Origin of the sequence: Mesorhizobium sp. LSJC280B00, assembly GCF_000502835.1 — a bacterium.
Lineage (GTDB): Bacteria > Pseudomonadota > Alphaproteobacteria > Rhizobiales > Rhizobiaceae > Mesorhizobium.
The window spans coordinates 1-114839 of sequence record NZ_AYVL01000008.1; the positions used below are offsets into that span (position 1 = coordinate 1).

The following is a 114839-nucleotide window of genomic DNA, read 5'->3' on the forward strand; positions in this document are numbered from 1 at the left end:
AGATGCCGGAAACGCTCGTCGTCGGGGTGGACTGCGACAGCCGTATCGCCCAGCATCGTCTCCGGCCGGGTCGTCGCAACGGTGATGAAGGTCTTCGGATTTTCCGGATCGAAGGTCATGCCTTCGACCGGATAGCGGAAGTGCCAGAGGTTGCCGTTGACTTCCTGCTGCTCGACCTCGAGATCCGAGATGGCGGTCAACAGCTTCGGGTCCCAGTTCACAAGGCGCTTGTCCTTGTAGATCAGCCCTTCCTTGTAGAGCGTCACGAACACTTCGAGCACGGCCTTGGATAGGCCCTCGTCCATGGTGAAGCGCTCCCGGCTCCAGTCGGCCGAGGCCCCGAGCCGCTTCAGCTGGTTGAGGATGGCGCCGCCGGACTCGGCCTTCCACTCCCACACCTTGTCGATGAACTCATCGCGCGTCAGGTCGCGGCGGTGGATCTGCTTTTCCATAAGCTGGCGCTCTACCACCATCTGCGTGGCGATGCCGGCATGGTCCATGCCTGGTTGCCAAAGAACGTTCTTGCCGCGCATTCGCTCGAAGCGCACCAGAATGTCCTGCAGCGTGTTGTTGAGCGCATGACCCATATGCAGCGAGCCGGTGACATTCGGCGGCGGGATGACGATGGTGAAGGCTTCAGCCCCCTCCTCGGCCCCGGCGCCGGCCCGAAAGGCGTCGGCCTCTTCCCAGATCCTGGCAATCTTCGGCTCGACGGCTTTGGCGTCGTAGGTCTTTTCGAGCATGGGAAAACGGTCCGCGCTGTCCGGAATTTGTGGTCCGGTGTAAATCGGAAGGTTGTTGCCAAGTCAACCGCAAGGGCATGGCCGATAGATAGCGCCGGGATAGTTCGGTGCAACTCGCGGAACTGAATGTTGCACGGCAATCGCTTCAGGTTTGCGCTGCCCCTCATTGCCCTGCCGGGCATTTCTCCCCGTATAGTGACGGGGAGAAAGACGCCTGTACTGAAGCTCTCGCCAATCACGAACGTTGCGGAAAAGGCGCCTAAATTGCGGTCAACCCCTTCTCCCCGTCACTATACGGAGAGAAGGTGCCGGCAGGCGGATGAGGGGCAGCGCCGACTTCGACAATTCGCCGGTCGAGCGCCGCCCCTTGGCGGCTCTCCGAATTGCTACTGCGCGCCGCGCGCGACGCGCTCGATTTCCTCGCGCACCAGCCGCTCGACCAGCGTCGGCAGGTTGTTGTCCAGCCAGTCCTGCAGCATGGGCCGCAGCATCTCCTCGGCCATCTCGTCGAAGGTCTTCTTGCTGCGGCTGGCAAACGCGTCGGAAAGCTCGCCGAAGGCGGCGGCAACCTGCCGGCCCGTATGCTCCGAAAGGATTGCCGGACGTGCGGGCGGCGCCTCGCTGGCCGCCGGACGCGCCAATCCGATTTTCGAAGATTCCGGGCCGGTTTTCGAAGGCTCCGGGCCGCTTCCCGAAGGCTCCGGCCCAATTTCCGAAGGCTCCGGCACAGGTCCAGCAGTCGCCTCGTTCTCGAAAACCTCGGCTTTCGGCTCGGCGTCCGGCGTCCGGAGTGGCTCGGCGCGCTCCGGCTTGGCCATCGCGTCGCCGACCGCGGCGATCTCGCGCCGCCAATCGGCAATGATGGTGTCGGTCGTCTCGGCAGCCTTGGCTGTCGCAGGCCGATCCGGCTTTGCGGGCGGTTCGGGAGCGGTGTTCACCTCAGCCAGCGTCACCGCTGCCTTTACCGGGCCGGCGCGCAGCGGCGTTTCCAGGCGCTCAATGACCGGCGCGGCCGTTGGCTGCACCTCGGCCCGCGTGGCCGGCTTGGCGATCTCCAGTCCGCCGCGCAGTTCGGAGCGGAACGCATCCCCCTCCGCTGCCCGTCCGGCTGCCGGCGCCGGTTGCAGATCCTGGCGCAGCTCGTCCGCGTCGCCCGGCTGCTTGCGGCCGGTATCGCTGTCCTCGATGATCCTTCTGATGGAAGCCAGTATTTCTTCCATGGAAGGTTCGCGCTGTACGCTGCTTGCCGTCGCCATCGTCACATCCGCCGCCCTTGTGACTCGTTCTCAGATTTCCTGTCCGGCAATGCCGGATTCGAATCATGGCAACAGCGTAACCGACGGAACGGCTTGCGAGAATCCCCAATCTGGCGACATCTCGGATTTCAACAGATTAGGGTCGGGAGTTGAAAGCCCGCGCGTCGTTCGAGCGCGGGCTGAAAACACGGCTTGGCGATCAGCGGCCGTCCGGCGTGCGCAGGCCGATCCACTTGTCCTTGACGGCGTTGTAATGCTCTTCGGGCCTGTACTTCGTCACGTTGAGCGCAAGGCGGTCTGCCGACAAATGGCCAACCGCCGAGAGGATGGCATAGCTCGCCACCACCACGTCGCGTTCGGCGCTGACAAGATTGATCTTGGCAGTGATGAGGGTCGCCTGCGCGTTGAGCACGTCGAGCGTGGTGCGCTGGCCGACATTGCGCTCTTCGATGACGCCGTTCAGGGCAAGCTGCGCGGCGGCGACCACCTGCCGGTTGGCCGTGACGCTTTGCTGCGCGGCGGTGTATTGCGACCATGCCGAGGTAACGGCCTGGCGCACCTGGTCGCGACTCACGTCGACTTCGATCCGCGCCTGGCTGAGCGATTCCTTGTTCTGGCGCACGGTCGCCGAGGTCCGTCCGCCGGAATAGATCGGCACGGTCAGTGTCGCGCCGATGTTCGCCGACGTCCTTGTGCCATCCTGCGATGCCCCAAGGACGCCCGGAACCGTGTTGCGATAGTCGCCGGAAACGCCGGCGCTAGCCGAAAGCTGCGGCAGCAGCGCGCCTTCGGCCGATTTAACCGAAAACGCCGCCGCGTCGACCAGGTGCTCGGTGGCGAGGATGGCCGGATGTTCGGCCGATGCGATCGCGATCGCTGCATCGAGGCTCGACGGCAACAGCTTCGACAGCGGCGAAGCCGGCCTGAGCCTGCCCGGCTCGTCGCCGACGATCTGGCGATAGGTCGCAGCGCTTGCCAGCGCCGTCGCGCGGGCGGCGCTCAACTGCGCCACCGCGGAGGCACGCTGCGCGTCGGCTTGCGCGACGTCGGTGCGCGTACCTTCGCCGACCTCGAAGCGCGAACGCGCCGCACGCGCCTGCTCGGTCAGGAACTGCAGGTTCTGTTCGGTCAGCACCGCGATCTGGCGGTCGCGGATGACGTCCATATAGGCACTTGCCGCGTTGAAAAGGGTGTTTTCTTCGGTGTTGCGCAGGCTCTCGACCGAGGCGCTGACCCGCGCTTCGGCGGCCGCGACGTTGTTCCTGGTCTGAAAGCCGTCGAACAGGGTTTGATTGATCTGGACGCCAAAGTTGCCGGTAGTTATGCGCGCGGTTCGACTAGTACCATTGATATGGGTGCTGGTGTAGTCGATGTCCGCGGAACCGGTGATGGTCGGGCGCCAGCCGGACTTTGCGATTGCAACGCCCTCGTCGGTGACGCGAACGCCGGCGCGTGTCGAATTGAGCGAGGAATTGTTTTGGTAGGCCTTTGAAAGGGCCCCGAGAATGGTTTCGGCCGAGGCGGCCATTGGAGACAGCGCTGTCGCCGAAACGAGGACAGCGGTAAAAAGCAACTTGCGTACAGACGGCACGTTATATTCCCTCATTCGTTTTGCACGGGAACTGCGCCACGCTGGCTTCTCCTTCTGATCAGCCGGCGCCGCGTTTTTTATCGTTCCCCCGCTGAAAGCCCCCAGAAACGCCCGGTTATGCAGATCAGCAACGATTGTTCAAACGCAAGCGATCATGACAGAGCCTTCGCTGCAAGGCAAAATCACTCAGAATTCGAAGGCGGGAATGCGTTCGAATCCCGGTAGTGGCTTAATTGCCGCATTAAATGCGCGTCTTCCCGTTACAACCCCTCCAGTCTTAAAAAAAAGCCGGGCTACGCCCGAATTGCCCTGCCCCTCCACGGCGACGAGTCGGCCGCCTTCGGCAAGCTGGTCGAACAGCGCCGCCGGCACCTCCCCGACGCTGCCGCCGATCAGGATCACGTCGTAAGGTGCCTTGGCGGCATGGCCTTGCGGCAGCGGCCCGTGGACCACGGTGACATTGCCGCAACCCAGCGCCGCAAGCATCGAAGTGGCGGTCTCGGCCAGCGCCGGATCGCTTTCCAGCGCCACCACGGACCTTGCCAGCCGCGACAGGATCGCCGCCGCATAGCCGGTGCCGCAGCCGACATCGAGTGCCGAATCGCTTGGGCCGATATCGCCCAGTTGCATAAGCTTGGCCAATGGCGACGGCTCCATCAGATAGCGCGGGCCATCGGCCGTATCGGCGATGCGGATGTCCTCGTCGATATAGGCAAGGTCACGCTGGCCGGCGCCGACAAAGGCCTCGCGCGGCACGACAAGCATCGCCTCGAGCAGCGGTGCGCTGGTCACGTCGGTGGTGCGGATCTGGCCGTCGACCATCTTCACCCGGCGTTCGGCAAAATCAGCGCTCATGTTCCAACCATCCGCTTGCCGCGCAAAGGCCGCGGCTGTTTCGACCGGAACTGAAGCCCCCTGGCGCTGACGCGCGGGAGCTCGGGCATTGGAGGCCTCGCCCGGAATCGAACCGGGGTGCAAGGATTTGCAGTCCTCTGCGTAACCACTCCGCCACGAGGCCTCATTGCTCCCGGCGTTCCACCCGGCTCCAATAGGTTGCGGCGAAAATGCCGTCAAGCGGCCACCATGCATTCCCAACGTTTCCTCGACATTCCATGCCCTGCCTTATCAACGCAATGCTCATGTTAGCAATAACATATTAGCTTATCGTTAAGCATGATTCTGGGCGACGGGAACCCGAAACCGGCGGCCACGTTGGGCAAAGAGGAGGCTCCGCCATGCGTCGAGCAGCTACGAAGGACGGCACGTCGCGCGGATTGTCGCAGTCTGCAGAGCTTGTGCGCTATGCCATCGACCGCCTCAGCATAGAAGGCGCAAACAGCCTGCCGCCGCGCGACCGGGCGCGGCTGGCATCGGCTACCGCCGTTCTCAAGGAGCTTTGCGAACGCCTGGAAAGCTGTTTCGACCAGCCTCGGTGAGGCCTGGACGGACCACGCCGCTCTCCGACATTTTGCCGGATACCGGCCTGTCAGCAGGGCAGTCTCAATCCGGCCGGCGCCGTCGCTCCCACCAGACGACGAAGCGGCGCCGGTGACGGCGCACCAATGCGAATTCGTAGGAGAGCACCAGCAATCCGATCGGCACCATCCAGAAACCCAGGATCGGCAGGAAGCCGAGAATGCCGCCGATGATCAGCACGACGCCGATCGCAATCCTGAGGCCGCGCGAGCGCGGCATGGTGAACTGGCGGCCGAAGACCGAGATTTTCCGGGCCGGTGGCTGTTCGTCGCTCATTGCCGTCATGTGAAATGTCGATCCGTTTGCATCAGTAGCACCATCAGCCGGAGAAAGCCGCAACGGCCTTTTCTGTTCCTTGACAGGCGAAAGACAGCTCATATGAGGGCGCTCGCCGGCCATTGCCAGCAAGCCTCGCGCCAAAAAGCATCGAAAAAATGCGAAATGCTTCTTTGCAAAGCCGAAACGGGTTTGCTATAGGCTGCCCCACTCACGCAAGAGCCTCTGTTCCCCGGTAGCTCAGTGGTAGAGCAACCGGCTGTTAACCGGTTGGTCGCTGGTTCGAATCCGGCCCGGGGAGCCACCGCCTCTTCTACGCCATAGCGCGATATTGCGCGCCAGCGTGCAATTTCTCCCTACGCGTCGATCTCCATAGTCCTGCCTCCAGAGTGTCAGAGCATCGAGGACCGATGAAATCAGGCGTAGAATAGCAGGGCTCGCCCGCCCACGCCTATTCGGCGGCTACCGCGCGGAAATACTGATGACCGGCGGCTTCGCGCCCGAGTGCGCCGTTCAGTTCGCCGCGGCGGCGTCCGAACGTTGCCGCCCGTTATTACTTGCCGTCGCTGCCTCAACGACAGCAGCTTACAGACGGGCGCGAGGTGTTCGTGGACGGCGGATTGCATAGCTTTGAGCCTGCGCGCGCGAGGCGTCGCTGGGACAAAGCGGAGAGGCCTCGCGCCAGATCTGCACAGGCAAGATCTCAACGCCTACTCGGTTGAACATGATCCGCGTGGACGTCGCGCCTGCGGCGTTGCCTGGAGAATTTACCCCCGTGCCTCCTGCCGGTGGGGAGGCTTCGCACCGTTCGTGTCCTAGTTGTCAAGACCCCAAAGATCCGTGTTCCGTTTGAAGTACTCAATTAGCATCTCGGTGAGCACCCGCACTTTCCGCGTGGGATGCTGACCCGGCGGTCGGACGACATACGCGGCCCCTGGAGGTACCGGATAGCGTGTCATGATCGGGACCAGCGCGCCGGAGGCCACATATTCATGTGTGATGCAATCGGGGAGCCAGGCGATGCCGAGACCTGCCGCCGCCGCGGCGGCAAGCGCCGTGGCGCTATCGGCCTTGAACCTGCCCTGCGGCTGGACCGTAACAATCTTGCTGCCATTTATGAACTGCCAGGCTTCCGTTCCCTGCATGAGGGCCTGATGGGTGACGAGTTCGTCCAGAGTCTCGGGTGACCCGTGCACCTCGATATAATCCGGGCTTGCGACAAGCTTTCCATGGATCGGCCCGACGCGCTTCGCGATCAGGTTGGAGTCTTGAAGGTAGGCGCCCCGGATCGCGCAATCGAAACCTTCTGCGATGAGATCGACGAAGCGATCGCTGTAGGAAGTATGGATGTGAAGCTTCGGGTGCAGACGCGCCATTTCCGCGAGCACGGGGGCGAAGTGGGTCGCGCCGAAAGTAAGCGGCATGGCAACCCTCAGGCGGCCGCGCAGCTCACCGGTGGGGAGGATCGTTTCCCGAGCCGTATCGATCTCTGCGCTGGCCCGGGCCGCATGGTCTCTGAACGCGATTCCCGCTTCGGTGAGCGCGGCGCCGCGGGTCGTTCGTGCAAGAAGCTGGACGCCAAGTTCCGCTTCAACCCGAAAGAGCCGCCGACTGACGATTGACTTGGAGACGCCGAGCCGGCGCGCGGCGGCCGATACGCCCCCTGCATCGGCCACTGCGACGAATGTCTGTAGATCTTCGATGTCCAATTCAGCGTTCCTCATTTCGCGACACAGCTTGCCTGATTATGGCACTACTGCATCACCAAAAGGAACGGCAAATTGCGTCAAGGCAACGTCGCCCGCTGGCGCATGTCTCCCGTGAACCCATTGCCGTCCATAGCGGCAGAGAAAGATTGCCGTCCATGGCGGCAGAGAAAGGAAGTCTTGATGACCCCTCGCAACGGCCTTGATTCGCTTCTTCGTCCTGAAGACTCGGTACTCGTTCTGATCGACCACCAGCCTTACCAACTCGCGAACCTGAACAGCCACGATCCGCAAGCTGTGGTCAACAACGCGACCGCGCTGGCGAAGCTAGCAAAAGCCTTCAATGTTCCGACCATTCTCACCAGCGTGATCGCGGGTCGTGGCGGCATCCTCTTCAAGCAGATCACTGACGTCTTCCCGGGGCAGGAAGTGATCGACCGGACTTGGGTGAACGCCTGGCAGGACGAGAAGGTGGTGGACGTGGTCAAGGCGACCGGCCGCAAACAACTGATTATCGCCGGCCTTTGGACCGAAGTCTGCGTCGCGATGCCTGTCATCCAAGCCCTCGGCGAAGGCTGGGACGTGTCCGTGATCACCGATGCGTCGGGCGGCGTTTCGACCGAGTCCCACCAGATCGCCATCCAGCGGATGATCGCGGCTGGCGCAAACATGATGACCGTGATGGCGCTCGCTGGCGAATGGCAGCGCGACTGGGCGCGCACCGAGCATGTCGAAGAGCTGACCGAGATTCTCATCCAGCACTTCGGCGGCAGCGGCATCGCCTTCCTGTGGGAGCAACAACTCCTCAAGACGCCTGTGCCGAGCGAAGGCTGATTCGGGCCGGGATGGCGAGCATTTCGGTGAGGGTCGGAATCGATCCGTTTGCCGGCCCTCGCCATCTCACCTCACAGGGAAGCCTTGTGATGCCGAACCCACCTTCACGAGCAGTCGCTCGTCGCACATCCTGGATAGATAGCATCGGGGATGCCGATGGCCGTGAGTTCAGCCGTGCGCACCTCGCCCCGCCCTCGCGGTAGAGCGATGGCCCGCTCCCTGAGCGTCGGTGTCGGCCCGCCGGCGAGGCGTAGGGCTTCTGCGCCGTCCGGTCACGTTTGCGCATTTTTGGCGACTCTGGTGCATTCTGGTGTAGGGGTATGGCAAATTCGTATTTCTCAGCTTCATCGACTCCGGCGAGCCACCGTCTTTTCGACGCTAAGGCGCGATGCAGCGCGCCGCCGTCCGACTTTTCTCCGCGTAACGATCTGGGTCAAGTTTCCACCAGCCTGGCGGACAGGAATTCGATGAAGCGCTGGGCCTTGGCTGGAATGAGGCGAGTTTCGGTGACGGCGTGAATGCTGACCGACGATCCCTGCCATTCGGGCAGGACACGCCGGAGCCTGCCCGAGGCCAAATCTTCGGCGACGATCTTCTCGGCAAGCAGGGCGATGCCCTGGTGGTTGACCGCCAGGGCGCGGATCATCCCGACGCTGTTGACTGTGAAGCGGCCTCCAACCTCGACGTCGACCTTGTTCATCCCCTGATGCAAGGTCCAGATCTTCGGCATGCAGATGCATTCATGCTCCGCCAGATCCGCTGGTGTCGCTGGCTCGTCGGACGCTTCGATGTAGCCAGGAGACGCATAGAGGTGGCGCGCGTGGCGCCCGATCAGGCGAGCGATCAGGCTGGAGTCTTCCAGCTCGCCGATGCGGATCGCTACATCGAACGGCTCGGCCACCAAATCGACGCGGCGCGGGGTCAGGTCGAACTCGAAAGTGATGCCGGGATAGTGCCGCGCGAAATCGACGATGATCGGCGTCAGGTAAAGCGTGGCGAAGTCGACCGGGAGCGAGACCCGCAGGACACCGCTCGGCTGCTCCAGCATCGCGCCGAGCTGCTCGTGTGCGAGCCGTGCCTCGTCGACGATGCGCTTGCTTCGTTCGTAATAGAGCTGGCCGGCCTCGGTGAGCTCGATCTTGCGCGTCGTTCGATGCAGAAGCCTCAGGCCGATCGCCTTCTCCAGCGCGCTGATACGTCGCGACAGAGTCGAGTTGGGCATGCCCAGAGCCTCAGCCGCCTTCCGGAAGCTCCTCGCTCTCGCCACCTCCACGAACAGCGCCATGTCGTTCAAATGGCTCACGCTATTGCTCCATATTTGGAATATTGATTTCACTTTTGCCAGATTTATCCCGACATTGGAATAGTGGACAAGCGCTCCAGCAAAATGGAGATCCCAATGAGTCCCTTATTCACCCCTGTCCGCGTCGGCCGCTACACTCTGCCTAACCGCCTCGTCATGGCCCCGATGACCCGCAGCCGCGCCGCCTTCGACGGTACGCCGGGCGAGCTGGCCACCGAATATTATTCCCAGCGCGCCGGCGTCGGCCTGATCGTCACCGAAGGCACCCAGCCCTCTGATGACGGCCAGGGCTATCTCACCACACCGGGCATCTACACGCCTGCCCATGTCGCCGGCTGGCGGAAGATCGCTTCCGCCGTGCACGACAAGGGCGGCCGCATCTTCATCCAGCTGATGCACGCCGGGCGCATGTCGCATCCCGACAATACGCTGCATCACCGCCAAGCCGTCGCGCCCTCCGCGATCGCGCCGGGGGCGGGTATGTTCACCATGACCGGGATGCAGGATATTCCCACGCCGCGCGCGCTGACGACCGAAGAGGTGCGCCAGACGGTCGACGATTTCCGCCATGCCGCGCGCTCGGCGGTCGAGGCCGGCGCCGACGGCATCGAGATTCACGGCGCGAACGCCTACCTGGTCCAGCAGTTCTTCGCGCCCAGCGCCAACACGCGCACGGACGAATATGGCGGGTCGATCGAGAAGCGAGCGCGCTTCGCCATCGAAGTCGCCACGGCGATCGCCGAGGAGATTGGCGCGGACCGCACCGCGATCCGCCTTTCACCCGGGACGACGATATGGGGGATCGACGAAGGCGCCGAAGGGCCGGACCTCTACCGCTATCTGGTCGCCGAACTCGACAAGCTCGGGCTCGCTTACGTGCACATCATGCACCAGGGCGACGAGGCGCTGCTGGCCGATATCCGCAAGCTCTGGCACCAATCGCTGATCCTCAATCGGCCAAGTCGTCCGCGTGACCAGATCGGCGCCGACGTAGATTCGGGGCTGGCCGATCAGGAGTCCTACGGCCAGATGGTCCTGGCCAATCCGGACTTTGTGGAACGGTTGAAGACCAATGCGGCGCTGAATGCGGCAGTCCAAGCCACTTTCTATGGTGGCACCGCCCTGGGCTACACCGACTATCTTGCTTTGAGCGCGTAAAGCGCAAGCAAGTAAATCCCCAAGCGCCAGCAGTCGAATAAGCATTTCTCACCCGATGTGTACTGCATAATTAGAAGTTCTTCTTGAGAGATTTCAAACTATATCGTCTAACAGGAAGGATAAACCTGATGAACCTACACAATGACTTCCAAAGTGCCCCCGGCCGGGCTGAACCGCTTGGCTCCGGCCGGGCCCTGCGTCTTCAAGCATATGGCGGCACAGAGAGCTTGAAGGTCGATTGGGTATCCGCCCCCGAGCCTGGTCCCGACCAATTGCTCGTCCAGGTCAAGGCTGCCGGAGTAAACGGAATCGACTGGAAAATCCGTGAAGGCTACGTCCGCGACAAGTTCAAGTTATCTTTGCCCGCGACGCTTGGCATCGAAATGGCGGGGGTCGTGCTGCGGACCGGCTCCAACGTCGAAGGCGTGAGGGTCGGAGACCGGGTCATGGCCGCGCTGGGGGGCCTGGGCGCTTATGCTGACCATTTGCTGATAAATGCCGAAAAACTCGTCGAGACGCCTGCAGTCCTGTCAGACATTGACGCGGCGGCAGTACCGGTGGCGGCGATGACGGCATGGCAAGTCCTTCAGGTCGCCGATTTCGACCTTCGGGGGCGGCGGGTGTTGATCCACGGCGCGGCTGGTGGGGTGGGCAGCTTCGCTGTCCAGTTCGCCAAGACGGCTGGAGCGACCGTCTATGCTACAGCCTCAACCAAGAGCGTGGCCCATGTCCAAGCCTTGGGCGCTGACGAAGTGATCGATTACCAGAAACAGAACTTCGAGCTTCTTGCGAGCGACATTGACCTTATCGTCGATCTTGTCGGGGGTCAGGTCTTGGACAAATCTTGGTCGGTCCTATCGCCTGGCGGCGTCCTGGCCAGCATCGCTGCAACTGATGTGGTTTCGCGCGCCCCGGCAGGCCGTCGTGGCATCTGGTTGTCAGTCAAACCTGACACCGCGCGCCTAGCCACAATCGCTCAAGAGATCGCTGGCGGCTCGCTGCGGTCGACGATTGCAGAAGTGATCGGCTTCGACGATCTGGCATCCGCGATCGAGCGCAATCGCACCGGCCACGCTCCCGGAAAGATAGTCTTAGACCTCACCAGGTGACTTCAGCTCATGGTAATCGTCCCTAAAGGGGGACCGTCTGCATTCGGCTCATGTTGGGACGGCCGTGAACCACAGTTATGCAGGGCCTTTCCGCTCCGCCGCAAATCTCAAATGCGCGTTTTTTAGCCTTCCCTGACCGGCAGCGCCTTTTCACCGGAATCGACCGCCCTATTTTCGCCTCGACAGGTGGGTGGCTGCTTGCTGGACGAGTCCTTGCGGCGAGTACGGCATGTGCTTCGAGGTACCCCACATGAACTTCCACGATCGGCACCTATTGAGGTTGCGGGTGAACGGAGAGGATCACAGCCTTTCCGATCTCGATCCCCGCGTCACGCTGCTCGACCTGCTGCGCGAGCGGCTGCATCTGACCGGAACGAAAAAGGGATGCAATTTCGGCGAGTGCGGCGCCTGCACCGTGCATCTCGACGAACGGCGTGTGAATGCCTGCATGATACTTGCCGTGTCCTGCGAGGGACGCGAGGTCACGACGATCGAAGGCCTGGCAAACGGCGATGCGCTTCATCCCGTGCAGCAGGCGTTCATCGATCATGATGGTTTCCAGTGCGGATTCTGCACGCCCGGCCAGGTGATGTCGGCGGCGGCGCTGATCGAGGAGGGACACACCGGCTCCGATGCGGAGATCCGCGAATGGATGAGCGGCAATCTGTGTCGCTGCTCGGCCTATCCGCAAATCGTCGAGGCGGTGCGCTCAGCAGCCGGGAGGGCGAGCCAATGACCCCATTCGTCTATGCGCGCGCCGATAGCCTGGGCGAAACGATCGCAGCCGGTGCCGCGCCGGACAGCGCCTTTCTCGCCGGCGGCACCGAATTGCTCAACTGGCTGCGCCTTGGCATTGCCGAGCCGACCCGGATCATCGACATCTCCCGCCTCGACGGGCTGGATCAGGTCGAGGCACTGCCCGGCGGCGGCTTGACGATCGGCGCGCTGACGCATCTCAACGATGTCGCGCAGCATGCGCTGGTCATGCGCGACTATCCGGTGTTGAGCCAGGCGATCCTCAACGCCGCATCGCCGCAGCTGAGAAACCTAGCAACGATAGGCGGCAATCTTCTGCAGAAGACGCGCTGTGCCTATTTCCGTGCCGAAGAGCAGTTGCCATGCAACAAGCGTCAGCTCGGCTCCGGCTGCTCGGCATTGCATGGCATCAACGACAATCACGCGATATTCGGCTGGACCGAGGATTGCGTCGCCACCCAGCCATCCGACCCGGCGGTGGCGCTGGCAGCACTTGATGCGGTCATCGTCACCGCGCACCGCAGCGGCGGCCGGCGCATTCCGGCAGCGGAATTCCACCTGCTTCCCGACACGCGGCCCGAGGCAGACAATGTGTTGCAGCAAGGCGAACTGATCACGGCAATCGAGCTGCCGGCGCCGGCGCCGCGATCGGCTTACCTCAAGGTGCGCGAGCGCGAATCCTACGAATACGCCATCGTCTCTGCCGCCGCTGTGCTGGAGATGGACGGCCAAACCATCCGTCGGGCGGCCCTGGCGCTGGGGTCCGTCGCGCTGCGGCCGTGGCGGCTGAGCGCCGCCGAGGAGCAGCTCGCCGGTGCCGAAATCGGCGATCGCGAGGCGTTGAGCACCGCTATCGAGCAATCCTTCGCCGAAGCGCGTCCCTTGTCGCAGAACGCCTACAAGATCGAACTGGCCAAGACCGCCGCTTTGCGGGCGATCGAAAGAGCAGCGAGGATGCCGTCATGATGATCAGCCAGCCTGTTGCCCGCCCTGACGGCGGCGTCAAGGTGACCGGCCGCGCCCGCTATGCGGCCGACTATTTTGCCCCCGATCTGCTCCATGCGGTGCTGGTGACCGCGCCCGTTCCCGCCGGCCGCGTGACGTCGATCATGGTCGACGACGCGCTCGCCGAGGAAGGCGTCGTGCGTGTGCTCACGCATGAGGACATGCCCAAATTCGGCCGGTTCGCATCGCCGAGGGCCGAGCCGGATACGCAGATGCAGCAGGCCGAAGGCCCGCCGGCAGCGCAGAGCTTCATGCCCATGCAGGGCGACGAGATACGTCACGAGGGTCAGCCGCTTGCCATTGTGCTGGGCGAGACGCTGGAGGCAGCGGAGGCCGGTGCCCGCCGCGTCGCATTGCGCTACGAGTTCGCCGAGCCGGAATTGCCGGCACCGCCGGAGTGGACCGCCATCGACAAGGCTGCGGTCGTGCCGAGGGAGAGCGGCTTCCTGTTCCTGGAGCCGACGTTTACCAAGGGCGAGGTCGACCGCGGGCTTGCTGACGCTGCCGCCATGGTCGAAGCCGTCTACCTGCAGCCGTCGCGCCATCACAACGCCATGGAGCCCTCGGCGACGCTCGCCGAATGGAATGACGGAGAGCTGACGCTGCACGACGCCACGCAACACGTCTACGGTGTCCGCCAGGTGGTTGCCGCCCGCATGAATGTCCCGGCCGAGAAGGTCCGCGTGATTTCCCGCCATACCGGCGGCGGCTTCGGCGGCAAGGGCTGGATCTGGCCGCATCAGGTGCTGGCCGCCGCCGCCGCGCGCATCATGCAGCGCCCGGTCAGGCTGGCGCTCAGCCGCGCCAATGCCTATTCCTGCCTCGGGTATCAGCCGCGCATGGCACAGAAGATCGTGCTGGCGGCGGACAGGTCGGGCAAGCTGACGGCCGTGCAGCAGGACGTGGTCAACCTGACCACCGTGACCGACGATTTCGTCGAGTTCGCCACCGAAGCCTCGAAGGGTCTCTACGCCACGCCGGCCATGCGTCTCAGCCAGCGCGTGGAGCGCGCAAACGTCGCCATGCCGACGCCGCTGCGCGCGCCGGTCGAGGGTCCGGGCACCTGGGCGCTTGAAAGCGCGATGGACGAGCTCGCCCACCGCCTCGGCATCGATCCGCTCGACCTGCGTCTGATCAACCATGCGGACACGGATCCGGCCACCGGCCAGCCCTGGTCATCGAAGAAGCTGCGCGAGGCCTATGAGGAAGGCGCCCGCCTGTTCGGCTGGCGCGAGCGCCCGCGCAAGCCGCAACGCGACGGCGATTGGCTGATCGGCTACGGCATGGCAACCTGCAGCATGGGCTGTTTCCGCAACCCGACGCCTGCAGCCGAGGTCAGGCTGCACAGGGACGGCACGGTGCTCATCCGCACCGGCACCCAGGACATAGGGACCGGAACACTCACCATCTTTCCGCAGATCGCGGCCGACGTGCTGGGCCTGCCGATGGAGAAGATCGAGTTGGAAATGGGCGATACGCAGCTGCCGGAGGCGGGGCCGACCTATGGCTCGTCATCGACCATGGGGGTGGGCGCGGCGGTGCTTGCCGCCGCCGAAGATGCGCGTTCGCAGCTTGCCCGTCTTGCCAATCTGCTGCCGGACGAGGTGGAGATGCAGGACGGCAAGATTCGCCGCAAAGGCGCTGCCGGCGGTCAGACGATCGCCGACGTTATGAGCCATACCGACATCGGCGAGATCACCGGCTCCGGCTCGTTCGATCCGGCGCAGCATGGCAAAGGCCTCGCCATGCGCACTTTCGGCGCGATTTTCATGGAGGTCGGCGTCGATCCGGGGCTCGGCCTGCTCAGGCTTCGTCGCGCCGTCGGCAGCTACAGCGCCGGCCGCATCGTCAATCCCCGCACCGCACGCAGCCAGATGACGGGCGGCATCATCTGGGGCTGGGGCATGGCGGCAATGGAGCAGAGCAGGCACGAACCGGTGCTTGGCCGGTTCCTGTCGAAGAACCTTTCCGGGGTCGCCATTCCGGTCAACGCCGACATTCCCGGCGACATCATAATCCACTTCGTCGATGAGGTGGACGAGCATGCCAGCCCGATCGGCGGCAAAGGCATCGGCGAACTCGGCGCCACCGGCGTTGCCGCTGCTGTTGCCAACGCCGTCTTCGACGCCACAGGCAAGCGGATCCGGGAGTTGCCGATCACGCCGGAAAAACTGCTGTAGAAGGATCGGCCCGCGGAAGCGTCTGCTCGACGAGGTTGACGTAATAGCGCATTACCGTCGGCACGATCTCGTCGTTGAAGACGTAGCGGTCGCCGTGCAGGCTTTCGCCCGGGCCGACCTCGCCGGCGCCGATCCACGCATAACAGCCGCCGGCGTCGCGGATCATGAAAGCGAAATCCTCGCAGCCGAGACTGGGGCTGAACGCGGTCAAGACATTCTCCCGGCCGACGACGGAGGCGGCGGCCTCGACGGCGCGGGCCGTCGCATCCGCCGTATTGATCAGCGGCGGATAGCCCTTCCTGTAGTCGAGCCTGGCCTTGAGCGAATGCGCGGCGGCAATACCTTGTGCGATCTCGCCGATCAGCCTCTCGCAATGGTCGGAAAGGCCGTGCTCGAAGAAGCGGCAGGTGCCTTGCAGCCAGACCTTGCCCGGCACGATGTTGCCAACATTGCCGCCATGGATCTGCGTGATGCTGACGACAAGCGCGCTCTGCGGGTCGACCGAGCGGCTGACGATGCGCTGGACGGCTTGCACGAAGGCGCCCGCGGCCAGGATCGGGTCATCACCGAGCTGCGGCATGGCGGCATGAGCGCCAAGACCCTCGAAGGTCAGCTCGAAATTGTCGACGGCCGCCATTTGCGGCCCGACGCGGGCGGCGATCGCCCCCAGTCTGATGCCCGGCCAGTTGTGGACCGCATAGACTGCTTCGACCGGAAAGCGGTTGAACAGGCCGTCCTCGATCATGCGCATGCTGCCGCCTTCGTTTTCCTCGGCCGGCTGAAAAATGAAAGCGACGGTGCCGTCGAAGGTGCGCGATTGACTGAGCAGTTTGGCGGCGCCGAGCAGCATGACGGTGTGGCCGTCATGGCCGCAGGCGTGCATTACTCCTTCTTTCCTGGAGGCATAGGCCAAGCCGGTTTTCTCCAGCACCGGAAGCGCGTCGAGCTCGGCGCGAAGGCCGATGGCGCGTGCGCCGCCACCGCTGCGCAGGACACCGACGACGCCGGTGCCGCCGATCCCTTCATGCACCTCGTCGACGCCGAAGGAGCGCAGCTTCTCTGCAACGAAACGCGCCGTTTCGTATTCATTGAATGCGAGCTCCGGATTGGCATGGATATGGCGCCGCCAGCCTACGACCTCTGGTGTCAGCGCGGCGATGGGGTCATTATGCAACATGATGCCTCCTTTCCGCCGACAAAAAGCGGCTTGGTTTGCCAGCCATAGAAGGCCCGGCGAGAGGCGTCTTGAACCGGATTGACCATGGCAAGGACAAACGAAGCGGCAGAGACCGGGAAATACTGGCGCCATCCGTGCTTCCCCGACCTTGGCCTGTTCGAGGCGCGCTTCACCCGGCACCGCTACGACCTGCACACGCATCCGACCTATGTGATCGCCCTGATCACCTCTGGCTGCGAGCGCATTCGCATCGGCCGCAAAAGCGTTCTCGCTCCGGCAGGCACCATTGCCGTCGTCAATCCCGAGGAGTGGCATGACGGCGAACGCGGGGCGGATGAAGGCTGGGCCTACCGGACGTTTTATCCTTCGGTGCCGCTGATGACCGCGCTTGCCCGCGAACTCGGCCGCGACGGCGCTCCGGTGTTTTCGCGCGCGACGATCGAAGACAGCAGTCTCGCCGCAGCATTGACGGCAGCACACCAGGGCTCGACATCCCCGGACACAATGACGGCCGAGACGTCCCTGCTCGTGGCGCTGCGACGGCTGATCGTTCGGCATGGCGACTCGAGCGGACAGGCCGAAGAGATCGAAAGCTCCGGATCGCAGCGAAGATTTTCCCTCTACCGCGATCTTGTCGAAAGCGAGCTTGGCTCGCAGCTCGACCTCAAGCGGCTTGCCGGCGCGGCTGGCGTGACCCGGTTCCAGGTCATCCGCGACTTCAACAAGGTAATTAGCCTGACGCCGGCGGCCTATATCCGCGACCGGCGATTGCGCCGGGCGAGCGCGCTGATCGAACGGGGATTTGGCCTTGCCGATGCCGCCATCGCGGCAGGTTTCGCCGACCAGAGCCATCTGTCCCGTACATTCCGGGCCATGCATGGCATGACGCCAGGCATGTTCAGAAGAGCGGGATAAGACGCTCCTGAACAGACAAGCTTGCGCCTCAAAGCTTGCTGCGCAATGCTGACGCAGTTCGGGGGGAATCATGCGAAAAATCTTGGCGCCGACGCTGCTGCTCACGGCTGCACTGTTTGCAAACAGCGCCCAGGCGCTGGATGCCAGCGGCACGCCGGTCATCGTGACCCCGCTTGCCTCTCGCACCGAGACCGCGTCCGGCCAGCCGATCACGCTGCCGCAGAAGAACGTCCAGGTCCTGGTCTCGGCCTATCAGATCGCGCCGGGCGCGACCTTGCCGGTCCACAAGCATCCGTTTCCGCGCTATGCCTATGTTGAGGCCGGCACGCTTCAGGTCACCAACGTCGAGACCGGCAAGAGCAACACCTATCAAACAGGTGATTTCATCATCGAGATGATCGGGCAATGGCATCAGGCGACCAATGTCGGCGCCGATCCGGTCAAGCTGCTGGTCATCGACCAGGTCGAAGAAGGCACCAAGAACACGGTGTTGCGCCAGTAACTGCGGTCGTCGGGCACTCCAGCAAGGAACACCGGATTCACTCCGCAGCCTTCACCCGGTCGGCGGCGGCGGCCAGAACGGCGCGATCCCCCTCCTCGTACAACCGATGGATGGCAATGGCGTTGACGCGCCAGCCTTCCGGCGTCCGCACCAGCCGGTGGAGATAGCTGCCGCCGACCGTCCAGAACCGCCCGTCGATCCAGTGGGCTGCGCGGACATGGCTGCGTGCGACCGCGTCATTGCCCGCGCCCTCGACGGTGATGTTGGTGATGAGGTGCTGGGTGGCGTCGAAGCCCGGCAGCAGCCCTTGCCACTGGGCGATCAACGCGTCGCGGCCGCTGGTCGTGACCTCGCCGCCGAAGAGGCTGGTATAGTCGGTCGTGACACGGGCCGCGAGATAGGATCTGACCCGGTTCCATTCACGCAGATCGGCATAGAGGCCGATCCCGGCCACTGCCTCGGTGATTGCGATCCTGTCTTTGACCGTCAGCGCATCTCCCGGCGCGCTCGAGGCGGGCGCCGAGACGGCGGAAATCATCGCAGCGGAAATCGCCGAGACCAGGACATGCCGGCGGGTGACGAGGCTCATTGTCCCGCCTCCCCCGCACTGCCCAGCGTCGCGCGGAAGTGCGCGGCGGCGGCATCGCTCGCCGCCTTCACCGGCGCGGCACGGTCGTAGAAATCGAACTGGGTGACGTTGTCGAGCCACAGCTCCCGCCTGGAGCTGGTCAGCCGCGCGTAAAACTTGTGCGCACCCTGCGGAATGGCAGCCGCCTCGCTGTGCACCATCAGAAAAGGCTGGTTCAGGCGCGGAGCCGCCCGGATCGCATCGAACCTCAACCAGCCGCGCCAGAACGCCGGATCGGCCTCGTTGCGCCAGGCCGGGAGCATGCCGCGATCGGGCTCGGTGTAGTAAGGCATCTTGAACATGACCGCGCGCTCGTCGGTCAGGCTCGCGGCCGGCAAGAACGCTTGCTTGCCGGTGCGGCGATACTCGGCCTCGGCCGCATCGCCGGCGGCTTCAAGCCTGGCGACGCCGTCGTTGCCGCCATAGGTCTGCTCGACCACTTCGGCATCCTGCAACCAGGGCGCAACGAGGGCGACCGACTTGATCGCGGCGTTTCCTGCCGCGGCGGTGACCATATAGCCGGAGCTGGCGCAAATGCCGAGCCCGCCGATGCGGTCCTGATCGGTCTCGGGCCGGGTCGCGAGATAGGCGACGGCCGCTTCGATGTCAGCGATCTTGGCATTAGGATCCTCATACTGGCGGCGCGCGCCGCCGCTTTCACCCCAGCCGCGAAAATCGAAGGTCAAGGCGACGAAGCCACGATCGGCCATCTCGCGGGCGTAGCGGGCCGGCATCTGTTCCTTCACCGTCATCCAGGCGCCGGTCACGACCAGCGCCGGCCGAGGTTTTGCCGCGTCCAGATCCTCAGGCAGATAGAGCTCGCCGACGATCTGATCACCATGCGAGGCGAAAGTGACGCGCTCGACGCGCGGTGCGGCGACGGCATTGGAGGCGGCGAGCGCGGCGGCGGTTGCTACGGCAAGTGTCAGGGTTTTAAGCATCGCAAGTCTCCTTTGGCTTGGAATGAGAAGCGCGGCGCGTTGCGAGAAAGACCGCCGTCTCAGCGCTCGCCAGCCAGTCGGCTGGGCAGTGGCTTCAGCGGGTAATGCGCCCAGTAGAAAGCGTCCGACTGGTACATGTCGGTCAAAAAATTCTGTGCCTCGGCGATCTTGCCGTCCGTGATGCGGAACATCAGCGCGTAGAACTGGTCGATCTCGGGACCTGAGCCGACATTCGACCAGCCGCGATGGACGTCGACCACGAGGTCGCCTTGCGCCTGGAAGAAGATCGGCTCGGCCTTGAACTTGCCATCGGCCAGGCCGCGGAAGAAGGCGACCACCTCGTCCGGCCCGCGCTTGTCGCCGGCGAGCGGATGATGACCGGGAATGCGCCACACGATGTCGGGCGCGAGGAAGGGCCGCACGGCCTCGGGATTGCCGGTCGCGTAAGCTGCGTAGTAGTCTTTGATGAGCTGGATATTGCGGTCTTCCAGTGGCCCGCTGTGCGCCGGGGCGGCAGACACCGCCAGAAGAGTGCCGGCGGCGAGTAAAGCAAGCCTGGTCATCGGTCCTGTCTCCTTGCCCGTTCGAGCCGTTCCCAACACCGAGGCCCGTTCGTCGGACCCAACATGACGCCTTTCGTTCGCCGGAAAAACCAGTAGAGTTCGATAGGGCTATTTGGAAAATCCTTACAATGCGCCTCGACCAATTCAGCGGCATCGTCGCCTTCGTCAAGGTTGCGGAGGCCAAAAGCTTCACCCGCGCCGGCGCCGAGCTCGGCGTCGCTCCGGCCTCGTTGAGCGAGGCGGTCAAGGGGCTCGAGGAGCGCCTGGGGGTGCGGCTGCTCAACCGGACGACCCGCAGCGTTGGCTTGACCGAAGCTGGCGCCCAATACCTCGACCATGTGCGTCCGGCAGCCGAAGATATCTGGGCGGCTGGTGCGGCTCTGCGCGACAGCCGCGATCGTCCCGCCGGCACGCTGCGGCTCAGCCTGCCGTGGATCGCCGCTCCGCTGCTGATCGAGCCGCTGATGCGGCCGTTCATGGATGCTTATCCCGAAGTGCGGCTTAGTCTGATTTTCGACGACAGCTTCGTCGATATCGCCGCCGATGGCTTCGACGCCGGCCTGCGCATCGGCGAACTTCTCGAGAAAGACATGATCGGCGCGCGTCTGGGCGGGCCACTGCAGATGGTCGCGGTGGGTAGCCCCGATTATCTGGCGCGCAACGGCACACCGAAGCGGCCGGCCGACCTCGCCGCCCATCGCTGCATCGCATTCGCCCTGACCCGCACGCGCGCGATTTCGCCCTGGGAGTTCATTGTGGAGGGACGCGAAGTCGCATTCACGCCGGACGCATGCCTGGTCGTGAACACGCTTCCGCTGTGCATTACCGCCGCCGCGCAAGGGCTTGGCCTCGCCTTCGCGGTCGAGGGCCTCGCCGCGCCGCTTCTCGCCTCAGGCGCGCTGGTCAAGGTGCTGGAGCCTTTCTGTCCCGCTTACGAGCCGCTCCACCTCTATTATCCCAGCCGCCGCCTCGTGCCACCGAAGCTGCGGGCCTTCATCGACTTCGTCCGCGCGAATTCGCACAAGCTGCGGATCTGATGTGGCTTTTCGAGAATCCGGCCCCGTTCAGCCCCAGGCGCCGACCATCTGCCTGGTGGTTGCGTTGAGCCGGTTGAATGCGTTGATCAGGGCAATCTGGACGACCAGGGCGGCAAGCGCCTTTTCGTCATAGTGCCGGGCGGCCTCGTCCCAGACTGCATCCGGCACCGGATCCGGCCGGTCGGCCAACCGGGTTGCCGCCTCGGTCAGTGCCAGCGCGGCGCGTTCGGCGTCGGTGAAGTAGGGTGTCTCCCGCCATGCGGACACGGCAAAGATGCGTTCGTCCTTTTCGCCGGCCTTCTTCAATTCGCGCGCATGCATATCGACGCAGAGGCTGCATCCGTTGATCTGGCTGGCGCGCAAATGGACGAGCTTGCGCGTCACATAGGACAGGTCAGCCGTTTCCGTAGACTTGTCCAGCGCGAGCAGCGCCTGCAAGGCGCCGGGAATGAGCACCACCGGGTTTTTCAATCGTGCTTGCATAGTGGTCTCCTTCGGGCGTGTTTTTTCAAGCCCGGACGACGAACATCCGGGGTCTCGATATGTCTTGGTTCTGTCAGTTCGCCGGCCGCCGCGTTGCGGCAAGGCGAGCGCCGGGATCTTCAGCTTTGCGAGGCAGTCACCCGCTCAAGCCGCTCGAGAATGCGCGGCCAACCGCTTCCCATGCCGATGTAGCCGCGCTCGTCCTCGGACCGGAACCCGGAATGCTCCATGCGCACCCGCGTCGCTGTACCTTCGGGCGTCAACGACCATGTCACCACGGTCTTCAGACCGCTGTCGGATTCGGTGCCGTCGCCCCAGCTGTAGGCTAGCAGGCGTGGCGGCTCGATCTTCAGCACCTCGCAGTTCGTCACGCCGGACCAGCCAGGCACCGGCGTCGCGCGAAAGGTAAAGCGATGGCCTTGCTCAGGCGCAAAGTCGTTCTCCATCAGCCATTCGGCAACTAGATGCGGCACGGTCAGTGCGCGCCATATCTTTTCAGCCGCATGCGGGATCAGACGCTCGACGACAATGGATTTGGTTTCGATTGTGGTTGCTTCAGTCATGACTTCGGACCCGTTGTTTGCGGTTTGGCTGGGCTATCAACAACGCGCTCTCCATGAGAACCAATAACCCACCAGCTATGAGTTACGTATAACGCTTAAGTTATGAATGTGTCAAGCGGCGGAATGGCAGGCGCGCCCGCAAGCACATTGAGCCAACACTTCCGGCTTTCATCGCACCATGCCCGATGCTACCGCTGGCCAGCTGAAATCATCGACGGATCGCCCATGACCGAGACCGAACGCCCTCGCCTCCCGTTGATCGAGATCTGCGTCGAAGGCATAGACGGCCTGCTGGCCGCGCAAGCCGCAGGCGCCGACCGTGTCGAGCTCTGTGCCAGCCTGATCGAGGGCGGCATCACGCCGAGCTTCGGCACGGTGCGCGCCGCGCTCGAGCTGGCGACGATCCCGTTCCACGTCATCGTGCGGCCGCGCGGCGGCGATTTTCTGTATGGCGAAGCCGAATATCGTTCGATGCTCGCCGATGTCGGCGCGCTTGCCGAGCTCGGCGTCGCCGGTGTCGTCGTCGGTTGCCTCGCTGCCGACGGCACTATCGACGAACAGCGCATGAGCGAATTGGTTAAGGCGGCGGGACGCTTGAACGTCACCTGCCACCGCGCCTTCGACATGACCCGCGACCCGACCGAGGCGCTGGAAGCGCTGATCCGCTGCAAGGTCGGCCGCGTGCTGACCAGCGGCCAGCGCGACACGGCACTGGAAGGCGCGGACCTGCTCGCCGAGCTTGTCAGGCAGGCCGGCGACCGCATCATCATCCTCGGCTGCGGCGGGCTTGATCCCGAGAACATCAGCAAGGTGCGGAGGAAAACCGGGTTGAGCGAAATGCACTTCGCCGCGCTCAAGGACGTGCCGAGTGCCATGCGCTACCGCAACCCGAAAGTCGGCATGGGCGGCACCGACCTCGACCGCGAATACCGCAACACCGTGACCGACGAGGCGCTGGTGGCGGCGACCATCGCCGCTGCCCGGACATGATCCTGGAAGATCGAAGAAAAAACATGATCGAAATGCGTTTGCCGATCGAACGGGTTTCGCCGCAGGATGAGCCCGCCATCCTCGCGCTCAACAACGAGCACGCTGCGGAATTATCATGGCTCGAACCTGAGCGCCTGTCCTTCCTGCTCGGCGAAGCGTTTTACACGCGCCGCATCGGTGCACTCGAAGCCTTCATCATGACCTTCGACCAGGACGCGAGCTACGACAGCCCCAACTTCCTGTGGTTTCGCGAGCGCTATCCGCGGTTCGTCTACGTCGACCGCGTCGTGGTCGGCGCCAAAGCGCGCGGCCGCGGCCATGCCCGCCGGCTGTATGAGGATCTGTTCGAGCAGGCGTCACGCGCGGGCCAGGCGATCGTCACCTGCGAAGTCAATGCCGAGCCACCCAATCCGGCTTCGGACGCCTTCCATGCCGCACTCGGCTTTGCGGAAGTGGGCGACGCGGTAATCCACGGCGGCAGGAAAGCCGTGCGGTATTATGCAAGACGGATCGCCGGCTGAACGGCGGGCGCCGTTCGCCCTACCAATTGCGGTTCAGCCAGGAGCGGGCCGGCTTTTCGATGATGTAGTAGCCGCACAGCGCGCAAGCGAACGCCGCCGCAAGCATCAACCACGGCGAACTGCCTTTTATGTCGACGATTTGATAAAAGGGCTGCTGCCAAAGATAGAGCGAATACGACCACAGCCCCAGCATCGTCATCGGCAGGGACGATAGAAACCCGGTCAGATACCGGCTGCTGAAGTCGAGCAAATTGACGGCGAGTGCCAACAGCGGCACCGCGACCAGATAGTGGATCGGGGTTGGCACGGCAGCCATGAAAAGGAGCACAGCCACTACTGAGGCCGCCGGGGCGACATGCGGCCCCTTGAGCAGCGCCGGCAGCCTGTCGTCGGCCTTGAGCAGGCATATCACCGCCGACAGCAGGATCGAGGCGATGTGCACGTCGGTGCGCCAATAGGTGCCCTCGTAGCCTATTGCGAGCACCCAGTAGGAGATGGCGCCGTTTGCCATGGCCAGCACCGACAATGCACCGAGCAACATGATGACCCGGGACCGCCCCGAGACGACGACGCTGATCAGCGCCAGGATGATATAGGCGTGCTCTTCGACGCAGAGCGACCAGATATGGTCGAGCGCGCCGGCGCGGGTGACGAGAATTCCGGCATAGTTGTAGGTGAACGTCAGCGCCGTCAGCGCCGCCTTCCATTTGAAGGCGATGAATGTGCCGGACAAGGCAACCATCGCGGCGACGACGAAGATGAGTAGTGCCGGGTAGATGCGGGAGAACCGGCGCTTGAAGAATTTCTTCAGCGGATAGTATTCGACAAACAGGATCTCGGCCATCAGCCGGCCGCTGAGCACGAAGAAGAATTCGACGCCCAGGACGCCGAGATTGATGCCGGGAACGGGGAAGAAATGGCCGATCAGCACCAGCGCGATCGACAGGCCGCGCCAGCCGTCGAGATAGGCAAGCCTGGTTCTTGCCGAGCTGTCGGCCACAGGCCTGGATACGACAAGACGCGTCGCGGAAATGTCCGTCATGCCGGTCCCTTCATTGAACCTGCGAAAGGCGGGCTGGAGGCCGCATTCCTCCAGCTATATTGCAGCGCACCAGAACTTTGTGCAAGTGCGAGATAACGACACGCCCGAAGCACAGGACGGACCGAAAGGGGCTGTCACGTCCGTTCCCCGAAACCAACGGTCGACAGTCTCAGGCGTTGGCGGCAGGCGCTTCGCGCCGTGGCCGGCTTATTCCCAAATGGTACATTGCCATCTGGCCGGCAGAGCAAAATGTACCGGCGATTTCCGCGGCACCGTGCGGCAGGCCTAGCCTTTGCGCGATGCAATGCCTTGCCCGACCGGCCAAATCGGTCGAATGTGCCGGCGACATATCCACTGAAACAGAGACAGTGCATGACCGGCTTCGTCCTTCCCTTGCCCGCAACCCCGTCGGTGGCCGTGGCCGGCTCGCCGGAGCGTTTTGCGGTGCGCCGGATCTTCTGCGTTGGCCGCAACTACGCAGCCCATGCCCGCGAGCTCGGCAATGACGAGCGCGACCCTCCCTTCTTCTTCACCAAACCAGGCGACGCAGTGGTCGACTCGGTGGTCGGTTCGGGCACCACGATCCCCTACCCGCCACTGACCCAAAACCTGCATCACGAAATCGAGCTGGTCGTCGCGATCGGCAGAGCCGGCTTTCGCATCCCGCGCGAGCGCGCGCTGGACCATGTCTGGGGCTACGGCGTCGGCGTCGACCTGACTCGCCGCGACCTTCAGGACGAGGCGAAAAAGGCGGCAAGGCCGTGGGACTGGTCGAAAGCCTTCGACCGTTCAGCGCCCTGCGGCCCGCTGGTCCCGGCGCAAAAATCCGGTCATCCCGAAAAGGGCTGCATCTGGCTCGCGGTCGACGGCGAGATCAGGCAGGACGGCGACCTTGCCGAACTGATCTGGCCGGTTCCCGACATCGTCTCGATTTGCAGCGAGGCGCTAGAGCTTAAGCCCGGCGACCTGATCTTCACCGGAACACCGGCTGGCGTCGGCGCCGTCGGGCCGGGCGAAAAGATCACCGGTGGCGTCGACGGCATCGGCGAAATCGAACTGACCATCGGCCAACCGATCCGATGAGCGACATCGTCCTCCATAACTACTACCGCTCCTCGACCTCTTACCGGGTGCGGATCGCGCTGGAGATGAAGGGCCTGTCCTACGACTACGTGCCGCATCATTTGCGCCACGGCGAGCATCTCGAACCCGCCTACCTCGCGGTCAATCCGCAAGGGCTGGTGCCGGCACTGGTCCTGGACGACGGCACGCTGCTGACGCAATCGCTGGCGATCATCGAATATTTCGACGAGACCACGCCTGAGCCGCCGCTGCTGCCCAAGGATGCGCCTGGCCGCGCCCGCGTCAGGATGCTGGCGCAGATGATCGCCTGCGACATCCATCCGGTGAACAATCTGCGCGTGCTGACCTCGCTGCGCACACTGTTCGGCGCCGGCGACCAGGATGTCGTCAACTGGTTCCGGCACTGGGTCAACGAAGGCTTCCAGCCGCTTGAAAAGATTCTGGCTTCCTCGCCCGAGACCAAGACATTCTGCCATGGCGACACGCCGGGGCTGGCCGACATCTGCCTGGTCGCACAGGTCACCAGCAATGCCCGCTTCGGCGTCGACATGACGCCCTACCCGACGATCTCGCGCATCAATGCCGCCTGCATGGCGCTGCCGGCGTTCCAGAAGGCCGCGCCTGAGAACCAGATCGATGCCGAATAGACCGCAAATTGCATGAAGTGATGAGGAACTGCCGATGAAAGCCGTCGTCTTCGAAAAGTTCGGCGAAACGCCAACGATCCAGACCGTTCCCGATCCGGAGCCGGCACCGGAAGGCGTCGTCATCAAGGTGGAGGCGACCGGCCTCTGCCGCAGCGACTGGCATGGCTGGATGGGCCACGACGACGGCATCCGCCTGCCGCATGTGCCGGGCCACGAACTGGCCGGCGTCGTGGTCTCCGCAGGCAACCAGGTGACCCGCTGGAAGGGCGGCGAGCGCGTCACCGTGCCGTTTGCCGTCGGCTGCGGCCGCTGCTTCGAATGCACCTCGGGCAATCACCAGGTGTGCGAGCACCAATTCCAGCCCGGCTTCACTGCCTGGGGTTCGTTCGCCGAATATGTCGCCATCGACCATGCCGACACCAATCTCGTGCGCTTGCCCGATGAGATGGAATTCGCCACCGCCGCCAGCCTCGGCTGCAGGTTCGTCACCTCGTTCCGCGCCATCGTCGACCAGGGCCGGGTGACGCCCGGCGAATGGGTGGCGGTGCACGGCTGCGGCGGCGTCGGCCTGTCGGCGATCATGATCGCCAGCGCCATGGGCGCCAATGTCGTCGCCATCGACCTCACCGACGAGAAGCTGGACTTTGCCAAAAAGATCGGCGCGGTGGCGACGATCAACGCGGCAAAGACGCCGAACGTGGTCAAGGCGGTCAAGCAGATCACCAATGGCGGCGCGCACATGTCGATGGACGCGCTCGGCCACCCCAGTACCTCGTTCAACTCGATCGCAAACCTGCGCCGCCGCGGCCGCCACGTGCAGGTCGGCCTGATGCTCGGCGACCATGCCAGGCCGCAGATACCGATGGACAAGGTGATCGCATTCGAGCTCGAAATCCGCGGCAGCCACGGCATGCAGGCCTTCCGCTACCAGGCGATGATGGAGATGATCCGCACCGGCAAGCTGAAACCCGAACTGCTGGTCGGCAAGAAGATCAGCCTCGAAGAGGCGCCGGCCGCATTGATGGCGATGGGCGGCTTCGAAGGCATAGGCATCGGCGTGGTGACCAGATTCTAGATCACGCCCTGAGTCTGGATCAGCGAAACGACGCGCAGACCTCCCGCACGCAGGCTCGCAGCCAGCGTTGTGCCGGATCGGCATCGAGTCGCGGATGCCACAGCATCGAAATGGTGACCTCCTCGATATCGACCGGCAACGGGAAGCTGTACATGCCCGTGCGCGCGCCCAGCGTGTGCCGTTCGGGGACGCTGGCGATCAGATCGGAGGCGCGCGCCATGGCGAGCGTGGCCGAGAAGCTGGAAACCATGCACACGATCGTCCGCTGGAGACCGAGCAGTTTCAAGGCCTCGTCGATCGGGCCCTTTTCGCGGCCACGCCGCGAAACGCTGATGTGGCGGCCGGCCGCATAGCGTTCCGGCGTCATTGGGCCCTCGCCCAGCCTGTGACCCGTTCGCACCGCACCGATGAAGCGGTCGCGAAACAGCGCCTGAATGCGCATTTCGGGGCTCGTTTCACTGGCAACCCCGATTTCGAGATCAACCGCCGCGTCACGCAACGACATGTCGTTCTTGTCGGATTTCGGCGCAAAACGCAGCCGCACGCCAGGTGCATCCGCTTCGACACGGGTCAGAAGACGCGGTGCGAACTCCTCGACGAAACTTTCGTTGGCGCGCAGCGTGAAGACCTTGTCGAGAGCAGAGAGGTCGAGGAGCTTGGCCGGGCGCAGCAGCGCTTCCGCATCCTGAACGACTCGGCCTACCTGTTGCTGCAATTCGAGCGCGCGCGGCGTCGCAACCAGGCCACGGCCGGCCCGGACCAACAATGGGTCGCCTGTCGCCTGGCGCAACCGCGCCAACGTCCGGCTCATCGCCGAGGGACTGAGGCGCAGCCGCCCGGCCGCGCGCGCCACACTGCCCTCGGTCAGCAGCACATCGAGGGCGACAAGCAGATTGAGATCTGGCGACGACATGGAAGGACCGTAGCACAGCTCGGCCGCGATGTGGCGTTTCATGCACGAATAAGATGCAAATACTGCGCCTTCCGCCACATCATGCGAGGGAATAGCGTCCGACAGCTCCGATTGGGGGCTGCCGGCAAAGGAGTTCACCTTGGCATCGACCGCTGAAAAGACCTGGGACGAAGTTGCCCCGGTGAGCGCACGCTCGACCCGATGGGCATTGGCAAGCCTGTCGCTTTCAACGCTGCTGTCGTCGCTCGCCACCAGCATCGCCAGCGTCGGGCTGCCATCGCTGATGCAGGCGTTCGACGCATCGTTCCAGCTCGTGCAATGGGTCGTCCTGGCCTATCTGCTCGCCATCACCACCTTGATCGTAAGCGCCGGGCGGCTCGCCGATATATTCGGCCGCCGCCCGCTATTGCTCGGCGGCATTGCCCTGTTCACCTTCGCATCGGTGCTTTGCGGGCTCGCGCCGACGCTCTGGCTGCTGATCGCCGCACGGGCGGCACAGGGGCTCGGCGCGGCCATTATGATGGCTCTGACGCTGGCCTTTGTCGCCGACGCGGTTCCCCGGGATAAAACCGGCAGCGTCATGGGCCTGCTCGGCGCCATGTCGGCGATCGGCACCACGCTTGGCCCCTCGCTTGGCGGACTGTTGATTGCCGGCCTCGGCTGGCGCGCGATCTTCCTCATCAATCTGCCGTTGGGGGTGCTGGCCTTTGCGCTTGCCTGGCGCTTCCTGTCGGCCGGAAAAAAGACGCCAGGTCGGCGCGGTTTCGACGGGATCGGCACGGCTTTGCTCGCGCTGACGCTAGCCGCCTATGCGCTCGCCATGACCCTTGGGCGTGGCAGTTTTGGTTCTCTCAATGTCGGCTTGCTGATTGCCGCAACCGTGGCTGGCCTGCTGTTTGTCATTGCGCAGACAAGGGTCCAGAACCCTTTGATCCAACCTGCGAGGTTCCGCGACCAGGCGTTGAACGCAAGCCTCGCCATGAACCTGATCGTCGCCACGGTGATGATGGCGACGCTGGTGGTCGCACCATTCTATCTGTCGCGCGCGCTCGGGCTGGACGCAGCCATGGTCGGGCTGGTTCTGTCGACCGGCCCTCTGGTTACCGCATTGGCGGCGCTGCCGGCCGGACGCCTGGTCGATCGTTTCGGGGCGAACCGGATCATGATCGTCGGCCTGTTCGATCTCGCTATTGGCACCTTTGCTCTGTCGCGGGCGGAATTCGGTATTGCCGGCTATGTCGTGCCGATCATCATCGTCTGCACCGGCTACAGCCTGTTTCAGACCTCCAACAATTCGGCCGTGATGACGGGCGTCGCATCCGACCAGCGCGGCGTCGTCTCCGGCCTGCTCAATCTGTCGCGCAATCTCGGCCTGATCACCGGTGCGTCCGTGATGGGCGCAGTGTTTGCCTTCGCATCGGCTGGGGAAGGCACTGGCTTGGCAGTGTTGGCACCTGCGGCAGCGGCACGAGGGATGCAGGTCACCTTCCAGGTGGCGACGGGCCTGGTGCTGATGGCGCTGATCCTTGCGGTATTTTCAGCCCGCGCCACTGCCGGGCGAACTGATATCGTTGCCAAGCATCCTTGAGGATTCCACCCGGTTCGCATGCAACTCCGGCAGCCGGCGCACCTATCTCGCATATCTCTTGGCACCGACGACGCAAAGCACGACGGCGGCGGTGACGGCGATCATGGCGGGACTGACCTGCTCATGCAGCAGCGCTGCCGCCAGCCCCAGGCCGAAGAAGGGCTGCAGCAGTTGCAACTGCCCGACCGCGGCGATGCCGCCTTGCGCCAGGCCGCGATACCAGAACACGAAACCGATCAGCATGCTGAACAGCGAGACATAGGCCAGACCAATCCATGCGCCCCTGCCGGCACTTTCGAGCGACGGCGGCATGGTGATGAACGTCAGCGCCAGCATGAGGGGCAGCGACAGCACCAGCGCCCACGAAATCACCTGCCAACCGCCGAGTTTGCGCGACAGCGCCGCTCCTTCGGCATAGCCCAATCCGCACACGATGATGGCGGCCAGCATCAAGATGTCGCCGAGCGGCGAGACCGACAGGCCTTGCGTGACTGCGAAACCGGCGACAAGGGCGCTGCCGAGGCACGAGAACAGCCAGAACGCCGGCTTCGGGCGATCGCCGCCTCGAACCACACCGAAGATCGCGGTCGCCAACGGCAACAGGCCGACGAAAATGATGGAGTGAGCCGACGTGATGTGCTTGAGCGCCAGCGCCGTCAGCAGGGGAAAACCGACCACGACGCCAAGCGCCACGATCGCCAGCGGGAACAGATCTCGCCGCTCCGGGCGCTTCTGACGAAAAACGAGCAGCAGCGCCAGGCCGAGGATGCCCGCCGAAGCCGCACGGGCGACCGTTACGAACACCGGATCGAAATCCATCACCGCCACGCGCGTCGCCGGAAGCGAACCGCTGAAGATCAGCACGCCTATGAACCCGTTGACCCAGCCACTCGCCGCCCAACCACTCGCCGCCCAACTACTCGCCGCCCAACTACTCGCCGCCTTGTCCATCGATGCCCCGCTGATTTCGCCCTCTATCGGGCCGGGCGTCTGGCTCCGCCAGAGACAATCAGGTACAGTTTGACAAAACCGTCATGGTAGGGCGAGCAGTACGGATGGATGAGCAGACGACAACTGATGAAGGCAGCCGGACGCTTGTCGAAAGCGTCATGGTGACGATCAGGCACAGGATCGCCGCGCGCAGCCTGACGCCGGGAACGCGGCTGCCTTCGATCCGGGCGTTTGCGAAGGCCATGCAGGTTTCCAAATCCACCGTGGTCGAAGCCTATGAGCGTCTTGCGGCGGAAGGCATGATCCGCTCGCGGCCGGGCTCGGGTTTCTATGCCGCCGGACCGTTGGCTCCGTTGTCGCTGGCCGAGATCGGCCCCAGGCTTGACCGTGCCGTCGACCCGCTCTGGGTCTCGCGCCAATCGCTGGAAGCCGGCGACGGCGTCCTGAAACCGGGTTGCGGCTGGCTGCCGGCAACATGGATGCCCGAGGCTGGATTGCGCCGGGCACTGCGGACGACGGCCCGCGCCGACGACGCCGCGCTGACCGACTACGGCACGCCGCTCGGCTTGCCGGCGCTACGCCATCTGCTGGCGCGGCGCATGGCCGAGCACGGCATCGAAGCCTCCCCGGACCAGATCATGCTGACGGAATCGGGCACTCAGGCGATCGACCTGCTGTGCCGGTTCCTGCTCGAACCGGGTGACACGGTGTTGGTCGACGATCCCTGCTATTTCAACTTCCATGCCCTGTTGCGCGCCCATCGGGCCAAGGTGATCAGCGTCCCCTACACGCGCTCGGGGCCGGACATCGAACTGTTCGCGCAGGCGCTGAACGAGCACCGGCCGCGCCTCTACATCACCAATTCGGCGCTCCATAATCCGACCGGCGCGATATTGTCCCCGGTCGTTGCCCATCGGGTGCTGAAGCTCGCCGACCAGTCGGGGCTGACGATCATCGAGGACGATATCTTCGCCGATTTCGAACACACGTCCGCGCCCAGGCTGGCGGCCTTCGACGGCCTCAGCAGGGTCATCCATATCGGAAGCTTTTCCAAGACGCTGTCGGCATCGGTGCGCTGCGGCTTCATCGCCGCTCCTCGCGACTGGATGGAAGGATTGGCCGATCTCAAGATCGCCACGTCCTTTGGCAGCGGGCGACTTGCATCCGAACTGGTGCTGACGCTGCTGAAGGACGGCCTCTATCGCAAGCACGTCGATCTGCTGCGCGCGCGGCTCTCGCGCGCCATGGAAGAAACCGGCACCCGGCTCAGGGCAATCAGCATCGTGCCGTGGATAGATCAGCCGGCCGGCATGTTTTTATGGTGCAGGCTGCCGGAGGGAATAGATGCCGCGGACGTCGCCCGTCACGCTTTGTCGGCCAACGTCGTGCTTGCGCCCGGCAATGCGTTCAGCCTGTCCCGGTCGGCCAGCCGTTTCATGCGCTTCAACGTCGCGCAGTCCGGAGATGACCGGATTTTCAGGGCGCTTGAACAGGCGATGTCGCGTTGATTCGCGCTGCCGGAACCCTGCTGGCCTGAGGCTGTGCTCTCAGGCCCCTGCCCGCTTGCGGCGTGCATAAAGCATGACGAGCGTCTCGGCGGTCAGCGCCGGCCTCTGCTCGCCTTCGATCTCGACCGTATTGGCGGCCTTCATTAGATATTGCCCCGGACCTTTGTCTTCCATCGACAACAGCGTGGTGCGCAGCCTGATACGCGAGCCGACCCTGACCGGCGCCACGAAGCGCACTTTGTCGAAACCGTAGTTGAACGCGGCCTGCGTGTTTTCGGGTACGATCCCCATCTCGAGCGCCAGCGCGCCGATGATCGACAGGGTCAGATAGCCATGCGCGATCGTGGTGCGGAACGGGCTTTGCCGCTTCGCCCGCTCGGGATCGACATGGATCCATTGATGATCGCCCGTGCATTCGGCAAACTGGTCGATGCGGTGCTGATCGACCAGCGTCCAGTCCGAAACGCCCAACTCCTGCCCGGCCATCGCCCTGAGTTGCTCGAAGGTCGGCGGCGTCCTCGGCCGTATCTGCGTCATTCCTGCTTTCCCGATCGCTTGCCTGTTCCGGACCACGACGGGCCGCCCCTGTCAATTCGCCAATGCGATTCCAGCGCATAATCTTCGGCCCGCGAACCGCCAGTCTTCGCCGCCGGCAAGTGTGCTGCCGGGGAACAGCTACCTCTTGTCGTGGCCGGCGCGGATCTCCTCCATCGCCTCCTTGATGCGGCTGCGCAGGATTTCGATCGATTCGGTGCCGGACGCCCTCGCCAGTTCGGCCATCTCGCCGGCATTCTTCAGCGCGGTCTCGAAGGATTTCCTGGCGAACGCCGCCTGCTTCTGCATCATTTCCTGCGGATTGCCGGGCGCTCTGTAGCTTTGTGCCATGTCGGTGATTTCGCGCAGCGTGTCCTGCAGCATCTCGCGTTGCCTTGACAACAGCGCCGAGGCTCCAGCGGCGCTCGCCCGTGCCGACTTCTCCAGCGCTTCCAGGTTCTTGGCGTGGTGGGCGAGGATCGCCTCGACGTCGACATTCGGCAGCTTCAGGTCGCGGCCGAACTTGCCGAACATGTCGATGAAGGACTCGGACTCCGGTCGTTTTGCCATGCTGGTTCTCTCCCCTTGTTGCCGTGAACGCCGCCACTGCACGGAAGATAGTGCAGCGAAGCTCAGCGGTCCATTCGGACGAGTCAGCCGACAAGAAACAGCCGTTCGGCAGTGTAGAGCACGAGCCCGGCAAGGCCACCGATGATCATGCCGTTGAAGCGGATATATTGCAGGTCCTTGCCGATGTTCATTTCGATAAGCCTTGTCAGTTGCGCGAGGTCCCAGCGCTTGACCTGGTCGGCGATGAACTTCGACACGCCGCTCTTCTGGCTTTCGACGAAGGACGCCAGCGCCACGATGAACCCCTGGTTCATGTCGGCCCTGATCTGCGCGTCGTCGGCAAGATGGCGGCCGACCTCGACGAACATGGTGGCGAGATGGTCGCGGATCATCGAATTCGGCGCCTTGGCGTCCTGTTCGATGAACAGCCGCAGGCTGTCCCACATATCGCCGGCCAGCGCGCTGAGCTCTGGCCGGGCAAGGAAATCGCGCTTCAGCTTTTCAGCGCGCCTGGCATATTGTTTGGATGTCCTCAACCGCTCGACGAAGGTTTCGACGAAAAGGTCGAATTCGGCTCGCATCGGATGGTGCGGATCGGCCCGCACCTCATCGAGCAGCGAGCCGGCCGACGCAATGATCTTCTTCAACAGATAGGCGTCGGCGCGAAACAGGTTGAACAGCGACGGCAGTTCCTCGCGGATCTTCTCGCGCATCGTCGCCAGCGCCTGCTCGTCGCTCAGGAAGCGGCCGACCACCTTGGTGAACTCGTCGAATAATTTCTGGTGACGGCGATCGTCAGTCAGCGCCGACAGCAGCTCGGCGGCGAGCGGCGCCAGCGGCACCTTTTCGATCTGCTCCAGCATACGGCTGGTGACGAAGCCGCGCAGTCCGGATTGCTCGACCGCCGCCAGCGTCTGCGGCACCAGCCGGCCGACGAAGCGCGACAAATCGGCGGCGCGGTTCGGGTCGGCCAGCCAGTCCGCGACCAGCGCGGAAAAGTCGACCTCGGCGAGCTTTTCGCGCACCGGTTCCGGCGCCAGGAAATTCACCTCGATGAAGCGGCCGAGATTGTCGGCGATGCGATTCTGGTTTTCCGGGATGATGGCCGTATGCGGGATCGGCAGGCCAAGCGGCCGCCGAAACAGCGCCACCACCGCATACCAGTCCGCCAGGCCGCCGATCGTCGCCGCCTCGGCGAAAGCGGCGACGAAGCCCAACCACGCATGCCGGCTCTCGAGCGATTTCGCCACCGCAAAGACCAGCACGCAAAACGCAAGCGCTGCGGCGGCAACGAACTTGGTGCGCCTGAGCGCCGAAAGCTTGGCGTCGGCATCGGCGTCGAACCGGACGGACACGACGGATGCAAATACCGGGGCTGGTCGTGACATGATGGGGCCGCTCCTGATCGTGTATGCGAACTTATCTAGTGTCGCCTGCCCCAGAAAGCGCGCCGCTGGTTCCGGTGCGCGCAATCGTGCACGCAAACTTGACGCCGGAATTCATCTATTATGCAGCGCCAGTCTGGAATTGTTCCAAACTATAGGCCATATTGACGCCAACCACTGTTATGTGAGGACACAATGCGGCTTACCCGTCAGACCAACTACGCCATGCGCATTCTGATGTATTGCGCCGCCAACACCGAGCGGTTGAGCCGCATCCCCGAGATCGCCGCCGCCTATTCGGTATCGGAACTTTTCCTGTTCAAGATCCTGCAGCCGCTGGTCGAAAACGGCCTGATCGAAACGGTGCGCGGCAGGAATGGCGGCGTCAGGCTCGGCCGCGCGGCCGAATCAATCAGCCTGTTCGATGTCGTGCGGGTAACGGAGGAAAGCTTTGCCATGGCCGAGTGCTTCGAGAACGACGCCGCCGAATGTCCGCTGGTCGATAGCTGCGCGCTGAATTCGGCATTGCGCGAAGCGCTCAACGCCTTCTTCGCCGTGCTGTCGCGCTACACGATCGCCGATCTGGTGGCGGCGCGCCCGAATGTGCGGCACCTGCTCGGCATCGACATGCTGGTGCAAAGGGCGCCGGCCGCCTGATTTCTGGTCGCATCTCAGTTGGTGAGGTCTGTTGAGATTCAGGTCAGGCCGAGCCGAAAATGGTGGGTTCCGAGAACCGGAACGGAGCGTACGTTTGGGTACGTGAGTACCGGCCTGCGCCGGCCATAGCCTTAACTGCCGCGCCTCTCATGAATGCTTCGGCCGGCGAAGGCCGGAAGCGCAGGAAACCGCCATTTGCGGGCCGGCATCACCTGGATATCAACAGACCGACTGCGGCAATACGAACGGCATGTTTGCGGCCGGCAACACACCGACCTTCAGCCGGCAATCGAAGACCTTTTCGATCAGCTCGTCGCTGAGCACCTGTTGCGGCGAACCTGTAGCGGCGAGCCTGCCGCGATGCATGACGAAAATCCGGTCGGCATACATCGCCGTCAAATTGAGGTCGTGCAGGATGGCGACCACGCCGCCGCCGCGTCTGGCGAAATCGCACGCGATGTCCATGATGATCAGCTGGTGTTTGATGTCGAGGCTGGACACCGGCTCATCGAGGAACAAATAGCGCGGCTTGCCGTCGAGCACCGGCTCCCACACCTGGCACAGAACGCGGGCAAGCTGCACGCGCTGCTGCTCGCCGCCGGACAGCTCCTGGTAGAAGCGGCCGGCAAAACCCTCGAGGTCGACGCGCGCCAGCGCCGGTGCGGGCAGGCGCTGGTCCTCGCCGGGCAACGCGCCGGAGCGCCCGCCGACCAGGCCTAGCCTGACGATCTCACGCACGGTGAACGGGAAGGACAGCGTCGTCGCCTGCGGCAGCACGGCGCGCAGCGTCGCCGCTTCGATCGGCTTCATCGCCGATAGATTGCGGCCGTTGACGGTGACCTCTCCCGAATAGCCAAGATCGCCGGACAGTGCTCTGAGGAAGGTCGTCTTGCCCGAACCGTTGGGGCCGACGATGGCCGCGATTTCGCCGGGCCGCGCCTCGAAATCGACATTGGCGACAATGCGCTTGCCGCCGATCGCCACCGAGACATCGCGCGCTTCGATCATAGGCAAACTTTCACAGGTCGATGACGCCGCGCTTGCGCAGCAGTATCCACAGGAAGAACGGTGCGCCGGCGACAGCGGTGACGATGCCGATCGGCAATTCGGCCGGCGCGACGATGGTGCGGGCGACGGCGTCGGCCAAAAGCAGCAGCGCCGCACCAAGCAGGGCCGATGCCGGCAGCAGGTAACGGTTATCGGGGCCGATCAGCAGACGCAGCAGATGCGGCACGACGATGCCGACGAAACCGATGCCGCCGCTGACGGCGACCGACGCGCCGACCGCTGCCGAGACGCCGACGATCGCGGTGTATTTCAGCCGCTGCACCGGAATGCCGAGATGGCCGGCCGTGGCCTCGCCGAGCGCCAGCGCGTTGAGGCCGCGCGCCAGGAACGGCATTGCCGCCAGCGCCAGCACGATGACCGGCCCGACCGAGCCGATCTTCTGCCAGGTTGCGCCGCCCAGCGAGCCGAGCTGCCAAAAGGTCAGGTCGCGCAACTGCCGGTCGTCGGCCATGAAGATCAGGATGCCGGTCAGCGCCATGGCAAGCGCCGCCAGCGCGATGCCGGCGAGCAGCATGGTGGCGACCGAGGTCTGGCCTTGCCGTGTCGCGACCTGATAGAGCAGCAATGTCGTCGCCAGCCCGCCGCAGAACGCAGCCAGCGGCAAAGCCAGCGTGCCGAGCGCCGTAGTCAGCGGCGCCAGCATGGTCGAGCCAAGCACGATGACGGCGACCGCACCGAGGCTCGATCCGGCCGAAACCCCGATCAGGCCGGGGTCGGCCAGCGGATTGCGGAACAACCCCTGCATGACGGCACCGGAGACAGCAAGCGATGCGCCGATCAGCACGCCCATAATGATGCGCGGCAGACGGATGTCATGGATGATCAGGCGGTCGCGGGCGCTCAATGCCGCGTCGCCGGGCAACGCGCCGAACAGCCAGTCGTGCATGACGCCGATGGCCGAGGCATCGGATGCGCCGGAGGTCAGCGACAACAGCACGGCGATAGTCAACCCGACGCAGAGCAGCACGACGACGAGGCGGGCGCGCCGCGAACGGTCACCCTCGGCTGCCGTCGCCATGATGCCCGCCGCACCGGCGATCGAATGATCGGCCATCGCGCTCAATCCGTGACCTGGCCGCCATAGAGCAAGACGGCAAGGTCGTGGATGGCGTCGGCCGTGCGCGGGCCGAAGCCGAGCAGATAGCCGCCGTCCATGCGGATCAGCTTGCGGGCGGCACCCGCCGGCGTCGAAGCCACGGCAGGGTTCGAAAACAGTTCGTCATCCGCGGTGGCCGGTCCGGCATTGTTCATCATCAGGATCACGTCGGGCCTGGCGGTGATGACGGCCTCGTCCGACAATTGCTTGTAGCCGGCAAAGCCGTCGATGGCGTTGATGCCGCCCGAAAGCTTGATGATGCCGTCGGCGGCGGTGTCGCTGCCGGCGGAAAGCAGCCTGCCGCCCTGCATCGACAGCACGAACAGGATGCGCCTGCGCTCCTTGATCGAGGCGGTCTGCTTTTCAGCTGCCTTCAGCTTGGCGTCTATCTCGGCGGCCAAGGCATCGGCCTTGGCGCCGACGCCGAGGGCCTTGCCGACGATCTGGATCTTTTCGAGAATGCCTTGATTGTCATAGCGCTCGGGCACCTCGATGAACGGGATGCTCGATTTCTTCAGCACGTCGACGGCTTCCTTCGGTCCGCTGCCGTGCAGCGCCAATATGCCCGACGGATTGACCGACAGCACACCCTCCGGCGACAGCTGGCGCATGTAGCCGACATCAGGCAGTTCCACCGCCGCTTGCGGATAGCGGCTGGTCGAATCGCGCGCGACAAGGCGATCCTGTTCACCGAGCGCATAGACGATCTCGGTGATCGAGCCACCAATGGCCACGATCCTCGAGCGGTCGGCGAAAGTCGCGATGCCCTCGGCGGCTTGAGCCGGCATCAGCGCGGCGAAGGCCAGGAAAACAGCGGCCGCAGGACCAGGCGCCGACCTGGAGACCGATGCCAGCCTGGAGAAAAGAACCATCGTCGTTTTCCTCAGGCTGCGGTCGGGCTTGGGATACGCGGCAGGTTTTCGGCCAGAAAGCGCCAGTCTTCGCGCTCGCTTTCGCCTTCATGCCGCTTACCGAAGAACTGGATGATCATCTTGCCGTCGGCGCCATAGACTTCGAGCGACGTGACATAGCCGTCCTTGGTCGGCTTGCGCACGGCCCAGACCTCATCGATGTGGTCGGTCCGCAGGTGCAGATGGAAGGTCTGGTCGAGCACGTTGAGCCATGGTCCCATCGGCTTGATCGAGGCGACGGGGCCGGAATGGATCTGGATGCAGCCGCGATTGCCGACAAAGCACATGATCGGCATGGCGCCAGCAGCGGCGTGGTTGAACATGGCGTTCACCGCATCCTTGTCGACCAGCCAAGCGTAGTCCTGGCCGACCATTCGCACCGCCTGTCGGCGGCTGATCTTCAGTGTCTTCAGCATGCCGAAGAACTGGTGCACGTCGGTCAGCTGGCTCCAGCGGTCGCGCAGATCGTCGATGCTCGCCGGGTTGTCCGCAGTCTCGGTCTCGTCAGCCGTGCCCGCTGAAATCGCCACCGTCGGCTCCTGGTTCGGCGATTCCAGCCCGGCCACCAGTTTCTGATAGGCGTAGAGGTTGGAGGCTGGCCTGAGATGCACCTTGTGTACCGCCTCGCCTGCGGTGTCGAAGAACTGCAGGCTGCGGCGGATGTCGGCGCCATCGCGCTTTTCCACGGCAAAGCCGTGCGACCAGACTTTTGGGAAAATACGCAGGTCGATATTCTCGCCGAGCACCATGGCATTGTGATTGCCGGTGACGACCTTGTCGTAGACGCCGATCTTCTCGTGCACCGCGCTTTCGTTGCGGGTCAGCGCCATCACCTCACCGACAGCTTCGAGGCCAGTCAAAAGGTCGTTGACATGCGGCTCGACGCGCACGACGCCGTCGCCGCAATGCGCGGCGACCAGTTCGGCCTCCGAAATACCGAGCTGGGCGGCGAGGTCGCGCTCGCGCATTTTCGGATTGTCTGCCCGTGCCCGCCGGATCTCGTGCGGGGCGGGTTTTACGCGCTGGTCCATTTCTACCACCTACTTGTTGAGGATGAGCTTGCCCTGCCGGGTGATCTTCAGCCGGTACAGCGCACCATGATGCTCGATGCCGATCTCGTGCTCCCCCTGGAACAGCGTGTTGCTGGACAGCATTCTCACGGCCGATTGGACCCGGTCGAAACGGACGGAATTTTCGTCGGAACGGCGGACGCGATAGCGAAAGTCGCTGGGATTGTGCGTGTTCATGGGTTCGATCCCTTTCCTGTGCCTGGCATCTGGCTCGGCGCCTGCGTGAAATGCCGATTCAATTCTTGACTCGAATGATCATGTTATCTAGCAGTGCAATACCGGAGTAAATGAGTCAACATTTAAGACGCCGGACGCGATGAAAAATGCCAGCGAGCCCCAAGCCAGCCAGCATCGAACATGGATTCTTGGAGTTGCAGCATGGGGTTGGCGAATTGGAGACGGCTGGCGGGCAGCGGCCTGACACATTGTTCTATGACAAGCAAAATGGCCGCGTTGCTGGCCGGCACGGCGGCGATCCCGCTGCTCGCCACACCGGCCGGCGCCCAGCAGGTCGCCCAACCGGCAGCCGACCAGCAGCAGACTGACCCGTCTCAACAGCCCGAAAAGGTAAAGCCGGCCCCGGCGGGTACCACACTGCTCGACAAGATCCTGATCCTCAGCCGTACCGGCGAGACGGCGATCGAGTCGCTTGCTTCAGCCAGCCATGTCGACGAGGAACAGCTCGAGCGCCGCATGGCGACCACGCCCAACGAAATGCTGTTCGGTGTGCCGGGTGTCGCCGTCCAGGCCGACGCAAGGCGTGTCAGCTCCAGCATCAACATCCGCGGCCTGCAGGATTTCGGCCGCGTCTCCGTCATCGTCGACGGTGCCCGCCAGAATTTCCAGCGCTCGGATCACGGTACGCAATCGACCTTCTACATCGATCCGGAATTGATCAAATCCGTCGATGTGATCCGCGGCCCGGTCGCCAACACCTATGGCTCCGGGGCGATCGGCGGCGTCGTATTTTTCGACACCAAGGATGCGCAGGATTTCCTCAAGCCGGACGAGACCTGGGCGGCATCCGCGACCGGGCGCTACGAAACCAACGGCGAAGGCTGGACCACCAGCGCCACCGGCGCCTATCGGATCAACGAGAACTGGGACGTGCTCGGCAATATCGTCTACCGCGACTATGACGACTACAAGCATGGCGGCGGCGACACTGTAGCGGGCACCGGCTTCGACGTTTTGAGCGGCCTCCTCAAGACGACCATCCGCCCCAGCGAAAACAGCGAGCTGAAGCTGGGCTGGATCGGTTCGAACGACGGATGGACCGAGACCAGCGGCAGCGCGCCGGTGAACGACGCCGACCTGAAGGCGAATACGTTCACGGCCCGCTACAACATCACCGACGAAGACAAGAGCTGGCTCGATCTCCACATCAATGCCTCTTACAACAAGACCAAGCTCGATCTGACGACCCTTGTCGCGCAAAACCGGTTTGATCCGGTCACCGGCCTGCCCGTGGTTTTGCCGGCGGGTTCGAAATCGACGTTCGACATCGGCACCTCCGGCATCGACATTTGGAACACGTCGAGATTCGAGACCGTTGGAATCGCGCATGAGCTGACCTATGGCGGCGACTGGGTTGGCGACGATGTCGAGACAGGCGGCACGGCGGGCGGCGACAGCTTCTATACGCCCTCGGGCAACAGGAACGTCTCCGGCGCTTACGTTCAGGACAAGCTCACCTGGGACTGGCTCGAGGTCATCGCCGGGCTGCGTTACGACAGCTACAAGCTCGACAGCGATGTCGGCGAAACCTCTGGCGACCGGCTGTCGCCACGCATCACAGTGGGCATTTCGCCCTTCGAAACTGCCAGCCTTTCCGGCCTGCAATTCTACGGCACCTATGCGGAAGGCTACCGTTCTCCCTCACTGTCGGAGACCCTGATCAGCGGCAATCATCCGGCCGGCGTCAGCTTCCCGTTCCTCCCCAATCCCAATCTCAAGCCTGAAACCGGCAAGACCGTGGAATTCGGCGTCAATTACAGCACCAACGGCGTCATTGTGGCCGACGACGCGCTGCGGCTGAAGGCGGCCTATTTCAACAACAATGTCGACGATTACATCGACGGCGTGACGCTCTCGCCGTTCGACCCGACCAGCGGCTGCCCGTTCGGTCCGGGCATCCCGATCTGCTTCCAGTATCAGAATTTCGCCAAGGCCAAGATTCACGGCTTCGAGATGGAGGGCGTCTATGATGCCGCCTGGGGCTTTGCCGGGCTTTCGGCGTCGTTCACCGACGGCCACACGATTTCCTATGAAGGCGAACGGGCGGACCTTGTCACCGTCCCCTCCTCCCAGGTCACCGGGCAACTCGGCTTTCGCTTCCTCGAGGACAGGCTGACCATCGGCGGCGAGGTGCAATACAACGGCAAGCCGCAGGGCAACCCGGTGGCCAGGGACTACACGCTGGTCAATGCCTTCGCCAGCTACCAGGCGACCGACAATTTCAAGGTCGATTTCCGCGCCGACAATCTGTTCGACGTCAAATACGCCAACCCGCTGAACGCATCGACCACCAGTGTTGTCTACGAGCCAGGCGTCACCCTGAAGCTGGCGGCGACGATGAGGTTTGGAGGCTGAGACAATGAAAGGCATGACGGCATCCCTTCATCTGTTCGCCGCGGTGCTGGCAATATTGCTTGCGGCGGCTCCGGCGTGGACACAACAGCAAGCACCGGCGCTGATCCTCGAGCTGAACGGCGCGCGGCCCTCCGACAAGGGCTGCCGCCTGACCTTCGTGGTCACCAACAATCTCGGCGCCGACCTTTCCAAGGCGGCATTCGAGATCGCGCTGTTCAACGAGGCCGGCGTCGCCGACCGGCTGACCGTGCTCGACTTCAAGGATCTGCCGGCAGGCAAGACCAAGGTGACGCGTTTCGATCTTGCCGGCACGGATTGCGGCAAGGTCAGCCGCGTGTTGATCAACAGCGCCACGGAATGCGCCGGCGCCGAGCCGAATGCCTGCATGCGCGGGCTGAAGACGCAGACCAGGACCGGCATCGCCTTCGGGGTCTGAATTTTGGGACCGGAACCCGCATTCGCACGAAACACCATGGCGTGGCCACTAGCCGGTTTCCTGCCGCCGGAGCCGGACGATCCGGATTTCGCCATCCCGCGCGGGGCCCTGCGTGTTTCGCCGCGCGACAGGCCGGAAGACAGTTACATCGCCGATGCCGACGGCGACTTGACTGCGGTACCTATGGAGCCATTGCGGCAGGCACGACAGACGCGGCGGCGCCGCAACTGGACGGTGGCGATCGCCTGCTCTTGCGCATTCCACGTGGCGGTGGCGCTGGCCTTCCTCACGCTGCCGGACGACCGGCCAAGCATCGAAGGTGCCGACCAGCAAGGCGAAATGCTGCTCGGCGCCGACCCGCAGCAGGCGGCCGGCGATGTCGGAGACGATCCGGAAGTGTCCAACGTGACGATGGTGACCATGCTCGACGCCAAGCCGGTCGAAACGGTCGAGGCGCAGGCGGCCGCGGCAGAGGAGACGCTCCAGCCGGTCACCGATGCGGCGGAGACATCGGACAAAGAAGTGGTTGAGCCGGTCAACGAGGCCGCCACGGAAACTGCTGCGCCTGCCGATCGCACCGAACCAGCACCTGCGCAGCCGGCGCGCCAGGACCCATCGCCCGACGTTCTTGCGACCGACAGACTGGTGTCTGCCGACGACAATGCCGTGCCGCCGCCAGTCAGCGCGGCCGAAACGGCCGAGGCTGCCGAGACAAGCGCACCGGCACCAGCCGACCCGGCGCCGGCGGAAACAGTTCAGACGACCGAGACAGTCGGCGCGGCGGAAGAACCGAAGCCGGACAGGCCGGAGCCCAAGCAGCCGAAGAAGGCAACCGCAAAGAACAAGCCGGCCAGGAAGGCCGAACCAAACGAGCCTGAAAAGCCGGCCCTGCGCAGGAAGGCGAGCAAGGCACTTGCGAAAGCCGATTCCAAGAAGAAAAAGACCGGCTCCGGCGGCCGTCACGAAACGGATGTCGCGCGCGGCATGGCCGACGGCAGGAAGGACGGCAAGATCCTGACCGCCAGCAGGGGCGGCAAATCAGGCATCGGCAATGCAGCCGTCACGAACTATCCCGGCAAGATCAGGTCAAAGCTGGTGAGGGCCTTCAATTCGACACGCACGCGCGCCACCGGCACAGCTACGGTTGCCTTTACCGTCGGCTCGAACGGCAGCGTCCGGTCGGCCAGGCTGACGGGCAGTTCGGGTGTTGCCGCGCTGGACAAGGCCGCACTCGACGCAGTCCGCCGGGCTTCTCCCTTTCCCCCTATTCCAGACGGAGCCGGTCGCTCGGCCTGGCAGTTCGAAGTGCCGCTCGGTATCAGATAGCGACCGTCCCCATGCCGGCACCAAAGTTGGCGCCGCCCTGCCCGCGATACGCGAGCCCTGGCGAACCTACGCAGCGGCCAGCAGGCTGGCATTGCCGCCCGCCGCCGTGGTGTCGACGCAGACGGCGCGCTCGTGGGCGTAGGCGGCCGGATAATAGACTTCGCTGATCAGCGGCACGATCGGGCCGGCGCGCTCGGCGATGACCTTGCGCACGATGCGCGCGGCCTCGGGCGTGCCGGAAAAGGCAACGACATCGACCCGCAGCGAGCGCGCTTCGACCGGGTCCGGTCTGCCGTCGATGGCCGCCAGCGGCAGTCCCTTGCCGGTCAGTGACGAAAGTGCTGCCGGCGCGCCGGGCGCGACGGCGAGCACCGCATTGCCGGCGGCCAGCGCCTGGATCGTCTGGGCAAGCAGCGTATCTGCGTCCGGGCCAAGGCAGAGCACGCGGCCGCGCGGCGACAGCGACAGCGTGTTGGCCTCACCGGTCGGCCCGGGCAGGTCGACCTGGCCGAAATCGATGCCGGCGGCAGTGCCGATAGCCGCGGCACCCTTGCCGCGCAGATGTTTCCTCAGGATGGCGACGCGATCCGGCCGCGTCGACCAGCCGCCAAAGGCCGGGTCCGGCAGATTGTCGGCGAGCTCGGTCGCCGTCACCTTGCGGCCTTCGGCAAGATGGGTGCCGGCTTCCGGCCCCTTGCGGAAGCGCCGGAGATAATGTGGCCCGCCGGCCTTCGGCCCGGTGCCGGAAAGGCCCTCGCCGCCGAACGGCTGCGCGCCGACGACGGCGCCGATCTGGTTGCGGTTGACGTAGATGTTGCCGGCATGGATGCCATCGACGAAATGCTGGGCGCGGCCTTCGATGCGGGTGTGCAGGCCAAAGGTCAAGCCATAGCCTTTGCGGTTGATCGCAGCGATCACCGCATCGATCTCGTCGGCATCGAAGGTGGCGACATGCAGCACCGGCCCGAACACCTCGCGCTCCAACTCCTCGATGCCCTTGACCCGAAAGACGTGCGGCGCAACGAAGCGGCCGTCCTTCGGCGCTTCGAGCTTGGCGATCAGCCGGCCCTGCAGGCCCATTTTGGTGCAATAGTCACGGATCGACGCTTGCGCCTCGTCATCGATGACCGGGCCGACATCGGTCGATATCCGCCACGGGTCGCCGAGGCTGAGCGCTTCCATCGCGCCTTTCAGCATCTCAAGCATCTTCTTCTCGACGTCCTTCTGCACGTAGAGAATGCGCAATGCCGAGCAGCGCTGGCCGGCGCTCTGGAAGGCGGAGGCGAGGATGTCGCGCACCGCCTGTTCGGGAAGTGCGGTGGAATCGACGATCATGGCGTTGAGGCCGCCGGTCTCGGCAATCAGCATGGCGTCGGGCACGGCGGTCTCGGCGAGCTGCTTTTCGATCAGCTTGGCGACCTCGGTCGAGCCCGTGAAGCAGACGCCGGCAATGCGCGGATCGGCGGTCAGCGGGCCGCCGACCGTGGGGCCGTCGCCGGGCAGAAGCTGGATGATGTCTTCCGGCACGCCGGCCTCGCGCAGCAGCTGGACAGCGCGGAAGGCGATCAGCGGCGTCTGTTCGGCTGGCTTGGCGATCACCGAATTGCCGGTGACGAGTGCCGCTGCAATCTGGCCGGTGAAGATGGCGAGCGGAAAATTCCACGGCGAGATGCAGGCGATGGCGCCGCGCGCCTCGGTGCCCGCCTCGGCATTGGCGGCCTCGGCCGCATAGTAGCGCAGGAAATCGACCGCCTCGCGCACCTCGGCAACGCCGTCGGCGAGCGACTTGCCGGCTTCGCGGGCGGCGAGCGCAAAGAACTCGACGGCGTTCGCCTCGTAGAGATCGGCCGCCCGGTTGAGGATGGCAGCGCGCTCGGCGACCGGGCGTCTTGCCCATGCCGGTTGTGCCTCCACCGCTATGCGTACCGCGGTCTCGACCTGCTTGGCGCCGGCCTCGCTCACCGTGCCGACCACTTCGGAAGGTTTTGCCGGATTGACCACCGGACGCTGCTTGCCATAGCCGGCAGCGCGGCTGACCGGCTTGGCGTGCCAGCGGTCCGGCCCGGCGAACTCGGCCCTGGCCTTGTCGATCGCCGCCAGCGTCGGCGTGTCGGTGATATCGAAGCCCTTGGAATTGCGGCGGGCCGCACCGAAGATCGCCGGCGGGCGGGGGATAGCCGGATTGGCGGCGGGACCCTGTTTCTCGACGGTTTCGAGCGGGTCGCGAGCAATATCCTCGGGCTCGACTTCCTCGTCGGTGAGCTGGTGGACAAAGGAGGAATTGGCGCCGTTCTCCAGCAGCCGGCGGACCAGATAGGCGAGCAGGTCGGAATGCGCGCCGACCGGCGCATAGATGCGGCAGCGCGTGCCTTCGGTCCGCCGCACCGTCTCATGCAGCGCCTCGCCCATGCCATGCAGCCGCTGGAACTCGAATGTATCGCGGTCCGTCGTCATCGACAGAATGGCGGCGACGGTGTGGGCGTTGTGGGTGGCGAATTGCGGGTAGATGCGGTCGGTCATCGACAAAAGCTTCTTCGCGCAGGCCAGGTAGGAGACGTCGGTATTGGCCTTGCGGGTAAAAACCGGATAGCCGTCGAGCCCGAGCGTCTGCGCCCGCTTGATCTCGGTATCCCAATAAGCGCCCTTGACCAGCCGCACCATGATGCTGCGGTCGTATTTCCTCGCCAATTCGTAGAGCCAGTCGATGACGAAGGCGGCGCGCGGGCCATAGGCCTGGACGACGACGCCAAAGCCGTTCCAGCCGGCAAGCTCCGGTTCGGCCAGCACCCGCTCGATGACGTCGAGCGACAAATCGAGGCGGTCGGCTTCCTCGGCGTCGATGTTGAGGCCCATGCGCGAATGGCGCGCCGCCAGCGCCAGCGACAGCAGCCGCTCGGCCATGACGGGCAGCATCGTTTCCTTCTGCGTCACTTCATAGCGCGGATGCAGCGCCGACAGTTTTACCGAAATGCCGTGGTTCTGGCGGATGTCGGGGCCGTTGGCGCCGGCATCGAGCGAAGAGATGGCATCGGCATAGGCCTTGAGGTAGCGCAGCGCGTCGGCCTCGGTGCGGGCCGCCTCGCCCAGCATGTCGAAAGAATAGAGATAGCCCTTCTGCGTCATCGGTCGGCCGCGCCTGACCGCCTCGGCAATGGTGCGGCCGAGCACGAACTGCTCGCCCATCTCGCGCATCGCCGCCGCAACCGCCTTGCGGATGACCGGCTCGCCGAGCCGGCGCACCATGGCGCGCAGCGTGCCTTCGATGCCGCCCTCGCCTTCGTCGAGCACGCGGCCGGTCAGCATCAGCGCCCAGGTCGACGCATTGATGAAGATCGAGCTCGAGCCGCCCGAATGTGCCGACCAGTCGTGCGGCGCGATCTTATCGGCGATGAGGTCGTCCATCGTCTCGGTGTCGGGCACGCGCAGCAGCGCCTCGGCCAGGCACATCAGCGCCACGCCCTCCTTGGTCGAGAGGCCGTAGGCGGACAGGAAGACCTCCATCAGCCGCGGATCGGACGAGCCGCGCACCGCGCGCACCAGATCGGCGGCACGGGCCGAAATCGCCTTGCGGTCTTGCACGGACAGCCCGGCCGCCTCGGCCAGCCGCTTCACCGCCTGGTCTTCGTCGGGCAAATAATTGGCACGGATCTGCTGGCGGATGGTGTCGAGCGCTGGCATGGCGGTCCTGTAGAACGAGCATAAGGGAGCGGGCCGGCGGTCACCGGACCGAATGGCGCAAGCTAACATAAGTAGGGATTGCGGTCGGTCCAAAGAAATCGACAAGACAGATCGATCGATCTATCATTACGACTGATCACCTCCAATTCGACCAGGAATCCAGTGACAGAAGACCAATTGGACCGGATCGACAGGAACATCCTGTCGGCTCTGGGCAGCAATGGCCGGCTTTCCATGTCGGAACTGGCGGCGAAAGTCGGCCTGTCGAAGACGCCGGTGCAGGCGCGGGTGAAACGGCTGGAGAAGGACGGCTTCATCAGGGGCTACCAGGCGATCATCGACCGCGAGCGCATGGGCGAAGGCCATGTCGCCTTCGTCCAGGTGAAACTGTCTGACACCCGCTCGGCCGCGCTCGACGCCTTCAACCGCGCCGTGCAGGCGGTGCCGGAGATCGAGCAGTGCCACATGATGGCGTCGAGCTTTGACTATCTGCTGAAGGTCCGCACCACCGACATCGCCGCCTACCGCCGCGTGCTCGGCGAGCGCATCTCCGCCCTGCCGCACGTTGCCCAGACCTCGACGTTTGTCGCGATGGAGACGGTGAAGGATCGGTAGGAAACGCCGGCGGGACAGCGCCCCCTCTGTCCTGCCGGACATCTCCCCCTCCAGGGGGGAGATCGGTTGTCACTGCCGCTTTCGCCAATCTCTAAACGTCGCAGGAGTGAACGGCGCACCGAAGCTGCCAATCTCCCCACTAGAGGGGGAGATGTCCGGCAGGACAGAGGGGGGCGCGAAGGATCGCTACCCCGCCACCCTCACTCCGCCAGCGTCTTCAGGAACGCCACCAGCGCCGCGCGTTCGCGATCCGAAAGCTGCAGCGGGTGGACCTCTGACACACCCTCGACACTTGCCGGCGCCTTCGAATAATGCGCCACCACCTCGTCCAGCGAGGAAAACTGCCCGGCATGCATGTAGGGCGGACGGGTGGCGCCACCGCGCAGCGACGGCGTCTTGTAGGCGCGGACGAGTTCCGGCCCGGTCTTGACCATGAAGCGCAACTCGCGGCAGGCGCTGGCATCGCCGTCGCGAAAGGCGCCGAAACAGTTGAACGGATCGGCCTCGACCTGCGCCACCGCGTCGACGCGGCCGCGATCCGGCGGCAGGCCCGCGACCGGCGGCACGCCGGTGTTGTGGAAGCTGCCGTCGGTAAAACGCGGGCCGTTGTGGCACGTCACGCAATTGGCCTTGCCGATGAACAATTTCAGGCCGAGGATTTCCTCCGACGAAAAGGCGGCGTCGCCTTTCGGCTTGGCGCCGGCCACCAAATCAATGGCAAAGCGGTCGAAGCGCGTCTGCGGCGGCGCGATCGAGCGCTCGAAGGCGGCGATCGCCTTGCCGATATTGGCAAAGACGCGATTGACCTCCTCGGCTTGGCTGGCGGGCATGGCGTTCCAGGCCGCCCTCTCGGCATCGGTGCCGAGCGGGCTGGCATTGGCCGGCACGCCCGAAAGGTCCGGCAGCGGCCCGAAGATGCGCTCGTAGCGCTCGCCGAAGCGGGCCTTGATGTAATGCGCGAAGGCGGCGCGGTTGCCGGCCTGCTCCAGCGGATTTTCGAGCGGTGTCAGCGCTTGCGCCCACAGGCTGTCGCGCCGCCCGTCCCAGAAGAACCAGGGATCATGCGCGACGCCGGCCAGCGGCATGGTCCGCCGGTTGGTGCGGCCGACGCCGACCGCTTGCGGCAGGTCGTCCTGGAATTGGCGGTCGATCTTGTGGCAGGTCGAGCAGGATACCGTGCCGCCGCCGCTCATCCCGGTGTCGAAGAACAGCGTCGAGCCGAGTGCCGCGGCGGCCGGCACGTCGGCAAAGCGATTGGTGGTATCGGGCTTCAGCGGCGGCAGCCTCGACAGCGCCAATGAGGCGATGGTCTGCTTCTCGGCGTCGGAAAACTCCGGTCTGCCGCAGCCGGCGAGCACCGCCACCATCACCAACGCGAGAAGACTGGAAAACCGGCTCATCTATGGCTCACAGCACCACGTTGAAGACGACAGTGTCCGAGCCGGCCGCGGCGGAGATGGCAAAATGCAATTGCCACCACCCGCTCATCGTGAATTTCACGCCGTCGATGCGATAGCGTCCCTCGCCGAGGTAATCGGTCGCCTGCGGGCTGGTCGGCAGACCGTGCTTGTGCTGCGGCATGCCGCCGGAAATCGTTATCGCAGCACCTTCCACCGGCGCACCCTCGACGGTTTTGAGCGTGAGCAGCCAGGATTCCAGTTCGCCCTGCCGGATGACGCCTTTCTCGGGCTCGAAAGTCGCCACGAACAGCTTGTTCGCCGTCGTCTTGGAACGGCCTACATCCGAGCTTGGTTGCGGCGCACGCGGCGCCGTCAGATAGACGATTGCCAGCACGCCGGCGAGCAAGGCAGCCAGGCCGAGGCCTCCAAGAAGATAACGCCATAACGATGCCAAACCCATTNAGCACGCCGGCGAGCAAGGCAGCCAGGCCGAGGCCTCCAAGAAGATAACGCCATAACGATGCCAAACCCATTCCTGTTCTGCGGATAACGTTTCGCTGGGCAGATCGCGTCCCACGCCCCTGTGGGAAATCGCGCCCAGTGCAAGAATCCGCCGTTGCCAAGCATGGCGCTGCCGGTTGCAAAAAGCTACAGCACCGCAATTGCAGGATGGAGGAGTGCTTCATGGCAGGAAACGGCATCGCCTCGATCGGCGAGTGCATGCTCGAGCTTTCGGGCCAGGCCGGGCCGAACTGGCGCATGGGCTTTGCCGGCGACACGTTCAACACTTTATGGGCGCTGCATGCCTTGAGCGGCGACCGGCCGGCGACCTATGTGTCGGCCTTCGGCGACGACCCGTTCTCACGCGACCAGATCAAGTTCCTGGCCGAGAACGGCATCGGCATCGGCGCCAGCCCGGTGATAGCGGGCGCCCGCCCCGGCCTCTATGCGATCACGCTGACCGGCGCCGAACGTTCTTTCACCTATTGGCGGGCCGATGCGGCCGCAAGGCAGTTGGCTTCGGACCCAGCCGCTTTGCAGAAAAGCCTTGAAAACCAGGCGCTTGTCTATTTTTCCGGTATAACTTTGGCAATCCTCGACGACGACGCACGCACGGTGCTGCTGACGGCCGTGGCCAAGGCGCGCGCGGCCGGCTCGCTGATCGCCTTCGATCCCAACTACCGGCCGCGGCTATGGCGCCAAAGCGAGGAAGCGCAGGCCGCGATCCTCGAGGCGCTCGCCGTCGCCGACATCGCGCTCCCGACCTTTCCCGACGAGCAGATGCTGTTTGGTGATACGACACCGCAGAAAACAGCTGAACGGCTGCGAAAGCTGGTCGGCGAAGTCGTCGTCAAGAACGGCGAGGAACCGGCGCTGATCGCGCAAAACGGAACCTTGCAATCGGTGCCGGCGGTACACGTCGCCACCCCGGTCGACACCACCGGCGCCGGCGACTCCTTCAACGGCGCCTATCTCGCCGCTCGCCTTGCCAGCCATGCCCCGGCAGAGGCGGTGCTGCGCGCCCATCGCGTCGCCGCCGCCGTCGTGCAGGTGCGCGGCGCCCTGGCGCCGTTCGAGACGCTCAAGGCTGCGTTCGAGGCAACTGCTATCTGACCTTGATGACGACCTTGCCCTTGGCGCGTCCTGTTTCGACATAGGCCAGAGCGTCATTGGTCGCTTCGAATGGAAAGACCCGATCCACAACCGGGCGGATCGCGCCGGCTTCGATGAGAGCGGTGATTTTGCTCAGCTGATCGCCCTGCGCCCACATGAAAAGGAACGAAAACTGCACGCCGCGGCGCTTGGCTTTGGCCCGAATTCCGCGACTCAGGAAGCGCAGCACCAGCCTCAGCATCAAGTTCAGTCCCTTTTCCCTGGCAAATTCGGGATCCGGTGGACCGGAGATGGAGATGAGCTTGCCACCCGGTTTCAGCACGCTCAGGGATTCTTCCAGTGTCTTGGCGTCCTGGCTGTTCAAGACGACATCGTAGCCCGACAGAACTTTCTCGAAGTCGTCTTTCCTGTAATCGACGACGACATCGGCGCCGAGACTTTTGACCAGATCGGCACTCGCCGCGCTCGCGGTTGTCGCAACGGTCGCGCCGAGGTGCTTGGCTAACTGAATAGCAAATGTCCCGACGCCGCCGGAACCAGCCTGAATGAAGACCTTCTGTCCCTTCTTCAGGTTTGCCCGTTCGATGAGCGTCTGCCAGGCGGTGAGACCGACCAGGGGAATCGACGCCGCCTCTTCCATACTGAGATTCTCGGGCCTCAAGGCTACGTCGGCCTCATTCACGGCAATGAATTCGGCGAATGTCCCAATCCGGCCATCGCGCGGCCGCGCATAGACCTCGTCGCCTGCCTTGAACTTGCTGACTTTCGATCCCACGCGGATAACCTTCCCAGCCACGTCGTGGCCCAGGATGAAGGGCCGGCGGTAGGGCAAGATGAGCTTGAATTCTCCGGTTGTGACCTTGGAATCGAGCAGGTTCACCCCTGCGGCATGGACCTCGACCAAGACATCGCTGTCCTGGAGCTCCGGCTCCGGCATTTCGGCCAGCCTCAGGGTGCCCTTTTTATTATACTTATCGACAACGAATGCCTTCATGGCAGTTACTTTCTAAGAATGTCTGTTGTTGTTCGGGACGAAACAAGCCGAACGTTTTCAGCTGCATGGCCGCCCTGCGGCAAGGCCTCAGCCTCGAGGAAGGACAGGGCTTTCGGGACAAAATCGGCGTAGTTCTGAAATACCCCGCCATGCCCGGCATCCGGATAGATAACCAGATGCGCCCCCGGGATACGCCCGGCGAGATCATAGGTATTGCTGCTCGGCACCATCCTGTCCTGGTCGCCATTCGCAACCAAAGTGGGAATGCGGATGGTGCTCAGGTCTTGTGGCGCCTGGAGTCCGTAGGCCTTGATCGCCTTGAGTTGCGCGCCGAACGCACTCAGCGATACCGCTTTGTCCCGGTTATTCCGGCGCTCTTTCAACCGTCGCAGAAATGCGTTTGCGGCGCGGCGGCCATTCGGCGTTCTTGTGAAGAAGAGATAGTACTTCGGATCCCGAAAAGTCAGCGCGCCCTTGATCATGTCCACGATCGTCAGCGGCGTCACCCTGTCGATGCCTTGCCCACCGGCCGGCCCCGTGCCAGCCAGGATGAGTTTGCGCACAAGCTTGGGCTCGGTCAGCACAATCTCTTGCGCCACGAAGCCGCCGAGTGAAAAGCCGAAGAGATCGACTTCTTCGAACCCCAGCGCCCGGACAAAGGCGACCGCATCCCGCGCCATGCCGGAAATGGTCGACGGAGTTTTGCCACCCGAAGCACCGATGCCGCGATTGTCGAAGGCAATCACCCGCCGGGTCGCAGCGAGGCCATCGACGATGCGCGGATCAAAATTGTCCAGCTGAGCAGCCAGATGGTTGAGCAGGATCACCGGCACGCCCGTCCTGGGCCCGAGTTCCCTGTACGCAAAAGCTATGCCGCCGACATCGACCGAGCGCGTTGGCGCGTCCTGGAACAACGCCGGTGAACGCGGCGACCGATTGGATCTATGTGTCATGCTTGGCGCCTCCGTTTCGAAGGGCCTGGCCAAATGTGTCGTAGTTGCTAGTCGCATGTGCGTGAAATCCTCTGGCTCGCCGTTGTTCAGACCGGCAGTCGGAACTGCTTGCGCAGGCTCTTGTCGAAAATCCCCGCGGGGGCAAAGCGGCGCAGCAGGCTGACCTGGCGCGCTGCCTTACCAGCGGTATAGCGCCGCCGCGGACGGGCATCGGTCGCTGCCTTGACAACCACATCCGCCACCACTTCCGGCCGATCGGCCTTGGGCATCACATCGCCCAGCAGCGCCTTGAACCCGGCTCGAGCCCGATCGTATTCCTTCAACAGCGAATCCGGCTCGATGCCGTTCTGGTCGAAGACGGTGCGGACGAATGCCGGCTCGATGACGGAAACGCGGACGTTGAAGGCGCGCACCTCGTGGTCGAGCGATTCCGAATAGCCTTCGAGCGCGTGCTTGACCGCCGAGTAATGAGCTGTGTATGGCGCGGGTACCAGTCCCAGAATCGAGCCGATATTGATGATGCGCCCTTCGCCGCGCCGCCGCATCGACGGCAACACCGCATTGGTCATCCGCATGACGCCGAACAGATTGACGTCGAATAGGGCTTGTACCTGTGCGACCGAGGATTCCTCGGCGCCTCCTAGCAGACCGACACCGGCATTGTTGACCAGGAGGTCGATCCGGCCAGTCTGCGCAAGCACGGTGGCAACGAGCGCATTGACGGCCGCATCATCGGTCACGTCGCATGCCAGCATGGTCACTCCGCCCGGACCATTACTGGTCTTGCGGCGACTTGTCCCGAAGACAGTGAAACCCGCCCGCGCCAAGGCCTCGGCGCTGGCGCGGCCGATGCCCGAGGAGGCTCCGGTCACGATTGCGGTTTTTTCAGAATTCCCATTCATTTTTGATGTTCCAGGTTCGAGAGGTCTAGCTTATTTCCACGAATTGAATTATGGTCGTAATATCAGATTATGAACATAATGCAATAGCAGGACAGGAAAGAAAGACCATGCGCTACGAAAAGGGCCGAAAAGACGCGTCACGCAGCCGGATCATGGAGGTCGCCGCCGAACGTTTTCGATCTGACGGCATCGCGGCGTCCGGGCTGGCGACCATCATGAGCGACGCCGGGCTGACGAACGGCGCCTTCTATCCGCACTTCCAGTCCAAGGCGGAGCTCGTCCGTGAAAGCGTGGCGGCGGCGCTGGACGCGCAGTCGCATCAAGTGCAGGAAGCGTTGGCCGCCGGCGGTCCGGAAATGGCCATAGAGACGTATCTATCGGCCGAGCACCGGGACAATCCTGGAAAGGGTTGTGCTTCGGCCGCGTTGTTGCCGGAAATCGCGCGGCAGCCGCCTGAAACGCGAGCCCTCTATGCCGAGCGCGTTCAATCCCTGGTGCGCCAGATAGCCGAAGCTCTGCCGCCGACCGAGGATCCCGAGGGCGCTGCGTTGGGCATGTTTGCAACGCTCATCGGCGCGCTTCAACTCGCGCGCGCCGTGGAAGGGACGGAATTGTCGGATCGCATCCTTGCGGCGGGAGCAGTTGCCGCAAAGGCGCTGATCCGGCCGGTTCAAGACGAGGTGGCCCCCTGAGGGCAGCCCGGATTATTCGGCCGGCTCGAATCTGCCTTGCACCAAGACTGTCTCCACCGGCCCAAGCGGATTGATGATCCGGCTCTCCAGGACTTCGATAAGTTTGCGTCCAACACCCGCCATATCCACGGAATGAACTCCGATCTTTGCCGGCAGGAAGCGTGCCAGCCGCGTGCTGTCACGGGTGACGATGTGGACGTCGCGGCCTGGTGTAAGACCCCGCTTGCCGAGAGCGTGCAACGCTCCCAGAAGGCCCAGTTCGTTGGCGCACGCCAAGCCCGTTGGCGGATCTGATGACGCCAGCAAGCGATCGAACCAGCCTGCGCTCGATTCCATGGTGAACATGCCATGACCGATCAACGATGGGTCGATCGGAATACCAGCCTCGGCCATTGCCCTTCCATACCCGGAAAGACGCATGGCACTCGCCTGGTCCTCCGGAACGAGAAGTTGCAGCGCAATGCGTCGACAGCCCTTATCCATGAGCCGCCGGGTCGCCTCGTAGGCAATCTGTTCATTGTCGACATCGACATAAGGATACGCGATATCCATGTCGGTTCTTCCAAACGCGACGAACGGCATGCGTTTATCCAGCAGCAGCTTGACGCGCGGATCAGCCGACACCAGGCGCGTGATGACCAGGCCGTCTGCGCTGCGAGCCTGAAGCTGCCGCTGCACACTCTCAACGGGATCGTCGTCGGGAGTGGTGGAATAGATGGACAGACTATAACCGGCTTGCCGCGCCGCCAGCGTCATGCCTTCGATTAAAGGAAGCTTCAACAGATCGGACAGATGGTCTCGTGTTTCCATCGGGAGTACGGCCGTCAGCGTCTGCGTTCGACCGGTTTTGAGCGCGCGACCATGATGATTTGGTAAATAGCCGACCCGCTTAGCCGCCTCCTTGACGCGGGCTATGGTCGAGGGCTGCACTTCCGGTCCATCTTTCAGAGCGCGGGAAACCGTGGTCACCGACAGGGAAAGTTCCGCGGCGATCTGCTTTAGATTGGCCATTGTTCGCCCGACTTCATTTGCGAAAGCGCCGGCTGATTTGCTGACCGCCATAACGTTACCGAATTCGACATCCCGGTCAATCGAAACTCCCGTAGGAAGCAGCTTGACTCCAGCGCATTGAGATGCAATCGTAACGTTACGATTACAAAATAATGGCTCTTTTGAGCGATGTTTGATAAAGTTGGGGAGGAGAACCTATGTCCTGGCTACGCATTTCCTTAACAGCATTCGCAATCTCGGCTGCCCTGCCCGTTCATGCGCAAACAGTCACCATCACGACCGCAGGTGGGGATTATGGTAACGCCATGAAGGAAGCCATGTGGGGCCCTGCTGCAAAAGAGCTTGGCTATGATGTCCGCGAGGAGACCCTAAGCGACGGCCTGGCCGCCTTGAAGATGCAGGTCACCTCGGGTGCGGTCACGACCGACGTCATTCACCTGGGCTCACCGGAAGGTGCCCAGGCCGCCGCACAATCGCTGCTGGAGCCACTCGACTACAAGATCATCGATCCGAAATCCGTCCCGGAGGGTGCGAAGTCCGACTACTGCTATCCGTTTGACTCCTATGGCACCGTCATGTCGTGGAACACCAAGACCTATGGCGAGAACCCGCCGAAGACATGGGCGGAATTCTGGGATGTTGCCAAATTTTCTGGCCGTCGCGCGTTGCGCGCCAATGCGCAAGACTCGATCGAGATCGCGCTGCTCTCCGATGGCGTGGCACCGGCGGACGTCTATTCCGTGCTCAGCACCCCGGAAGGGCTAGAGCGCGCCATCAAGCGGCTTGAAGCGATCAAACCAGATGTCGCCGTGTGGTGGACCTCGGGCGCCCAGTCCGCGCAGTTGCTGAAAGACGGTGAGGCGGATTTGGTCATTACCTGGAACGGACGCGCGCAAACCGTGAAAGCAGATGGCGGCGCGGCTGACTACACGTTCAAGGGTTCGGTCATCGGCACGGACTGTCTTGGGGTGCCGAAGGGAGCGCCGAACAAGGAAGCCGCGATGAAGCTCATCGCAGCGATGACGCAGCCCGCGCGGGTTGCCAAGCTGACCGATTTCATTGCCTACGGCCCAGTCAATCCTGCGGCATATGAGGGTGGCCTTATTCCCGAGGACCGTCTGAAGACCCTTGCGACCGCACCTGAAAATGCTGGCACTTCGGTGTTTTCCAATTCAGAATGGTGGGTCAAGAATGGCGAGGCTGCCCAAAGAGCCTTCGATGAAATGATGGCTCGCTGACTCTCAGCTCTGACGCATGTCGCGCAAAAATGTGCAGCGCGACAACGACATGCATGAAAACAAGAACCTAAAGCGCGTCGCGTGAAGCCGGTCGAACGCGATGCGCTTCAAGGCTGGAGCACATGATGAAGTCGCTCGCGATCACCATCGAAAGCGTGCACAAGGCTTATGGGTCCTACGTCGCACTGGATGATGTTTCGCTCGACATTCAGGCTGGCGAATTCCTCACGCTGCTTGGACCATCGGGATCGGGCAAGACCACGTTACTCATGGCTCTGGCCGGTTTTGTCAGGCCGGATTCCGGTAAACTTTTCTTGGGCGATCGAGACATCACCCGCCTGCCGCCCGACAAACGAGACATCGGCATAGTATTCCAGAATTACGCCTTGTTTCCGCACATGAATGTCCTGGCGAATGTCGCGTATCCGCTGGTGCTGCGCAAGGTACCGAGAGCGGAGGCGCGTCAGCGGGCGCTTGATACCTTGGCCCGCGTGAAGCTGGATGGTCTGGCGGAGCGCAATATTGCCGCACTATCCGGCGGCCAACGTCAACGGGTGGCATTGGCGCGGGCTATCGTCTTCGAACCGCGCGTGATGTTGATGGACGAGCCGCTGTCGGCGCTCGACAAGAACCTGCGCGAGACCATGCAGTATGAGATCCGGCGTCTGCATGATCATCTACGGATCACCACGATCTATGTAACCCACGACCAGCGCGAAGCGCTGATTATGTCTGACCGGATTGCGGTGATGAATTCTGGCCGCATCCAGCAGATAGATACGCCGCAGCGGATTTATGATCGTCCATCGACCCGCTTCGTCGCGGAGTTCATGGGCGAGGCCAACATTGTGGCCCCGGGCTCAGCGCGCAGAATCGACGGCGCCGAAGCATCACGCGAAACTCTGATGATCCGCGCCGAAAGCTTCCATCTTGATGCGAAGCTCGTCGGGGGAGACGGAGTGGCTCTCGAAGGAATACTGCGCGCCAAAGCGTTCCGCGGCGAGAACTGGCTTTTGACGCTGGCGCTTGACGGCGGGCAAGAGGTTCTTGTCTGCATTCCGGCAGCGCTGGCCGGCGGCTGCGCCGAGCTTGCCGCCGGTCAGCGGATGACCGCATATGCACCAGCAGCGAAGGTTCACGCGATACCGGGAGCGATGGCGTGATCGTCGTCCGGGACCCGGCGCTCGCGGCGGATGCGCGGCGCGAGCGGCGGTTTTTTCTTTCACTTTCGCTCCCGGCGCTGTTCATCGTTGGACTGGCGGCGATACTGCCCATCCTTTGGATCATCCGGCAATCCTTCCTGACCACCGGGGGTGAGTACACCGTCGGCAACTACCAGAAGGTCCTTTCGAGCGGACTGACGTGGTCGGCGCTCGTCACGACCCTCGAACTGTCCTTGGGTACGCTGGCGGGCTGCATTGTTCTCGGCACCCCGCTGGCGCTGGCGCTGGCCAGTGTCAGACCAAGGCTGGCCAACGTGCTCATGGCGTTCGTCATGCTGCCGCTGTGGACCTCTATTCTGGTGCGTACCTATGGTTGGCTCGTGCTCTTGCGGCGCGACGGCCTGATCAACGCGGCTTTGACCGGTTCAGGCCTGACGGCGGAGCCATTGCCGCTGGTCTACAACTTCACGGGAACGCTCATCGGCATGGTGCACTACATGCTGCCACTTTTTCTGCTGCCTGTTTATGCTGCGATGCGCGATATCGACCCAAATCTCATTCGCGCGGCTGCGAGCATGGGGGCCACTCTCAGGCAGGTCATCCGCACAGTCATTATGCCGCTTTCGGCGGGCGGCGTCTTCTCGGGTTCGATCATCGTCCTCATCTACGCCATAGGTTTTTTCATCACGCCGGCGGTGCTTGGCGGCGGCAAGGTAAATCCGCTCTCTACCCGGATCGAGCGTACACTATCGACCTTTCAGGACTGGGGGTCGGCAAGCGTCCTGGGCATTCTGCTCCTCGTTCTTATGGCGCTGATCGGTGTGATGTTGCTGGCGGCACGCCGTCTGGTGGCCCAGAACACCGTGGAAGCCTCCCATGCTTGAAGCCTATCCGCAAAACAGGCTCGCCCGCATTTTGCTCTGGAGCTTTGCCGCTCTTGTCATGGCATTTCTGATGCTGCCGACGCTCGTGGTGGTGCCGCTTTCCTTTTCGGCGTCGAATCTCCTCGAGTTTCCGCCGCAGGCCTACTCGTTGCGCTGGTACGAGAACTTCTTCGGCTCGGCAACGTGGATGGCCGCGCTCAGAACGAGTTTGATCCTTGGGACGTTGACGGCGTTGATCGCGGTGCCCTTCGCGCTGCTCGCCTGCATTTCAATGAATCGGCTGGGCGGAAAGACCGCTGCGGCCATCCAGAGCGTCCTGCTGACCCCCTCAATCACCCCAGGCATCCTGCTTGCAATCGGTCTCTTCTTTGTGTTGGCCGCACAACATCTGATCGGAACGCTATTCGGTGTGCTGGTCGGACATGTGGTGCTGGCTGTTCCGGTCGCCTGCATTGTGTTGCTACCCGCTCTCGCCCGCTTTGACTGGAACCAGGTTCAGGCGGCGCGCAGCCTCGGTGCAAACTGGGCCAGGTCCATTGGCGGAATCATCGTTCCGCAACTTCGGATCAGCTTGCTGTCAGCGACATTGATGGCGTTCCTGACTTCGCTCGACGAGTCCGTGATTTCGATCTTCATCGCAAGCGGTCGCAACAGCACGATGCCGAAGCTTATGTTCCTGTCGCTGCGCGATCAGATCGATCCGACCATTGCGGCGATCTCGACATTGTGGACCGTCATCGTCGTGGCCGTGGTCCTGATTGTGACCCTTCGCCAAAAATCCTGACCGAGACTGGAAACATGCCCACCAATTATCATGCAGCCGACGATCTGACGGATCATTCGACGGACATCCCTCAGGTAGGGTTGGCCATCATCACCGGGTCGGCAAACTGGGGGCTTGCCTTCCCGGAAGATGTCGAATTCGATGGTGTGCGCACCTTGCGGCGCGACATGAGTTTTGAAACACCTTTCGGTCGCACCGACAACTGGAAGCTGCTCGAGTTCGATGCGTCGATCACAGCGGAAGGGAGAGCAAAACGCGCGCTGTGCATGTATTCGCACGGCAATCCCCGCGACCGTATCGACCATTCCTGCCATCGCCGCGCGTTCTGGGTATTGATGCGGGCGGGTGTACGGCAAGTTCTCGCCTGCTCGACTGTAGGCGCCGTCAACAAGGCGATCCAGCCGGGCGACATGGTGGTGACCGCCGATATCATTGAACTGACGCAGACCCCGTTTTCACTGCTTCCTGACCGTCAGAGCTTTGACTGTTCGGGCAAGCAAATCGTGTGTCCAAGATGTGCGGCGGTTCTGGTCGAAACGGCCCGCCGTCATTGGCCAGCCGAATGCCGCGTTTATGGCATCGAACAGCAGTTGGTGGCTGCCCATTGTTATGGGCCCCGGCTGACAACGCCTGCCGAAGCCTTGGCATATCGGGGCATGGGGGCGGATGTACTCAACCATTCCATCGCCCCTGAGGCGACCTTGTCGCGCGAGATCGGCGCGTGTTTCGTGCCTTGCGCGTTCGTGACGGCAGGCTTCAACGACTATATGGATCGCAATCGCCAGAAATTGCTGCAGGAGGACGTGCTGCCCAGTCTCTCCATGACAGCCTCGCGGGTCGCGCTGGAGACCGCCGCGCGACTTCCCGCTGATCCAGAATGCTCCTGTCACGGCTTGAAGTCGCCTCAGCCGAAAGAACGCTCCAGCCGGTTCTGAGATAACCCGCCAGATAGCTGAAGCTCTGCCACCGACCAAGAATCCCGAGGGCGCTGCATTGTGCGTGTTTGCGACGTTCGAAACGCTGAGGGCGGCGTTTGAGGATTAGGGTCAAAACTCAATCAGACTGGCTGCCGCCAATGGCCCAGATGGGCGGAACTTGCCGTTTGAATTAGTCGGCGGGAATGAGCACAGAGCGCCATTTGCTGACAATCATGGCGCTTCACCATTGCGGTCGTTCTCGCTACGACCTGATGCGGACCCGAAGCGGATGGTCGTTTGATCCGGTTAAACTCAACGCGCCACCCTACCACGTGCGCCATCTCGAGACGTTCGCGAAAACCTCCACGTCGGTCGCGACTCGACCATGGAGCGGAAGTACAGGCGAAGTCCTGTTTCGTTCGAGATGGCCTGGTTCAATCTCCAGCATCCTCCTCCTGCCATACTGGCCGGAGCGAGTGCCGGCCGCGAGCGAGTGGCCTTTGAGCGTAGCTCAGAGCGTCTTGCTCATCATCAGGATCGGAACCGGAGCGCCGCCACGGTCATCGACGAATTTCTCGGCGGGTTGGTAGCCGCAGGCTCGATAGAGCGGCTCTCCTGCCATCGTGGCTGCCAGATCGGCACGGCGGAAGCCCTCAGCCTTAGCGGCACGTTCACACAGCGAAAGGATAAGGCGGCCGACGCCTCGCCGGACAAAATCCGGATGCGTATACATGGCTCTGATACGCGCCGCGTCCGTGGCTGGATCAAGCAGTGCCGCGTTGCGTCCCGGTGACTGATCACCACCATACATGGTCGTGCGCCGGCTCCAGCCACCGCACCCTGCCAGGACGCCGTCGTGCTCCACGACGAAATAGGTGCCATCATCGACAAGCTGCGTGTCCAGCCCCATGATTGCGCGGCTGGATCGGATCTGTTCATCGTCGAGAAACGGTTTCTGGAGTTCGGAGATCGCTGCATCCATGAGCGCAATCATGAAGGCGAGGTCCTCGCGTCGCGCTATCCGGTGCCGAAAGTCTTCACTGGCCATGTTCAAGCACACCATGAGGCGAAACAAACGCACGATATGGCGAATTTCGTTCCGTCAGAAGACCAAAATATTCGCTGCGGCAGCCTTGGGACGCCTGTCGACAGCAGGCCGAAGGTATAACCAATGACAGTCATTCTGGCAGCCCCGCCATGCGATAACCTTCCACGATATGCCGGCGCACGTCTTCGGCTGGGAATGGCTGCGAATCCGACCAGTGCCGGATAGTGAAGTGCGGATTGCTTATCATGAACATTTTCGCCTCCCAGCGCGCTTCCTCCAAACGGCCAAGTTGCGCAAGGCTTGCTGCAAGCAGGCGTCGTGAAGTCGTGCGATAGGTTTCGGACCTGCGCAGCGTTTGGATCGCGGATTCGTAGTCGCCCATGGCATATTGGGCCTGGCCCAACATCCAGTAATACCAACCGGGCGGGTGAGGGTTGAGTCGCAGTGCCCTGCGGACCTGCTCTATGGCTTCGGCAGGTCGGCCCTTTTCCGTCGTCAACTCGGCCTGCATTGCCCAAGCGTCGGCGTGGTTGGGGTCCAGCTCGTGGGCAGCATCGAATTCGGCATCCGATTCCACCCAGCGACTCTCATGTCCCAGTATGACGCCCAATACCCATCTGTTCCCGGCGTCGTTCGGGTCGAGTTCGACCGCCAGCTGTGCTTCGGCGAGCGCTCTTGCGCGGTTGGGGTCCATCGGTTCGTCCCAGAACTCCCAGCCCAGCCAGAGGTTGAGTGCCAGCCAACGGTGCGCCTCCGCGTATTCCGGGTCGAGCGCGATTGCCCGGTTCAGCAGCAAAATGGCCTCTTTCGCGGTGAGCGCCGTTTGCAGGCCAAGGGCCCGGGCACGCACACAGAGATCATAGGCCTCCAGGTTGCTCGGTCTGTTGCGCGCCGGCGCGGCGATCAGGCGGCCAACCAGAGCCTCGACAATCTTGCCGGTCACCTCGTCCTGAACGGCGAAGATATCTTCTAGGCTCCGGTCGAATCTTTCGGCCCAAAGGTGGTCACCCGCGATCGCGTCGATCAGTTGGGCGTTGATACGCACCCGTCCAGCGGCCCGCCGTGCACTACCTTCAAGAAGATGGCGAACTCCCAGTTCTCGCGCGATGCGACGCACATCCACGTGCCTGCCTTTGTATGCAAATGCCGAGTTGCTGGCGATGACGAACAACTCGCTTGTCCTCGACAGATCCGTGATCAAGTCTTCGGTGAGGCCATCGACAAATGCCTCCTGCTCCGGATCATTGCTCATGTTCGTAAAGGGGAGGACGGCAATGGAGGGCTTGGCGGGGAGCTGCAGAGGCGCTTTCTCCGCGAGCCCGCCATCGTCCGATGCGGTCGACAGCCGGATCCGGTAGACAGACACCGGTTCGGTGACGTTCTTGATCGCTTGCGGACCAAGTTCGTCGAAGCCGCAATCGAGCTTCCGCTTGACTTGGTCGTAGACGCTGCCGGACACACAGACATCTCCTGCCCCGGCCATTGCCTGGAGCCGCACTGCGACAATGACGCCGTCGCCGAACAGATCGCCGTCCTCGACAACGACATCGCCCAGATTGATGCCGATATGCAGGTAGATTCTCCGGTCGGCGGTCACACCCTCGTTTGCGGCCGCCATCCGCTTCTGAAGGTCCACGGCGCATGACACGGCGTTCACCGCGCTTCCGAACTCGACCAGAACGCCATCACCCATCACTTTCACAATACGGCCATGACGGTCGCGGACGAGTGGTTCGAGGATTTCCTTCCTCCTCCTCCTTAAAGCGGCCAACGTTCCTTGCTCGTCCAGGTCCAGAAGTCGACTGTAGCCCACCACGTCGGCAGCCAATATGGCGGCAAGGCGGCGTTGGGCGCGTTCTTCGGCCATTTCGCGTTGCTTTCATTGAAAGCAGAAGAGCGAATTTTATGCCGCCCATTTCAAAAGTCTATCAGGTTGACTTCGAGGCTCGATCGCCAAGCAGCTACATAGGGTGATCGCGCCTGTCGATTGTCCCCACTGGGGCCACGACTTGCGCTTGGGGCTCGTCTTGGAGAAGGTCAGCAAGGCGTCAGTGCCGAGTGCCGCGAATGTCGGCTATCGGGGGTAAAATGGGCTGACGAAGGGCAGCTCAGGGTCAGATCGCGTCATGCGACGCTCGCAACTGATCGACTGCAAGGGTCGGAACTCGGTCGTCTTAGAGTGATTTGGGTTTTGGCGGCTAGAGCGGCCCGGCATGAGGTGGTCCGGACTGTGAACGAGGGTGTCGGCAGAGCGCGTCTCATAGGGGGCCACAAGCCAGTGCCCCGCCGCCGACAAACACCGGCGGGCGGGTGCCTTGGGGACACGATGGTAGATTGCCAATGCGTTCGCGGGTGTGGCCTTAAGTCGCAAACTATTGGCTTCAGAAGCAGGGCGTCGGGCTTCATTGACGGTGCTACCAACACCATATGGTCCGTAGCCCTCCCAAACGAGAGAAGCTCGCCCCGACGGGTCGCACTGCGGCCGTCAGCCGGCAATTGCTGTGAACTAGGAAACCATCATGCCTGAAAATATCAGACTAACTTCGAGAGACGTCCCTCTCATTCAGCTAGGCCTCTATCAGTGCCGCTTCCCGGTGAGCGAAGACCCGTCAGTACCCGGCGGCTATCGTTTTTGTGCTGGGCCAACTTCGCCGGATCGCGTCTACTGCGATCACCACCACCACATTGTGACCGCCGTGGACCCTCGTCGAGCCCGTTCGGGTCTCCACCTCGCTCAACGACGCGCCGCGTAAGTCTGGCTGGCGGCGGCCTCCCGGCCAGGCGCTATGCGCTCCAATGGCTACGACCTTTCCGTCGGCTCGGTCTGGCCCATCCTCCCTTATGCCGTCTTCGCCGATGTCTCCCCCTTCGCCCGATTGAGAACGACGACTTCTCGCCGAAGCGATCGCTTCGGAATGCCGTCGTAGCCCGACCCGAAGCTCAGTGAGCTTTTGTAGAGGTCGAGGGTCCAATCCAACGTCTGGACTCCACTGGAGTGCCTGCACTCGAGAGCGATTGGCTCTCCGGCAGCCGATAAGGATCCAAATTTAAGCGCCACTTGCCGCCATTCATCGTTTGGCCAGTGAACTGTCGCTTTCGATGCACAGCGGTCGTTCCTGGCAACGCGCGCCGTTCGCGCGCTGGCGAGCAGCGACCCTCGCCTTTCTTTGCACAGGGGTGTTCTATGGCTGCCCGAGAGGCTTCGCCTCCCCCGCCTCGCATTCCGACAATCGCACAGGTTTGGCGAGTTTCGCCAGCGCCTCGGGCTTGGCGCAAGCCGGAAAGCCGGCGAGCGGCATTGTTTCAATAAACCGGCTGCGCTCTTTAGTGCTCAAGCCCACTTCATTAATCATGCTCTCGACGGTCAGGTCCGGGTACTGCTTGAGAGTTTCCCTAACCGAAGCATTCGCCTCATCCATTCGACCCAGAGCCGCAAGGGAGCTGCTAAGCACCACCCACTTCCACTTGTCGTAGTTGTTAGGCGTCATGCGCTCCAGCATCTTCAACGCGTCCTCATATCGGCCGGCCATAAAATAGGCAGGGGCGAAGAAGTTGGACGTCCACATCGGGTAGTTCGGGTCGAGCCGCATTACTTGGTCGACCATCTGAGCGCCGCGTTCGGGTTCATTGAAGCGTGCCGCAAAGCCGGTATAGAATGTCAGGATTTCGGACGAACCGGGAGCTAGACGAAGGGCCGTGTCCAGCTCAGCCTTGGCGCGGGCGTTGTCGCCCTTCTGGCTGAGGCTCATACCAAACACGGCGTGTGCCTCAGCGTCACTTGGATCGAGCCGCACCGCGCGTTCGGCCACATCGGCAGCCGCCTTGATCTCGCTCTCGGGATTGATACCGAAGCCAGCCAATATACCATGAGCATGATAAAGTTCTACCCAGGCCCGGGCCAGCCCGGGGTCCAGCTCAACGGCGCGGTTGAGAAGCGCGATGGCCTCCTCCTCATCCGCTATGGTGATCTTTTCAATCTTCTCGGTCCCGAGCAGATAATAATCATAAGCATTCAGGTTTTCAGGTCGTTTACGTTTGGCCGCGGCCCGCCCGGCCGCCTGAATCAACCCTACGCCGCCGCCCAGACGGTTGGTGACTTGCTCTGCGATCTCGGTCTGGACGGCGAAAACGTCCTCAGCAGGCCGGTCCCAACGATCCGACCAAAGATGGTTGCCGGTTTGTGCATCGATCAACTGCGCGGTGACCCGCACCCGCCCATTTTGCCGCTGGATAGAGCCTTCTAGTACGAAGCCGACATGGAGCGCACTTGCTACCTGGCGGGCATCCACCGGCTTGCCTTTGTAAACTTCCGTCGAATTCCGGGCCACGACCTTAAGTTCGGGAAACCGCGCGAGGTCGGCTATGATATCCTCAGTCAAGCCATCGGCCAAACGCCCGGTGGCCTCGTCGCCGCCATAATTATTGAAGGGCAGCACCGCGACCGATGGCTTGGCCCCCAGCGGCGCGGGCTGAAAGAACCACCAGGTCCCTCCACCCGCCAGAGCCAGCACGACGATGGCCGCTGCAGTCGTCCTGGTCCAGCGCGGCATCGCCTTGCGTAAGGTCCAACGCACCCGCTTGCCATCGAGCCTCAGTCGGTACATCCGCACGGGGCGGCTGATGTTCTTGACCTGCTGCTCGCCGGCGAAATCGAGGGGCAAATCAAGCTTGCCCTGCAGATGGTCAAAGGCCGTGCCCGATACGATCACGCCGCCCGGCTCAGCGAGTTGCTGCAACCGCGCGGCGACATTGACGCCGTCGCCATAGACATCGCCGTCAACCAGCGCAACGTCGCCCAGATTGACCCCGATGCGGAACACGATGCGCTCAGGCTCTGGCAGACCTTCATTGCGCGCGGCCGCCGCGCTTTGGATTTCCGCTGCGCAGGCGACTGCGTCGACCACGCTTTCGAAGGCGACAAGCGCGCCATCGCCCATCAACTTGACGACGCGGCCATGGTGCTGGGAGATGGCGGGGTCGAACACCTCGGAACGAACGGTTTTCAATCGCTCAATGGTTCCGGCCTCATCGGCCTCCATCGCCTTCGAGTAGCCAACCATATCGGCCGCCAGGATCGCCAGCAGCTTCCGATTGAGAGGGGGAACCGCCATATGCGCCTCTTTATGGCACAACCCTACACCCATGGAAGCGTCGGAGCCAGAACGCGCCGTTGGCCGCGCGGTGAATGACCGCTCGTCAGCCGTTCCTGACTTTCGACCGGGTGCGGATGAACGTCTTCAACGGGTCAACTTGCGTCGTCAGGGCTCTCGGCGTCAAAGGTCCGAGAGGGTTCGAAGTCGGTCGTTCAGAGTGATTGCGTTTTGACTCCAGAGCGCCGCGCGTCATTGGACGCGCAAAGGACGCTATAACACTTTGAATTTTGCATGATCCTTTCCGAACCGGAGGTCAGCGCAGCAAAACCATGCCGGTTTCCGGGGGTCATGCCCTAAGGCAGCCTGAACCGGTATTCGGTCACGTGATGATAGATCTGGCCCGGCCACAGCGTGGCTTGCGGGAAATACGGCCGGTTCGGCGCATCCGGCCAGATTTGCGGCTCCAGGCAGAAGCCTGAAAACGCCTTGTACTGGCGTCCGCCCAGTCCAGGCGAGGACGGTGCCAGATACTGGCCGGTATAGAGCTGGACGCCCGGCTCGGTCGTCCAGAGCTCCATCTCGACGCCGGAATTCGCGCCTTGCGCCCATGATGCCTGCTTCAGCGGCCCGCGCGTCGAAGCGAGGCAGAAATTCTGGTCGTAGGGGAGTTGCTCGCCCTCGGTCTCCATGCGCAGCGGCCGCGCCTGGCGAAAATCGAAGGGGGTGCCGTCGACCGGCTTGACCGTGCCTGTCGGGATCAGATCCGCGTCGACCGGCAGATAGGCGCCGGCATTCAGCATCAGCCGGTGGTCGAGAATGTCGCCGGTGCCGCCGTCATCCAGGTTGAAATAGGAATGCTGCGTGAGGTTGCAGAGCGTCGGCTCCTCGCAGGTGGCGGTCAGTTCGACGCTGAGCGTGCCGGGGATCTTGAGCCGGTAGGTGCAGGTCACGTCGAGCGCGCCGGGAAAGCCCATCATGCCGTCGGGGTCGTGCAGGGTCAGCGTGACAAAATCCCTGCCATGCAGCGAAACCGCCCAGGCACGGCGCGAAAAACCTTGCGAACCGCCATGCAGCGTGTGCTTTTCGAGGAAATTGCGCTCGGTCTGGTAGCGTTTGCCGGCAAGCGTGAAGCGGCCGTCGCGGATACGGTTGGCATAGCGCCCGACGACAGTGCCGAAGAAGGCGGTGTCCGTCTCATAGTGCTCGAAACGATCATAGCCGAGCACCAATGGCGCCTCGTGCCCGGCCAGGTGCAGATCCTGGATGATCGCACCCAGGCCGATGATGTTGGCGGTAAGGCCGCCGCCACGAATGGTGAAACGGCGGACTTCCTCGCCCGCCTGCGTCGTGCCGAAAACCTCGCCGTCCTTCATCGCCATGCCCGCAAGTTCATTGATCGATGCCAGCCTGGCCTTTTCCGAAGCGGCTCAGGGTCTTTTTCGGTATTACCGCATGAGGCTTCTAGAGACCAAGTCCGCCGATGCAGACATATTTGGTGTCGAGATAGTCCTCGATGCCCTGATGGCCGCCTTCCTTGCCGAGGCCCGATTCCTTGACGCCGCCGAACGGCGCCTCAGGTGTGGTGATGAGCCCTTCATTGACGCCGACCATGCCGTATTTGAGTCCTTCCATGACCCGGAAGGCGCGGCCGAGATCGCCGGTGTAGAAGTAGCAGGCCAGGCCGAACTCGGTGTCGTTGGCGAGTGCCACGGCCTCTTCCTCGGTCTCGAACTTGAACACCGGCGCCACCGGGCCGAAGATTTCTTCCTTCATGAAGCGCATCTTCGGCGTCGCATTGGCGATCACCGTCGGCTGGAAGAACGAGCCGCCGAGCGCGTGGCGCTTGCCGCCGGCGACGACCTTGCCGCCCTTGGCGGTAGCGTCGGCAATCAGCTCCTCGACCTTCTCCACCGCCTTTTCGTCGATCAGCGGCCCCTGCTGGACGCCGTCTTCGAGGCCGGAACCGACCTTCAGTCCGTCGCTCGCGGCAGCCAACTTTTCGACGAACTGGTCATAGATGCCGGCCTGCACCAGGAAGCGGTTGGTGCAGACGCAGGTCTGGCCGGAATTGCGGTACTTGGCGGTGATGGCGCCAGCGACGGCCCGCTCGATGTCGGCGTCGTCGAAGACGATGAACGGCGCATTGCCACCGAGCTCCATCGACACTTTCTTGACGGTCACCGACGACTTCTGGATCAGGATCTTGCCGACCTCGGTCGAGCCGGTGAAGGTGATCTTCTTGACCAGCGGGTTGGCACAGATCTCGTCGCCGATCTCACCGGCGGCGCCGGTCAGGATATTGATCACGCCTTTGGGGAAGCCGACTTCCTCGGCAAGCGCGCCCCAGGCAAGACCGGAGTAAGGCGTCTGCGACGCCGGCTTAACCACGGCGGTACAGCCGGCGGCAAGCGCCGGACCGAGCTTGCGGGCCAGCATCGAGGACGGGAAATTCCATGGCGTAATAGCGGCGATGACGCCGACCGGTTCCTTGGTCACCAGGATACGGCGGTCCGCCCAGGGCGACGGCACGACGTCGCCATAAGTGCGGCGGCCTTCTTCGGCGAACCACAATATGTAGGACGCGGCCGAGCCGATCTCGCCCTTCGATTCGAACAGCGACTTGCCCTGCTCGATGGTTAGTAGTTCGGCCAGCACGTCCTGATTGTCCATCATCGCGTCGTGCAGCTTGCGCAACAGCTTCGAGCGTTCGAGCGCGGTGGTCTTGCGCCATGTCTTGAAGGCAGCGTCGGCGGCCTCGATGGCGCGGCGGGTCTCGGCCTTGCCCGACTTCGGCACGGTGCCGATCTTGAGGCCGGTGGCAGGATTGTTGACGTCGACCGTCTGGCCTGAATCGGCCTGCACCCATTCGCCATTGATGAGATTGGCCTGCCGCATGAAATGGCTGGTTTTCTGAAGCATGATCTCGCCTCCGTTCGGCACCTGGCGGGCCGGTCGCTGATTTCGTGAATGGACGTGCGCGATAGCATCGCTAGAGCCACTGCTCTTAGCCCAGGGCAAGCCCCGCAAGCAATCACAAGATGGCATATAGGGTTTGGGCCAGCCAAAGCGAGAGCGATGCAGCCGGGTTCTTATCCAAAAACCCGGGCTCTTATCCAAAAACATGGACGACCACGGTCAGCCAAAACGCAGTGGTCACGACCGCACAGGCGGTGGCGATGGTCATCTGGTTCGACGCCAGCGCCTGGCCGGTGTTGAACTGCACCGCGATGAGATAGGAATTGATGCCGGACGGCAACGCCGCAACCATGACCGCCACCTTGGCCGTCAATGGCGGCAGGCCGATCAGCCAGACCAGGCCGAGAACCAGCGCCGGCATTAGGAACAGTTTCAGCGCCGACAGCGCCAGCGCCGGCCTTACATTGCCGGAAATGCCGAAACGGCGCAGGCTGAGCCCCATGGCGAACAGCGCCACCGGGGCGGCCGTGCCGGCCAGCGCGTCGCTCAGCCGCGTCGCAAGCACCGGCAGCGGCGCACCGGTGAAGCGCCACGCCAGCCCGGCCAGTATGCCGATGATCAGCGGATTGATGAATACCCTCCTGAGAAAGCTCCTGACGACGCGGAGCGGATGCACAGGCTCGCTGCCGCCGCGGCCGAACATCTCGAACAGGATGATCGAGGCCATCATCATCACCGGCAGGTGAATGGAGACGAGCAGTGACAGCACTTCGAACCCGGCCGGCCCGAACACGCCGATGATGAAGGGCGCGCCGAGCAGGACAACGTTGGAGTAGGACGACGATACGCCGCCGACGACGCCGGCGCGGGCGTCTCGTCCGAAAATGCGCGTAATGACCAGATGGCCGGTGGCCCAGGTGAGCGCGACCGCCGCGAAATAAGCGCCCCACAGCGACCACGGCGCCACGCCGTGGAAATCAGCCTTTACCATGGTCTGGAACAGCAAAAGCGGCATTGCCACGTTGATGGCGAATTCGGATACGCCCTCGCCGCTCGCCGGCTTCAAATAACCGGTGAACCCGGCAAGATAGCCGAGGCCGACGAGACTGAAGACGAAGAGGACGGTTTCGGTAAGCGGAGACATTTTTCCCGTGATAGGCGAGCCCCGGCGGCGGCGCAATCGCCCTTCCCTCGCGAATGTACCGGCCAACAATCCGGCCGCTCGGATCTTGCCCGAATTTGCTCATGGTTGGATGCCAGCGCTATACAGGGTTGTCGGGGGACACGCGGCGAATGGGCCTTGTCGGAAATCAGCACTTCTTCAAGCAGGCGTGGCTGACGGCTTTCGTCGGCGCCATGCTTTGCCTCGTGGTGACCTCGGCTCATGCCGCGGAGCCGGCGAGCCTCAAGGGCGTGGCGCTGATTGTCGGCCAGTCGAAATACCAGCACATAGCGGCTCTTCCCAACCCCGCCAACGACGCCCGCGACATCGCCAAGATGCTGACCGACCTCGGCTTCGACGCGCGCAGTGTAACCGACCGCGACACGGCAAAGCTGAAGCGCGACCTCGAGCGTTTCGCCGAGGATGCAGAGGACGCCGACGTCGCCTTGATCTACTATTCCGGCCACGGCATCGAGGCCGGCGGCGAAAACTATCTGGTGCCGGTCGACGCCGACGTTTCTTCATTGAAGGACGCCGATCAGGCCCTGGTGCCGATCTCCGCCGTCATGGACGAATTGAAGACGACCGTGCCGGTAACGATCATGTTTGCTCGATGCCTGCCGCACCAACCCGTTTCCGGCGGATGCGGTGCTGCGCCGGGCGCCGACGGCCTCGGCCTCCCCGATCAGCGCCGGCGGATTGGAGCCGGTGCGCGGTGCCAGGGCACTGGCAAACGCGACCGCGACGGAAAATCTGGGAACGGTGATCGGCTTTGCCGCCGAGCCGGGGCGGCCGGCACTCGACGGCATCGTCGGCGAAAACAGCCCCTACGCAGCGGCACTTCTGCGCCACCTAGCGGCAATGAAGGGCACCGAGTTCGGCTCGGTCATGCGCATGGTGACCGAGGAGGTCTATCTCGACACCAAGGCAAGGCAGCGGCCATGGGTCAATGAAAGCCTGCGCCGGCTGCTCTATTTCGGCGTTGCACCGCAGGAGCCGACCGGCGACGACGACCTGATCACCGGCGAGCGGCGGCAATTGCTGCTGACGATCGCCGAGTTGCCGAACCCCAAGCGGGCACAGGTCGAACTGGCCTCGCTGCAGGACGGCGTGCCGCTCGACGCGCTTTATGGCGTGCTGAAGGCGCTCGGCACCGAAAAGATGCCGGAGGACCCCACCGACCTGCAAAAGCTGCTCGATGCGCAGGCCGAGCGCCTGAAGAAGATGATCTCCGAGCGCAACGCGCTGCGCACCGACGACCCCGAGATCAGCCGCCTCGTCGCCTCGGCCGACAAAGCGATCGGCCAGGGCGCCATCGTCACCGCGCGCAACTTCCTCGACCAGGCGGTGGGCCGGGTCGAGCAGGCCAGCGGCGTGGTCGATCGGGCAGAGGATCTGGTCAGGCAGAAGCGTCTTGCCGACGCGGCGATCTATGCCAGGCGCGCCGACGCTTCGGCGCTGGTCTTCGACTATCTGTCGGCCGCCAACGACTACGGCGAGGCCTTCTCGCTGGTCGAGAGATGGGACGACAGGCTGCGCTGGAACTACAAGAACCAGGAGGCGGAAGCGCTCAACGCGCATGGCAACGCCACCGGCGACAGGCAAGCGCTGCAGCACGCTATCGACGCCTACCGCGTCATCCTGAACTTCATCCCCAATGGCGAGCAGAACCGCGACTGGGCGATCACCCGCAACAACATGGCGGTGGTGCTGCAGACGATCGGCGAGCGCGAGCGCGAAACCGACCGGCTGGAAGAGGCAGCGAAAATCTTTCGCGATTCGCTTGCCGTGTTCGAGCGCGAGAAGGACGACATCAACTGGGCCGCGGCCCAGAACAACCTGGCCAATGTGCTGTTGAAGATCGGCGAACGCGAGAGCGACCCGAAACGCCTGAATGAGGCGGTGGTGGCGATGCGCGCCACGCTGGAGAAGCGGCCCCGCGACAAAGTCCCGCTGGACTGGGCCGCCTCGCAAAGCAACCTTGGCCTTGCGCTTTACGCGCTTTCGGAGCGCGAACCGGACGGCGAGCGCCTGACCGAGGCCGAGGCCGCCTACCGGCTGGCGCTTGAAGAATACACGCGCGAAAAGGCGCCCGTTCAGTGGGCGATGGTCCAGAACAATCTCGGCAACACGCTGGTGTCTCTCGGCACGCAACGCAACGACAAGGCAAAAATCGACGAGGCAGCCGCGGCATTCCGCGCCGCGCTCGAAATCCGCACACGCGACACCTTCCCGCTCTCCTGGGCGAGCAGCCGTCTCAATCTGGGTAACGCGCTGAGCAGTGCTGCCCGTTTCGATCTCGGCACCGGCCTGCTCGAAGAGGCGGCTGCCGCCTATGGCGACGCGCTGACCATATTCACACGCCAACGTTTTCCGACGGATTGGGCTTCGGCGGAGAACAATCTCGGCTCGATCTACCAGACGCTCGGCCAGCGCACGCGCGATCCTGCCAGGCTTGAGCAATCGGCGGCCGCATACCGGGCGGCACGGCGCGTCTACACCAAGAAGGAGTTTCCGCTCGACTGGGCGATGACCCACTACAATCTCGGCAACACGCTGCAACTGCTCGGCGGCGTGACCGACAAGCCGGTGCATTACGAGGAGGCGATCGAGGCCTATCGCGATGCACTTCGCGAATACAAGCGCGAGACGACGCCGCGGCAATGGGCACTGGCGCAGGCCGGTCTAGGCTCGGCGCTGCAATGGCTGAGCATGAGCGAGGCCGATCCCCGCAAACTGGCCGCTTCGATCGCCGCGCGCCGGGCAGCGCTGGAGGTGCTGACCTTCGAGACCTCGCCCGTCGACTGGGCGAACGCGCAGAACGGCATCGGCATGAGCCTGATCAATCTAGGCAATCTCGAACGCACCGGCAAATATCTGGACGAAGCCGAAGCCGCCTTCGAGGCAACGCTCAAGGTCTTCACCCGCGAAAGCCAGCCGATGCAATGGGCCTTCGAGCAGAACAATCTCGGCGACGTCCACTGGAACCGCGGCAGCTATGGCGGTGGCAATGCCGAATACCAAAAGGCGATCGAATTCTTCGAGAACGCCAAGCAGGGCTTTACCGATGCTGGCTATACACTCCCCATCCCGCTGACCGACCGCAAGATCGATCTGGTGAAGAAGCAGATAGCGAAGAAATAGGCGTCTCGGCCGCAGGTTGCACTCGGCTTGTCTTTCAGCCGGCTTTGCCGTCCCTATATGCCGGTCACCGGGGACCTGCCTGCCGGTCACCCGAAAAGGATGTCTGATGCTTCGATTTGTGCTGGCGCTGCTGTTGCTTGCCGTTTCCGCCACAGCCCATGCGACGGAAGCCGGCTGGGCGCTGCTGCGCGACGGCGGGCATGTCGTGCTGCTTCGCCATGCCATGGTCACAGGCACCACCGATGCGGCCAATTTCGACCTCGGCAAATGCACCACCCAGGTCAATCTCTCGGAGCGCGGCAAGCAACAGGCGCGCAAGATCGGCGCGCTGTTTGGCGCCCGCGCGGCACCGGTCGAGCGCGTGCTGTCCAGCCGTTATTGCCGCTGCCTCGAGACCGCCCGCATCGCTTTCGAAAGCGAGCCGGAGCCGTTCGCACCGCTTGACCTGCTGAAGACCGACGAAAAGGAGAAGGCCGCTCAGATCGCTGCGATCCTGGCAGAGATCCGCGGCTATTCCGGCTCCGACAATCTGGTCATGGTCACGCATCTCGAAGACATCAAGGAATTGACCGGCATCTCGCCGCGCGAAGGCGAAGCCGTGGTCGTCGAGCCGCAAGGCGACGGACTGCGCGTGCTCGGCCGCGTTACCTTCTGACCGGGCCGGTCGCTCCTCGCGTCGAGCGAGATAGGTGTTGCCGAAATGCCACTGCCACGAGAAGCCGTGGTTGGATTCCGATCTCATCTTGCTCTGCCTGGGCAGCAATCCCATCTGCGCCCGGCGTATCAGGCCTTTTCCTGCCCGGAAAAACCGATTAGACAGCCCAAAACACATGCGGACAGATTCCGCCCGCAATCGAAGGAAAAGCCCTTGTCCACCACGTTCGACAAAGTCGCCAAGATCATCGCCGACACCAGCGAGATCGACATCGAGACGATCACGCCCGAAAGCCACACCATCGACGATCTCGGCATAGACAGCCTCGACTTCCTCGACATCGTCTTTGCCATCGACAAGGAATTCGGCATCAAGGTGCCGTTGGAAAAGTGGACGCAGGAGGTCAACGACGGCAAGGCCTCGACCGACGACTATTTCGTCATGAAGAACCTGTGCGCCAAGATCGACGCGCTCGTCGCCGCCAAGAACGCCATCTAAGCACAGCGCTTGACGCGCCCTCACCCACAACAGCCGCCCATGAACCCCCGCGACGTCGTCATATCAGGCATCGGCCTTGTCTCGTCGTTGGGCGAGGGTCCGGATGCGCATTGGCAAAAGCTCGTCCAGCCGCGCCTTGAACCGGTTCTGGAGGCCTCGCGCTTCTCGCCCTATACGGTCCACCCGCTGCCGGAGATCGACTGGAACCTGCAGATCGCCAAGCGTGGCGACCAGCGGCAGATGGAGACCTGGCAGAGGCTCGGCACCTATGCGGCCGGCCTTGCGCTCGACGATGCCGGCATCAAGGGCAATGACGAACTCTGCGCGACCATGGACATGGTGGTGGCCGCCGGCGGCGGCGAGCGCGACGAGGCGGTCGACGCGGCCATTCTCGCAGCATCGGAAAGCCGCAATGACCGCGACGTGCTGCTCAACGAGAAGCTGACCACGGAATTGCGCCCCACGCTGTTTCTGGCACAGCTCTCCAACCTGCTCGCCGGCAACATCTCGATCGTCCACAAGGTGACGGGATCGTCGCGCACCTTCATGGGCGAGGAAGGTGCCGGCGTTGCCGCTGTCGAGACGGCGGCCGCGCGCATCCGCTCCGGCCAGTCGACGCATATACTGGTCGGCGGCGCTTTCCAGACCGAACATTCCGACATGCTGCTCGGCTATGAACTGGCCGGCTACCTGCATCGCGGGGCGTGGCGGCCGGTCTGGCAAAGGCAAGGTGCCGAAGGCGGCGGCGTGGTGACCGGATCCGGCGGCGCGTTTCTCGTCCTGGAGCAACGCGAGCATGCGGAAAGCCGTGGCCGGAAGATCTATGCGGAACTCGGCCCGGTCCTGTCCGGCCGCGCCAGGCGCCGGCGGGGCGAACTCGATGGCGAGATCGACACGCTGCTGAAGCAGGCCGCATTGCCGAATGGCGAGCTGCTCGCGATCTCCGGCGCTTCGGGCGCCCATGCCGCGACCGCCGCCGAGAAATCGGCGCTCGACGCCAATCCGGCGATCGCCGCACGCGGCTTTTCGACGTTGACCGGCCACATGAAGGAAGCGCAGTTCCCCTTTGCCGTTGCGCTGGCGGCCCTGGCTGTCGACCGCAAGGCCGCTTACCCTGTCTTCGACGCCACAGTCGAAAAACCGTTTGCCGGTGTCCCGAAGACCGTCCTTGCAACGGCGATCGGCTATCACCAATTCGAGGGCATGGCGCTGATCAAAGCCGCCTAGAGCATCGGACCGAAAAGTGTGACGCGGTTTTCGGGCGATCCGACGCTCCAAGAGAAACAGGTTTTTGGACAACAAATGGCCAATCTGAACGACCACATGGGCAGGCCCATCGTCGCCGTCACCGGCATCGGCGTGGTGACGTCGCTCGGTGTCGGCAAAGCCGACAATTGGGCGGCGCTGACATCGGGCAAATCCGGCATCCATCCGATCACCCGCTTCCCGGTCGATCATCTCAACACCCGCATCTCCGGCATGGTCGACTTCCTGCCGTCGAGCTCCAAGGGCGCCAGTCTCCTCACCTATGAGCTTGCCGAAACCGCCGCCCAGGAAGCGATGTCGGAGGCAGGCCTCGATGCCGGCGATTTCGGCGGACCGCTGTTCCTCGCTTCGCCGCCGGTCGAGCTCGACTGGAGCGAGCGCTTTTCGCTCTACAATTCCGACACGCACGACACCGGTGCCGAGAGGCTGCTGCGGGTGGCGCGCGGCCTCAGGGAACTCGACATCTTCGAGACCACCCAGTTCGGCTCGATTGCCGACCGGCTTGCCGACCGTTTCGGCACGCGCGGCCTGCCGATCACGCTGTCGACAGCCTGCGCTTCGGGCGCCACGGCGATCCAGCTCGGCGTCGAGGCGATCCGCCGCGGCGAATGCGACAGGGCGCTGTCGATCGGCGCCGACGGCTCGGCGACCGCCGAGGCGCTGATCCGCTTCTCGCTTCTGTCCGCGCTCTCCACCCATAACGACATCCCTGAAAAGGCCTCAAAACCCTTCTCCAAGGATCGCGACGGCTTCGTGCTCGCCGAAGGCTCGGGCGCCCTGGTGCTGGAATCGCTGGAGGCAGCACTTGCCCGCGGCGCCACCGTTCTCGGCATATTGCGCGGCTGCGGCGAAAAGGCCGACGACTTCCATCGCACCCGCTCCAAGCCGGACGGTTCGCCGGCGATCGCGGCGGTGCGCGCCGCTCTTGCCGATGCCGGCTTGAGCGAGGACGGGATCGATTATGTCAACGCCCATGGCACCTCGACGCCCGAAAACGACAAGATGGAGCATTTGTCGCTGTCGACGGTGTTCGGCGAGCGGATCTCGTCAATGCCGGTCTCGTCGAACAAGTCGATGATCGGCCATACCCTATCGGCTGCCGGTGCTGTCGAGGCAGCATTTTCGCTGATGACGATGCGCGAAAGCGTCATTCCGCCGACCATCAACTACGACAATCCCGACCCGGCGATCGTCCTCGACGTGGTGCCGAACACCAAGCGCAACGCCGAGGTCGGCACGGTCCTGTCGAACTCCTTCGGCTTCGGCGGCCAGAACACCTGCCTTGTCATGGCGCGGGAACCGGTCTAAGCGACCTTTTTCAGCCAGACTGAACCGACAGGCACCATGCGCGCATTGCAACTTATCGAGGACCGCCGCCTTGAAACGGTGGACCTGCCGCCGCCGCCGCCGCCTTTGCTCGGCGAGGTGACGCTGCGCATCAAGGCCGTGGCGCTGAACCATATCGATGTCTGGGGCTGGCGCGGCATGGCCTTCGCCAAGCGCAAGCTGCCGCTGGTTGTCGGCGCCGAGGCCTCGGGCGAGGTCGAGGCGGTCGGCCCAGGCGTTTCCAGCCTTGTGACCGGGCAATTGGTGTCGATCTATGGCGCCCGCACCTGCGGTCTTTGCCGCGCCTGCCGCGAAGGCCGCGACAATCTCTGCGAGCATGTTTCGGGCGTGCACGGCTTCCATCTCGACGGCTTTGCGCAGGAAAAGATCAACCTGCCGGCGCGCCTTCTGGTCCCAGCTCCGCCCGGCGTGAGCGAAATCGGCGCGGCGGTGGCGCCTGTCACCTTCGGCACGGTCGAGCACATGCTGTTCGACAATGCCCGGCTGCAGCCCGGCGAGACGATACTGGTCCATGCCGGCGGCTCCGGCATCGGCTCCGCCGCGATTCAGCTGGCCAAGAAGATGGGCTGCACGGTCATCACCACCGTCGGCTCGAACGACAAGATCGACAAGGCCAAGGCGCTCGGCGCCGACCACGTCATCAATTACCGCGACGACCGCTTCGAAGGCGTCGTGCGCAAGCTGACCAAGAAGAAGGGCGTCGACGTGGTGTTCGAGCATGTCGGCGCCGACACATTTGCCGCCTCGATGCTGTGCCTCAAACGCGGCGGTCGGCTGGTCACCTGCGGCTCGACCTCCGGCGTGTCGACGCAGATCAATTTGATGCAGTTGTTCCAGCAGCAGCTGAAGCTGCTAGGCTCGTTCGGCTGCCGCATGGAAAACATGGCTGACGCCATGCAGAAGATGGCGGCGGGCCTGGTCGCGCCGGTGATCGACACCGAGGTTGGCTTCGACGGAATCGATGCGGCGCTGAAGCGCATGGAAGGCCGCGACGTCTTCGGCAAGATCATCCTGCGCGTCGGCTGAAATGATCGGCAACGCCTTCAGGAAGATCCGCAGGGACGTGGGATTCCGCTATGGCAGGCGGCTTCGCCAGTTCAACTACTGGCTGGTCGCGCGCGTCGCGATGATCATCATCTCCGCGCTGCGCCTGCTGCCGCCCGACAGGGCGCTCAATTTCGCCGACCGCGCTGCCCGCCGCATCGGCCCTTGGGTAGCGCGCCATCAGGTTGCTGTGGACAATCTGCGCAAGGCCTATCCGGAAAAGAGCGATGCCGAGATCGAGGCGATCGCTTCCGACATGTGGGGCAACATGGCCCGCCTGGCCACCGAATACATCTTTCTCGATGCTTTGTTCGACTACGATCCCACTGCGACGAAGCCGGGCCGTGTCGAGGTCAAGGGCGTGGAGCATTTCGTGCGCATTGCCGGCGAGGACAAGCCGCATATCGTCTTCACCGGGCATCTCGGCAATTTCGAGCTGCTGCCAGTGGCGGCGGCGACCTTCGGCATGAACATCACGGCGCTCTTTCGCCCGCCCAACAACCCTTACCTCGCCGACTACATCCTCTCGACCCGCCGCTCGAGCATGGGATCGCTGCTGCCGTCTTCGACCGGTGCCTCGTTCGCGCTTGCGGCCATCCTGGAGAAAGGCGGCAATATCGGCGTGCTGGTCGACCAGAAATTCACGGGCGGGCTCGAGACGACATTCTTCGGCCGCCCCTGCGAGAGCAACCGGGTTCTCGGCACCCTGGCGCGGCACTATGATTGCGATGTCTACCCGGCGCGCTGCGTGCGCCTGCCGAACAACCGTTTCCGGCTCGAGATCGAGGACAAGCTCACCTTGCCGCGCACCGCCGGCGGCAGTGTCGACGTCCGCGCCACCACCCAGCTTCTCAACGACGTGGTCGAGCGCTGGGTGCGAGAAGACCCCGGCCAGTGGATGTGGTTCCACAAGCGCTGGGAGATCAGCGGCCGCAAAAAGCGTCGGCCGGCGACAGTGCGCGACAAAGCCGCCTGAGCGGAACGATCTTTTTGGGCACAGGCCCTATTTTGTTCTTGCTTTGTGCCGGCAGCTATGCTATTAACTTCGGTATGGTGCTATTTGGCCCCGACGAACCCGCCGCTCCGGCGGGTTTTTTATTGCGGGCCGAGGAGCAGGCCCTAATTCGTCACGAGAATCCGCGTATTGCCGAAGCCGGCTTTGCGCACCATCGAATAGAACGCGGCGGCGTTGCTGGGGTGGAGGCGCACACAGCCATGCGATGCCGGGCGCCCCAATTGCCGGATCGCGCCGGTGCCGTGGATAGCATAGCCGCCGCGGAAGAACACCGAATAGGGCATCGGCGACATGTCGTATTTGCGCGAATACCACATCCGGGCCGTCCGCTGTGGGCGATAGCTGCCGCGCGGCGTGATGTAGCCTTTGCGGGCGGTGGAAACGCTCCACCGGTAATACGAAAGCCCGTATCTTACCGTCATCGTCTGTGAGGAAATATCGATGTTCGCGACCAGGCTGGCCGCCCGGCTCTCGAACGACGAACCGAACAGCATCGCCATCAATGCCGCTGCCATGAGAACAGTGTTTTTCATGCAATCAAACCCCTTTGATGCCCCTTGCCTGCCTGCCCTCGCGCTGTTCTCCAGCGTTTTGATGGCAAGCCAGCGAGCTAACACCCACTCCCTGACAATTTCACCAATCCAAAGCAGCGAATTTGAACGATTTCCCGCAATAGTTGCTGTAACGACACGCAATCGCCTCGCAATTCGCCATCGGGCTTGCAAAACCCCCTCATCCGCTGCTCAATTCGCCGAATGAACGAACCGAACGAACGGCTCCTCAAGGCTATCGATGACCGAGCCGATGATCTGGTTGCACTGACTGCGGATCTGATCCGCTTTCCGACCATCAATCCGCCCGGCGAAGCCTATCGGCCATGTGCCGAATATATCGGCGCGCGGCTGAAGAAGCGCGGTTTTGAGATCGAATTCATCCGTGCTGAAGGCACGCCTGGCGACACTGACCATTATCCGCGCGTCAACGTCGTCGCCCGTTTCGATGGCCGGGCGCCGGGTGCTTGCGTGCACTTCAATTCGCATATCGACGTCGTCGAGCCCGGCGACGGCTGGAGCCTCGATCCGTTCGCCGGCATCGTCAGGGATGGCAAGGTCTATGGCCGCGGCGCATGCGACATGAAAGGCGGGCTTGCCGCCTCGATCATCGCCGCTGAAGCCTTCATGGAGGTCTTTCCCGATTTTCCCGGCGCCATCGAGATTTCAGGCACGGTCGACGAGGAGTCCGGCGGCTTTGGCGGCGTCGCGCATCTGGCGAAGCTCGGCTATTTCTCCAGGCCGAAGGTCGACCACGTCATCATTCCCGAGCCGCTCAACAAGGATCGCATCTGCCTTGGCCATCGCGGCGTCTGGTGGGCGGAGATCGAGACCAAGGGCGAGATCGCGCACGGCTCGATGCCGTTCCTCGGCGACAACGCAGTGCGCCATATGGGCGCCGTGCTGCGGGCCTTCGAAGACGAATTGTTTCCGGCGCTCGACCGCAAGATGACGCGCATGCCGGTCGTGCCCGAAGGCGCAAAACGCTCGACCATGAACATCAACTCGATCCATGGCGGCCAGACGGAGGATTTCCGGCCCGGCCTGCCCTCGCCCAACGTGCCCGATTCCTGCCGGCTGACCATCGACCGCCGCTTCCTGCTCGAAGAGGATCTCGCTGCGGTCAAGAGCGAGGTGACCGATATTCTGGAACGGCTGAAGCGCGAGCGCAAAAAGTTCGATTACGAAATCCGCGATCTGATGGAGGTGCTGCCGCTGATGACCGAGCGCGACGCGCCGGTGGTTAAGGCGGTCGCGCAAGGCATCATGGAGATATTCGACCGCGAGCCGGATTATGTGATTTCGCCCGGCACCTATGACCAGAAGCACATCGCCCGCATCGGCCACATCTATGACTGCATCGCCTATGGCCCGGGCATTCTCGATCTCGCCCACCGGCCCGACGAATGGGTCGGCATTGCCGACATGCTGGACTCGGCAAAGGTGATGGCGATCGGCCTCGACGTGCTGCTGAGGGGCGCCGGCCCGCTATGATCCGGCCATGGGCGAAAAAACATTCCTCCCGGCGTCGGCGGACGGTACGAAACGCAATTTACTCGGCGGCGAATTCACGCTTCTATCCGCCGGGTTTTGAGCACGTGTTTTAGCATATGGGGAGTTGCACGATGAAATTGTGGAAAACCATTCTGGCCGCCGCGGCGCTGGCGTTGGCCGCCGGAACCTCGGCGATGGCCGCGCGCACCGACCTGGTCATCGGCATTACGCTCGAACCCCCGCATCTCGACCCGACCGCGGGTGCCGCCGCGGCAATCGACGAGGTACTCTATGCCAATGTCTTCGAGGGCCTGACCCGCATCGGCCCGAACGGCGAGGTGCTGCCCGATCTCGCCGAAAGCTGGAGCATTTCCGACGACGGCAAGGTCTACACTTTCAAGCTGCATACAGGCGTGAAATTCCATGACGGCAGCGACTTCAACGCCGACGACGTGAAATTCTCGCTCGATCGTGCCCGCGCCGACAATTCCGTCAACGCGCAAAAGAGCCTGTTCGCCGCCATCGACAAGGTCGAGGTCGTCGATCCTACGACGGTGAATGTCACGCTGAAGAACCCGCAAGGCTCGTTCCTCTACAATATGGGCTGGGGCGACGCGGTTATCGTCGCGCCTGAGACAGCCGACACCAACAAGGAAAAACCGATCGGCACCGGCCCGTTCAAATTCCAGAACTGGGCCAAGGGCTCGTCGATCACGCTGGTCAAGTCGGAAAATTACTGGGGCGCCCCGGTGTTCCTCGACAAGGCCGAGTTCCGCATCATTCCAGATGCCGCCGCCGCCGTTCCGGCGCTGCTTTCCGGCGACGTCCAGGCCTTTCCGTTCTTCGATCCTGACAGTGTCGCCCAGGTCAAGGACGACCCACGCTTCAAGGTGGTGATCGGCTCGACCGAGGGTGAAACCATCCTGTCGATCAACAACAAGAAGCCGCCCTTCGACAAGCTGCAGGTCAGGCAGGCGATTTCCTTTGCGCTCGATCGCAAGGCGATCATCGACGGCGCCTCGGCCGGCCTCGGCGTGCCGATCGGCTCGCACATGTCGCCCGCCAGCAAGGCCTATGTCGACCTCACCGGCCTCTACCCGCACAATGTGGAGAAAGCCAAGGAGTTGCTGAAGGAAGCCGGCCTGGAGAATGGCTTCAAGGCGACGCTGAAGCTGCCGCCGCCCTCCTATGCGCGGCTTGGTGGCGAGATCATCGCCTCGGAGCTTCGCGAAATCGGCATCGATCTCGAGATCATCCCGGTCGAATGGGCGCAATGGCTGGACCAGGTCTTCACCAAGAAGGATTACGACCTGACCATCGTTTCCCACACCGAGCCTAACGACATCGATATCTATTCGCGCAAGGACTATTACTTCAACTACGACAACCCGGCCTTCGACAAGATCATCGACGAGCTGAACCTTACCTCCGACGAGGCCAAGCGCATGACGCTGCTCGGCGAGGCGCAGAAGGTCCTGGCCGATGACGCCGTGGTCGGCTTCCTCTACGAATTGCCGAAGGTCGGCGTCTGGGACGCCAAACTGCAGGGCCTGTGGGAAAACGCCCCGATCCAGGCCAACGACCTGACCAAGGTGAAGTGGACGGATTGATCGCTGACAGAAGGGCGAAAGTTGCACTCCGTCACACCCCCCTCTGTCCTGCCGGACATCTCCCCCTCAAGGGGGGAGATTGAGCCCTCACCGCCGCTTTCGCTAACCACTAGCGTTGCAAGGACTGTGCCGGCGTGGAAACTGCCAATCTCCCCCCTTGAGGGGGAGATGTCCGGCAGGACAGAGGGGGGTGGGCGGGAACGCAAGCTTCGCCCGGGTTTTGCGTCCGGCAACACAGCGGTTCCTCAACGTCCATGACCGCCTATCTCCTCAAGCGCCTCGTCATCGCCGTCGTCACGCTGGTTCTGGCCTCGATGGTCGTCTTTGCCGTGCTGGAGATCATTCCCGGCGACCCGGCGCGGCTGATGCTTGGCCTGAACGCCAGCGCCGACCAGATCGAATTGCTGCGCAACCAGATGGGCCTCAACGCTCCCGTCATGCTGCGCTATCTGCATTGGGCCGGCGGCTTGCTGAGCCTCGATTTCGGCCGTTCCTACACCTATTCGGTGCCGGTCATCGATCTGGTCCGCGAGCGCCTCGTCGTCTCGCTGCCGCTGGCACTGATGGCGCTGGCGCTGTCCACAGTCATTGCCATTCCGGTCGGGCTGTTTTCCGCCAGCAGACGCGGCCGGGCCGGCGACACGATTGCGATGGGCGCCGCCCAGCTTGGCGTCGCCGTGCCCAACTTCTGGTTCGCGCTGATGCTCATCTATCTGTTCGCCGTCTGGCTGCGGCTGGTGCCGGGCGGCGGTTTTCCTGGCTGGAGCGCCGGTGTCTGGCCGGCGCTGAAGTCGCTGCTCCTGCCGGCAGTCGCTCTCGCTCTGCCGCAGGCGGCGATCCTCGCCCGGGTCACCCGCTCGGCGCTGATCGAAGTGCTGAACGAGGACTACATCCGAACCGCCCGCGCCAAGGGCCTGCCCTACCGGCTTGTCTTGTGGCGGCATGCGCTGCGCAACGCCATGATCCCGGTGGTCACCATTTTAGGCCTGCAATTCGCCTTCCTGCTTGCCGGCACCATCATCATCGAGAACGTCTTCTACTTGCCCGGCCTCGGCCGCCTGGTGTTCCAGGCGATCAACCAGCGTGACCTGATCGTGGTCGAGAGCGTCGTCATGCTGCTGGTTGCAGCCGTCATCGTCGTCAATTTCGTTGTCGACCTCTCCTATGCAGTGGTCGATCCGCGCCTGAGAGGCCGGCAATGACGCTGCACATCGACATCCCCGACGAGAATCTTGCCGGCATCCTGGCCAAGGCGTTCAAAAACCGTTCGTTCCTTGCCGGCTTCGCCATCACCGCACTGGTGGCCGCGGTCGCGATCCTCTCCTTCTTCTGGACGCCCTACGATGTCACCAAACTGGTCATATCCGACAAGACCCAGGCGCCGTCGCTGGCGCACTGGTTCGGCACCGACCATTTCGGTCGCGACATCCTGTCGATGATCATGGTCGGCGCCCGCAACTCGATTGCCGTGGCGCTGGTGGCGGTCGGCATCGGCATGGGCATCGGCGTGCCGCTCGGCGCCTTTGCCGCGGCGCGTGGCGGCATCGTCGACGACGTGCTGATGCGGCTGAACGACCTGGTCTTCGCCTTTCCGGCGCTGCTTTCGGCAATCATGATCACCGCCATCTTCGGGCCGGGCGCGTTCAACGCCATCATTGCCATCGGCATCTTCAATATCCCGGTATTCGCGCGCGTCGCCCGGGCCGCCGCCCTGGCGATCTGGCCGCGCGAATTCATCCTCGCCGCCCGCGCCGCCGGCAAGAGCAGGACGCTGATCAGCATCGAACATGTGCTGCCCAACATCGCCACGCTGCTGCTGGTGCAAGGCACCATCCAGTTCGCGCTGGGCATACTGGCCGAAGCAGGGCTTTCCTATGTCGGGCTGGGCACCCAGCCGCCAATGCCGAGCTGGGGCCGCATGCTGTTCGACGCCCAGACCCGCATGGTGGTGGCGCCGTGGATGGCGATCTTTCCCGGCATGGCGATCGTCATCACCGTGCTTGGCTTGAACCTGCTTGGTGACGGCATTGCCGACATTCTCGATCCGAAATCGCGGCGGCAGCGATGAGCCTGCTCGAAATCGACAAGCTGTCGCTGACCATCGGCGGCACGCCCATCCTCAGGGACATCGAACTTTCCGTCGCGCCCGGCGAAGTCATGGGGCTGGTCGGCGAATCCGGCTCCGGCAAGTCGATGACGGCGCTCGCGGTGATGCAGTTGCTGCCCTGGGCGGCGCACGCCAGCGGACGCGTCACCTTCGACGGCATCGACATCCTGGCGGCGAGCGAGGACCAGATGTGCGCGCTGCGCGGCGACGACATCGGCATGGTGTTCCAGGAGCCGATGACGGCGCTCAACCCGGTCAAGACCATCGGCGAGCAGGTCGCCGAGGGTATTCGCTGGCACACCAGGGCGAGCCGCGGCGACGCCGAGGAACGGGCGCGAAAAATGCTGGACCGGGTCGGCCTGCCGGCGGCGCAGTTCCCGCTGTCGCGTTATCCGCACGAGTTGTCCGGAGGCCAGCGCCAGCGCGTCGTCATCGCCATCGCCTGTGCGCTGAAACCCAAGCTGTTGATCGCCGACGAGCCGACGACCGCGCTCGACGTGGTGCTGCAGGCGCAGATCCTCGACCTGCTGCGCGACCTCGTAGCGGAAAACCGCATGGGCCTGCTGCTGATCTCGCACGACCTCGCCGTGGTGACCGAGATGGCGGACCGCATCACCATCCTGCGCCATGGCGAGGTGATGGAGGCCGGCGACACGGCGCGCATTCTGTCCGGACAGCTTCATCCCTATACGCGCCAGCTGGCGCAGGCCTCGATGCATGTGCCCGCGCGGGCTAGGCACAGCGTCGGCCAAGGAAAACCTCTGGTTGAGGTAGAGAGCGTGACGCGCGACTATCCGGCACGGCGCATATCGCTGCTCAAGCGAGGGGCTCCCATCCGCGCCGTCGACGATGTCTCCTTCTCCATGGCGCCCGGTCAGTCGGTGGCGCTGGTCGGCCGTTCCGGTTGCGGCAAGTCGACGCTTGCCCGCATGGTCCTGGCGCTGGACAGGCCGACATCAGGGACAATCCGCTTCCGCGGCGACACCCTCACCGGCAAGAGCGAGGCGGAGCTGAGGCCGGCGCGGCGCGACATGCAGGTCGTGTTCCAGGACCCGTATGGTTCGTTCGACCCACGCCAGAAGGTCGAGAGATTGGTGGCCGAGCCGCTGCATGTGCTGGAGAAGAAGCCGGCGCCCGCCGCGCGGCGCGAGATGGTGGCGCATGCGCTGCACGAGGTCGGCCTCTCACCAGGCGACATGGACAAATACCCGCACGAGTTTTCGGGCGGCCAGCGCCAGCGCCTTTCGATCGCCCGCGCCATCATCACCCGGCCGAAGCTGGTCGTCGCCGACGAGCCGGTCTCGGCGCTCGACGTCTCGATCCGCGCGCAGATCCTCGATTTGTTCGCCGAGCTCAACCAAAAACTCGGCATCGCCTATCTGTTCATCACCCATGATCTGACCGTCGCCCGCGCCATCACCGACGAGGTGATGGTCATGCATGACGGCAAGATCGTCGAGCGCGGCAGGACGAGCGAAGTACTCGACCACCCGCAATCAGAAGCCGCCAAGGCGCTGATCACTGCTGCTCCAGACCTGCACCGGGCGATTGCAAAACGGCTGCACGAACAGGGCTGAGCCGCAAGGGGCACGGGCCTTCCGATCTCCCACTGTGGGGTCCGAAGGACGGGGCGAGACCGGTGGCTCGCCCCACGAGGAGGCTCCGGTGGTTGGCGACGTGGGGGAGACGACTGTTTGTGGCCAGCCTATGAAAGTAGAAAAAATATGGGGCCATTGGGCCGATCGCCGATCGCGCAACCCGGACCTGATCGTCCCTTTGCGCGCGAAGGAGATTTAGCGAACTTAGGTTTGGAAATTGCGGTATTAATGTATGTTTTCTGCCTCGCCCGTTCGGCTTTGTCCTGCCGCGTATTCTCCGCATCGTCGCGCTTAAGCTAAGCAAAACGACTGGCAGCAACGGATAGCCCCCAAACACACGAGAGCTTGGCGCTCCAACAAAGCCGTAACTAATCACCACTCGCGCCTTCCGCATCACGCCGGCATCTGTAGTAAAGGTAACCTTAAAGTGAGAAAACTACCCTACAAGGAAGGCACCCTGTTTGCCATTCCGTTGAGATCAGGTGGCTATGGGCTTGGCTTGGTAGCTCATATGGCCCCAATGGGAAAGATTATTCTAGCATATCTATTTGGACCAATGCGTCTGGAATTGCCAAAGGCGGATGAATTAAATGACCTTAGTCCAGATAATGCAGTCAGGTGCCTACGGTGTGGCGATCTCGGTTTAATAAATGGAACTTGGCCAATTATTGGTCAAATGAAGAGCTGGGCAGAAGACAAATGGCCTATGCCAACCTTCGTTCACAAAGAAAGCCTTTCCAACCGAATTCTTATTCGAAAATACTCAGAGTCTGATCCATCGAAGCTAGAGAGCCAAACTAGCGTAGCTTCGGCGGGCGATTTGGAGCAGGACGGTTTACACGGATATCAAGCCGTCGAATTGATTCTGATCGAGCAGCTGAAACCCCATTGATCAAGGAATGACGGTAACGATGTGAATTACGAATTACGGTGACTCCCACTAGCCGGCCTCTCGTCAATGCCGCGCGGAACTTTTTTGGCGGCGTCAGCGGCTAATTTGCATCGGGCGGACTATTCATCCGGGGAGGAGCCCCACGACTAGTGAAGGAGGGATGTCACTGGGTTGTTTGGTGGAGAACAATAAAGACTATAACTCGCTTATGAATGTAATCGGCCCGAATAAGGTGGGTAGTGCGAGTTTACAGGTAAATGATTTCCCAATTGGTCCGTGAGGAGTTGCCATCATGCATTTTAAAATAGCATTGAAAATTGCCGGATTTGTTGCAATTTTGGTTTTCGGAGGATCGGCCTGTACTGTGCCATCAACTCCTGAGATACTGAACTGTTCAAATGGAATCTTTGCAGATAATTGGCCGTTCACTTGGCGAGCAGTTGAGGAGAAATGTATATCACGCGTAACCTCGCAAATTGCGAAGGAGTTCATAGACTGGAATACGAAATATGAAGAATTTAATGAGGATACTGGTGCACTTTACCTTTTTATATGGACGAGATTGATTGATAAGAATCTTGCGACTCCATTGCAATTGGACGAGAGAACGAAAGATTTTGATCAAGTAACTCGATCGCTTACGGACTCTTATGTTGGCATTTACGACGATATTGAAAAATTGCAGGAAGAATTGAAAATGTCTTTGGCCCAAAAAGGAGGCGGGGATGCGAATTCGCTTTATGCGATAAGGCTTTTAGGTTTGGTTCGAATTGAGCACGCGCGGCCCACCATTTTGTTTCTGAAGAGTCTGGTTGATCTTGACACCCACACCATTAAGGTCACGGGACAATACGGGGAAGAGATTGTAGAAATGCAAGAGTTGTTGGATTATCGGGCCAGTGCACAAGGTCGTTAGTTGCCATTCACAGATCCTAAATGACGCGGGTCATTACTTAGTGGCCGCTATTGTGCGGCAGGAACTGGAGAGAATTTCGCAATTTCGGTGCACTTTTATCGCGTTCGCCCGGCTATCATTGCACGTAGATTGACCACATGGCCCGCCTTGCCCGCATAGCGGCGTCCGGCTTCTACAACATCGGCCAGCTCACCTCCACCAACCCTGGGGCAACGCAAGGCAACAAGTATGACGGCTTTGGCAAGCTCGCCCGCCGGGACGTCACGCTGGGCACGCTGACCCACACCACGACCAGCGTGCGCGATGCCTCCGGCCAGACGGGTTGTTGATAATACGGAGCTCGATATACGGTGGACGTAACTGTTACAGGTCCGGCCGGCACCGTTGAGGTTCGCACCGGGTGGATTTTTAGCCCCCGGTTCAAACGTCCCGTCGCTGATGACACTATTCGTGAAGTAGAGTCCCGCTATGAAACCAAAGATCAACGACGTTGTGAGATTGATTTGTGATATGCTGGGAGAATCCCTTCAGGCCGGAGCGTTAGGAGTCGTTGTTGAAGAGCATTCTTATCCCGAGGAGGCATACGAGATTGAATTCAGTAGCGAAAATGGGAAGACCATCGCTCAATTAGCCTTACTTCCAAACCAGTTCGTACTGATTGCTGTGTAAGGAATTACAGCGCACTCTTTCCATATCTCCTCTCCGAATTACGGTGACAGTGCGAATTACGGTAACAGTGCACTTTTTGTTGTGTTCGCTCGGTCGAAATAGCTAGAAGATCGGAGGCGCAGAGACTATGGATATGAACGGGACTTTTGAGAGGATATTCTCAGTAACATCCGTATGGACGTCGATTGCGACCATTCCTATTTCGCTGGCGTGGGGTGAATCCGCCTGGATGGTGGTTTTTATTTTCGCGATACTTGCTGCCTCCTTTGCATTTCCAAGAAGGTTAGCGGAGCTTCTTAATCGTTTCGAACACCCCATCGGTTATCTGGAGAGGAATTTCAAAAATGACTGGACCGGATGGTCGCATACAAAATCAAACATAAACATGATATATAATTTGGGTATGATCCAGAAGTATCACTATGTATTACTTTTAATTACTGTCATTCATTTTTTGATTTCAGGTGCCTTGGGTGAAAGCGAATTAGCTGTCGCGTATCTCGCAATTATGGCTGCATTCTCTTTGATTTCCGTTGCTTTTATTGCCCGGCATAAGAGAAAGAGATAGCGCACTATGATAGTACTTTGAGCATCCGCTGGAGCGGCAAGGGGGATCTTCCCGGTTCCAAGATTGTTTCCCAAAAAGACGCTAAAATCGGTGATGTTGTTTCGTGGACTGCAAAATTCGATGATGCCACCGGGCACACTGCAGTTTACACGGGAAGTCTGAATGTTAATGGTAGCGCGCCCCGACAGTTGCCGGCGATTTTGGAATGATTGGTGCGGGCTAGTTCGATGTTCACTACGGAACAGAGGAGGGCTTGAAGCACGATTACCCCGGGGTTTATAGCTCACCCTCTTTCAGGTCGCTTGATCCCGATTGATGTCGACGTCAGAAATTGGGGGCTGAAATGAAAATTAGTAAGCAGTGCATATTTTCGGCAGCTGTGCTGAGTGCTGTGACTGCCGTATTGGTCTTGCTTATATTCTATCAGAAAATCACCGGCCCTTCGTCCAGATGGAAGGACGCACTATCGCGTGAAAAATTGACCGCACAATTTGGTGACATAAAAGCCATTAGAAGAAGTCAGATTTGGACCTATCTCGGCAAGCCTGATGAACCAAATATGCCCAAGCAATACGATCTTTGGTCTGACGATGCTTTATTTGAAAATCTTTCGACGTAGTATACAGCACTGAAGAATATAAGGCGGAAACCGGATCATCAAGATCCGATCGCGGCATATATGTTTTACCAATGCACCGTTATTTTATTTGACCACAAGTTTATACTGAATTCATCACATTTGACGCTTGAGGAGTAGTGGTGACAGTGACGTGCGCTTGGCAAACTATCCCATACCCCGTGCGCCACCCGCGAATACACTGCACCCCGTAAGTGAGAACACAGATAATATCTGTGACAGGTTATCCTGGAGGATGGCCTATGACAGACAAAATGACGTTCAGAAAGTCAGCCGATGCCTCAGCCTTGAGGCTTCACCACATCGGCCGGGCTGATGTCGAGCAGGTCGAGCGTGCGGCGCAACAGCTGCATTTCGCTCCCGGCGAGTTGCGAATCGGCCTTGGCGATTTCGGCCATGTGGCGGGCGAGCAGCTTGCGCCGTTCGACGTCGAGGTCGCGGAACTGCGCGACGGCTTGCGAGCCGTTGGTCTCGTAGCCGAATTCGTTGAGATATTCGATGACGCTGTCGATGCTGGTTTCGGGAATGCCGAAGGCGTCCCGGCAGATACGCCTGAAGGCTGTCATTTCGCTTTCGCTGACCGATCCATCGGCCAATATCATACGGAACAGCATCAGCAGCTCCGCCGACAGCACCGGATCGTCCGCGACCTTGCGCACGCCAGGATCGCCGTCGAAGATCGAGCGTATCTGGTCCAGCAATCCCATCGCCATCAGCCCCTTCCGATTCGTTCGGAAGGTAGCGCGGAATCGGATTTGCGCAAACGGGGTGCGAATGGTGGAAAAGCCGCCTGCGTGCACTCATTGGTGTGTGACCGCGCGACTGATAGTATGCCGCTGTACGAATCATGTTGAGGAGGGACCGAACATGAATCTCAGTGCGCCTACCCAGCTTATTTTCATTATATCCCTTGTCATCGCCATCATCGGCGTTCTCGCCGCGCTTGGCGTTCTTGCGTTCATCCCTTTGAATGCCGCGTGGATTGTCGTCATCGCCTACATTGTGCTGGCCGCCGGCTGCCTGATGCGCGGCGCTTAAACACGTCCAGACAATTCAGAATCTCAGGCAACTCGGAGCGCCCGGCCAAAACCGGGCGCTTTTGATTCCGGCGGATGGTCTGTTAAAGTTGCTTGGCGGAAGGAAAGCTTGATGCCCGCCGACAGCAAAGACGACAGCCGCCACGAAAGCCCAGGCCTCGATCGGTTCGAGATGGTGCGGCGCGCGCCGAGCCATCGGCTTCAGGGCGTCGTCACCAACATGTGCGGCTTTCGCGAAACCATGCCAGGCCATTTCCGCGCCATCGAATATGCCTCGCTGACCGTGCCGCTGGTCATCAGCTTTGCCGAACCCTTTGCCATTGGGCTCGGCAGGGACCCCAGCGACAATGACCGCTTCGCCAGTTTTGCCGCCGGCCTTTATGCCGGGCCGGTGGTGATCGAATCCTGCGGCGGCACCTGCTGTATGCAGGTCAATTTCACCCCGCTCGGCGCTCGTCGCTTCTTCGGCCGGCCGATGAGCGAACTGACCGACCGCATGGTCGGCCTGGATGACGTGCTCGGCGTTGAAGGCATCGCATTTCGCGAAAGGCTCGGCAATGCGCCGGATTGGAGCTCACGCTTTGCCATCGCCGAAGCCTTCGTCGGCGATCGGTTGGCAACCGCGGACCGCACTCAAGCCGACATAGTCTGGGCCTATGAGACGATCGTCTCGACGCGTGGGCGGACCCGCATCTCGACGCTGGCCGAAAAGCTTGGCTGGAGCCGCAAGCATCTTAACGGAAAATTTTCGGACGCGATCGGAACCGGCCCAAAAACGCTGTCGCGCATTGTCCGCTTCAACCATGCGCTTGGGCTGTCGAGACAGTCGAACAGCGCTTGGGCCGACATCGCCGCCGACTGCGGCTATGCCGACCAGGCGCATCTGGTACGCGAGTTTCGCGACCTCGCAGGCGTCGCGCCGACGGCCCTTGCCGCCAGGTAACATTTCTTCAAGACGCGCAACCGGCCTTCGCGCAGACTGGGTTGATCGACCAACCCGCTGAAGGAGATCAGCCATGCCGAACACCACCGAACCACCGCGGCTTTATCCGGCGCTGCGCTACAGGAATGCCGGCAAGATGATCGATTGGCTGTGCGAGGCCTTCGGCTTCAGCGTCCGCGCCCGCTATGGCGAAGGCGACGTGGTGCACCACGCCGAACTCGCGTTCGGCTCCTCGATCATCATGCTCGGCACGGCGCGCGACGACGCCTATGGCAAGATGGTCGGCGCGCCGGGTTCGGACGGCGGCAAGTCGATCTACGTTGCGGTCGCTGACGCAGACGCGGCATACGCGCGGGCAAAGACCGCCGGCGCCGAGATTCTGGAAGAACTCACCGACCGCGACTATGGCAGCCGCGAATTCATCTGCCGCGATCCGGAAGGCAATGTCTGGTCGTTCGGCACCTACTGGCCGAAGGCTGACGAGAAAGCATGATCCCGAAAAGTGGAGACCGGTTTTCGGACAAGATCATGCTCAAGCAAAGTATCTAACGCGCCAGCCCAAAAATCGCGTCGCAGTCGAGGTGGGTTTCCAGTTCGGCTGCGATCTCGTCCAGTGCCCGTTCGACCTCGGCGCGGTAGTCGATGCCGCCGCCCTTGACGCCAAGGCTTTCGAGGAATTTCGCCCGGAAGGCATCGGCGGAAAACAGCCCGTGCATATAGGTGCCCAGCACCTTGCCGTCGGCCGAGATAGCACCGTCATCGATGCCGTTGATAACGGCGGACGGCCGCAGCGTATCCGGACCTGTGGTGCGGCCGAGATGGATCTCGTAGCCCTCGAGCGGCAGATCGAACGGCACCGAGCGCGCGCTGACGTTGCGCACCGTCTTTTCCGGCTCCATCACCGTTTCGACGTCGAGCAGCCCGAGGCCTTGCGTTTCTGTAACGCTGCCCTCGATGCCGTCGGGATCGCGCACGCTACGACCAAGCATCTGGAAGCCGCCGCAAATGCCGACGATATGACCACCGCGTTTCCTATGCGCGGCAAGGTCGCGGTCCCAGCCGTTCTCGCGAAATTTCAGGAGATCGCCGATCGTCGACTTCGAGCCGGGAATGACCACCAGACCCGCATCTTCGGGCAAGCGCTCACCAGGCGGCACGAACACCACCTCGACCTGCGGTTCGGCCTTGAGCGGGTCGAGATCGTCGAAATTGGCGATGCGCGAGAGCATCGGCACGGCAACCTTCAGCGCGCGCTTCTCGCCGGACGCCAGTCGTTCGAGCACGACGGAATCTTCCGATGGCAGCCGCGCCGCCGCCTTCAGCCACGGCACGACGCCAAAACAGCGCCAGCCGGTGAATTTTTCGATCGCCTCGATGCCATCGTCGAACAGCGAGACATCGCCGCGGAACTTGTTGATAAGGTAGCCGACGATCATGCGCCGGTCCTCGTCCGGCAGGATCAGATGGGTGCCCGCGACCGAGGCGATGACGCCGCCGCGATCGATATCGCCGACCAGGATCACCGGCACGCCGGCGCGCGTCGCAAAGCCCATATTGGCAATGTCGTGGCTCCTGAGATTGATCTCGGCCGGCGATCCCGCGCCCTCGACAATGACTAGGTCGGCGCCCTCGCCGACCGTCGCCCAGGAGTCCAGCACCGCATCCATCAGCCGGCCCTTCAGCGCCTGGTAGTCGCGCGCCCGCGCCTCGCCGAACACCTTGCCCTGCACGACGACTTGAGCGCCGACATCGGTCTGCGGCTTGAGCAGCACCGGGTTCATGTGGATCGTCGGCGCCACGCCGCAGGCGATCGCCTGCAGCCATTGGGCGCGGCCGATCTCGCCGCCGCCTGAATCGCCTGGAATATCGGCGACGGCGGCGTTGTTGGACATGTTCTGCGGCTTGAACGGCCGCACCTTCAAGCCGCGCTTCTTCGCCGCGCGGCACAGACCGGCGACGAGCACCGTCTTGCCGACATCCGAACCCGTGCCCTGCAGCATGATCGCCTTGGCCATTATCAGCCCCTGCCCTGCGCAACAGTTCCGGTGATCGTCGACTTGGCCGCCAGTGGCCCGCCACGCCAGAGATAGAGCGCCAGCAGCGGCTCCTTGCCGGTGCGCATGGCGTGGTTGATGTCAGAGGCATGGTGGATCACCTCGCCCGCCGCTCGAAGGCGAAAACCGCCGTCGCCCATGCGCCATTCGGTGCCGCCGGTCAGCGGGATGTAGATCTCCTCCGCGACATGGTGATGATCGGGGTAGACGATGTCGGGTCCAAGGATCAGCAGGCCGGCCGCAACCTCGTCATTGACGAAATGCCCGCGTGTACCGAACACCTCCAGCCAGCCGTAATTGTCGATGAAAACCTTGCCGAAATCCGCCTCGCCATAGGTTTGCCCCCAGCGCAGATCGCCGCGACGCTCCGCAACCAGCCGCGCCAGCGGCTTGGCCGCAGCGGGAGCGAGTTCGACGATACGGTCGAGCTGAAGGAGACAAGGCAGTGCATGCGGTTCGAGCGGCCGGCTTGGCATGTCCCAGCCGATTCGGGCCACGGCGTCGCGCACCAGCGCATCATCGAACGTCTGGAGATAGGCATGGAAGCGTCCAAGCAGTTCGTCGAAATTTGTCGTCACACTTTGCTCCAAAGCGCATTCGCACACAGCCGCTGCCCAGATGGTTGGATGGAGACGATCGGGTTGCGCGGCGGCATCATTGGTCTAGATTGGACTGCGCGCAAAGCCAAAAACGACAGGCCAGCAGGCCGGAAACATCAGGGAGCACGCCATGGACGCCGCTGTCGATGCGGGCACCAGCCAGTTCGAACTCAACGAAGACCAGCGCGCCATCCAGGAGATGGCGCAAGCCTTCGCCGCCGACCGTGTGGCGCCGAACGCACTCGACTGGGATCGCAACAAGTATTTCCCCGCCGATGTGATCCGCGAGACAGGTCCGCTCGGCCTTGGCGGCATCTATGTCCGCGAGGATGTCGGCGGCTCGGGGCTCGGCCGGCTCGACGCCGTGCTGATCTTCGAAGCGCTTTCGCGGGCCGATCCGGCGTTTTCCGCCTTCATCTCGATCCACAATATGGCGGCATCGATGATCGACCGCTTCGGCAGCGACGAGCAATGTCGGCGCTTCCTGCCGAAGCTGACCTCGATGGAATGGCTGGCCAGCTACTGCCTGACCGAGCCGGGTTCGGGATCCGATGCCGCGGCGCTGAAGACGCGTGCGGTCAAAAGCGGCGGCGATTATGTGCTGAACGGCGCCAAGCAGTTTATCTCCGGTGCCGGCGACAGCGACCTCTATGTCGTCATGGCGCGCACCGGCGCCGACGGGCCGAAAGGCATTTCCACCTTCGTCGTGCCGAACGATGCGCCCGGCCTTTCCTTCGGCGCCAACGAGCGCAAGATGGGCTGGCACATGCAGTCGACCCGCCAGGTCGTCTTCGAGGACTGCAAGGTGCCGGCGGAAAACCTGCTGTCGGTCGAGGGCGCCGGTTTCGGCATCGCCATGGCCGGGTTGGACGGCGGCCGGTTGAACATCGCTGCCTGCTCGCTCGGCGGCGCGCAATCGGCGCTCGACAAGGCACTCGCCTACACCGCCGAACGCAAGGCTTTCGGCTCGAAGATCAACCAGTTCCAGGCGCTGCAGTTCAAGCTCGCCGACATGGAGACCGAACTGCAGGCAGCGCGCGTCTTCCTCTACACCGCCGCCTCGAAGCTCGACCGCAACGCGCCGGATGCCTCGAAATGGTCGGCGATGGCCAAGCGCTTCGTCACCGACACCGGCTTCAACGTCGCCAACGACGCCCTGCAGCTGCATGGCGGCTATGGTTACCTGCACGACTACGGCATCGAGAAGCTGGTGCGGGACCTGCGTGTCCACCAGATCCTCGAAGGCACCAACGAGATCATGCGCGTCATCATCGCTCGCGCGCTGATCGGACGATAGAGAATTTAGTGAATAGTGAATGGTGAATGGTGAATGGTGCATGGTGAATGGTGAGGCTATCATATAGACCATGAGGTAATACATGATCCATACTGACTACTTACTACTGACTACTGACTACTGACTACTGACTATTCACTATTCACTATTCACTATTCCACTCACGGAGCGCCATTATGACCACCATCGCCTTCATCGGCCTCGGCAATATGGGCAATCCGATGGCCTCCAACCTGGTCAAGGCCGGATATGCCGTGCACGGCTTCGACCTGGTGCCGGAGAACCTCGTCATCGCCAGGGAACACGGCGTCGTCGTCATGGCCAACGCCGTTGCGGCGGTGAAAGACGCCGATGCGGTCATCACCATGTTGCCGGCCGGCAAGCATGTTCTGTCGGTTTACGCAGACATAGCGTCCAAGGCAAAAAAAGGCGCGCTGTTCATCGATTCCTCGACCATCGATGTCGAGTCGGCTCGAAAGGCCCATGCCATCGCCGCCAAGCACGGGTTGCTGTCGATCGACGCGCCGGTCTCCGGCGGCACGGGCGGTGCGGCGGCCGGCACGCTGACCTTCATGGCCGGCGGTTCGAAGGATGCCTTCGCCAAGGCCGAACCAATCCTCAAGCCGATGGCCGGCCGCATCGTTCATTGCGGCGACGACGGCGCCGGACAGGCGGCGAAGATCTGCAACAATATGATTTTGGGCATTTCGATGATCGGCGTTGCCGAGGCCTTCGTGCTGGCGGAAAAGCTCGGCCTGTCGCACCAGGCGCTGTTCGACGTCGCCTCGACCTCGTCCGGCCAGTGCTGGTCGCTGACCACCTATTGCCCGGTGCCCGGCCCGGTGCCGACATCGCCCGCCAACAATGGCTATAAGCCTGGGTTCGCGGCGGCACTGATGCTGAAGGACCTCAAACTGTCGCAGGAGGCCGCACAGAGCGTCGGTGCGGCAACGCCGCTCGGCGCCGAGGCAGCCCAGCTCTATGCGCTGTTCAACGCACAAGGGAATGCCGGCGCGGATTTTTCCGGCATCATTAATTTCCTCCGTGGTAACCCGGCGTAAGCTCCAAGTTCACAGGTTTCGATCTGCCCAAAGCGGAAAGCCGGCAAATTTAGATTTGCTTAAGCTCTTGCTAACCCTGCAGTAACGATATGCGTTTAAAACGGATTGCGAGGCGGACATCCGCCCGGCGCTCCGGATCAGGTCTCGCGTACCGGAGCCCGTAAGTTTCGCCGTTAGTTTCGCAAGTGTATTGTTGGCGAAGCGCCATGCGTATCTGGCAAAGCCGCGTTCCGATGGAGCGCGGTTTTTGCGTTTCGCATTCTTCAAGGACAATGAGGCGATCGCCCTGGCGCGTCTCCAGATGATCGTCGGCGTCGTGGCTGCTGTCCTGAGCTACGTCGACCCACAGGTGGTCGCGCCCCAACCCCCCAGCGCGTCGGTGCCATGGCTCATCGGTCAGCTACGCTACTTGCGTGCGAGCACGACGTGGGCCTCTTGGGGGAACATCAGCTCCCCTTCAGTTGAATAGATTGCCAGCGAAAAATTTAGATCACCGGTGATCGCTGCGATGACTGCTTCCCGATGTCCGGCATCCATTCCGCTGACCAGCCCGGCCTGCGGAGTCGCCGCCAATTGTAGTCGCACATATTCCCTTGACGAGGGAAATCGGATGTTCTGTGTCGTCGTGTGGATGGTCACCTGACGAAATCCCGCCTCGGCCACCAATCGGTAAAGCTCGTCCGCATCAGCGAGTGAATGCTCAGACCTTTTCGTTGCCGAAGCGCCTGGACCGAGTTGTCGATCCAAGGCATCCGCCAGCGCCTTCGCCGCAGGAGTGTGCTCAATAGCGCTGAAAACGTTTAAAGCCAGTCGGCCGTCAGGCACCAGAACCCGGAACATCTCACGGAGCGCACTAGATCGATCCGGAAAAAACTGCAGTCCGAGCTGGCAAAGAACCAGATCGAAGGCGGAGTCAGGGAACGGCATTTCGAGCGCGCTTCCCTCGTGCCAGTCGATACGCGCTCCAGCGCCTCTCGGGAGCGACCGAGCAACGGCGAGCATGCCCGTATTGATGTCGAGGCCGACGACCTGCCCACTTCCCATACGCTCGGCCGCCGAGCGTGCCACCACGCCGGTGCCGCAAGCTACGTCCAGAATCCGCTCACCAGATTGAGGCGCAGCACGATCCATCAGGTCCGCAGCCCACAGGGCTGTGATTGCCGGGACTAGGTAGCGCTCGTAGAGGTCGGCGGCGCTGCCTTCCAGCTGCCACTGCTCCTGTTTGGCCATAGTGTCCCTCCCGCACAACGATCTCGGGCAACGGGCCCGATCGGCGCTTCAGCAGCCATCATAAAGCGCGTGTCTGTCGACTAGCAACCGGGCAATGGAAACCGGCAGGGTGCTATTCTTCTCGTTCCGTATCACAACGGTCTTACACCATCCGCCCCAAGTAGAATCAAACTCACATTCCACTGTGCACTCCACGCGCGGCATCTCGCCAATATTTACGAGGCCGATATCCACGAGTTTGTAGCGAGCGATCGCCTTTGGATATTTCCTGAAAACACTCTCAATTTCTGACACGAAGCCCTTGTGCTCTTCTGGAACCGGCCTTTTGAAAGGTGTTTTGGCGTCCTGCGCAAGACATACAGTGATGACCGATTGCATAACCAAGGCTAGGATCAAAGAAATGGTGCGCATCAACTGTCTCCAATACGCCTTACGTGGAGAGATGTTTTGATGGTGGATGGCCGCAACTCCGGGACGGGGGGAAGGCCGTATCGAGGGTAGTCTGCGTCAAACATGGCCCACCATCGCCCGTGTAATCGTTGCACGGGCAGTTGCCGTGCGCCTCTATGTGCGCGTTGCAAGGGTTCCCGAACCCAAACCCATCATCAGGTAAAGTTACTCCCGCCCGCGCCAGTAGCGCCGCGGCTTCTTTCCGCGCGCTAATGATCAAGAACGCGGCCTTTTCCAGGGCTTCCGATTGTTCGCGCGTGAGACCTTCCCGAGACAGATATTTAAAGATCCTCGTCTGGCGAACTCTTCGCATGAAGCGGCATTCAATCTCCGGGCGCCCGATTACCGGGCGCCCGGCAAACGTTCCATCTTACCGCTTGCGCAAATCTGCTTGCGCCAGGTCGAGCGCCGTGGCGATGCGGTCGCAGGCCATGTCGATCGTCTCGCGCGTCCAGATCAGCGGCGGCGACAGGATCATCGTGTCGCCGGTAGCGCGCAGCATCATGCCCTGGACAATCGCGTGGTCGCGAACCATCACCGCCGCGCTGCCGGCCGGCAGGAAGCGCTCCTTGGTCACCTTGTCCTTGACGATCTCGATCGCCCCCATCAGCCCGAACGAGCGCACCTCGCCGACCAGATCGTGCCCACCGAGACGTTCCTGCAGGGCCCTGGCGAAGTAAGGCCCGGTGTCGTTCCTCACGCGCTCGACCAGGCCTTCGCGCTCGATGATCTCGAGGTTCTTCAGCGCCACCGCGCAGGCCACCGGATGCCCGGCATAGGTGTAGCCGTGATAGAATTCGCCGCCCTTTTCGACCAGCGTCGCCGCGATGCGGTCGCCGACCAGCAGCGCCGACAGCGGCTGATAGCCAGAGGTCAGCGCCTTGGCCGTGGTGATGGTGTCGGGCTCGACATCGAAGGCTTGTGCGGCGAACCACTCGCCTGTGCGGCCATATCCGGTGATGACCTCGTCCAGCATCAGCAGGACATCGTATTTGCGGCAGATGCGCTGCACCTCCGGCCAATAGCTCATCGGCGGGATCTTCACCCCGCCTGCCCCCATCACCGGCTCGCCGATGAAGGCGGCCACCTTGTCGGCGCCGGCTTCGAGGATCGCGTCCTCGACCGCTTTTGCCGCGCGCAGGCCGAAATCATGGTCGCTTTCGCCGGGCAGTGCGAGCTCATAGGCATAGGGCATCATCACATGGACGATGTTGGGCACGGCGCCGCCGAGCTGCTTGTGCATCAAATCCATGCCGCCGAGCGAGGCGCCGGCGATGGTCGAGCCGTGGTAGCCCATCTTGCGTGAGATGATGCGGTTCTTCTCGGGCCTGCCTTCCAGCACCCAATAGTGACGGACCAGGCGCAGCGCCGTGTCGTTGGCCTCCGAACCGGACGAGCCGTAGAACACCTGGTTGATGTGCCTTGGCGCGATCTCCGCCAGCTTTTTCGACAGCAGAACCGGCGTCGGCGTCGAGCATTTGAAGAAAGAGTTGTAGTAGGGCAATTCCTTCATCTGGGCGTAGGCGGCGTCGGCCAGCTCGTCGCGGCCATAGCCGACATTGACGCACCACAGCCCAGCCATGCCGTCGAGGATTTCCGTCCCTTCGGCATCATAGATGAACGGCCCGTTGGCGTGGGTGATGATGCGCGAGCCGGTCTCGCGCATCTCTTTGTGGTCGGTGAACGGATGAAGGTGATGCGCGGCATCGATCTGCTGAAGCTGCTTCAGCGAATAATTCTGGTAGGTCATGTCTGGTCTTTCCTCTTGAACCAATCCGGCAGCTTTCGCGCCGGGGCGGATTCGTCAGAGGACAGCGGGCGGCGAATAGCCGATGCGAGCGCAGAGCCGCAACAGCTCGGCGCGTAGCGTGCGCGACGACGGCGTCACCGCCACCCCAAATGCGCAACCCGATTTCGCCAGCCGAGCCATGCATGCACCTTAGGCTGCCTCGAGCCCTCAGTTCAAGCCGTGCCGGTCAAGCGACGCCGGTCAATTGGTGCCAGTCAGGGCCCGCTGCAGGAAGACGTACTTCATCGCCGCCTGTGCGGCCTGCGGCCGCCGGTCGCCGCGTCCGCCATGGCCGCCCTCGGTCTCCTCGAAGAACAGCGTCTTGCCGTGGCCGGCCGCCTGCAGCCGTGCCGCCATCTTGCGGGCATGCCCGGGATGGACGCGATCGTCGGCGGTCGAGGTCGTCAGCAACACCGGCGGATAGGCTGCATCCGTGTCTACATGCTGATAGGGCGAATAGGCGGCGAGCCAGGCTGCCTCTTCCGGCTTCGCCGGATCGCCATACTCGGCCATCCATGACGCGCCGGGCGGCAGCTCGGTGTAGCGCAGCATATCGAGCAGCGGCACGTCGATGATCACTGCACCGAACAATTCCGGGTGCTGGGTCAGCGAGACGCCGGTCAGCAAGCCACCATTCGATCCGCCCTGGATGCCCAGTGTGGCGGGCGTAGCGATGCCGCGTTTGACCAGATCTTGCGCGACGGCAGCGAAATCGTCGAAGGCATTCTGGCGATTGGCCTTGAGCGCCGCCTGGTGCCAGTTCGGGCCGAACTCGCCGCCGCCGCGGATGTTGGCCTGCACATAGGCATTGCCCTTCTCCAGCCACAGCCTGCCGCGTACGCCGGCATAGCCGGGCAGCAGCGGCACTTCGAAGCCGCCATAGCCGTAAAGCAATGTCGGCACGGGTCCATGCAAGTCGCGCCTCCTGACGACGAAGTACGGGATCATCGTGCCATCCTTCGAGCGCGCCTCGAACTGTTCGGAGACCAGGGACGACGCGTCGAAACGCGCCGGCTGCGACTTCACCGTTGCCAGCCCCGCGGCGTTGTCGTCCGACCAGATGATCGAGCTCGGCGTCAGGAAATCGGTGAAGGAGAAGGAGACGCTGGAACCGAAATGCTCGGCATGGCTGATGCCGACATTGCCGTTTTCGGGCAACGCCACGGGCTTGAACTCCCAGCCGCTGTCGCTGCGCTTGCCGGCGACGACCTTGCCGCGCACATTGTCCATCAAATTGATGAACAGCCGGTCCTGCGTGCGGGCAATGCCGGCGATCGAGACGCGGTGCGCCGGCTCGAGCACGGTATCGAGGGATCCGAATAGCCCGGTTTCGATCCAGCGCTCGAAATCGAGTGAATAGAGTCCGTCGGGCTTACACAGCGTGCCGTCCGGCGCAGTCCACGGGGTACGCACGCCAAAGACGAGCTGGCCTTTGAACAGCGCCGTATCGGTGACGTCGTCCGGCAACGGGATGCGCCTGTTTCCGCCGGAAGGCAGCCGCAGGAAGCTGTGCGAGGCGAAGAAGTCGATGGTCCGGGCGAGGAAGACATGACGCTTGTCGCCGTCGAATTCGACGGACCCGCCGGCGGCAAGATCCTGCTTCAGCGCCTCGAAGATCGGCATCGCCGCTTCCAGTGGCGTGCCGCGCCGCCAAAGCTTGACCACGCGCGGATAACCGGACTGGGTCTTGTCGTCCTCCTCGAAGGCGGCGGAAACGATAACCGTGTCCTCGTCCAGCCAGCTAAAGCTCGATTTCGAGGCAGGAGCGCGAAAGCCGCCATCGACGAACGATCTGCTTTCGATATCGAATTCGCGCATCTCGCTGGCATCGCCGCCATCCGGCGACAGGTTGAGCAGGCAGCGGCTGAAGTCGGGGTAGAGCCGGCTGGCGCCGCTGAACACCCATTTCACCCCCTCTTTCGCCGCCAGACTGTCGAAGTCGATGATCGTCTGCCATTCCGGCTTGTCGGTCTTGTAGGAGGCGACGGTGGTGCGCCGCCAGAGGCCGAGTACGTTCGTCCGGTCCTGCCAGAAATTATAGACATAGCCGTTGATAGCGGCCCCGACGGCGATGTTATCCTCGGCTGTCATCAGGTCGAGCGCCGTCTCGAACGACGTCTGATAGGACGGATCACCCTGCAGCTCCCCGACCGTAACTGCATTTTGGTGATGCACCCAGTCGAGCGCCTGCTTGCCCCTCCTGTCCTCAAGCCAGAGAAACGGGTCTTCGGCCGCCGAACCCGGCTGGCCCTTGGTATTCGATTTGGTCATGAGGTCTCCGGTTGAGTCGGGTGGCGACATAGCCAAGATCGACATGGGGCCGCTTACATTCAAGCCATTCGTCAGAAACGGCGGCTTTCTGGCATTCACACCATCCGTCTTCGAATGACCGTTACAACTGCCAGCGCCAGGCAAATGGCACCGAGCGTCATTGGCAGGCCGCCGGCGCCAACAACATCCATGGCGCTGCCCGCCAGCGGCGGCACGGCGATGCCGCCGACGCCCCACATCAGCGAGAAGGCGGCGTTGCCGGCGACCAGTGCCGAGCCGGTGAACCGCTCGCCGAGTTCAATGATCGACATCGTGTAAATGCCGTAGGAAACCGCGCCCCAGATGAAGACGCACGGCCAGATCAGCGGCGTCTCGATGAGAACCGGCAACAGAACGCATCCCAGCACCGTCATCGAAACACAGATGAACCGCACCAGCCGCGCCGTCAGTCGTTCCGCCAGCAGGCCGAGCGGCACCTGCATAGCGATGTTGCCGGCGATCATCACCGACAGCAGCGCCGACATGCGCGCTTCGGCGATGCCATAATGTGTTCCGTAGACCGGCAGCAAGGCGAGCACCGCCTGTTCGAAACCGGCGGCCACGATCACTGCCGATAACAGCAGCCACGCCTGCGGCACGAACCCCAGCACCGAAACGCGGTGCCCGCTCTCGTCGACCTTGGGCAGCCGTGCCAGCACCGAGGCGAGGCAGGCGCCGCAAAACAGGAATGCGGCGATGCCGACGAGGAACGGCGGCCATCCCTCGGTGCCGACCGCAAGCAGGCACAGCGGCCCCGCCGCAAAGCCCGCCGAAATGATGGTCGAATAGATGCCCATGACGCGGCCGCGGCGTGTCGGCGGCGCCAGTGCGATCACCCAGACTTCGCTCAGCACGTAGAGCGGGTTGGTGACGGCGCCGATCAAAAAGCGCAGAGGAAACCACAGATAGACATTTTGCGTCCAGCCGATCAGCGCCAGCACCAGCGCGGAAAGTGCCGCGCAAGTAAGCGCGGTGCGCCCTGCCCCGAAACGCCGCGCCAGCGCCGGAACCAGCGGCGACGAGACGATGAAGCCGATCGGCGTCATTGCCGCCGACAGGCCGATCATGGCCGGCGAAACGCCCTGGCGCTGCAGGATGAAGCTCAACAGCGGATAGCTCAGCCCTTGCGCGATGGCGAACACCGAGACGGTGGCGATCACGCCGGTGATCGCCGCCCATTGCACTGTCTCGCCGCTGTCCTGTTTCGCCCGGTCCATGATGCAGGACTAGCGTTTCGCTTTCATCGCGGTAAGCACCGGCAACGAAAACCGCTTGCGCCAGCCGGAAGAGATAAGAGCCTGACGATCCCTCCGGCTGCCCTTCAGGCATGTCGCTTCCCTCGTCCTAGTGGTCGCCGCCTCCGCAATGGCTGGCCGGCCGGCAGTCCATTATGCCGCCGCATTGCCGCAGCGTACGAGGACTATCATGACCGCCGCCCTTCAGCCCGCCGAACCTGCATTGGCAAACGACCGCGCCCGTCGCGGCGGCCGCGCGGGAAAGCGTGCCGGCGGATCGGCGGCGTTCGAGCAGCCGCCGTTTCGGCAGTTGAAGAACCCGCTGGCGCCGACCCGGCTGGTTTCCGACGACGAGCTGGAATCTATCCACCTCGCCTCTCTGCGCGTGCTGCGGGAAATCGGCGTCGACGTGCTGCATGACGAAGCCCGGCGCATCATGAAGGCGCATGGCGCCGATGTCCGCGAAGGCAGCGAGCGGGTGCGCTTCGACAGTGACATGATCCTGGAACTGGTTGCGCACTGCCCGCCGGAATTCACCATCCACGCCCGCAACCCGGCGCACAACGTGCGCTTCGGCGGCGATAATCTGATCATCTCGATGATGGCGTCGGCGCCCAATTGCTCCGACGTCGACCGCGGCCGCCGGCCGGGCAACCAGCAGGACTACCGCAACTTCCTCAAGCTTGCGCAGATGCACAACATATTGAACTGCACGGGCGGCTATCCGGTCGAGCCGATCGACATCCATCCGTCCGTCCGCCACCTTGAATGCATCCGTGACCTCGCCACGCTGACCGACAAGATGTTCCACATCTATTCGCTCGGCAAGGAGCGCAACGTCGACGGCATCGAGATCACCAGGATCGCACGTGGCATCAGCCATGAGCAGTTGCTTGCAGAGCCGTCGGTATTCACCATCATCAACACCAATTCGCCGCTCAAGCTCGACGTGCCGATGATGGAAGGCATCATCCAGATGTCGAGCAAGGGCCAGGTGGTCATCGTGACGCCGTTCACCCTGTCCGGCGCCATGGCGCCGGTGACGATTGCCGGCGCGCTGGTGCAGCAGAATGCCGAGGCGCTGTCCGGCATCGCCTTTGCGCAGATGGTGCGCAAGGGCGCGCCTGTCGGCTACGGCGGCTTCACCTCGAACGTCGATATGAAGTCCGGCGCGCCGGCCTTCGGCACGCCGGAATATATGAAGGCGCAGCTGGTCGGCGGGCAGCTCGCCCGCCGCTACAACATCCCCTACCGCACCTCCAACACCTGCGCCGCCAACACGGTCGATGCGCAGGCCGCCTATGAAAGCGTGTTCTCACTGTGGGGCGCCATCCAGGGCGGCGGCAATCTGATGATGCATGCGGCCGGCTGGCTGGAAGGCGGCCTGCGCTGCTCCTACGAGAAGACCATCCTCGACATAGACCTGTTGCAGATGGTCGCCGAGTTCCTGACGCCGCTCGATCTTTCCGAGGAAGCACTCGGTTTCGACGCCATACAGTCCGTCGGCCCCGGCGGCCATTTCTTCGGCACCCAGCACACGCAGGACCGCTACAAGACCGCGTTCTATGCGCCTATTATCTCGGACTGGCGCAATTTCGAGAGTTGGGCGGAGGCCGGGTCGCCGACGGCGCTCGAAAAGGCCAATCGCGTCTGGAAGGAACGGCTGGCCTCCTATGAAGAGCCTTACATGGATCCGGCAATCAGGGAGGAGCTCAACGCTTTCGTCGACAAGCGCCGGGCCGAAGGCGGCGCGCCGACCGATTTCTGATCATCTGATGAGTAGTCGACCCCCACTCCGTCTTGATGGCAGGCTGGCCGGAAACATCGCTGTATCCGATCTCCGCTTTGTTTTCGCGCCCCGCTCACTCGATTCAATCTCTTCAAAAACGGAATTATCTTCATGAAATCTCATGCAAAAGCGGTTGTCATCGGCGGCGGGGTCGTTGGCTGCTCGGTGCTCTATCATCTGGCCAAGGCTGGCTGGAACGACATCATGCTGATCGAGCGTTCGGAGCTCACTTCCGGCTCGTCCTGGCATGCGGCGGGCGGCTTCCATACGCTGAACGGCGATCCCAACGTCGCCAAGCTGCAGGCCTACACGGTGCAGCTTTACAAGGAGATCGAGGAGATTTCCGGCCAATCCTGCTCGCTGCACCTGACCGGCGGCGTGATGATGGCTGACACGCCCGAGCGCATGGACTTCTTGCGGCTCGCCCACGCCAAGGGCCGCTATCTCGGCATGGACACCGAACTGATCACGCCGTCCGAAGCCAAGGCGATGTTCCCGCTGATGGACGAGACGAATTTCGTCGGCGCCATGTGGGATCCAGTCGAGGGTCATCTCGACCCTTCCGGCACCACCCATGCCTATGCCAAGGCCGCCAGGAAGCTAGGCGCCGAGATCGTACTGCGCAACCGCGTCGTGGAACTGACGCAGGAGGTCGACGGCACCTGGAACGTCGTCACTGAGCAAGGCACAGTCAAAGCCGAGCATGTGGTTAACTGCGGCGGCCTGTGGGCGCGCGAGATCGGTCGCATGGTCGGCGTCGAACTGCCGGTGCTGGCCATGGAGCACATGTATCTCCTGACCGAGCCGATGCCGGAGGTCGAGGAATTCAACAAGTCGACCGGCCGCGAGATGATTGGCGTGCTCGATTTCAAGGGCGAGATCTATACCCGCCAGGAGCGCAACGGCATCCTGCTCGGCACCTATGAAAAGGCCTGCAAGCCGTGGTCGCCGGTCAGCACGCCCTGGGATTTCGGCCACGAGCTGCTGCAGCCAGACATCGACCGCATCGCGCCGTCGCTCGAGATCGGCTTCAAGCATTTCCCCGGCATCGAGAAGGCCGGCATCAAGCAGATCATCAACGGCCCCTTCACCTTCGCGCTGGACGGCAACCCGCTGGTCGGCCCGGTGCAGGGCCTGACCAATTTCTGGTGCGCCTGCGCCGTCATGGCCGGCTTCAGCCAGGGCGGCGGCGTCGGCCTGGCGCTGTCGAACTGGATGGTCCATGGCGACCCCGGCTTCGACGTCTGGGGCATGGACGTTGCGCGCTTCGGCGAATGGGCAACGCTGCGCTATACCAACGCAAAGGTCCGCGAAAATTATTCGCGCCGCTTCTCCATCCGCTTTCCCAACGAGGAATTACCGGCGGCAAGACCAGCGCAGACGACCCCGCTTTACGACACCATGCTCGCCAACAACGCCGTCATGGGCGACAGCTGGGGTCTCGAAACCCCGCTCTGGTTCGCGCCGAAAGGCTCGGAGCCGAAGGACGTCGTGTCCTTCCACCGCTCCAATGATTTCCGCCCGATCGGCGAGGAAGTGCGCGCCACCCGCGAGAGGGTCGGCGTCACCGAGATCGCCAACTTCGCCAAATACGAAGTCTCCGGGCCAGGGGCCGAGGACTTCCTCAACCGTCTGATGACCAATCGCATGCCGAAGACCGGCCGCATCGTGCTGACGCCCATGCTGAACGAGTTCGGCCGGCTGATCGGGGACTTCACCATTGCCAAGGCGGGCCCAAGGGGTGGGGAAGACCGCTTCATGATATGGGGTTCTTCGGCAGCGCAAAAATACCACATGCGCTGGTTCGAGAAGCATCTGCCGAAGGACGGTCCAAGGGCGTCAGAGGTGCGCATCCACCGCTTCGACCAGACGCTGGTCGGGTTGTCGATCGCCGGGCCGAAATCCCGCGACCTGCTGCAGAAACTGGTCGATGTCGACATCTCGACCAAGGCCTTCCGCTTCATGGATTTCCGCGAGATGGCGGTCGGCGGAGCGCCCTGCATGGTCAACCGGATCACCTACACCGGCGACCTCGGCTATGAGATCTGGATGGCGCCTGCCTACCAGCGCCTGGTCTACAAGGCAATCAAGGAGGCTGGCGAAGAGTTTGGCCTTGTCGATTTCGGCATGCGGGCTTTGCTCTCGATGCGCCTTGAGAAGAACTTCCCGACCTGGTTCCGCGAGTTACGTCCGATCTACGGACCGTTCGAAGGCTCGATGGACCGCTTCATCAAGCTAGAGAAGAACGACTTCATCGGCCGGGAAGCAGCGGCCAAGGAACAGGCAGAAGGGCCGAAACTGCGCCGTGTCTCCTTCATCGTCGATGCCGCGGATGCAGACGTCATGGGCGACGAGCCGATCTGGGCCAAGGTCGGCGGCAAGGATTACGGCACCGTGGAAAAGCCGCATGGCTATGGCGCGCCGCGCTTCGACGCGGGCGGCAAGGAAGTGCGCGGCTCGAACGCCGCCGAAGGCGCGTCTGCCGTGCGCGGCATTGTCGACGGCGACTGGCGCGTGGTCGGCTGGGTCACCTCCGGCGGCTATGCGCATTATGTCGAGAAGTCGATGGCGCAAGGCTATGTACCGGCAGCGCTTGCCGAGAACGAGAGCGCCGGGCTGTTCGAGATCGAAATCCTCGGGCACCGGCGTCCCGCACGCATCAATGTCGAGCCGCCCTTCGACCCGAGCGGCGAAAAGATGAGGACGTAGGCGCAGCCAGCCGGTCGCATTGTGCGGAGCATACTCTTCATGCTAGCGCAGCCGGCAACACTCTGCTGGCAAGGGCGATGAGATTTCATTGAAGTACAATCTGAGATGGGCCGAGTGGCTGGCCGAGGGACGGATCGGCCCCTTCCCGGCGGCGATCGTCATGGTCGCGGCTTATTTTGCCTTGCAGACCATCATACTGTCCCTGTTGAGCTCTTGGGCGGGAACCGGCGTCGGCATCGATGATGCGGAGCAACTGATCTATGTTCCGCATCTCTGGGCTGGATATGGCGGCTCGCAACCACCTCTCTACACCTGGATCAACTGGCTGGCCGCGCATGTTTTCGGCACCAGTATCTTCACGCTGAAGCTCGTCAAATACTCCGTGCTGTTCCTTGCCGCCTGCAGCGTGTTCGCCGCCATGCGGCGGTTCGGCTACACCAAGGCGACAGCGGCGGCGGCCATGTTCGGCCTGTTTACGATCCCGCAGATCGTCTGGGAATCGCAGCGCGCCTTGTCGCATTCCGTCGCCGTCGTCGGCTTCTGCTCGCTGCTCCTGCTGGCCATGGCCTATCTTCTCGAGCGGCGAAGCATGATCGCCTATGCGGCGTTTGGCCTGGCTACCGCGGCGGCAATTCTTGCCAAATATAATGATGTCTTCCTCGTGGTGGCCCTTGTTGCGGCCGTGCTGTCGCTGCGCGAATGGCGCGGCGCGATCCTCGATCCGAAGTTCGCCATCAGCATAGCAGTCGCGATATTGGTGCTGGCGCCAACCACCTATTGGAGCCTCATGCATCCCGCCGATTTATTGTCGAGAGGCGAGAAGTTCGGAATAGACGCGCAACAAGGGCGCGTGGCGGCGGCCTTTGTCGGCGCCGGCAAGTTTATCATGGGCACCTTCAATTTCGCGGTCTTGCCCGTTCTCGTTTCCGCCCTCACTTTCTGGCTGGCGAAGTTCCGTTTCTCCGAGCGGCACCCGAAAGGTCCGGCAAGGGAAATTCTGTTGTGGCGTACTTTGGCGCTCGGCTTGGCCATGCTGGCAATACTTGTACTTGCCACCGGCGTGACGGTGGTCAAGGACCGCTGGCTGCTGCCCGTCCTGTTCATCTTGCCGCTGGCCATCGTCGCTACAATGGAACGGCTGGCGCCGCGGGGCAGGAATGCGCAGCTTCTGGTGATCGCGGCTGGAGCGATCATCGCCGTGCTGCTCGCGCCCGCCACCTGGTACGTCCAGATAAACGGGACCAGTGGCCTCTCGCGGATGATCCGCGTGGATTACCCCGCCCTCTATCGCCAGCTGACTGCGGACGGACCGGTCAAAACCGCAATATCTGATGGTGCATGGGTCGGAAACCTGCGGTTGGTCGACGAAAAACTGGTCGCACTTGACCAGGAAGTGCCTAATTTCGAAACGCTGATGCAGGAGCCAGCCGTACTCGTCTGGCTTGACCGAGACGATCCGCGGCCGGTCATTTTGGAGCAGCTCAAAGCGGCCGGCTATGAGCCGGACGGCCAACCACGGCAAATGATGGTTCCGCTGTTGCGCGGCACCGGCAAGTCCGCCCGGGCCGGCGCCTATGTAAGATTGAAGAGAATGGCGGTGGGAGAAGCCACGGCGCCTAAGGAAGGCGTTAGCGGAGGAGCCGAGGGTGGACAGGAACCCGACTGACCGGCCCCGTCATCACCGCAAGATCATGCCGTTCGAGCCCGACGGCTCGAATGATGCGCTGCACAAAAAATCGCGGCTGAAGGCCGCTGAACTCAACCAGCATGCGCTGGGCTATGGAGCGCTGGCGGAAGCCGAATGGCAGGCGGCGGGCATTGCTGCTCCTAACCTGCCCGCCATGCGCCGATACCGGCTCGAGCGCATCCGCGCCGAGCTGAAGCGCCGCGACTATGCGGGAGCCCTGCTCTACGATCCGGTCAACATCCGCTATGCCACCGACGCAACCAACATGCAGCTCTGGGTCGCACACAATCGGACCAGGCATTGTTTCGTTGCCACCGATGGCCCGGTGGTGCTGTTCGACTATTTCTCCTGCGAGCACCTTTCCGATCATTCCGGCGTCGTCGACGAGGTGCGGCCGGCGGTGTCGTGGGCTTATCTGTACAGCGGCGAGCTGACCGGAAAAGTCCGCCGCTGGGCAGCCGGCATCGCCGACCTGGTATTGGAACATGGCGGCGGCAATCGCCGTATCGCCGTCGACCATATCAATCCCGAGGGCATCGAAGAGCTCGCCCGTCTCGGCATCTCGACCGGCAATGGCGAGGCGGTGATGGAAAATGCGCGGCTGATAAAATCACCCGACGAGATCCTTGCCATGCGCCGGGCGATCGCCGCTTGCGAGGCGGCAATGGGCGAGATGGAGAAGGCGCTGAGGCCTGGCATCTCCGAGAACGAATTGTGGGCCGAACTCCATCGCGGCAACATCGCGCGCGGCGGCGAATGGATCGAAACCCGGCTCCTGTCGTCGGGTCCGCGCACCAATCCATGGTTCCAGGAGTGTTCGTCGCGGACGATCGAGGCCGGCGAGCTCGTCGCTTTCGACACCGACCTGATCGGTCCTTACGGCTTCTGCGCCGACCTTTCGCGCACCTGGCTTTGCGGTGACGCGCCGCCGTCGCATGAGCAGCGCGACCTGTTCCGCATCGCCGCCGACCAGATCGCCCACAACACGGAGCTGATGCGGTCGGGCATATCGTTCCGCGACCTCGTCGAGGGCTCGTCAGTGCCACCGGGAGACTGCTTCCCGGCCCGTTACGGGGTGCTCTATCACGGCGTCGGCCTTGCCGACGAATACCCGACTTTGCCGCATGCTAGCGACTGGACCGACGACACACCGGACGGAGTGCTCGAACCTGGCATGGTGCTGTGCGTCGAGAGCTATATCGGTCGGCTTGGCGGCTACGAAGGCGTCAAGATCGAAGAACAGATCCTGATCACTGAAACCGGCAACGAGAAGCTTTCGACCTACCCGCTCGACAATCGGCTGCTTGGCGGCTGAGCGACGCTAGCATGTCGCGCAAAAGTGTGCAGCGGCTTTGCGATAACGACATGCATAAAACAAGAATCTAAAGCGCGTCGCATGAGGCCGACCGAACGCGACGCGCTTTACGTGAGCGCTGCGATCGCCTCGCGCATCGCGGCGACGATCGTTTCCGGCGTCGTCCTGGCGGTGATGAACGGCAAGCCTTTGCGCCGCCTTGTCCAGCCGACGACCGTCACCTTCTGCGCCGCCGGCTCGAAACGCTGCGCCAGCGCCCAGCTCTCGCAATCGATCGCCGCGACGTCCGCCCTGCCCTCGGCAACGGCAACGATCGAAGCACGGTGCCCACAGCTTTCGCTCAGCGCGGAAAAGATATCCAAACTCTCGCCCAATGCTTGCAGGTCGCGGGCTGGCGCGATGATGCCCGACATGGAATCGAGGCTGTTGAAGGTGAAGCGCTTGCTGCGAAGCTGATCGAGCGGAATGACGGCACCGCCGTCGGCCGGCGCCCTTGCCGGCGGTGCCTCGCCCGCCCTCATGACGATGGCGCTCGAATAGAGTTCGCCCTGTCCACCCTCGAAGGCGTCGTAACGCGGCTGGCCGACGAGCTGGACACGCTGCGACAGGCCGAGTTCCATCGGTCCCCAGCAGGTTTGCGCAAAGAGCAGCGCCGGATGCAGCCAGAGCTGGTGAAAATCCAGTTCGTCCGGCGGCAATGTCGCCGGATCGGGCGCGATGGGTTTTCCCTGATCATCGCGAATACCGCCAGGCACGGGGGGCAAATCGCCGGTGCGGCGGATGATCGTCTCCGGCGCATCGATGCCTTTTTGTCTGAAAGCATCGCGCAGCCGCGCCCATTGCGCGTCGACATCGTCCCGCGCTTCCGGCCAGTCGTACATCGGCAAAGCCGCAATGAATTCGCTCATGCCGGGATTTGACCGTTATGCGGGGAAATTGACAAGGTCAGGAAAGCGTCGTCCGCGCGGCACCGCCTGCAACAACGCAAGAATCATTCTTTCGGCGGCTCGGCGGGTACCGGTGCGCTGCCAAGCCCATTGAGGCTGCGTGCCCTGACGCGCGGCTTGAATGCGCGTCCTGGTTCCGGCATGCGCCGCAGCACGGGATGGACGACCGGCTCCTTCGCCTTGAAGGCATAGGCCTTGAGCAGCGCGAAATAGTTCGGATAGGCGTAGCCATTGTTCATCCGCAGCCATTCGTCACGGCGGTCGCGAAACACCTTCGGCAGCCTGTACCAGGCCACCGTCGGGCTCTTGTGATGGACGAAATGCAGATTGTTGTTGAGGAACAGGAAGGACAGCGGCGAGCGCTCGACGATGATCGTGCGGCCTTCCGGATGTTCAGACCATTGGTGCTCGGCGTAGGTGCGGATCGAAATCAGCGATTGTCCCAGCCATACCGGCACCAGAACGTAAAGCCACAACGGCATGCCGAAGCCGAACTGCACGATGGGCAGCACCACGACGAGGCCGATCGCATGCAGCAGCCATGCCTTGCGGATGGAATTGTCGCCCGCGGCAACCTGCCTGGCGTCGTCGATGAAAAAGCCGATGCAGGAAAGCCACGGGCCTAGCACCAAACGCCCGATCATCGTGTTGTTGACCTTCAGCAGGAATTTCATCGCCGACGGCAGCTCCTCGTGCTGCCAGAGAGCCTTGTAATAGCTTTCGGGATCGTCGAGCGGATCGGTCAGGCGCTCGTCTGCATGGTGGCGCAGATGAATGGTCTTGAATCGGCGAAACGGCCAGACAAGGCCAATCGGCAGGAACACAAAGGCTTCGTTGAGCCGCGCATTCCGGGTTGGGTGGCCGTGCAGGACCTCGTGCATCAGCGAGGATTGCAGCGCCGCAATCAGGGTCAGAAAGGCGAGTGCCAGCAGCGGGTAGGATGGCCAGAGCAGGAAGCCGGTAGCGAGCCAGCCGCCGTAGCAGAGAAGTGCGAGAAATACGGTCGGCCATTCGATGCCCGCTGCGCCGTGTCGCCTGTTGCCCATGCTCGTCATGCTATCGACCACTGCCTTCCAGTCGCCGGAACCCGTTTGATTCCTGACAGCATTGTGTCAGGAGCGTTGCATCGCTGCAACGCGATAAGGCG

At 62.8% G+C, this 114839-nt stretch carries 105 protein-coding genes, 2 tRNA genes and 1 pseudogene; 59 read left to right on the forward strand and 49 right to left on the reverse strand.

Annotation, left to right across the window (positions count from 1 at the left end):
- From X773_RS0137795 to X773_RS52425, 5 genes are all read right to left on the reverse strand, one after another.
- The coding region (locus X773_RS0137795; RefSeq protein ID WP_031211695.1) for a class I tRNA ligase family protein at positions 1–743 on the reverse strand (743 nt) is incomplete at its 3' end.
- Between the two features lie 386 nt (positions 744–1129).
- Positions 1130–1999, reverse strand: a complete 870-nt coding sequence (locus tag X773_RS52410; RefSeq protein WP_023676397.1) for a PopZ family protein — start codon at positions 1997–1999, stop codon at positions 1130–1132.
- A 199-nt stretch (positions 2000–2198) separates the two neighbouring features.
- Positions 2199–3590: a TolC family outer membrane protein gene (locus tag X773_RS52415; protein ID WP_023676398.1), complete on the reverse strand. Its 1392-nt coding sequence runs from the start codon at positions 3588–3590 to the stop codon at positions 2199–2201.
- A gap of 186 nt (positions 3591–3776) precedes the next feature.
- Positions 3777–4445, reverse strand: a complete 669-nt coding sequence (locus tag X773_RS52420; protein ID WP_023676399.1) for a protein-L-isoaspartate O-methyltransferase — start codon at positions 4443–4445, stop codon at positions 3777–3779.
- Positions 4446–4534: 89 nt separating this feature from the next.
- A tRNA-Cys gene (locus X773_RS52425) sits at positions 4535–4608 on the reverse strand.
- Positions 4609–4825: 217 nt separating this feature from the next.
- Between X773_RS52425 and X773_RS76335 the strand changes: the two genes are divergently transcribed.
- Positions 4826–5026, forward strand: coding sequence for a hypothetical protein (locus X773_RS76335; protein WP_156937330.1), 201 nt, complete (start codon positions 4826–4828; stop codon positions 5024–5026).
- A 64-nt stretch (positions 5027–5090) separates the two neighbouring features.
- Here X773_RS76335 and X773_RS52430 read toward each other — a convergent pair whose 3' ends face one another.
- Complete coding sequence (locus X773_RS52430) at positions 5091–5351, reverse strand: hypothetical protein (protein ID WP_023676401.1); 261 nt, start codon at positions 5349–5351, stop codon at positions 5091–5093.
- Positions 5352–5571: 220 nt separating this feature from the next.
- Between X773_RS52430 and X773_RS52435 the strand changes: the two genes are divergently transcribed.
- Positions 5572–5646 (forward strand) — tRNA-Asn (locus X773_RS52435).
- Between the two features lie 511 nt (positions 5647–6157).
- On the opposite strand, the gene X773_RS52440 is transcribed toward X773_RS52435, so the two are convergent.
- Positions 6158–7051 carry a LysR family transcriptional regulator gene (locus tag X773_RS52440; protein WP_023676402.1) on the reverse strand — a complete coding sequence of 298 codons (894 nt, stop codon included), beginning with the start codon at positions 7049–7051 and terminating at the stop codon, positions 6158–6160.
- Positions 7052–7231: 180 nt separating this feature from the next.
- On the opposite strand from X773_RS52440, the gene X773_RS52445 reads away from it, so the two are divergent.
- Positions 7232–7882 (forward strand): hydrolase, encoded by a 651-nt coding sequence (locus X773_RS52445; RefSeq protein ID WP_023676403.1) that lies wholly within the window; start codon positions 7232–7234, stop codon positions 7880–7882.
- Between the two features lie 433 nt (positions 7883–8315).
- On the opposite strand, the gene X773_RS52450 is transcribed toward X773_RS52445, so the two are convergent.
- A complete protein-coding gene (locus X773_RS52450; protein ID WP_023676404.1) occupies positions 8316–9185 on the reverse strand; it encodes a LysR family transcriptional regulator in 870 nt (289 codons plus the stop codon).
- Positions 9186–9269: 84 nt separating this feature from the next.
- On the opposite strand from X773_RS52450, the gene X773_RS0137800 reads away from it, so the two are divergent.
- The 5 genes from X773_RS0137800 (at position 9270) to X773_RS52470 (ending at position 15393) form a co-directional block, all read left to right on the forward strand.
- Entirely contained in the window at positions 9270–10343 is a 1074-nt protein-coding gene (locus tag X773_RS0137800; RefSeq protein WP_031211698.1) for an alkene reductase, read from the forward strand.
- Positions 10344–10471: 128 nt separating this feature from the next.
- Complete coding sequence (locus tag X773_RS52455) at positions 10472–11452, forward strand: NADP-dependent oxidoreductase (RefSeq protein WP_023676405.1); 981 nt, start codon at positions 10472–10474, stop codon at positions 11450–11452.
- A gap of 250 nt (positions 11453–11702) precedes the next feature.
- Positions 11703–12188: a (2Fe-2S)-binding protein gene (locus tag X773_RS52460; RefSeq protein WP_023676406.1), complete on the forward strand. Its 486-nt coding sequence runs from the start codon at positions 11703–11705 to the stop codon at positions 12186–12188.
- Positions 12185–13174, forward strand: coding sequence for a xanthine dehydrogenase family protein subunit M (locus X773_RS52465; RefSeq protein ID WP_023676407.1), 990 nt, complete (start codon positions 12185–12187; stop codon positions 13172–13174). The genes X773_RS52460 and X773_RS52465 overlap by 4 nt, the downstream gene beginning before the upstream one ends.
- Positions 13171–15393 carry a xanthine dehydrogenase family protein molybdopterin-binding subunit gene (locus X773_RS52470; RefSeq protein ID WP_023676408.1) on the forward strand — a complete coding sequence of 741 codons (2223 nt, stop codon included), beginning with the start codon at positions 13171–13173 and terminating at the stop codon, positions 15391–15393. The genes X773_RS52465 and X773_RS52470 overlap by 4 nt, the downstream gene beginning before the upstream one ends.
- Here X773_RS52470 and X773_RS52475 read toward each other — a convergent pair.
- Positions 15371–16570: an amidohydrolase gene (locus X773_RS52475; protein WP_023676409.1), complete on the reverse strand. Its 1200-nt coding sequence runs from the start codon at positions 16568–16570 to the stop codon at positions 15371–15373. The genes X773_RS52470 and X773_RS52475 overlap by 23 nt on opposite strands.
- A gap of 84 nt (positions 16571–16654) precedes the next feature.
- On the opposite strand from X773_RS52475, the gene X773_RS52480 reads away from it, so the two are divergent.
- Together X773_RS52480 and X773_RS52485 are read left to right on the forward strand one after the other, a co-directional pair.
- On the forward strand, positions 16655–17485 hold the full coding sequence (locus X773_RS52480) for an AraC family transcriptional regulator (protein ID WP_023676410.1): 831 nt from the start codon (positions 16655–16657) through the stop codon (positions 17483–17485).
- Between the two features lie 70 nt (positions 17486–17555).
- Complete coding sequence (locus tag X773_RS52485; RefSeq protein ID WP_023676411.1) at positions 17556–17987, forward strand: cupin domain-containing protein; 432 nt, start codon at positions 17556–17558, stop codon at positions 17985–17987.
- A 37-nt stretch (positions 17988–18024) separates the two neighbouring features.
- Here X773_RS52485 and X773_RS73630 read toward each other — a convergent pair whose 3' ends face one another.
- From X773_RS73630 to X773_RS52495, 3 genes are read right to left on the reverse strand one after another with little or no spacing between them, the layout of a single operon-like run.
- The gene (locus X773_RS73630; protein ID WP_023676412.1) at positions 18025–18576 is read right to left on the reverse strand and encodes a nuclear transport factor 2 family protein; all 552 of its coding nucleotides are present in this window, start codon (positions 18574–18576) and stop codon (positions 18025–18027) included.
- The gene (locus X773_RS52490) at positions 18573–19556 is read right to left on the reverse strand and encodes a CocE/NonD family hydrolase (RefSeq protein ID WP_023676413.1); all 984 of its coding nucleotides are present in this window, start codon (positions 19554–19556) and stop codon (positions 18573–18575) included. Before X773_RS52490 ends, X773_RS73630 begins: the two co-directional genes overlap by 4 nt.
- Before the next feature lie 59 nt (positions 19557–19615).
- Positions 19616–20119 carry a nuclear transport factor 2 family protein gene (locus tag X773_RS52495; RefSeq protein WP_051406120.1) on the reverse strand — a complete coding sequence of 168 codons (504 nt, stop codon included), beginning with the start codon at positions 20117–20119 and terminating at the stop codon, positions 19616–19618.
- Positions 20120–20247: 128 nt separating this feature from the next.
- Between X773_RS52495 and X773_RS52500 the strand changes: the two genes are divergently transcribed.
- Entirely contained in the window at positions 20248–21156 is a 909-nt protein-coding gene (locus X773_RS52500; RefSeq protein ID WP_023676415.1) for a LysR family transcriptional regulator, read from the forward strand.
- A gap of 27 nt (positions 21157–21183) precedes the next feature.
- On the opposite strand, the gene X773_RS52505 is transcribed toward X773_RS52500, so the two are convergent.
- On the reverse strand, positions 21184–21639 hold the full coding sequence (locus tag X773_RS52505; protein ID WP_023676416.1) for a carboxymuconolactone decarboxylase family protein: 456 nt from the start codon (positions 21637–21639) through the stop codon (positions 21184–21186).
- A gap of 119 nt (positions 21640–21758) precedes the next feature.
- Positions 21759–22202, reverse strand: a complete 444-nt coding sequence (locus X773_RS52510; protein WP_023676417.1) for an SRPBCC domain-containing protein — start codon at positions 22200–22202, stop codon at positions 21759–21761.
- A gap of 225 nt (positions 22203–22427) precedes the next feature.
- Here X773_RS52510 and X773_RS52515 point away from each other — a divergent pair, with 225 nt between their 5' ends.
- Complete coding sequence (locus X773_RS52515; protein ID WP_023676418.1) at positions 22428–23192, forward strand: copper homeostasis protein CutC; 765 nt, start codon at positions 22428–22430, stop codon at positions 23190–23192.
- Between the two features lie 32 nt (positions 23193–23224).
- Positions 23225–23713 carry a GNAT family N-acetyltransferase gene (locus tag X773_RS52520; protein ID WP_023676419.1) on the forward strand — a complete coding sequence of 163 codons (489 nt, stop codon included), beginning with the start codon at positions 23225–23227 and terminating at the stop codon, positions 23711–23713.
- A gap of 19 nt (positions 23714–23732) precedes the next feature.
- Here X773_RS52520 and X773_RS52525 read toward each other — a convergent pair whose 3' ends face one another.
- Positions 23733–24755: an acyltransferase gene (locus X773_RS52525; protein ID WP_023676420.1), complete on the reverse strand. Its 1023-nt coding sequence runs from the start codon at positions 24753–24755 to the stop codon at positions 23733–23735.
- A gap of 372 nt (positions 24756–25127) precedes the next feature.
- Here X773_RS52525 and X773_RS52530 point away from each other — a divergent pair, with 372 nt between their 5' ends.
- From X773_RS52530 to X773_RS52540, 3 genes are read left to right on the forward strand one after another with little or no spacing between them, the layout of a single operon-like run.
- A complete protein-coding gene (locus X773_RS52530; RefSeq protein ID WP_023676421.1) occupies positions 25128–25838 on the forward strand; it encodes a fumarylacetoacetate hydrolase family protein in 711 nt (236 codons plus the stop codon).
- Positions 25835–26485: a maleylacetoacetate isomerase gene (maiA, locus tag X773_RS52535; RefSeq protein ID WP_023676422.1), complete on the forward strand. Its 651-nt coding sequence runs from the start codon at positions 25835–25837 to the stop codon at positions 26483–26485. The genes X773_RS52530 and maiA overlap by 4 nt, the downstream gene beginning before the upstream one ends.
- A 34-nt stretch (positions 26486–26519) precedes the next feature.
- On the forward strand, positions 26520–27560 hold the full coding sequence (locus X773_RS52540; RefSeq protein ID WP_023676423.1) for a zinc-dependent alcohol dehydrogenase family protein: 1041 nt from the start codon (positions 26520–26522) through the stop codon (positions 27558–27560).
- Positions 27561–27579: 19 nt separating this feature from the next.
- Here the strand turns inward: X773_RS52540 and X773_RS52545 are convergent, their stop codons facing one another.
- Positions 27580–28473 carry a LysR family transcriptional regulator gene (locus tag X773_RS52545; protein WP_023676424.1) on the reverse strand — a complete coding sequence of 298 codons (894 nt, stop codon included), beginning with the start codon at positions 28471–28473 and terminating at the stop codon, positions 27580–27582.
- A 181-nt stretch (positions 28474–28654) separates the two neighbouring features.
- Between X773_RS52545 and X773_RS52550 the strand changes: the two genes are divergently transcribed.
- A complete protein-coding gene (locus X773_RS52550; RefSeq protein WP_051406126.1) occupies positions 28655–30061 on the forward strand; it encodes an MFS transporter in 1407 nt (468 codons plus the stop codon).
- Positions 30062–30103: 42 nt separating this feature from the next.
- Here the strand turns inward: X773_RS52550 and X773_RS52555 are convergent, their stop codons facing one another.
- On the reverse strand, positions 30104–31012 hold the full coding sequence (locus X773_RS52555; RefSeq protein ID WP_023676426.1) for a DMT family transporter: 909 nt from the start codon (positions 31010–31012) through the stop codon (positions 30104–30106).
- Positions 31013–31116: 104 nt separating this feature from the next.
- Between X773_RS52555 and X773_RS52560 the strand changes: the two genes are divergently transcribed.
- The gene (locus tag X773_RS52560; protein WP_023676427.1) at positions 31117–32520 is read left to right on the forward strand and encodes a PLP-dependent aminotransferase family protein; all 1404 of its coding nucleotides are present in this window, start codon (positions 31117–31119) and stop codon (positions 32518–32520) included.
- Between the two features lie 39 nt (positions 32521–32559).
- On the opposite strand, the gene X773_RS52565 is transcribed toward X773_RS52560, so the two are convergent.
- The 3 genes from X773_RS52565 to X773_RS52575 form a co-directional block, all read right to left on the reverse strand.
- Entirely contained in the window at positions 32560–33057 is a 498-nt protein-coding gene (locus X773_RS52565; RefSeq protein WP_023676428.1) for a MaoC family dehydratase, read from the reverse strand.
- A gap of 138 nt (positions 33058–33195) precedes the next feature.
- Positions 33196–33624 (reverse strand): phasin family protein, encoded by a 429-nt coding sequence (locus X773_RS52570; RefSeq protein ID WP_023676429.1) that lies wholly within the window; start codon positions 33622–33624, stop codon positions 33196–33198.
- Positions 33625–33707: 83 nt separating this feature from the next.
- On the reverse strand, positions 33708–35012 hold the full coding sequence (locus tag X773_RS52575) for a DUF445 domain-containing protein (RefSeq protein ID WP_023676430.1): 1305 nt from the start codon (positions 35010–35012) through the stop codon (positions 33708–33710).
- A 192-nt stretch (positions 35013–35204) separates the two neighbouring features.
- On the opposite strand from X773_RS52575, the gene rirA reads away from it, so the two are divergent.
- Positions 35205–35666 carry an iron-responsive transcriptional regulator RirA gene (gene rirA, locus X773_RS52580; RefSeq protein ID WP_023676431.1) on the forward strand — a complete coding sequence of 154 codons (462 nt, stop codon included), beginning with the start codon at positions 35205–35207 and terminating at the stop codon, positions 35664–35666.
- A 219-nt stretch (positions 35667–35885) separates the two neighbouring features.
- Here rirA and X773_RS52585 read toward each other — a convergent pair whose 3' ends face one another.
- From X773_RS52585 to hemP, 5 genes are read right to left on the reverse strand one after another with little or no spacing between them, the layout of a single operon-like run.
- Positions 35886–36674, reverse strand: coding sequence for a heme ABC transporter ATP-binding protein (locus X773_RS52585; RefSeq protein WP_023676432.1), 789 nt, complete (start codon positions 36672–36674; stop codon positions 35886–35888).
- Positions 36675–36684: 10 nt separating this feature from the next.
- A complete protein-coding gene (locus X773_RS52590) occupies positions 36685–37788 on the reverse strand; it encodes an iron ABC transporter permease (RefSeq protein WP_023676433.1) in 1104 nt (367 codons plus the stop codon).
- 5 nt (positions 37789–37793) lie between these two features.
- Entirely contained in the window at positions 37794–38702 is a 909-nt protein-coding gene (locus X773_RS52595) for a hemin ABC transporter substrate-binding protein (protein ID WP_023676434.1), read from the reverse strand.
- Between the two features lie 11 nt (positions 38703–38713).
- On the reverse strand, positions 38714–39772 hold the full coding sequence (locus tag X773_RS52600; protein ID WP_023676435.1) for a hemin-degrading factor: 1059 nt from the start codon (positions 39770–39772) through the stop codon (positions 38714–38716).
- Positions 39773–39781: 9 nt separating this feature from the next.
- Positions 39782–39988 (reverse strand): hemin uptake protein HemP, encoded by a 207-nt coding sequence (hemP, locus tag X773_RS52605; protein WP_023676436.1) that lies wholly within the window; start codon positions 39986–39988, stop codon positions 39782–39784.
- Between the two features lie 267 nt (positions 39989–40255).
- Here hemP and X773_RS52610 point away from each other — a divergent pair, with 267 nt between their 5' ends.
- The 3 genes from X773_RS52610 to X773_RS78085 are packed head-to-tail and all read left to right on the forward strand — an operon-like array spanning position 40256 to position 44165.
- Positions 40256–42403 (forward strand): TonB-dependent hemoglobin/transferrin/lactoferrin family receptor, encoded by a 2148-nt coding sequence (locus X773_RS52610; protein WP_245274686.1) that lies wholly within the window; start codon positions 40256–40258, stop codon positions 42401–42403.
- Between the two features lie 4 nt (positions 42404–42407).
- Positions 42408–42839: a hypothetical protein gene (locus X773_RS52615; RefSeq protein WP_023676438.1), complete on the forward strand. Its 432-nt coding sequence runs from the start codon at positions 42408–42410 to the stop codon at positions 42837–42839.
- 36 nt (positions 42840–42875) lie between these two features.
- Positions 42876–44165, forward strand: a complete 1290-nt coding sequence (locus X773_RS78085; protein WP_023676439.1) for an energy transducer TonB — start codon at positions 42876–42878, stop codon at positions 44163–44165.
- Positions 44166–44231: 66 nt separating this feature from the next.
- On the opposite strand, the gene putA is transcribed toward X773_RS78085, so the two are convergent.
- Positions 44232–47843 carry a bifunctional proline dehydrogenase/L-glutamate gamma-semialdehyde dehydrogenase PutA gene (putA, locus tag X773_RS52630; RefSeq protein ID WP_023676440.1) on the reverse strand — a complete coding sequence of 1204 codons (3612 nt, stop codon included), beginning with the start codon at positions 47841–47843 and terminating at the stop codon, positions 44232–44234.
- A 162-nt stretch (positions 47844–48005) separates the two neighbouring features.
- Between putA and X773_RS52635 the strand changes: the two genes are divergently transcribed.
- On the forward strand, positions 48006–48458 hold the full coding sequence (locus X773_RS52635; RefSeq protein WP_023676441.1) for an Lrp/AsnC ligand binding domain-containing protein: 453 nt from the start codon (positions 48006–48008) through the stop codon (positions 48456–48458).
- Between the two features lie 200 nt (positions 48459–48658).
- On the opposite strand, the gene X773_RS52640 is transcribed toward X773_RS52635, so the two are convergent.
- Positions 48659–49858, reverse strand: a complete 1200-nt coding sequence (locus X773_RS52640) for a cytochrome c peroxidase (protein WP_023676442.1) — start codon at positions 49856–49858, stop codon at positions 48659–48661.
- 7 nt (positions 49859–49865) lie between these two features.
- A complete protein-coding gene (locus X773_RS52645) occupies positions 49866–50312 on the reverse strand; it encodes a FixH family protein (RefSeq protein ID WP_023676443.1) in 447 nt (148 codons plus the stop codon).
- A 230-nt stretch (positions 50313–50542) separates the two neighbouring features.
- On the opposite strand from X773_RS52645, the gene X773_RS52650 reads away from it, so the two are divergent.
- On the forward strand, positions 50543–51472 hold the full coding sequence (locus tag X773_RS52650) for a sugar kinase (RefSeq protein ID WP_023676444.1): 930 nt from the start codon (positions 50543–50545) through the stop codon (positions 51470–51472).
- Here the strand turns inward: X773_RS52650 and X773_RS52655 are convergent.
- The 3 genes from X773_RS52655 to X773_RS52665 form a co-directional block, all read right to left on the reverse strand.
- Positions 51465–52466 (reverse strand): NADP-dependent oxidoreductase, encoded by a 1002-nt coding sequence (locus X773_RS52655; RefSeq protein WP_023676445.1) that lies wholly within the window; start codon positions 52464–52466, stop codon positions 51465–51467. The genes X773_RS52650 and X773_RS52655 overlap by 8 nt on opposite strands.
- A gap of 5 nt (positions 52467–52471) precedes the next feature.
- A complete protein-coding gene (locus X773_RS52660) occupies positions 52472–53419 on the reverse strand; it encodes an alpha/beta hydrolase (protein WP_023676446.1) in 948 nt (315 codons plus the stop codon).
- 86 nt (positions 53420–53505) lie between these two features.
- Entirely contained in the window at positions 53506–54321 is an 816-nt protein-coding gene (locus X773_RS52665; RefSeq protein ID WP_023676447.1) for an oxidoreductase, read from the reverse strand.
- Between the two features lie 107 nt (positions 54322–54428).
- Here X773_RS52665 and X773_RS52670 point away from each other — a divergent pair, with 107 nt between their 5' ends.
- Positions 54429–55013, forward strand: coding sequence for a TetR/AcrR family transcriptional regulator (locus X773_RS52670; protein ID WP_023676448.1), 585 nt, complete (start codon positions 54429–54431; stop codon positions 55011–55013).
- 12 nt (positions 55014–55025) lie between these two features.
- Here X773_RS52670 and X773_RS52675 read toward each other — a convergent pair whose 3' ends face one another.
- A complete protein-coding gene (locus X773_RS52675; protein WP_245274687.1) occupies positions 55026–56075 on the reverse strand; it encodes a LacI family DNA-binding transcriptional regulator in 1050 nt (349 codons plus the stop codon).
- Between the two features lie 146 nt (positions 56076–56221).
- Here X773_RS52675 and X773_RS52680 point away from each other — a divergent pair, with 146 nt between their 5' ends.
- The 5 genes from X773_RS52680 (at position 56222) to X773_RS52700 (ending at position 61028) form a co-directional block, all read left to right on the forward strand.
- A complete protein-coding gene (locus X773_RS52680; RefSeq protein ID WP_023676450.1) occupies positions 56222–57262 on the forward strand; it encodes an ABC transporter substrate-binding protein in 1041 nt (346 codons plus the stop codon).
- Between the two features lie 125 nt (positions 57263–57387).
- A complete protein-coding gene (locus X773_RS52685; RefSeq protein WP_023676451.1) occupies positions 57388–58425 on the forward strand; it encodes an ABC transporter ATP-binding protein in 1038 nt (345 codons plus the stop codon).
- The gene (locus tag X773_RS52690) at positions 58422–59309 is read left to right on the forward strand and encodes an ABC transporter permease (protein ID WP_023676452.1); all 888 of its coding nucleotides are present in this window, start codon (positions 58422–58424) and stop codon (positions 59307–59309) included. Before X773_RS52685 ends, X773_RS52690 begins: the two co-directional genes overlap by 4 nt.
- Positions 59302–60093 carry an ABC transporter permease gene (locus X773_RS52695; RefSeq protein ID WP_023676453.1) on the forward strand — a complete coding sequence of 264 codons (792 nt, stop codon included), beginning with the start codon at positions 59302–59304 and terminating at the stop codon, positions 60091–60093. Before X773_RS52690 ends, X773_RS52695 begins: the two co-directional genes overlap by 8 nt.
- A 14-nt stretch (positions 60094–60107) precedes the next feature.
- Positions 60108–61028 carry a 5'-methylthioadenosine phosphorylase gene (locus tag X773_RS52700; RefSeq protein ID WP_023676454.1) on the forward strand — a complete coding sequence of 307 codons (921 nt, stop codon included), beginning with the start codon at positions 60108–60110 and terminating at the stop codon, positions 61026–61028.
- A gap of 493 nt (positions 61029–61521) precedes the next feature.
- On the opposite strand, the gene X773_RS52705 is transcribed toward X773_RS52700, so the two are convergent.
- The 6 genes from X773_RS52705 to X773_RS52730 form a co-directional block, all read right to left on the reverse strand.
- Complete coding sequence (locus tag X773_RS52705; protein ID WP_245274688.1) at positions 61522–62004, reverse strand: GNAT family N-acetyltransferase; 483 nt, start codon at positions 62002–62004, stop codon at positions 61522–61524.
- 184 nt (positions 62005–62188) lie between these two features.
- Complete coding sequence (locus X773_RS52710) at positions 62189–63925, reverse strand: adenylate/guanylate cyclase domain-containing protein (protein WP_023676456.1); 1737 nt, start codon at positions 63923–63925, stop codon at positions 62189–62191.
- A 1315-nt stretch (positions 63926–65240) separates the two neighbouring features.
- The gene (locus X773_RS52715; protein WP_023676457.1) at positions 65241–67169 is read right to left on the reverse strand and encodes an adenylate/guanylate cyclase domain-containing protein; all 1929 of its coding nucleotides are present in this window, start codon (positions 67167–67169) and stop codon (positions 65241–65243) included.
- A gap of 335 nt (positions 67170–67504) precedes the next feature.
- The gene (locus X773_RS52720; RefSeq protein ID WP_023676458.1) at positions 67505–68530 is read right to left on the reverse strand and encodes an aldose epimerase family protein; all 1026 of its coding nucleotides are present in this window, start codon (positions 68528–68530) and stop codon (positions 67505–67507) included.
- Positions 68531–68612: 82 nt separating this feature from the next.
- Positions 68613–70070 carry an NAD-dependent succinate-semialdehyde dehydrogenase gene (locus X773_RS52725; protein ID WP_023676459.1) on the reverse strand — a complete coding sequence of 486 codons (1458 nt, stop codon included), beginning with the start codon at positions 70068–70070 and terminating at the stop codon, positions 68613–68615.
- Positions 70071–70260: 190 nt separating this feature from the next.
- Positions 70261–71211 carry an AEC family transporter gene (locus tag X773_RS52730; RefSeq protein WP_023676460.1) on the reverse strand — a complete coding sequence of 317 codons (951 nt, stop codon included), beginning with the start codon at positions 71209–71211 and terminating at the stop codon, positions 70261–70263.
- Positions 71212–71423: 212 nt separating this feature from the next.
- On the opposite strand from X773_RS52730, the pseudogene X773_RS79275 reads away from it, so the two are divergent.
- The 8 genes and pseudogenes from X773_RS79275 to X773_RS52765 form a co-directional block, all read left to right on the forward strand.
- A pseudogene (locus X773_RS79275) lies at positions 71424–71771 on the forward strand (caspase family protein); the annotation flags it as partial.
- A 106-nt stretch (positions 71772–71877) separates the two neighbouring features.
- Positions 71878–74373: a caspase family protein gene (locus X773_RS79280; protein WP_348625926.1), complete on the forward strand. Its 2496-nt coding sequence runs from the start codon at positions 71878–71880 to the stop codon at positions 74371–74373.
- Positions 74374–74479: 106 nt separating this feature from the next.
- Entirely contained in the window at positions 74480–75028 is a 549-nt protein-coding gene (locus tag X773_RS52740) for a histidine phosphatase family protein (RefSeq protein WP_023676461.1), read from the forward strand.
- Positions 75029–75241: 213 nt separating this feature from the next.
- Positions 75242–75526 (forward strand): acyl carrier protein, encoded by a 285-nt coding sequence (locus tag X773_RS52745; protein ID WP_023676462.1) that lies wholly within the window; start codon positions 75242–75244, stop codon positions 75524–75526.
- Between the two features lie 39 nt (positions 75527–75565).
- Positions 75566–76753, forward strand: a complete 1188-nt coding sequence (locus X773_RS52750) for a beta-ketoacyl-ACP synthase (protein ID WP_023676463.1) — start codon at positions 75566–75568, stop codon at positions 76751–76753.
- Between the two features lie 75 nt (positions 76754–76828).
- The gene (locus tag X773_RS52755) at positions 76829–78100 is read left to right on the forward strand and encodes a beta-ketoacyl-ACP synthase (protein ID WP_023676464.1); all 1272 of its coding nucleotides are present in this window, start codon (positions 76829–76831) and stop codon (positions 78098–78100) included.
- A 36-nt stretch (positions 78101–78136) separates the two neighbouring features.
- Complete coding sequence (locus tag X773_RS52760; protein WP_023676465.1) at positions 78137–79165, forward strand: zinc-binding dehydrogenase; 1029 nt, start codon at positions 78137–78139, stop codon at positions 79163–79165.
- Position 79166: 1 nt separating this feature from the next.
- On the forward strand, positions 79167–80159 hold the full coding sequence (locus tag X773_RS52765) for a lipid A biosynthesis lauroyl acyltransferase (protein WP_031211715.1): 993 nt from the start codon (positions 79167–79169) through the stop codon (positions 80157–80159).
- A 143-nt stretch (positions 80160–80302) separates the two neighbouring features.
- Here X773_RS52765 and X773_RS52770 read toward each other — a convergent pair whose 3' ends face one another.
- Entirely contained in the window at positions 80303–80731 is a 429-nt protein-coding gene (locus X773_RS52770; protein ID WP_023676467.1) for a L,D-transpeptidase, read from the reverse strand.
- 222 nt (positions 80732–80953) lie between these two features.
- Here X773_RS52770 and X773_RS52775 point away from each other — a divergent pair, with 222 nt between their 5' ends.
- From X773_RS52775 to X773_RS52820, 12 genes are all read left to right on the forward strand, one after another.
- Positions 80954–82243, forward strand: coding sequence for an acetylornithine deacetylase/succinyl-diaminopimelate desuccinylase family protein (locus X773_RS52775; RefSeq protein WP_023676468.1), 1290 nt, complete (start codon positions 80954–80956; stop codon positions 82241–82243).
- A 131-nt stretch (positions 82244–82374) separates the two neighbouring features.
- On the forward strand, positions 82375–83853 hold the full coding sequence (locus tag X773_RS52780; RefSeq protein WP_023676469.1) for an ABC transporter substrate-binding protein: 1479 nt from the start codon (positions 82375–82377) through the stop codon (positions 83851–83853).
- Positions 83854–84107: 254 nt separating this feature from the next.
- Positions 84108–85055 carry an ABC transporter permease gene (locus X773_RS52785; RefSeq protein WP_023676470.1) on the forward strand — a complete coding sequence of 316 codons (948 nt, stop codon included), beginning with the start codon at positions 84108–84110 and terminating at the stop codon, positions 85053–85055.
- Positions 85052–85921 (forward strand): ABC transporter permease, encoded by an 870-nt coding sequence (locus X773_RS52790; protein WP_023676471.1) that lies wholly within the window; start codon positions 85052–85054, stop codon positions 85919–85921. Before X773_RS52785 ends, X773_RS52790 begins: the two co-directional genes overlap by 4 nt.
- Complete coding sequence (locus X773_RS52795; RefSeq protein ID WP_023676472.1) at positions 85918–87537, forward strand: dipeptide ABC transporter ATP-binding protein; 1620 nt, start codon at positions 85918–85920, stop codon at positions 87535–87537. Before X773_RS52790 ends, X773_RS52795 begins: the two co-directional genes overlap by 4 nt.
- A 448-nt stretch (positions 87538–87985) precedes the next feature.
- On the forward strand, positions 87986–88450 hold the full coding sequence (locus X773_RS74465) for an Imm26 family immunity protein (protein ID WP_023676473.1): 465 nt from the start codon (positions 87986–87988) through the stop codon (positions 88448–88450).
- Between the two features lie 292 nt (positions 88451–88742).
- Positions 88743–89366, forward strand: a complete 624-nt coding sequence (locus X773_RS76350; protein ID WP_156937332.1) for a hypothetical protein — start codon at positions 88743–88745, stop codon at positions 89364–89366.
- Between the two features lie 137 nt (positions 89367–89503).
- Positions 89504–89695, forward strand: a complete 192-nt coding sequence (locus tag X773_RS52810; protein WP_023676475.1) for a hypothetical protein — start codon at positions 89504–89506, stop codon at positions 89693–89695.
- A gap of 139 nt (positions 89696–89834) precedes the next feature.
- On the forward strand, positions 89835–90035 hold the full coding sequence (locus tag X773_RS52815; RefSeq protein ID WP_023676476.1) for a DUF4926 domain-containing protein: 201 nt from the start codon (positions 89835–89837) through the stop codon (positions 90033–90035).
- Positions 90036–90162: 127 nt separating this feature from the next.
- A complete protein-coding gene (locus X773_RS0137825; protein ID WP_023676477.1) occupies positions 90163–90603 on the forward strand; it encodes a hypothetical protein in 441 nt (146 codons plus the stop codon).
- A 17-nt stretch (positions 90604–90620) separates the two neighbouring features.
- Positions 90621–90812, forward strand: a complete 192-nt coding sequence (locus X773_RS76355; protein WP_156937333.1) for a hypothetical protein — start codon at positions 90621–90623, stop codon at positions 90810–90812.
- 134 nt (positions 90813–90946) lie between these two features.
- Positions 90947–91222, forward strand: coding sequence for a hypothetical protein (locus tag X773_RS52820; RefSeq protein WP_023676478.1), 276 nt, complete (start codon positions 90947–90949; stop codon positions 91220–91222).
- A 299-nt stretch (positions 91223–91521) separates the two neighbouring features.
- On the opposite strand, the gene X773_RS52825 is transcribed toward X773_RS52820, so the two are convergent.
- Entirely contained in the window at positions 91522–91953 is a 432-nt protein-coding gene (locus X773_RS52825) for a TerB family tellurite resistance protein (RefSeq protein WP_023676479.1), read from the reverse strand.
- A gap of 154 nt (positions 91954–92107) precedes the next feature.
- Between X773_RS52825 and X773_RS74470 the strand changes: the two genes are divergently transcribed.
- The 3 genes from X773_RS74470 to X773_RS52835 all read left to right on the forward strand — a co-directional run bounded on the left by X773_RS74470 (position 92108) and on the right by X773_RS52835 (position 93713).
- Positions 92108–92278, forward strand: coding sequence for a hypothetical protein (locus X773_RS74470; RefSeq protein ID WP_023676480.1), 171 nt, complete (start codon positions 92108–92110; stop codon positions 92276–92278).
- Between the two features lie 111 nt (positions 92279–92389).
- Positions 92390–93220 (forward strand): AraC family transcriptional regulator, encoded by an 831-nt coding sequence (locus X773_RS52830; RefSeq protein ID WP_023676481.1) that lies wholly within the window; start codon positions 92390–92392, stop codon positions 93218–93220.
- A gap of 73 nt (positions 93221–93293) precedes the next feature.
- Complete coding sequence (locus X773_RS52835) at positions 93294–93713, forward strand: VOC family protein (RefSeq protein WP_023676482.1); 420 nt, start codon at positions 93294–93296, stop codon at positions 93711–93713.
- A 52-nt stretch (positions 93714–93765) separates the two neighbouring features.
- Here X773_RS52835 and X773_RS52840 read toward each other — a convergent pair whose 3' ends face one another.
- Together X773_RS52840 and X773_RS52845 are read right to left on the reverse strand one after the other, a co-directional pair.
- The gene (locus X773_RS52840; protein WP_023676483.1) at positions 93766–95235 is read right to left on the reverse strand and encodes a cobyric acid synthase; all 1470 of its coding nucleotides are present in this window, start codon (positions 95233–95235) and stop codon (positions 93766–93768) included.
- 2 nt (positions 95236–95237) lie between these two features.
- The gene (locus X773_RS52845; RefSeq protein ID WP_023676484.1) at positions 95238–95852 is read right to left on the reverse strand and encodes a dimethylsulfonioproprionate lyase family protein; all 615 of its coding nucleotides are present in this window, start codon (positions 95850–95852) and stop codon (positions 95238–95240) included.
- 151 nt (positions 95853–96003) lie between these two features.
- On the opposite strand from X773_RS52845, the gene X773_RS52850 reads away from it, so the two are divergent.
- Together X773_RS52850 and mmsB are read left to right on the forward strand one after the other, a co-directional pair.
- On the forward strand, positions 96004–97170 hold the full coding sequence (locus X773_RS52850; protein ID WP_023676485.1) for an isobutyryl-CoA dehydrogenase: 1167 nt from the start codon (positions 96004–96006) through the stop codon (positions 97168–97170).
- Between the two features lie 176 nt (positions 97171–97346).
- Positions 97347–98231 carry a 3-hydroxyisobutyrate dehydrogenase gene (mmsB, locus tag X773_RS52855; protein ID WP_023676486.1) on the forward strand — a complete coding sequence of 295 codons (885 nt, stop codon included), beginning with the start codon at positions 97347–97349 and terminating at the stop codon, positions 98229–98231.
- A 405-nt stretch (positions 98232–98636) separates the two neighbouring features.
- Here the strand turns inward: mmsB and X773_RS52865 are convergent, their stop codons facing one another.
- The 5 genes from X773_RS52865 to X773_RS52885 form a co-directional block, all read right to left on the reverse strand.
- Positions 98637–99461 (reverse strand): class I SAM-dependent methyltransferase, encoded by an 825-nt coding sequence (locus tag X773_RS52865; RefSeq protein ID WP_023676488.1) that lies wholly within the window; start codon positions 99459–99461, stop codon positions 98637–98639.
- A 48-nt stretch (positions 99462–99509) separates the two neighbouring features.
- Entirely contained in the window at positions 99510–99872 is a 363-nt protein-coding gene (locus X773_RS52870; protein WP_023676489.1) for a hypothetical protein, read from the reverse strand.
- 409 nt (positions 99873–100281) lie between these two features.
- Complete coding sequence (locus X773_RS52875) at positions 100282–101661, reverse strand: aspartate aminotransferase family protein (protein ID WP_023676490.1); 1380 nt, start codon at positions 101659–101661, stop codon at positions 100282–100284.
- A 240-nt stretch (positions 101662–101901) separates the two neighbouring features.
- Positions 101902–103971 (reverse strand): prolyl oligopeptidase family protein, encoded by a 2070-nt coding sequence (locus X773_RS52880; protein ID WP_023676491.1) that lies wholly within the window; start codon positions 103969–103971, stop codon positions 101902–101904.
- A gap of 95 nt (positions 103972–104066) precedes the next feature.
- Positions 104067–105227, reverse strand: coding sequence for an MFS transporter (locus X773_RS52885; RefSeq protein ID WP_023676492.1), 1161 nt, complete (start codon positions 105225–105227; stop codon positions 104067–104069).
- A 208-nt stretch (positions 105228–105435) separates the two neighbouring features.
- Here X773_RS52885 and X773_RS52890 point away from each other — a divergent pair, with 208 nt between their 5' ends.
- From X773_RS52890 to X773_RS52905, 4 genes are all read left to right on the forward strand, one after another.
- Entirely contained in the window at positions 105436–107013 is a 1578-nt protein-coding gene (locus tag X773_RS52890; protein WP_023676493.1) for a trimethylamine methyltransferase family protein, read from the forward strand.
- A 132-nt stretch (positions 107014–107145) separates the two neighbouring features.
- Entirely contained in the window at positions 107146–109743 is a 2598-nt protein-coding gene (locus tag X773_RS52895) for an FAD-dependent oxidoreductase (RefSeq protein WP_023676494.1), read from the forward strand.
- 88 nt (positions 109744–109831) lie between these two features.
- Positions 109832–111409 carry a glycosyltransferase family 39 protein gene (locus X773_RS52900; RefSeq protein WP_023676495.1) on the forward strand — a complete coding sequence of 526 codons (1578 nt, stop codon included), beginning with the start codon at positions 109832–109834 and terminating at the stop codon, positions 111407–111409.
- Between the two features lie 25 nt (positions 111410–111434).
- Positions 111435–112745, forward strand: a complete 1311-nt coding sequence (locus tag X773_RS52905) for a Xaa-Pro peptidase family protein (RefSeq protein WP_023676496.1) — start codon at positions 111435–111437, stop codon at positions 112743–112745.
- Between the two features lie 107 nt (positions 112746–112852).
- Here the strand turns inward: X773_RS52905 and X773_RS52910 are convergent, their stop codons facing one another.
- Both X773_RS52910 and X773_RS52915 read right to left on the reverse strand, forming a co-directional pair.
- On the reverse strand, positions 112853–113653 hold the full coding sequence (locus X773_RS52910) for a PhnD/SsuA/transferrin family substrate-binding protein (RefSeq protein ID WP_023676497.1): 801 nt from the start codon (positions 113651–113653) through the stop codon (positions 112853–112855).
- Between the two features lie 83 nt (positions 113654–113736).
- On the reverse strand, positions 113737–114747 hold the full coding sequence (locus tag X773_RS52915; protein ID WP_031211723.1) for a fatty acid desaturase: 1011 nt from the start codon (positions 114745–114747) through the stop codon (positions 113737–113739).
- Positions 114748–114839 lie beyond the last annotated feature (92 nt).

Coding starts and splice junctions, on each gene's coding strand:
- X773_RS52575 (WP_023676430.1), bottom strand. CDS start 35,012: ATGTCACGACCAGCCCCGGTATTTGCATCCGTCGTGTCCGTCCGGTTC.
- X773_RS52480 (WP_023676410.1), top strand. CDS start 16,655: ATGGCAAGGACAAACGAAGCGGCAGAGACCGGGAAATACTGGCGCCAT.
- X773_RS52470 (WP_023676408.1), top strand. CDS start 13,171: ATGATGATCAGCCAGCCTGTTGCCCGCCCTGACGGCGGCGTCAAGGTG.
- X773_RS52610 (WP_245274686.1), top strand. CDS start 40,256: ATGGCCGCGTTGCTGGCCGGCACGGCGGCGATCCCGCTGCTCGCCACA.
- X773_RS52880 (WP_023676491.1), bottom strand. CDS start 103,971: ATGACCAAATCGAATACCAAGGGCCAGCCGGGTTCGGCGGCCGAAGAC.
- X773_RS52420 (WP_023676399.1), bottom strand. CDS start 4,445: ATGAGCGCTGATTTTGCCGAACGCCGGGTGAAGATGGTCGACGGCCAG.
- X773_RS52600 (WP_023676435.1), bottom strand. CDS start 39,772: ATGGACCAGCGCGTAAAACCCGCCCCGCACGAGATCCGGCGGGCACGG.
- X773_RS52640 (WP_023676442.1), bottom strand. CDS start 49,858: ATGAGCCGGTTTTCCAGTCTTCTCGCGTTGGTGATGGTGGCGGTGCTC.
- hemP (WP_023676436.1), bottom strand. CDS start 39,988: ATGAACACGCACAATCCCAGCGACTTTCGCTATCGCGTCCGCCGTTCC.
- X773_RS52590 (WP_023676433.1), bottom strand. CDS start 37,788: ATGGCCGATCATTCGATCGCCGGTGCGGCGGGCATCATGGCGACGGCA.
- X773_RS52500 (WP_023676415.1), top strand. CDS start 20,248: ATGCGCCTCGACCAATTCAGCGGCATCGTCGCCTTCGTCAAGGTTGCG.
- X773_RS52750 (WP_023676463.1), top strand. CDS start 75,566: ATGAACCCCCGCGACGTCGTCATATCAGGCATCGGCCTTGTCTCGTCG.
- X773_RS52490 (WP_023676413.1), bottom strand. CDS start 19,556: ATGCTTAAAACCCTGACACTTGCCGTAGCAACCGCCGCCGCGCTCGCC.
- rirA (WP_023676431.1), top strand. CDS start 35,205: ATGCGGCTTACCCGTCAGACCAACTACGCCATGCGCATTCTGATGTAT.
- X773_RS52815 (WP_023676476.1), top strand. CDS start 89,835: ATGAAACCAAAGATCAACGACGTTGTGAGATTGATTTGTGATATGCTG.
- X773_RS52870 (WP_023676489.1), bottom strand. CDS start 99,872: ATGCGCACCATTTCTTTGATCCTAGCCTTGGTTATGCAATCGGTCATC.
- X773_RS52685 (WP_023676451.1), top strand. CDS start 57,388: ATGAAGTCGCTCGCGATCACCATCGAAAGCGTGCACAAGGCTTATGGG.
- X773_RS52505 (WP_023676416.1), bottom strand. CDS start 21,639: ATGCAAGCACGATTGAAAAACCCGGTGGTGCTCATTCCCGGCGCCTTG.
- X773_RS52700 (WP_023676454.1), top strand. CDS start 60,108: ATGCCCACCAATTATCATGCAGCCGACGATCTGACGGATCATTCGACG.
- X773_RS52775 (WP_023676468.1), top strand. CDS start 80,954: ATGAACGAACCGAACGAACGGCTCCTCAAGGCTATCGATGACCGAGCC.
- X773_RS52895 (WP_023676494.1), top strand. CDS start 107,146: ATGAAATCTCATGCAAAAGCGGTTGTCATCGGCGGCGGGGTCGTTGGC.
- X773_RS52865 (WP_023676488.1), bottom strand. CDS start 99,461: ATGGCCAAACAGGAGCAGTGGCAGCTGGAAGGCAGCGCCGCCGACCTC.
- X773_RS52515 (WP_023676418.1), top strand. CDS start 22,428: ATGACCGAGACCGAACGCCCTCGCCTCCCGTTGATCGAGATCTGCGTC.
- X773_RS52790 (WP_023676471.1), top strand. CDS start 85,052: ATGACGCTGCACATCGACATCCCCGACGAGAATCTTGCCGGCATCCTG.
- X773_RS52725 (WP_023676459.1), bottom strand. CDS start 70,070: ATGCTTCAGAAAACCAGCCATTTCATGCGGCAGGCCAATCTCATCAAT.
- X773_RS52910 (WP_023676497.1), bottom strand. CDS start 113,653: ATGAGCGAATTCATTGCGGCTTTGCCGATGTACGACTGGCCGGAAGCG.
- X773_RS52460 (WP_023676406.1), top strand. CDS start 11,703: ATGAACTTCCACGATCGGCACCTATTGAGGTTGCGGGTGAACGGAGAG.
- X773_RS52695 (WP_023676453.1), top strand. CDS start 59,302: ATGCTTGAAGCCTATCCGCAAAACAGGCTCGCCCGCATTTTGCTCTGG.
- X773_RS52785 (WP_023676470.1), top strand. CDS start 84,108: ATGACCGCCTATCTCCTCAAGCGCCTCGTCATCGCCGTCGTCACGCTG.
- X773_RS52540 (WP_023676423.1), top strand. CDS start 26,520: ATGAAAGCCGTCGTCTTCGAAAAGTTCGGCGAAACGCCAACGATCCAG.
- X773_RS52820 (WP_023676478.1), top strand. CDS start 90,947: ATGAAAATTAGTAAGCAGTGCATATTTTCGGCAGCTGTGCTGAGTGCT.
- X773_RS78085 (WP_023676439.1), top strand. CDS start 42,876: ATGGCGTGGCCACTAGCCGGTTTCCTGCCGCCGGAGCCGGACGATCCG.
- X773_RS52455 (WP_023676405.1), top strand. CDS start 10,472: ATGAACCTACACAATGACTTCCAAAGTGCCCCCGGCCGGGCTGAACCG.
- X773_RS52585 (WP_023676432.1), bottom strand. CDS start 36,674: ATGATCGAAGCGCGCGATGTCTCGGTGGCGATCGGCGGCAAGCGCATT.
- X773_RS52905 (WP_023676496.1), top strand. CDS start 111,435: ATGCCGTTCGAGCCCGACGGCTCGAATGATGCGCTGCACAAAAAATCG.
- X773_RS0137800 (WP_031211698.1), top strand. CDS start 9,270: ATGGAGATCCCAATGAGTCCCTTATTCACCCCTGTCCGCGTCGGCCGC.
- X773_RS52810 (WP_023676475.1), top strand. CDS start 89,504: ATGGCCCGCCTTGCCCGCATAGCGGCGTCCGGCTTCTACAACATCGGC.
- X773_RS52875 (WP_023676490.1), bottom strand. CDS start 101,661: ATGACCTACCAGAATTATTCGCTGAAGCAGCTTCAGCAGATCGATGCC.
- X773_RS52530 (WP_023676421.1), top strand. CDS start 25,128: ATGACCGGCTTCGTCCTTCCCTTGCCCGCAACCCCGTCGGTGGCCGTG.
- X773_RS52840 (WP_023676483.1), bottom strand. CDS start 95,235: ATGGCCAAGGCGATCATGCTGCAGGGCACGGGTTCGGATGTCGGCAAG.
- X773_RS52410 (WP_023676397.1), bottom strand. CDS start 1,999: ATGGCGACGGCAAGCAGCGTACAGCGCGAACCTTCCATGGAAGAAATA.
- X773_RS52565 (WP_023676428.1), bottom strand. CDS start 33,057: ATGACGCAGATACGGCCGAGGACGCCGCCGACCTTCGAGCAACTCAGG.
- X773_RS52890 (WP_023676493.1), top strand. CDS start 105,436: ATGACCGCCGCCCTTCAGCCCGCCGAACCTGCATTGGCAAACGACCGC.
- X773_RS52795 (WP_023676472.1), top strand. CDS start 85,918: ATGAGCCTGCTCGAAATCGACAAGCTGTCGCTGACCATCGGCGGCACG.
- X773_RS76350 (WP_156937332.1), top strand. CDS start 88,743: ATGCATTTTAAAATAGCATTGAAAATTGCCGGATTTGTTGCAATTTTG.
- X773_RS74470 (WP_023676480.1), top strand. CDS start 92,108: ATGAATCTCAGTGCGCCTACCCAGCTTATTTTCATTATATCCCTTGTC.
- X773_RS52835 (WP_023676482.1), top strand. CDS start 93,294: ATGCCGAACACCACCGAACCACCGCGGCTTTATCCGGCGCTGCGCTAC.
- X773_RS52765 (WP_031211715.1), top strand. CDS start 79,167: ATGATCGGCAACGCCTTCAGGAAGATCCGCAGGGACGTGGGATTCCGC.
- X773_RS52710 (WP_023676456.1), bottom strand. CDS start 63,925: ATGGCCGAAGAACGCGCCCAACGCCGCCTTGCCGCCATATTGGCTGCC.
- X773_RS52675 (WP_245274687.1), bottom strand. CDS start 56,075: ATGGCGGTCAGCAAATCAGCCGGCGCTTTCGCAAATGAAGTCGGGCGA.
- X773_RS0137825 (WP_023676477.1), top strand. CDS start 90,163: ATGGATATGAACGGGACTTTTGAGAGGATATTCTCAGTAACATCCGTA.
- X773_RS52465 (WP_023676407.1), top strand. CDS start 12,185: ATGACCCCATTCGTCTATGCGCGCGCCGATAGCCTGGGCGAAACGATC.
- X773_RS52715 (WP_023676457.1), bottom strand. CDS start 67,169: ATGGCGGTTCCCCCTCTCAATCGGAAGCTGCTGGCGATCCTGGCGGCC.
- X773_RS52520 (WP_023676419.1), top strand. CDS start 23,225: ATGCGTTTGCCGATCGAACGGGTTTCGCCGCAGGATGAGCCCGCCATC.
- X773_RS52915 (WP_031211723.1), bottom strand. CDS start 114,747: ATGACGAGCATGGGCAACAGGCGACACGGCGCAGCGGGCATCGAATGG.
- X773_RS52680 (WP_023676450.1), top strand. CDS start 56,222: ATGTCCTGGCTACGCATTTCCTTAACAGCATTCGCAATCTCGGCTGCC.
- X773_RS52850 (WP_023676485.1), top strand. CDS start 96,004: ATGGACGCCGCTGTCGATGCGGGCACCAGCCAGTTCGAACTCAACGAA.
- X773_RS52755 (WP_023676464.1), top strand. CDS start 76,829: ATGGCCAATCTGAACGACCACATGGGCAGGCCCATCGTCGCCGTCACC.
- X773_RS52885 (WP_023676492.1), bottom strand. CDS start 105,227: ATGGACCGGGCGAAACAGGACAGCGGCGAGACAGTGCAATGGGCGGCG.
- X773_RS52510 (WP_023676417.1), bottom strand. CDS start 22,202: ATGACTGAAGCAACCACAATCGAAACCAAATCCATTGTCGTCGAGCGT.
- X773_RS52495 (WP_051406120.1), bottom strand. CDS start 20,119: ATGACCAGGCTTGCTTTACTCGCCGCCGGCACTCTTCTGGCGGTGTCT.
- X773_RS52430 (WP_023676401.1), bottom strand. CDS start 5,351: ATGACGGCAATGAGCGACGAACAGCCACCGGCCCGGAAAATCTCGGTC.
- X773_RS52615 (WP_023676438.1), top strand. CDS start 42,408: ATGAAAGGCATGACGGCATCCCTTCATCTGTTCGCCGCGGTGCTGGCA.
- X773_RS52825 (WP_023676479.1), bottom strand. CDS start 91,953: ATGGCGATGGGATTGCTGGACCAGATACGCTCGATCTTCGACGGCGAT.
- X773_RS76335 (WP_156937330.1), top strand. CDS start 4,826: ATGCGTCGAGCAGCTACGAAGGACGGCACGTCGCGCGGATTGTCGCAG.
- X773_RS52560 (WP_023676427.1), top strand. CDS start 31,117: ATGGATGAGCAGACGACAACTGATGAAGGCAGCCGGACGCTTGTCGAA.
- X773_RS52740 (WP_023676461.1), top strand. CDS start 74,480: ATGCTTCGATTTGTGCTGGCGCTGCTGTTGCTTGCCGTTTCCGCCACA.
- X773_RS52770 (WP_023676467.1), bottom strand. CDS start 80,731: ATGAAAAACACTGTTCTCATGGCAGCGGCATTGATGGCGATGCTGTTC.
- X773_RS52570 (WP_023676429.1), bottom strand. CDS start 33,624: ATGGCAAAACGACCGGAGTCCGAGTCCTTCATCGACATGTTCGGCAAG.
- X773_RS52475 (WP_023676409.1), bottom strand. CDS start 16,570: ATGTTGCATAATGACCCCATCGCCGCGCTGACACCAGAGGTCGTAGGC.
- X773_RS52705 (WP_245274688.1), bottom strand. CDS start 62,004: ATGATTGCGCTCATGGATGCAGCGATCTCCGAACTCCAGAAACCGTTT.
- X773_RS52665 (WP_023676447.1), bottom strand. CDS start 54,321: ATGAATGGGAATTCTGAAAAAACCGCAATCGTGACCGGAGCCTCCTCG.
- X773_RS52730 (WP_023676460.1), bottom strand. CDS start 71,211: ATGTCTCCGCTTACCGAAACCGTCCTCTTCGTCTTCAGTCTCGTCGGC.
- X773_RS52650 (WP_023676444.1), top strand. CDS start 50,543: ATGGCAGGAAACGGCATCGCCTCGATCGGCGAGTGCATGCTCGAGCTT.
- mmsB (WP_023676486.1), top strand. CDS start 97,347: ATGACCACCATCGCCTTCATCGGCCTCGGCAATATGGGCAATCCGATG.
- X773_RS52780 (WP_023676469.1), top strand. CDS start 82,375: ATGAAATTGTGGAAAACCATTCTGGCCGCCGCGGCGCTGGCGTTGGCC.
- maiA (WP_023676422.1), top strand. CDS start 25,835: ATGAGCGACATCGTCCTCCATAACTACTACCGCTCCTCGACCTCTTAC.
- X773_RS52545 (WP_023676424.1), bottom strand. CDS start 28,473: ATGTCGTCGCCAGATCTCAATCTGCTTGTCGCCCTCGATGTGCTGCTG.
- putA (WP_023676440.1), bottom strand. CDS start 47,843: ATGCCAGCGCTCGACACCATCCGCCAGCAGATCCGTGCCAATTATTTG.
- X773_RS52445 (WP_023676403.1), top strand. CDS start 7,232: ATGACCCCTCGCAACGGCCTTGATTCGCTTCTTCGTCCTGAAGACTCG.
- X773_RS52655 (WP_023676445.1), bottom strand. CDS start 52,466: ATGAAGGCATTCGTTGTCGATAAGTATAATAAAAAGGGCACCCTGAGG.
- X773_RS52595 (WP_023676434.1), bottom strand. CDS start 38,702: ATGGTTCTTTTCTCCAGGCTGGCATCGGTCTCCAGGTCGGCGCCTGGT.
- X773_RS52555 (WP_023676426.1), bottom strand. CDS start 31,012: ATGGACAAGGCGGCGAGTAGTTGGGCGGCGAGTAGTTGGGCGGCGAGT.
- X773_RS52720 (WP_023676458.1), bottom strand. CDS start 68,530: ATGGCGATGAAGGACGGCGAGGTTTTCGGCACGACGCAGGCGGGCGAG.
- X773_RS52830 (WP_023676481.1), top strand. CDS start 92,390: ATGCCCGCCGACAGCAAAGACGACAGCCGCCACGAAAGCCCAGGCCTC.
- X773_RS52670 (WP_023676448.1), top strand. CDS start 54,429: ATGCGCTACGAAAAGGGCCGAAAAGACGCGTCACGCAGCCGGATCATG.
- X773_RS73630 (WP_023676412.1), bottom strand. CDS start 18,576: ATGAGCCTCGTCACCCGCCGGCATGTCCTGGTCTCGGCGATTTCCGCT.
- X773_RS52660 (WP_023676446.1), bottom strand. CDS start 53,419: ATGACACATAGATCCAATCGGTCGCCGCGTTCACCGGCGTTGTTCCAG.
- X773_RS52760 (WP_023676465.1), top strand. CDS start 78,137: ATGCGCGCATTGCAACTTATCGAGGACCGCCGCCTTGAAACGGTGGAC.
- X773_RS52485 (WP_023676411.1), top strand. CDS start 17,556: ATGCGAAAAATCTTGGCGCCGACGCTGCTGCTCACGGCTGCACTGTTT.
- X773_RS52525 (WP_023676420.1), bottom strand. CDS start 24,755: ATGACGGACATTTCCGCGACGCGTCTTGTCGTATCCAGGCCTGTGGCC.